Here is a 115,343-nt window from a genome sequence, read left to right as displayed (position 1 = left end):
CGTGTTCGCCGTACGCACCGTAGTGGCGGGTGAAGAACAGCTTGCCGAGCAGCTTGGCGATCATGATGTACTCCTCACTCCTGTCGGCAGACCCAATGCCACATGCCCCATATTGCCACATATGTGAGTTATGTGATATGCGACCTGGGGTCGCCTGGACGGTCCCGGGCCACCCATGTGGATCTGCGACACTGGTACCACCATGCCCAAGCCCGGAGAACTCACTTTCGTCGCCCCGCGCGGAGCCAAGAAGCCGCCGCGGCATCTCGCCGATCTCTCGCCCGCCGAGCGCAAGGACGCGGTGGCAGAGGCCGGGGAGAAGCCGTTCCGTGCCAAGCAGCTCTCGCAGCACTACTTCGCGCGGTACGCGCACGACCCCGAGCAGTGGACGGACATCCCGGCCGGCTCCCGGGACAAGCTGCGGGAGGCCCTGTTCCCGGAGCTGATGACCGTCGTACGGCATCTGTCCACGGACGAGGGCACCACCCGCAAGACGCTGTGGCGGCTGTTCGACGGCACGCTCGTCGAGTCGGTGCTGATGCGCTACCCGGACCGGGTGACCATGTGCATCAGCTCGCAGGCGGGGTGCGGGATGAACTGCCCGTTCTGCGCGACCGGGCAGGCGGGTCTGGACCGGAACCTGTCCACCGCGGAGATCGTCCACCAGATCGTCGACGGTATGCGGGCGCTCCGGGACGGGGACGTCCCCGGGGGACCGGCGCGGCTCTCCAACATCGTCTTCATGGGCATGGGCGAACCGCTCGCCAACTACAAGCGGGTGGTCGGCGCCATCCGGGCGCTGACCGACCCGGCGCCCGACGGGCTCGGCCTCTCGCAGCGCGGGATCACCGTGTCCACCGTCGGACTCGTCCCGGCCATCCACCGGTTCGCCGACGAGGGCTTCAAGTGCCGGCTCGCGATCTCCCTGCACGCCCCCGACGACGAACTGCGCGACACCCTCGTCCCGGTCAACACCCGCTGGAAGGTCCGCGAGGTCCTCGACGCCGGGTTCGAGTACGTCGAGAAGAGCGGCCGGCGGCTGTCCATCGAGTACGCGCTCATCCGGGACATCAACGACCAGGCGTGGCGCGGTGACCGGCTCGGCCGGCTGCTCAAGGGCAAGCCCGTGCACGTCAACCTCATCCCGCTGAACCCCACCCCGGGCTCCAAGTGGACCGCCTCGCGGCCCGAGGACGAGAAGGCGTTCGTCGAGGCGATCGCCGCGCACGGGGTGCCCGTCACCATCCGGGACACCCGTGGTCAGGAGATCGACGGGGCCTGTGGCCAGCTCGCGGCCACCGAGCGGTAATCTGAGGGCCGCAGGTACATCTTCATATTCCGACAGGGGAGCGCCACAGCGCTGAGAGTGCGGCAATCGGGCCGCAGACCCTCTGAACCTCGCCCAGGTCATTCTGGGTAGGAAGTTCGGTCATCACTCAAGCTGTTGCGCCCTGCCCGCGAGCCCCGTGCTCACGGGCAGGGCCGCGCCTCTTCCTGGTCCACCCCAGGAGGAAAACACCAGTGCACACCAGAACCCTCATGGCCGCGGCCGTCGCGCTCGGTCTCGTCACGCTGTCCGCGTGCTCGTCGTCGGGCAGCGGCGCCGACTCCAAGACCGTCACCCTGGTCAGCCACGACTCGTGGGCCGTCTCCAAGAACGTGCTCAAGGACTTCGAGAAGCAGTCCGGCTACCAGGTCAAGGTCCTCAAGGACGGCGACGCCGGACAGGCCGTCAACAAGGCGATCCTGACCAAGGACAACCCCCAGGGCGACGTCTTCTTCGGCGTCGACAACACCCTGCTGTCCAGGGCTCTCGACAACGGGTTGTTCCAGCCCTACGAGGCCAAGGGCCTGAGCCAGGTCGGCGCGGCGTACCGGCTCGACGCCGGCAAGCACCGGGTGACGCCCATCGACTACGGCGACATCTGCGTGAACTACGACAAGGCGTACTTCAGCGAGCACAAGCTGACCCCGCCCACGTCGTACGCCGATCTCGTCAAGCCGCAGTACAAGAACCTGCTCGTCACGGAGAACGCCGCCACCTCCTCGCCGGGCCTCGGGTTCCTGCTCGGCTCCGCCGCCCGGTACGGGGACGGCGGCTGGCCGGACTACTGGAAGAAGCTCAAGGCCAACGGCGTGAAGGTCGTCGACGGCTGGGAGCAGGCCTACAACGAGGAGTTCTCCGGTTCGGCCGGCGGCAAGAAGGCCAAGGGGGACCGGCCGCTCGTCGTGTCGTACGCCTCCTCGCCGCCCGCCGAGGTCATCTACGCCGACCCGAAGCCCAGCACCGCCCCCACCGGTGTCGCCACCGGAACCTGCTTCCGGCAGATCGAGTTCGCCGGACTGCTGAGCAACGCCGGGAACACCAAGGGCGGCAAGGCGCTCATCGACTTCCTGGTCTCCAAGGAGTTCCAGGAGGACATGCCGCTCAACATGTTCGTGTACCCGGTGGTCAAGGGGGCCGCGGTGCCCCACGAGTTCACCGAGTACGGTCCTGCCGCCCCGGACCCCGAGACCATGGCGCCCGACAAGATCGCCGCCAACCGTGACCAGTGGGTCAAGACGTGGACGTCACTCGTACTGAAGTGACCGCCGGCAGGCGGGCGGGCGCGGCGCGGCTCGGGCTGATGCTCGTGCCCGTCGCGTTCTTCGCGGTCTTCTTCGCCTGGCCGGTCGCGGCGATCGTCGAACGGGGCCTGAAGGTCGACGGGGTATGGCAGTTCGGGCGGATCGCCGAGGTCGTCGGGCAGTCCGACATCCGGCACGTGCTGTGGTTCACCACCTGGCAGGCGCTCGCCTCGACCGCGCTCACCCTGCTGGTGGCACTGCCCGCGGCCTATGTCTTCGCCCGCCTCGACTTCCCCGGCAAGCAGGTGCTGCGGGCCGTCGTGACGGTCCCCTTCGTCCTGCCGACGGTCGTGGTGGGGACCGCCTTCCTCGCGCTCGTCGGGCGGGGCGGTCTGCTGGAGGAGTGGTGGGGCGTACGGCTCGACACCACCGTCTGGGCCATCCTGCTGGCGCACGTCTTCTTCAACTACGCGGTGGTCGTACGGACCGTGGGCGGCCTGTGGTCCCAACTCGACCCACGCCAGGAGGAGGCCGCACGGATGCTCGGCGTCTCGCCGGCGGCCGCCTGGCGCAAGGTCACCCTGCCCGCGCTCGCGCCCGCCGTGGCCGCCGCCGCGCTGATGGTCTTCCTGTTCACCTTCACCTCCTTCGGCGTGGTGCAGATCCTCGGCGGGCCCACCTTCGCCACCCTAGAAGTGGAGATCTACCGGCAGACCTCCGAGATCTTCGACCTCGCCACGGCCGCCGTCCTCACGATCGTCCAGTTCGTCGCGGTCGGCGCGATCCTCGCCGTGCACGCGTGGACGGTACGGCGCCGGGAGAGCGCGCTGCGGCTGGTGGACCCGTCGGTGACGGCACGCCGGCCGCGCGGGGCCGGCCAGTGGGCGCTGCTCGCCGGGGTCCTCGCGACCATCGCCGTACTCCTCCTCCTGCCGCTGGCCGTCCTGGTACGGCGGTCGTTCGACGGCGGTGTCGGCTACTACCGGGCGCTGGGCGACGCCGACGGCGGCACCTTCCTGGTCGCGCCGATCGAGTCGGTCGTGAACTCGCTGGAGTACGCGGCCGCCGCCACCGCCATCGCGGTGCTGATCGGCGCACTGGCCGCCGCCGCGCTGGCCCGGCGGGACGCGGGACGGCTGGTACGGGGGTTCGACGCGCTGCTGATGCTGCCGCTCGGGGTGTCCGCGGTGACCGTCGGCTTCGGTTTCCTGATCGCGCTGGACAAGCCGCCGCTGGACCTGCGGCAGTCCTGGATCCTCGTCCCGCTCGCCCAGGCGCTGGTCGGCGTCCCCTTCGTGGTGCGGACCATGCTGCCCGTGCTGCGGGCCGTGGACGAGCGGCTCCGGGAGGCGGCGGCCGTGCTCGGCGCCTCGCCGTGGCGGGTGTGGCGTGAGGTCGACCTGCCGATGGTGCGCCGGGCGCTGCTGATCGCGGCCGGGTTCGCCTTCGCGGTGTCGCTGGGCGAGTTCGGGGCGACCGTGTTCATCGCCCGGCCCGACAACCCGACGCTGCCGGTCGCGGTGGCCCGGCTGCTGTCCCGGCCCGGTGATCTCAACTACGGGCAGGCGATGGCTCTTTCGACGATTCTCATGGTGGTGTGCGCGGTGGCCTTGCTGGTGCTCGAACGGCTGCGGACCGACCGGACGGGGGAGTTCTGATGCCGCTTCTCGAACTGGACGCGGCGACCGTGCGGTTCGGTGCCCGCGCCGTGCTCGACACCGTGGACCTGGCGGTCGCCGAGCACGAGGTGGTGTGTGTCCTCGGGCCCAGCGGGAGCGGCAAGTCGACGCTGCTGCGGGCGGTGGCGGGGCTGCAACCGCTGGGCGCGGGACGGGTGTTGCTCGACGGCCAGGACCAGGCGCGGGTACCGGCGCACCGGCGGGGGGTCGGGCTGATGTTCCAGGACCACCAGCTGTTCCCGCAGCGGGACGTGGGCGAGAACGTGGCCTTCGGGCTCCGGATGCGGGGGGTTGGGACGGAACAGCGGGCCGCGCGGGTGGCCGAGCTGCTGGAGCTGGTGGGGCTGCCGGGGGCGGCGCGGCGGGCGGTGGCCGGGCTGTCCGGCGGTGAGCAGCAGCGGGTGGCGCTCGCCCGGGCGCTGGCACCCCGGCCGCGGCTGCTGATGCTCGACGAACCGCTGGGGCAGCTCGACCGCTCGCTGCGGGACCGGCTGGTGGTGGAACTCCGCGAGTTGTTCGGGCGGCTGGGCACCACTGTGCTCGCCGTGACGCACGACCAGGGCGAGGCCTTCGCGCTGGCCGACCGGGTGGTGGTGATGCGGGACGGACGGATCGCCCAGTCCGGCACGCCACTGGAGGTGTGGCAGCGGCCGGCCGACGAGTTCGTGGCCCGTTTCCTCGGCTTCGGCAACGTGGTCCCGGCGACCGTCGAGGGCGCGGCCGCGGTGACTCCATGGGGCAAGCTGCCGGTGCCGGAGGGGTCGGGGCAGGGGGCACGGTCGCTGCTGGTGCGGCCGGCGGGCGTCCGGCTCGTCGCCGCCGCCGCGGGGCTGCCCTGCACGGTGACCGCCCGGACCTTCCAGGGCACCCACGTCACCGTCCACCTCCAGCCCGAGGACGGCGGCCCCCGCCTGGAGGCGGCCTGCGCGCTCAGGGCGGCACCGGCGACCGGAGAGACGGTGGGCGTCGCGTTCGACGCGACGGAGACCGTCGTACTGGACTGAGCCCCCGATGAGCCCCCGACGGCACGACCCCGTCAGCGACCGAGGCCCGTCCCCGGCGGAACGGGGACGGGCCTCGGTGCGGTACGGGTGTCGGGCGCGGTCAGTCCCCGCTGTGCGCGCCGCGACGGCGCATGCCGAACCAGACGGCTCCGCCGCCGACCACGACCAGCGCACCGGCGACACCGGCGATCAGGCCGGTGTTGGAGTTGGCGCCGGTCTCGGCGAGGTTCGACTCACCGACCGCCGGGGACGGGGCGTTGTCCGACGAACCGGCCGGAGCGGTGCTGCTGCTCTCGGTGGCCGACGGGGTGGGGGAGCCCGACTCGGCGGGAGTGGACTCGGACGCCGACGGGGACGGGGTGGCGGACTCCGCCTGCGACGCCGACGGCGACGGGCTGGCGCTCTCCTCGGAGGCGCACGCCGTCGACGGGGTCGTCAGGTTCGGCGTGATGTCCGTGTCGATCTGGGTCTTGCCGCTGTCGACCTTGACGCGGACGCGGTACGTCGCGTTGGGGGCCCAGTCCTCGGAGAAGGTGATCTTCTCGCCGGACCTGGAGCCCTTGACGGTCTGCGCCTTGCCGACCTGCTTGGCGTCGGCGCCGTTGTTCTCCAGGAAGACGGTGATGGTGGCGGCCGTGCCGGTGGCGTCAGTGTCCGTGACGACGATGGCGCCCTTGGCACCGTCGCAGGTGGCTTCGGCGGAGAAGTCCTTGATGTTGCAGGCGAAGGCGGTGCTGGAGACGCCCAGGGCCAGTGCGGCCGACGCGGAGGCGACACCCAGGATGCGCACGGAACGACGTGCACTGCGGCGGGATATGGACACGTTTGTCCTTACTGAGTGCATAACTGCGGGGGGTAAAAGGGAGTTGACGCTACGGCGAGATGAGGCATCAGAATCCCCAAGAGGCTCACAGGTCTATAAGCGCTCCATAAGCAGTGTCAATGCATATGCGGTCCACGGGTGTTGACTTTGCACAGTCGTTAACTGCCGAGACGTTTCAGCGCCTCTGCGGCCTGCTCGATCCGGTCAACGAGGCCGATACGGGACGCCATCGACCGCTCCCGCGCCAGCGAGGTCAGCAACTGCCAGGCAGGCAGCCGCTCGCTCCAGTGCGCCTCGTCCACGAGCACCATCGGGGTCGGCTCACCCCGCGACTCGTAGTAGTTGGGCGTCGCGTTGTCGAAGATCTCCTGCACGGTCCCGGCCGCGCCCGGCAGGAACACCACACCGGCGTTGGAGCGGGCCAGCAGGCCGTCCTCGCGGGTGGCGTTGGCGAAGTACTTGGCGATGTGCGCGGCGAAGGCGTTCGGCGGCTCGTGGCCGTAGAACCAGGTGGGGATGCCCACCGAGGAGCCGCCGTCCGGCCAGCGCTCGCGGACCTCGAAGGCGGCCCGCGCCCAGTCGGTGACCGAGGGCCGGAACGACGGGACCTTGGCGAGGAGTTCCAGGGCCTCGTCGAGCATCCCGTCCTCGAAGGGGGCCGCGTAGGCGCCCAGGTTCGCCGCCTCCATCGCGCCCGGCCCACCCCCGGTCGCCACGGTGAGGCCGGCGCGCGCGAGTTCCCGGCCGAGCCGCGCGGCACCGGCGTACTCCGTCGTGCCGCGCGCCATCGCGTGTCCGCCCATCACCCCCACCACCCGGGCGTCGGCGAGGAGTTCGTCGAGCGCGTCGGAGACCGCGTCGTCGTGGATCGAGCGGAGCATCGAGGCGAATATGTCGCCGTCCGCCTTCGTCTCCTGGAACCAGGCGTACGACCGTGCGTCCGGGGTCCCCCCGTAGCCCTCGGCGAGCGAGTCGAACAGCTCTCCTGGGGTGTAGACGAAGGCCCGGTACGGGTCGAAGGGGAGGTCGGGGACCGGCGGGAACACCAGGGCGCCGGACGCGCCGACCCGGGCCGCGGCCTCGGCCGACATCGGGCAGCCGAGGAAGACGGCGCCGGTGGTGTCGGTGGTGAGCAGGACGTCCGTACGGCCCGTCAGATCGACGGCCTGGACGCGGTACCGGGCGAGGGAGCCGCGCGCGGCCACGACCTCGTCGAACTCGGCGAGCGACTCGATCTCGAGGTCGTGGGCGGCACGGTTCGGCTGGGCGGGTGTCGGTTGCACCCGCCCATGCTGGCACAGCCGTTCGCCAGGACAGCCGTGCCGGTGGAGGTCAGCCCTGCACCGCCGCCGGGTCCATCCACACGACCTCCCAGCTGTGGCCGTCCAGGTCCTCGAAGGAACGGCCGTACATGAAGCCCTGGTCCTGGATGTCGTCGTTCGCCGTGCCGCCGGCCGCGACCGCCTTCTGGACCAGCTCGTCGACCTTCTCGCGGCTCTCGGCGCTCAGGCAGATCAGCACCTCGCTGGTCTTCGTCGAGTCGGCGATCTCCTTCTTGGTGAAGTCCGCGTAGCGCTGCTTGCTCAGGAGCATCGCGATGATCGTGTCGCTGATCACGACACAGGCGCAGTCGTCGCCGCTGAACTGCGGGTTGATCGTGTAGCCGAGCTCCGTGAAGAACTTCCGCGCCGCCGCCACGTCGTCGGTGGCCAGGTTCACGAAGATCATCTGCTGGTACATGGGGTCCCTCTTCCTCCGGTGTCGTGCTGTTCGAGGGGTGGACCGGGGGGCACGGCGAAAGTCATCGGTCCCGTCGGACTTTTGTGCGGTGAGTTTCGCGCGACCGCTCAGCGGACCAGCGGGCGGGCGGCGAGGTCCGCGATCAGCAGGGTGAAGGGACCGAAGAGGGCCAGCAGGGCGCCGGTGCGCAGGGCCGCCGCACCGCGCAGCAGCGTCGCCGGTGCGCCGAGGCGCAGCAGCGCCTCGGTGGTGCCGGCGCGGGCCTGGCGGGCCTCCACGGCGGTGGTGAGGAGCGTGGCCACCGCGCAGCCGGCGACCACGAGGCCGCCGAGGGTGGTGAGCGGGCCGCCGGGGTGCTTGCCGCCGCTGTGCAGGACGGTCGCCGCGAAGGTCGCCGACGTCACCGCGCAGACGACGCCGAGGGGGCGGCCGATACGGGTGGCCTCCGCCATCAGGACGCGGCCGGCCAGCAGCCGCAGGGCGCCGGGGCGGACGGCCTGCAGAAGGCGGCCGCAGAGGTGGGCGAGGGCCGGGGCGGCGAGGACCAGGCCGAGGGCGGTGAGCGACCAGCCGACCAGGACGCCTACCGGGCCGGTGGCGAGGCCGCCGGGGAGAGCGGTGCGGGGGGAGGTCTCGGTGACGCCGGCGTAGGACTCCATGGCGAGCCCGGCGGCCAGAACGGCGACGGCCCAGGGCAGGCCGGTGGGGGCGGGCTCGGCCACGGCCGGGACGGGCGGGACCTCGCTCACCGGGGTCGGCAGGGCGCCGTCCGCGCCCGTCCGAGCCGCCCCGGTGGCACGACCGCCCCCGGAGTGACGGGACGGCTGGTCACCGTCCGCGGGGTGCTGGGGCGGCGTGGGGTCGGGCGCGGGGTGCTGGGGCGGGGTGGGGTCGGGCGCCGTGTGCCGGGGCGGTGCGGTGTCGGGTGCGGGGTGGCCGGTGAGGCGGGTGTTCGTGGTGGGGCGGGAAACCGTGGTGGCGTTGGCACCCGTGGCGGCGAGGGCGCCCGTGGTGGTGCGGGCGCCCGTGGTGGTGCGGGCGCCCGTGGTGCGGCGGGCGGCGAGGAGTGCGTACACCGGGTTGCGGCCCGGTGTGCCGGGCAGGTCGCGGGGGCGCAGGACCAGCGCCACCGCCGTGGACGCGAGCACCGGGGGCACGGTCAGCAGGGTCAGGGCGGCCGGCAGGGGCAGGGGCTGGTCCGCTGCCAGGAAGTCCTTCGCCGCGCCGTCGAAGGGCATGCCCGTGAGGTCGCCGCGCAGGTGCAGGAAGACGGCCAGGGCCAGCAGCGAGCCCAGGGTGCAGGCGAGGACCGTGTTGAGGGCGGCGACGGCCATCAGGCGGGCCGGACCGAGGCCGAGGGCGGACAGGCCGGGGCGGGGTCTGGTGCCGGGGTCGGTGCGGGCCACCGCCACCGCGAGGTACACCGTGGCGGCGAGCGGGATCACACACCAGGCGAGCCGCAGGAGTGCCGCCGTCGAGTGGTCGGGGTGGGCCATCGCGTAGCCGAGGGCGGACAGCAGGAGGAAGCCCGTGCCCGCCGCCGCCGCGGCCACCAGGAGGCGGCGCAGCTGGACGGCCGGGTGGGCGACGCGGGTCAGGCGGAGAGCGAGCACTCGGCCCGGCCTTCCGCTTCGGGGGCGGGCAGGTGGACCGTGTTCACCCGGCGGCCGTCCAGGAGCGAGAGCCTGCGGTCGGCGAGGGCGGCGGTCTCCGCGTCGTGGGTGGCGAGGACGACCGTGATGCCGTGCGAGCGGGCCGCGGTGGTGAGGGTGCGCAGCACATGGGCGCGGTCGGCGCGGTGCAGCGGGGCCGTCGGCTCGTCCGCGAAGAGGATGGCGGGGGAGGGCGCGAGGGCGCGGGCGATGGCGACGCGCTGCCGTTCGGCCTGCTGGAGTTCGGCCGGGCGCCGGCGGGCCCGGTCGCCGACGTCGAGGCGGTCCAGCCACTCCAGCGCGGCCACCTTGGCCCGGCGGCGGCTGGTGCCCCGCAGCATCAGGGGCAGGGCGGTGTTCTCCCAGACGTTCAGCTCGGGGACCAGTGCCGGGACGGGGTCGATCCAGCCGAAGCGGTCGCGGCGCAGCCGTTCGCGGGTGACCGGGCCCATCCGGTGCACGGCCGTGCTGTTGAACCAGACCTCGCCGCCCTGTACCGGCGTCAGACCGGCGAGGCACCTCAGCAACGTCGTCTTGCCGCTGCCGCGCGGACCGCTGACGGCGAGGATCTCGCCCTCCCGCACCGCGAGCGAGACCCCGGTGACACCGGGCGAGCCGTCCTGGTGGCGGAAGTGCAGGGCGCGTGCCCACAGCACGTCGTTGTCCGGCGGGGCCTCCATGGGCGTACACCTCGGTTCTGATCCGTTTTGCCGTGCCTTCCCACGTCGGGGGGAACGAAGGCTGGGCCGATCGGTCACGTGCACGCTAGGCAGGCCCGCGGGCGGAGCCCGGGCAGCACACGGCCCCGGGCGTCCGTTCTCACTCGAACGGACGGCACCGGGGCCGGTGTCGGTCAGCCGGTCGGGGCGCTGGACTCAGAGCTTCGTCCAGGCCTCCGTCAGCGTGGCGCGCAGGATCTGCTCGATCTCGTCGAAGGTCTCCTGGTTGGAGATCAGCGGCGGGGCGAGCTGGACGACCGGGTCGCCGCGGTCGTCGGCACGGCAGTACAGGCCGTTCTCGAACAGGGCCTTGGAGAGGAAGCCGTACAGGACGCGCTCGGTCTCCTCCGCGTCGAAGGACTCCTTGGTCGCCTTGTCCTTGACCAGCTCGATGCCGTAGAAGAAGCCGTTGCCGCGGACGTCGCCGACGATCGGCAGGTCGTGCAGCTTCTGGAGGGTCGACAGGAACGCGCCCTCGTTGTCGAGGACGTGCTGGTTGAGGCCCTCGCGCTCGAACAGGTCGAGGTTGGCGAGGCCGACGGCCGCGGAGACCGGGTGACCGCCGAAGGTGTAGCCGTGCAGGAAGGTGTTGTCGCCCTTGTAGAACGGCTCGGCGAGCTTGTCGGAGATGATGCAGGCGCCGATCGGGGAGTAGCCCGAGGTCATGCCCTTGGCGCAGGTGATCATGTCCGGGACGTAGCCGAACTTGTCGCAGGCGAACATCGTGCCGAGGCGGCCGAAGGCGCAGATGACCTCGTCGGAGACGAGCAGGACGTCGTGCCGGTCGCAGATCTCGCGGACCCGCTGGAAGTAGCCGGGCGGGGGCGGGAAGCAGCCGCCCGCGTTCTGCACCGGCTCCAGGAAGACCGCGGCGACGGTGTCGGGGCCCTCGAAGAGGATCTGCTGCTCGATCTGGTCGGCGGCCCAGCGGCCGAAGGCCTCCGGGTCGTCGCCGAAGAGCGGGGCGCGGTAGATGTTGGTGTTCGGGACCTTGTGGGCACCGGGGACCAGCGGCTCGAACGGCGCCTTCAGGCCCGGCAGGCCGGTGATGGACAGGGCGCCCTGCGGGGTGCCGTGGTAGGCGACCGCGCGGGAGATGACCTTGTACTTGGTCGGCTTGCCCTTGAGCTTGAAGTACTGCTTGGCCAGCTTCCAGGCGGTCTCCACGGCCTCGCCGCCGCCGGTGGTGAAGAAGACCTTGTTCAGGTCGCCGGGCGCGTAGTCGGCCAGGCGCTCGGCCAGCTCGACGGCCTTCGGGTGGGCGTACGACCACACCGGGAAGAAGGCCAGCTCCTGGGCCTGCTTGAAGGCGGTCTCGGCGAGTTCCGTGCGGCCGTGACCGGCCTGGACCACGAACAGGCCCGCGAGACCGTCCAGGTAGCGCTTGCCCTGGTCGTCGTAGATGTAGGTGCCCTCGCCCCGGACGATGGTCGGGACGGGGGAGTTCTCGTACGAGGACATGCGGGTGAAGTGCATCCACAGGTGGTCGTACGCGGTGCGGCTGAGGTCCTTCTGGGTCACGGTTATCGGGTTCCCCACATGTAGGTCTGCTTCTTCAGCTTCAGGTAGACGAAGCTCTCGGTGGAGCGCACCCCTGGCAGCGCCCGGATGCGTTTGTTGATGACGTCCAGCAGGTGGTCGTCGTCCTCGCAGACGATCTCGGCGAGGATGTCGAACGAGCCCGCGGTCATCACCACGTACTCGACTTCCGACATGGCCGTCAGCGCGTCCGCGATCGACTCGACATCGCCCTCGACGTTGATGCCGACCATCGCCTGCCGGCGGAAGCCCACGGTGAGCGGGTCCGTGACGGCGACGATCTGCATGACGCCCTGGTCCAGCAGCTTCTGGACGCGCTGGCGCACGGCCGCCTCCGACAGGCCGACGGCCTTGCCGATCGCGGCGTACGGCCGGCGGCCGTCCTCCTGGAGCTGCTGGATGATGGCGAGGGAGACGGCGTCCAGCTGGGGACTGTTGCCGTTCCTGGACTCGCGGGACGAGTCCCTCTGGTCTGCGCTTCGACTGGCCACGACCTCACTGTGCACGACGTCTCGACGGTTCCGCAAGGCCGTATCGATGAAATTCGTTGTTTCAGGGAGCTTGCATTGCGGATTTCGCAGACTCGGCGCGGCCGGGGGTGTTGAAAACGTGGGATCTCGGATTACTGTGGGTGTCTCAGTGATTGGACACCCAACTTGGAGGGCCGGCAGTGAGCACCGAGCTGCGTCGCCTGCGCAACTACATCGACGGTGAGTTCCGGGACGCCGCCGACGGACGGACCACCGAGGTGGTCAACCCCGCGACCGGCGAGGCGTACGCGACCGCGCCGCTGTCCGGGGCGGCCGACGTCGACGCGGCGATGGCGGCCGCGGCCGCGGCCTTCCCGGCCTGGCGGGACACCACCCCGGCCGAGCGGCAGAAGGCCCTGCTGAAGATCGCCGACGCGTTCGAGGAGCGGGCCGAGGAACTCATCGCGGCCGAGGTGGAGAACACCGGCAAGCCGGTCGGACTGACCCGGGACGAGGAGATCCCGCCGATGGTCGACCAGATCCGCTTCTTCGCGGGCGCGGCCCGGATGCTGGAGGGCCGTTCGGCCGGCGAGTACATGGACGGCCACACCTCGATCGTCCGCCGTGAGCCGGTCGGCGTCTGCGCGCAGGTCGCGCCGTGGAACTACCCCATGATGATGGCCGTGTGGAAGTTCGCCCCGGCGATCGCGGCGGGCAACACGGTCGTGCTGAAGCCGTCGGACACCACCCCCGCGTCCACCGTCCTGATCGCCGAGATCCTCGGCGGGATCCTTCCCAAGGGCGTCTTCAACGTCATCACCGGCGACCGCGAGACCGGCCGTCTGATGGTCGAGCACCCGACCCCGGCGATGGCCTCCATCACCGGCTCCGTGCGCGCCGGCATGCAGGTCGCCGAGTCCGCGTCCAAGGACGTCAAGCGGGTCCACCTGGAGCTGGGCGGGAAGGCGCCGGTCGTCGTCTTCGAGGACACGGACATCGCGAAGGCCGTCGAGGGCATCTCCGTGGCCGGCTTCTTCAACGCGGGCCAGGACTGTACGGCCGCCACCCGCGTGCTCGTCCACGAGTCCATCCACGACGAGTTCGTGGCCGCGCTGGCGAAGGCCGCGGCCGAGACGAAGACCGGCCAGCCGGACGACGAGGACGTGCTGTACGGGCCGTTGAACAACCCGAACCAGCTGAAGCAGGTCTCCGGCTTCATCGAGCGGCTCCCCGCCCACGCCAAGGTCGAGGCCGGCGGACAGCGGGTGGGCGACAAGGGGTACTTCTACGCGCCGACCGTCGTGTCCGGGCTCAGGCAGGACGACGAGATCATCCAGAACGAGGTCTTCGGGCCGGTCATCACCGTCCAGTCCTTCACGGACGAGGACCAGGCCGTGCAGTGGGCCAACGACGTCGAGTACGCGCTGGCGTCGTCCGTGTGGACCAAGGACCACGGGCGGGCCATGCGGATGTCCAAGCGGCTGGACTTCGGCTGCGTGTGGATCAACACGCACATCCCGCTGGTCGCGGAGATGCCGCACGGCGGGTTCAAGAAGTCCGGCTACGGCAAGGACCTGTCGGGCTACGGCTTCGAGGACTACACGCGGATCAAGCACGTGATGACGTCGCTGGACGCGTGAGTCGCAGCCCCTTCGGGGCGCGCGACCCAGCGTCGATTGCCCCGCGACCGGTGGGCGCGACATCCTTCAGGTGTGCCTCACACCTCTCCCCGGACGCCCGCGCTCACCCGTCGCTCCCTGCTGCGCGCGCTCGGCGGTACCGCCGCGCTGGGCGCGCTGGCGAGCTGCGGGGTGCCCGCCGCCTACGTGAAGGCCGGCGACCGCGCCGTGACCGACCTGTCCGGCAAGGACCACAGGCTGGTCTTCGCGAACTGGCCGCTGTACATCGACGTGGCCGACGACAACCCGAACGAGCGGCCCACCCTGGACGCCTTCGAGAAGCGCACCGGGATCTCCGTCGACTACACCGAGGAGATCAACGACAACGACGAGTTCTTCGGCAAGATCAGCCCCGCGCTGATGAACCACCAGCCCACCGGCCGGGACCTCATCGTCATGAGCGACTGGATGTGCGCGCGGTTCGTGCGCCTGGGCTGGGTGCAGAAGATGGACCGCGCCCACCAGCCGGACGTCGCGCGGTACCTGGACCCGCTGCTCCGCTCGCCCGCCTTCGACCCGGGGCGCCGGTTCACGGTGCCGTGGCAGTCGGGCATCACCGGCATCGCCTACGACCGCAGGAGGCTGGGCCGCGAGATCCGGCACGTCAAGGACCTGTGGGCGAGCGACCTCAGGGGCCGGGTGACGTTGCTCTCCGGCCTCGACGAGGCGTTCGCGCTGCTGATGCAGGGCAACGGCGTGGACATCACCCGGTGGACGGCCGACGACTTCCACGCCGTCTGCGACGAGGTGCAGAAGCAGGTCGACCGCGGCCAGATCCGCCGCTTCACCGGGAACGACTACACCAAGGACCTGGTCAGCGGGGACGTCCTGGCCTGCCAGGCGTACTCGGGCGACGTCGTCCAGCTCCAGGCCGACAACCCCGGCATCCGCTTCGTCGTCCCCGAGGAGGGCGCGGAGCTGTGGTCCGACTCCCTGATGATCCCGGACCGCGCCGTCCACAAGGCCAACGCGGAACGCCTCGTCGACTACTATTACGAGCCGGCGGTCGCCGCCGAGCTGGCCGCCTGGGTCACCTACGTATGCCCCGTCCCGGCGGCCCAGCAGGTCCTCGCCGACTCCAAGGACAAGGACACGGCGGCACTCGCCGAGAACCCCCTGATCTTCCCGAACGCCGAGATGCGCAGACGCCTCGCCGTCGCCCGGGACATCACGTCGACGGAACGGGTGGAGTTCGCCAGGCGCTGGAACAGGATCGTGGGGCTGTAGGCCGCCGGACGTCCGGCGGGGACCCCTCCGTCAGCTGAAGACCACCGTGCGGTTGCCGTGGATCAGGACCCGGCCCTGGCAGTGCCAGTTGACGGCGCGGGCCAGGGCCAGGCGTTCGGCGTCGCGGCCCACGGTGACCAGACGGTCCGCGCCGCAGCGGTGGTCGACCCGGATGATCTCCTGCTCGATGATGGGCCCTTCGTCCAGGTCGGCCGTGACGTAGTGGGCGGTGGCGCCGACGAGCTTCACCCCGCGGCGGTGGGCCTGGTGGTACGGCTTGGCCCCGGCGAAGCTCGGCAGGAACGAGTGGTGGATGTTGATGGCCCGGCCCTCCAGCCGCTTGCACAGGTCGTCGGAGAGCACCTGCATGTAGCGGGCGAGCACGACCAGGTCGACGCGGTGCTCCTCGACCAGGGCGAGCAGCCGGGCCTCCGCCTGCGGCTTGGTGCCGGCCGTGACGGGGACGTGCTCGAACGGCACGCCGTCGGCTGCCGCCAGCGGCTCCAGATCGGGGTGGTTGGAGACCACCAGGACGATCTCGGCGTCCAGGGCCTTGCTGCGCCACCGGTAGAGCAGGTCGGCCAGGCAGTGGTCGAACCTGGAGACCATCACGAGCACGCGCGGCTTGACCGCGGAGTCCCTGAGGTGCCACTCCATCCCGAACTCGGCGGCCACCGGGGTGAAGGTGTCCCGCAGCCGCTCCAGGGTCGTCTCGGCGTCGGGGGCGGTGAAACCGGTGCGCAGGAACACGATGCCGTGGTCGGGGTCGTCGAACTGCTGGTGCTCGGTGATGTCGCAGCCGTGCCCGAGCAGGAACGACGTCACGGCGTGCAGGATGCCCGGCCGTTCGGGGCAGCTGAGGGTGAGGACGAACTCGGTCTTCATGAGGCGCTTCCCCGGTATTCCGTGCAGGCGTCGAGCAGCCATGCGGCCAGGTAGGTGGCGAACGAGGAGCGGACCAGCAGCCGGACGTCGCGGGCCGCGTCGTCGCGCACCACGAGGGTGACCGGGGCCTGGGCCAGCAGGGTGGTCGGGCAGGAGCCGGCCGGGGTGACCCGGGGGTCCAGGTCGATGGCGCAGCCCTGGGCCAGGACCGCGCGGACGAGGGGGCCGGACAGGTCCAGCGTGGTGCGCTGCGCCGAGACGTCGGTGACGGTGGCGAACCCCGCGCCGACGGCCGAGCGCAGCCGTGCGACCAGGTCTTCCGGGCGGCCGTCCGGAGCCACCAGCAGCCATTCGTCCGGCCCCATCCACACCACGTCGACCCCGCCCGACAGGTCGGCGCGCAGCGGGCCGGGCAGCGGGACGCCCAGGCAGGACTCGACGGCCCGCGCCGCCGCGCCGCCGGGCTCCGCCCGCAGGGTGAGCTGGGTCAGGAAGGGCACTTCCCGCACCCGGATACCGGCCGGCAGCCGCGCCAGGCGGTCCTGCCACTCGGACAGCGGGCTGCGGCGAGCGGGTGTCTCAACCGTCACGGCGAGCTCCCTCCTTGTCGAAGAGCACGGGGTCGGTCACGGTCACCGGGACGGTCCGGCCGTCCAGCGGCACGTAGAGGGTCTCGCCGATGCGCCGGGTGCCCGAGCGCACCAGGGCCAGGGCGAAGGTCCGCCGCAGGGCGTCGCTTCGGTAGCTGGACGTGACGTGGCCCAGCATGGGCACGGGGGGCGCCGGGACGTCGCTGGTGGCGATGATCTGGGCGCCCTCGGGGAGCAGCACGTGCTCGTCGGCCGGGAGCAGGCCCACCAGCTGCTTGCGGTCCTCGCGCCGGTTCTCCGCGCGGGCGAAGGACCGCTTGCCGACGAAGTCCGGCTTCTTCTTCGACACGACCCAGGACATCCCCAGGTCCTGCGGGGTGACGGTGCCGTCGGTGTCCTGCCCGATGATCGGATAGGCCTTCTCGGCGCGCAGCACGTGCATCGTCTCGGTGCCGTACGGGGTGATGCCGAACGCGTCCCCAGCCGCGAGGAGCGCCTCCCACACGGCGATGCCGTACCAGGCGGGCACGTTGACCTCGTAGGCGAGTTCACCGGAGAAGCTGATCCGGCACACCCGCGCCGCCACCCCGGCGACGGTGGTGTCCTGCCAGGACATGAAGGGGAAGGCGTCGTTGCTCACGTCCAGGTCCGGCGCCACCAGGGCCAGGACCTCGCGGGAGCGGGGGCCGACCAGCGGGATCGTCACCCAGTGCTCGGTGACGGAGGTGAGGTGGACGCGCAGGTCGGGCCATTCCGTCTGGAGCCACTCCTCCATCCACTCCAGGACCTTGGCCGCGTTGCCGGTGGTCGTGGTCAGCAGGAACTCCTGCTCGGCCACCCGGATCACGGTGCCGTCGTCGAGGGCCATGCCGTCCACGCCGCACATCACGCCGTAGCGGACCCGGCCCACCTTGAGGGTGCTCATCAGGTTCGTGTAGAGCCGGTCCAGCAGCACACCGGCGTCCGGCCCCTGGACGTTGATCTTGCCGAGCGTGGAGCCGTCCATCATCGCGACGCCGGTACGGGCTGCCCGGCACTCGCGCAGCACGGCGTCCTCCATGGTCTCCCCGGCCCGCGGGTAGTACCAGGGGCGCTTCCACTGGCCGACGTTCTCGAACCGCGCGCCGTGCTCGACGTGCCAGGGGTGGAGCGCGGTCACCCGCACCGGATCGAAGAGCTCACCGCGGTTGCGGCCCGCGAGGGCGGCGAAGGAGACCGGCACGGCGGGCGGCCGGAAGCGGGTGGTGCCGAGGTCGGCGACTTCCAGGCCCAGCGCCTCGGCGACGATGCCCGAGGTCAGCACGCCCGAGGTACGGCCCTGGTCGTGGGCGGTGCCGATGGTGGTGTACCGCTTGACGTGCTCCACCGAGCGCAGGCCCGCCCCGGTCGCCCGCAGCACGTCACCGACGGTCGCGTCCCGCTGGAGGTCGACGAACTGCGGGGCGCCTTCCTGGCCCTCCTGCGGGCTCGGCACCCGCCACAGCACCCGGGCCGGTGCTCCGTCCGGCAGCGGGTCGGTGGCCGGCAGGGCGATCTCCGGAGCGGTCCTGCCGATCGCCGACAGGGCCTGCCGGGCCGCGGCCACGCCGTCCGCGAGACAGCCGGCGAGGGTGAAGGTGCCGTCGGCCGCCCCTGCCGTACGGACGTCGGCGGGTGCGTCGGCGGGGACGAAGGCGCCGATCCCGGCGTCGTGGCGCAGGGTGCCGCGGGCCTGGCTGAACAGGGCCACCGCCGGGTTCCAGCCGCCGGAGACCAGCAGCAGGTCGCAGTCGACGCCGTGCCGCTCGCCGAGGCGTCCGTCCCGGTAGGAGGCGACGTGGGCGCGGGTGACGCGCTCGATGCCGCTGGTGCCGGTGACGACGTGCCCCGCGCGGACGTCGATGCCGCGTTCGGTGCAGGCGCCACGCCAGTGCTCGGGCACCTCCTCGCGCACGTCGACCACCGCGGCGATCCGCACGCCCGCGTCGGCCAGTTCGAGCGCGGCCGGGTAGGCGCTGTCGTTGGTGGTGAAGACGACCGCCCGCGAACCGGGCAGCACGCCGAAGCGGTTCAGGTAGGTGCGGGCCGAACCGGCCAGCATGATCCCCGGGCGGTCGTTGTTGTCGAAGGCGATCGGACGCTCGTGGGCACCGGTGGCGTACACGACCTGCCGGGAGCGGATCCGCCAGATCCGCTGCCGGGAGACGTGGGCGGGGGCGGCGGCGCCCAGGTGGTCGGTGCGCTTCTCCAGGGCGAGGACGAGCCCGTCGCCGTAGTGGCCGAAGGCGGTGGTGCGGGGCAGGACGCGGACGTCCGCGTGCTCGTCGAGCTCCGCCAGGACGGCGCCGGCCCATCGGGGGGCCGGGGCGCCGTCGATGAGTTCCCGGGTGCCGAGCAGCGAGCCGCCGGCCTCCGGGAGTTCGTCGACGAGGACGACCCGGGCCCCGGCCCGGGCGGCGGCCAGCGTGGCGGCCAGGCCCGCCGGGCCCGCGCCGACGACCAGGACGTCGCAGTGGGCGTGCACGGTGTCGTAGCGGGCGGTGTCCGGCTCGGTGCTCAGCCTGCCCTGGCCGGACAGGCCACGGGCGACCAGACCCTCGTACAGCTCCACCGTCGTGGCGGTGAGCATGGGCTCGGGGAAGGGGAACTCGATCTGGACGAGGGCGTTGGGTTCCTCGGCGCCGGCGGCCAGGAACCCGCGCGGGCGGCCGTACTTGATGCTGTCGGCCACGTGGTGCACGCCGTTGGCCAGCAGGGCGGAGGCGAGGGTGTCGCCGGGGTGACCGGTGTACGCGGTGCCGTCGAAGGTGAAGGCGAGGGTGGTGTCGCGGTCGACCCGGCCGAGGCCCGGAGCGCGGAAGGGGGTGTTCATCGGGTGGCCTCCTGACCCTTCGAGGTGCTCGTGGGGGAGGGGCGGTCGGCGCCGGCCTCGTAGACGGCGAGGAACTCGTGGGTGACGGTGTCGCGCAGGGCGTTGAACCAGCGCCGGCAGCCGGCCGCGTGCACCCAGCGCTCGGCGAACGGGCCCTTGGGGTTGTCACGGAAGAAGACGTACTGGGCCCACTGCTCGTCGTCGATCGCGTAGGGGTCCTCGGGGTAGGCGACGTGCGCCTGACCGCCGTAGTGGAACTCGATCTCCTCGCGGTCACCGCACCAGGGGCAGGTGATGAGCTGCATGTCGGTACTCCTCGGCTAGTGGGCGACGGCGGCCGCGCCGTGCTCGTCGACCAGGGCGCCGGTGGTGAAGCGGTCGAGGGTGAAGGGCGCGTTGTAGGGGTGCGGTTCGCCGGTGGCGACGGTGTGCGCGAAGCACCAGCCGACGCCCGGGGTGGCCTTGAAACCGCCGGTGCCCCAGCCGCAGTTCAGGTAGAGGTCCGTGACGGGCGTCAGGCCGACGATGGGGGAGGCGTCCGGGGTGGTGTCGACGATGCCGGCCCAGGTGCGCAGCATGTGGGCGCGGGCGAAGACGGGGAACAGCTCCAGGGCGGCGGCCATCTGACGCTCCAGGATGTGGAAGGCGCCGCGCTGCCCGTACCCGTTGTAGCTGTCGATGCCCGCGCCCATGACCAGCTCGCCCTTGTGCGCCTGGGAGACGTACACGTGCACGGCGTTGGACATCACCACGGTCGGGTGGACGGGTTCGAGGAGCTCCGAGACCAGTGCCTGGAGGGGGTGGCTCTGCAGCGGCAGCCGCAGCCCCGCCATGGCCGCCAGCACGGACGAGTGCCCGGCGGCCGCCAGCGCGACCTTCCCGGCCGCGATGGGACCGCGCGTGGTGCGCACCCCGCGCACCCGGCCGTCCACGATGTCGAGTCCGGTGACCTCGCAGTCCTGGATCAGGTCGATGCCGTACGCGTCGGCCCTGCGGGCGAAGCCCCAGGCCACGTAGTCGTGCTTGGCGATGCCCGCACGCGGCTGGTAGGTGGCGCCGAGCACCGGGTACCGCACATCCTGCGAGATGTTGACGATGGGACAGACCTTGGCGACCTCGTCCGGCTCCAGCCACTCGGCGTCGATGCCGTTGAGCTGGTTGGCGTACACGCGCCGCTTGCTGTCGCGGATGTCCTGGAGGGTGTGCGCCAGGTTGAGCACGCCGCGCTGGCTGAAGAGGATCGGGTAGTCGAGGTCCTCCTCCAGGGTCTCCCAGAGCTTCAGGGAGTGCTCGTAGATGCCGGAGCTCTCGTCCCAGAGGTAGTTCGAGCGGATGATCGTGGTGTTGCGGGCCATGTTGCCGCCCGCGAGCCAGCCCTTCTCCAGCACGGCGACGTTGGTGATGCCGTGGTTCCTGGCCAGGTAGTAGGCGGTCGCCAGCCCGTGCCCGCCGCCGCCGACGACGACGACGTCGTACGACCGCTTGGGGTCGGGGTTGCGCCACAGGAACTCGGGGTGGTCGGGGAGGACGTCGCCGGGGGTGGCGGGGGCGGTCCTGCCGGCGGCGTTGTCGCGCGGGTGCGTCACTGGACGGCCTCCTCGGCCTCGGGCCGCGGGGCGGCGGGGTAGAGCGGGAAGCGTTCGGTCAGGACCTGGACGCGGCCGCGCAGTGCGGCGGCGGTCCGGTCGTCGAAGCCGGGCAGGAGGGCCGTGGCGACGATGTCGGCGACCTCGGTGAACTCCTGCGCGCCGAAGCCGCGGGCGGCCAGTGCCGGGGTGCCGATGCGGACACCGGAGCTGACCATCGGGGGACGCGGGTCGAAGGGGACGGCGTTGCGGTTGACGGTGATGCCGACCCGGTGCAGCCGGTCCTCGGCCTGCCTGCCGTCGAGTTCGGAGTGGCGCAGGTCCACCAGGACCAGGTGCACGTCGGTGCCGCCGGTCAGCACGCTGACCCCGGCCGCCCTGGTGTCCTCGGCCAGCAGCCGCTCGGCCAGGATCGCCGCGCCCGCCAGGGTGCGGCGCTGCCGGTCCGCGAACTCCGGTCGGCCGGCCATCCTGAACGCCACGGCCTTCGCCGCGACGACGTGTTCGAGCGGGCCGCCCTGCTGGCCCGGGAAGACCGCGGAGTCGATCTTCTTGGCGACTTCCGAGGTGCACAGGATCACCCCGCCGCGGGGGCCGCCCAGCGTCTTGTGGGTGGTCGTGGTCACCACGTGCGCGTGCGGTACCGGGGACGGGTGCAGGCCGGCGGCGACCAGGCCGGCGAAGTGCGCCATGTCGACCATCAGGTAGGCGTCCACCTCGTCCGCGATGCGGCGGAACTCCGCGAAGTCCAGGTGGCGGGGGTAGGCCGACCAGCCGGCCACGATCAGCTTCGGCTGGTGCTCGTGGGCGAGCTCGCGGACCTGCGCCATGTCGACGCGGTGGTCCTTCTCGCCCACCTGGTAGGCCGCCACCTGGTAGAGGCGGCCGGAGAAGTTGAGCCGCATGCCGTGGGTGAGGTGGCCGCCGTGCGCCAGGTCGAGTCCGAGGATGGTGTCGCCGGGCCGCAGCAGGGCCGCCATGACGGCCGCGTTGGCCTGGGCGCCGGAGTGCGGCTGCACGTTGGCGTGCTCGGCGCCGAACAGCTCCTTCACCCGGTCGATGGCGATCCGCTCGATGGCGTCGACGTGCTCGCAGCCGCCGTAGTAGCGGCGGCCGGGGTAGCCCTCGGCGTACTTGTTGGTCAGCACCGAGCCCTGGGCCTGCATGACCGCGAGCGGTGCGAAGTTCTCGCTCGCGATCATCTCCAGGGTGCCGCGCTGCCGGGCCAGCTCGGCGTCGATCGCCGTGGCGATCTCGGGGTCGAAGTCGTCGAGCGGGGCGGTGAGCACCGCGGTACGGGCCGCTTGCTGGTCGGGGGCGTGGGCAGTCATGGCAGCTCCCTGAAGACCTGAAGGCCTGGAGACCGACTGGAAGGCGACTGATATATCAACCTGCTGTTGCGCTACGCTAAGAGGACGGATCGGCTCGCGTCAAGGGAGGGCTGCGCGTGACTGGGAGCGCCGGGCAGAGCGCGCGGGAGGATGCCGGGACGCTGGCCGACCAGGCCTATCGCGCCATCTCGGACCGGCTCGTGACCCTCCAGATCCGCCCGGGTGAGCCCATCAACGACGAGCGGATCGCCGCCGGACTCGGCTTCGGACGCACCCCGGTGCGCGAGGCCCTGAAGCGGCTCGAACACGAGCGGCTGATCGTTGCCTACCCCCGGCGCGGAACCTTCGCCACCGAGGTGCACATCGCCGACCTCGGGCACATCTCGGAGGTCCGCAGACGGCTGGAGCCCCTCGCCGCCGACCTGGCGGCCCGGCGCGCCGGCGAGGCCGACCGAGCCGCCCTGGAACGGCTGCTGGCCCGGCTGGCCGACGCGTCCGACGCCGGCACCGACCTGATCCGGCTCGACATGACCCTGCACCGCGCCATCTACGCCGCGACCCGCAACCCCTACCTGGAGGACACGCTGGTCCGGTACGACAACCTGGCCACCCGCATCTGGTGCCTGTTCCTCGACCGGCTGCCGGGCCTGGCGGGGCACGTCCAGGAACACGGCCCCCTGCTGCGCGCCGTCATCGACGGAGACGCGGAGAAGGCGGCGGCGCTGGCCGAGGGGCATGTGGAGGGCTTCGAGAAGGCGATCCGCAGCCTGATCTGAACCGCACCCCGGCGAAGCCCCAGCCGCACGACGCCCGAGGTGGGTCTCCCCGGCGCCGGACTCGCGGAGGACCGGCACCGGCCGATGCCGCTCGCGGGTCCGGCGGACCGTGACGGTGGCTGCCGTCGAGGCGGGTCCGCGCCGGCGGCACGGCGATGCGCCGCGCCCGGCTGTCCGCCGCGGACGGCGCCGCCGGTGACCGGCTCTCGCCGCGGCGCGCCGCCGCTACGGCGCCCGTGGCCGCTCCGCCCAGCCGGGGAACGGCGCCACCGTCACCTCGGACGGCAGGTCGAGCTGGGTGACCACTTGGATCGCCGAGGGGAGAGCCAGGCCGTCGTCCGGTGGCAGGGGGCCGACGCCCGGGTGGCGCGAACGCCGCCCTGTGCACCGCGCGTCCCACGGGGCCTGGCAGCGCACGGTGTGGATGCTGCCCCCTGGCGGCACGGGTCCCGAGGGTCGGGAAGACGCACGGCGCGGACGCGCGTCCCGTCGGTCGGTGACCCGCGCCGCCCGGTCCGGGCGCGGGGCGGGGGTGCTCAGGTGGCGGTGGCGCGCAGGACCGAGCGGAGGTGTTCGGCGCTCGCCCACACGTCGTCGACCGGGCCCTTCCCCTGGGGTTCCTCGGTGAGGATGGTGTCCTGCTCCAGCACGTACCAGCCGTCGTAGCCGCGGGCGGCGAGGTGGCCGACGATGGCCTCGACGTCGACGTCACCGGCGCCCAGCGGCCGGTACATGCCCGCGCGGACCGCGTCGGTGTAGGTGAGGCGGCCGGACTGGACCTTGGCGGCGAGGGCGGCGTCCACGTCCTTCATGTGCGTGTGGGCGATCCGCTCGGGCGCCTGCCGGGTCAGCTCGGCGGGGTCGGTGCCGCCGATGAGCAGGTGACCGGTGTCCAGGCAGAGCGAGATCGCCGAGTCCTCCAGGACCCGGCGGACCTCGTCGCCGTTCTCGATCATCGTGCCGACGTGCGGGTGCAGCACGGCCCGTACGCCGCGCTCCGCCGCCAGCGCGGTCAGCCGGTCGAGGTTGGAGAGCAGCAGCCGCCAGCCCTCGGCGTCGAGTGCGGGACGGGAGTCGTAGCCGTCCTGGCCGGTGATGGCCGACAGGACGAGGACCTCGGCGTCGGAGGCGGCGTAGCCCTCCAGGAGCTGCTCCGCCTCGGGCAGCGGGTCGTGTCCGGGCACGTGCAGCAGCAGCGGGGTGAAACCGCCCACCGCGTGCAGGTCGTGGTCGGCGAGGACCTTGGCCATCGCGTCGGGAGCGGCGGGCAGGAAGCCGTCCGGCCCGAACTCGGTGGCCGCGAGACCGACCTCGCGCATCTCCTTCAGTACCCGCTCGGGGGTCAACTGGTGGCCCCAGCCCGGTACTTCGCAGACACCCCAGGAGATGGGCGCGCCGGCGATCCGGTTCAGGGAAGGGGTGCTCATGCCGTGGCCTTTCGGTGGTTCCGGTCGGGGTGGTCCAACGGCGAGGCCGTTCACGTGCCCGTAACGCTAGGTCCGCGAGGACGGTCACCGGAACCCCCGAACCCATCAATTGGCCATCATCAAAACCATCATTTTTCCTTCACGGAGGCCGTCGTGCGCAGCGCGTGGTCCACGAAGCGGCGGGCGGCCGGCGGCAGGGTGCGGGAGGTCAGGCAGGCGATGCCGATGTCGCGGGCGGCGCGTACGTCGGTGAGGCTGAGGTAGCGGATGGGAAGGTCCGGGTTGGTCTCCGGGGCCGCCGCGGCGTCCGGCGCGGCCGGGATGAGGGAGACCCCGAGCCCGGCCGCGACCAGCCCGCGCAGCGTCTCCACCTCCTCGCCCTCGAAACCGACGAGCGGCGCGAACCCGGCCTGCCGGCACAGGGACTCGGTGACACTGCGCAGGCCGTAACCGGGCTTGAGCACGATGAACTGCTCCGCCGCCACCTCGGCCAGCCGGACGCGCCGGCGCTGCGCGAGCCGGTGCCGGGCCGGGACCGCCAGCCACAGCGGCTCGACCAGCAGCCGGCGCCAGGTGATGAGCGGATGCCCGGGATCCTTGCCGGTGATGATCAGATCGGCGGTGGCGTCCAGCAGGTGCTGGGCGAGCCCGTTCTCGTCGGCCTGGTGCAGTTCGAACCGGACGGCGGCGAACCGCTGCCGGAACCCGGTGACCAGCCTCGGTACCAGCCAGGTGCCCAGGGTGTGCAGAAAGGCCAGGGAGACCACGCCGGTGTCCGGGTCGACGACCTCGGCCACGGCCCGCCGGCCCCGGTCGTAGCCGTCCAGCACGGTGTCGACGTACTCCTTGAACACCCGTCCCGCCGGGGTGAGCCGCAGCACCCGGCCGACGCGCTGGAACAGCTCCGCGCCGACCTCGCTCTCCAGCCTGCGCAGCGCCCGGGAGAGGGCGGGCTGGGTGACGTGGGCGTCGGCCGCGGCCTCGGTGACCGTCACCCCCTCGGCCACGGCCCGGAAGGAGCGCAGTACCTCAAGATCCATCGTCCCACTCTCCCGCCGCACGGGAAGCGTCCCGTGCCGGTCCCCTCAGACGGCCTCGACCGGCGGGTACACCGGCTGCCACATGGCCGCCCTGACCCGGTCCTCGATCGTGGCGTCCACCGTCGCGCGGGCCACCCCGGCGGCGTCCGCCGCGCGGGCCACCGCCACCGCGACGGCCACCGACGTCTCGCGCAGCTGGTCGGTGAGGGGCAGGATCGGCGTCCCGGGACCGTCGGCCCGGGTCTGGTCCGCGACGGCGTGCGCGGCGGCGACCAGCATCCCGTCGGTGACCCGGGTGGCCCGTGCGACGATCGAGCCCAGCCCGAGACCGGGGAAGACCAGCGCGTTGTTGGCCTGCCCGATCCGGTACACGACCCCGTCCTGCTCGACCGGCCGGAACGGGCTGCCGGTGGCGATCAGCGCCCGCCCGTCCGTCCAGGCCAGCAGGTCGGCGGGGACCGCCTCGGCCAGGTCCGTCGGGTTGGACATCGGCAGGATGATCGGGCGCTCGGCGTGCGCGGCCATCGTGCGGACGATGTCCTCCGTGAAGGCGCCGCCCTGCCCCGAGGTGCCGATCAGCACCGTCGGCCGCACCCGTTCGACGACCTCGGCCAGCGCGATGCCGCCCACCTTCTCGTCCCGGTGCCAGTCGGCGACCTCGGCGGCCGGGCGGGCGTAGCGGGTCTGGAAGTCGCGCAGGTCGTCCTGGTCCTCGGTGAGCAGGCCGTACCGGTCGACGGCGAAGATGCGGGCGCCGGCCTCCTCGGCGGTCAGCCCGTCGGCGACCATGGCGTCCCGCAGCTGGTCCGCGATGCCGATCCCGGCGGTGCCCGCGCCGAAGACCACCGCCCGGTGGTCACGCAGCGCAGTGCCGCTGGCCTTCACGCCGGAGAGCACGGCGGCGAGGTTGACGGCGCCGGTGCCCTGGACGTCGTCGTTGAAGGTGAACTCCTGCGGGCGGTACCGCTCCAGGATGCGGCGGGCGTTGGCGGGACCGAAGTCCTCCCAGTGCAGGAGGGCGTCGGGGAAGAGGCGGCGGGCGGTGGTGACGTAGGCGTCGATGAAGGCGTCGTAGGTCTCCCGGTCCACGCGCGGGTGCTGGTTGCCGAGGTAGAGGGGGTCCTCCAGGAGTTCCTGGCGGTTGGTGCCGACGTCCAGCATGACCGCCAGGGTGCGGTTCGGGTCGATGCCGGCGGCGGCCGTGTACACGGCGAGCTTGCCCACCGAGATGTCGATGCCGCCCACTCCCCAGTCGCCGATGCCGAGGATCGCCTCGCCGTCCGTGGCGACGATCAGGTCGACGTCGTGCGGGCCGAGGCCGGAGGCGGTGAGCGCGCTCTCGATCTCCTCCGGCGCGTTCACCGACAGGTACACCCCGGCCGGGCGCCGGTACTCGTAGCTGTAGCGCTGGATCGCCCTGCCGACGGTCGGGGTGTAGACGATCGGCAGCATCTCTTCGAGGTGATCGCCCAGCAGCCGGTAGAAGAGCACCTGGTTGCGGTCGTGCAGGGCGGTGAGATTGACGTTCTTGGCCAGGTCCGTCGGCTGCGCGACGTACTGCTGGTAGGCCCGCTCGGCCTGCTGCTCCAGGGTCAGCACCGCCGGCGGCACCAGCCCCACCAGGCCCAGCTTCCGCCGCTCCTCGGGGGTGAAGGCGGTGCCCCGGTTGAGGCGGGGCTGGGAGAGGACGGCGCGTCCGCGGTCCGTGGTCTCGATGCGGCCTTCGTCGGCGTTCCACTGGGTGGTCATGCTCGGCTCCTTGTCGCTTCCGGCGTATCCCTGCCTTCCGCCAGAGTCGACCCGCGGGAACGCATACGTCCAATGCCTGAAACGGCGGTGATCCATGAGCCGACGGCATGCATGGCGGCCCACCTGGGTGTTCGCCTGCCCGGGCGCCGTGGCCCTCAGGCCGCCGGGCGGATCAGTCCCGACTCGTAGGCGAAGGTCACCGCCTGCACCCGGGCGCGCGCGCCGATCTTCCCGAGGACGTTGCTGACATGGGTCTTCACGGTGGTCGGGGCGATGGACAGCCACTGTGCGATCTCGGCGTTGGTCCAGCCGGAGGCCACGGCGATCAGGACGTCGCGTTCGCGCTGGGTGAGGGTGCCGATCCCCGAGGTGCGGGGGAGCGGGCGGACGGTGTGCTGCTGGCGGACGGCGTCGATGAGCGCGCGGGTCAGCCCGGGCGTGATCACGGCGTCCCCGGTGGCCACCACTCTGATGGCCGCGGTCAGTTCGGCCGGGTCGGCGTCGTCGAGCAGGAATCCGGCGGCCCCCGCCCGCAGCGCCGCCCAGGCGTCGGCCTCCCGGTCGGCCGCGGTCAGCACCAGCACCCGGGTGGCGAACGGCTCCTCGCCGGGGGGCCCCGGAGTGCGGGCCGGGTGGGTGGGCCCGGCCGGGTGGGCCGGGCGGGTGATGCGGCGGATGGTGTCGATGGCGTCCGCCCGGGACGGCGTGCTGTCCATGACGACGACGTCGGGACGGAGCGCGGCGCTCGCACGGATCGCCTCGTCCCCGTCCGCCGCCTCGCCGACGACCGTCAGTCCCGGCTCGGCGGTCAGCAGCATGCGCAGGGCGAGGCGCTGGAGTGACTGGTCGTTGACGACGAGTACGGAGACGGTCTTCTCCCTGCGGGGTTCCACGCGAGGTTCCATGCGAGGTCCGTTCCCTGAACGAAACAGTTTCGTTCACATGCTACGCCCGCGACCGCCGTGCCGGGAGAGTGGGCCTGCTCACTCGCCCCGGACGGGCGGGCTTCAGCGCAGGGCGTCGAGCAGGTCCACTCTGTTCGTCGTGATCGAGTCCACGTTCATGTCCAGCAGGCGGCGCAGGGAGCGGCGGGTGTCCGGGGTCCAGCAGGAGACCAGGTGGCCCGTGTGGTGGACGTGCTCGGTCAGGGCGTGGTCGAGCAGGGTGAAGCGGTAGTTGAGGTAGCGGGGGCGGATCGCGGCCAGCAGCACGGGGCGGGTCGGGGCCAGCGTCGTACGGGTCAGGGCGATCTCCGCCGCCGTGTCCGCCGCGCGCACCGCCAGCATCGCCGCCGCGTCCCCCGTGTAGTAGACGCGGTCCGTCGCACCGCACTCCCGTGCCACGGCCACGATCCTGGCCACCGCTCGCTCGCTCGGGCCTCCGGGCAGGTCGATCATCACCCGGCCGCCCTCCGTGGCCGCCAGCGCCTCGGCGAGGGTCGGCACGCCGCCCGCCGTGAGACCGCGAACCTCGTCCGCCGACAGGGCGTTCAGCGGGCGGTCGTGCCTCCACAGCCGCTTGAGCGTGGCGTCGTGCAGGAGGACGGGGACGCCGTCACGGGTGAGGCGTACGTCGATCTCCACCGCGTCCGCGCCCCGGCGGAGCGCGGAACGCAGCGAGTCGAGCGTGTTCTCACGGAAACGGTAGGGGTCGCCGCGATGGGCCACGGCGGTCACGGTCTGCATGAGCCCATGGTCTCAGGGGCCGGCAGGAGACCGTCGGCTCGTCAGGGGGCGAGCCACGCCTTCGTGTAGGCGTCGATCTCGGCCGAGATCCTCGTCTTGCCCGGCTGGTCCAGGAAGGACGCCTCGACCGCGTTCTTGGCGAGGTCGGCGATGCCGTTCTCGTCGAGGCCGAGGAGACGGGCGGCGACGACGTACTCGTTGTTCAGGTCGGTGCCGAACATCGGCGGGTCGTCGGAGTTGACCGTGACCAGGACGCCGGCGTCCACGAAGGCCCTGATCGGGTGCTCTTCGAGGGTGCGGACCGCGCGCGTGGCGATGTTGGAGGTCGGGCACACCTCCAGCGCGATCCGGTGCTCCGCGAGGTGCGCGAGGAGCTTCGGGTCCTGCGCGGAACTGGTGCCGTGGCCGATGCGCTCGGCGTGCAGCTCGACCAGGGCGTCCCAGACCGTTCCGGGACCGGTCGTCTCACCGGCGTGCGGGACGGAGTGCAGACCGGCCGCGACCGCCTGGTCGAAGTACGGCTTGAACTGCGGCCGGGGCACCCCGATCTCGGGACCGCCGAGACCGAACGAGACCAGGCCCTCCGGGCGGAGCCGGTCGTCGGTCGCGAGGCGTACCGTCTCCTCCGCGGCCTCCAGACCCGCCTCGCCGGGGATGTCGAAGCACCAGCGCAGCACGGTCCCGAACTTGGTCTCGGCCGCCTTCCGCGCGTCCTCGATCGCGTCCATGAAGGCCCGCGCGTCGATGCCGCGCCGGGTGGACGAGAACGGGGTGATCGTCAGCTCCGCGTAGCGCACGTGCTGGCGGGCCAGTTCGCGGCCCACCTCGTAGGTGAGCAGGCGGACGTCCTCGGGCGTGCGGATCAGGTCGACGACCGACAGGTAGACGTCGATGAAGTGCGCGAAGTCCGTGAACGTGAAGTAGTCGACCAGCGCCTCGGGATCCGTGGGCACCTTGGAGTCGGGGTGCCGGGCGGCCAGTTCCGACACGATGCGGGGGGAGGCGGAGCCGACGTGGTGGACGTGCAGTTCGGCCTTGGGCAGCCCGGCCACGAAGGCGTGCAGGTCGCGCGGGGCGGCGGGTTCGGCGTGGCGGTCGGTCAAGGGTTCCTCCCCGGAACGGCGCGGGGGCCGCCTGCGGCGGCGGTACGCCGTGAGACGGCCCTTTGCGCGGTGATCGGCTGATCGGTGGTCCGGGGTCATCGTAGGCCGGACCGGTGTCCGACATGACCGGGCCGTAGCATGACGGGCGGCACGCGCGTGGGAGAGGGGACACCGGCAGATGGCTGACGAGGCGCCTGAGGCTCCGCGGATACGGCTGGACAAGGGCGCGGAAGCGGGGGAGGGGGCCGGACGGGCGGCGGACGCCGCGGTGCCCGGCGACGGCTCGCGGCGCTGGGCCGGCGCCGCGCCCACGGGCGGCCCCGGTGAGACGGTGCTGTCCGTCGGCTCGTCCGTCGGCCCGGACACTCCGGGGACACCGGCACCGTCGGTCCACGACCAGCGGACGGCCGCGGGGGCCAACCCCTTCGCCGCCCCGACCGCCCCGCCCCCCAGCTCCTTCGCGCCGCCGTCCCCCACACCCGCGGTGTCGCCCCCCGCCCCCTTCGCGCCCCCGGCCTCCGCCCCTCCGCAGTCGCAGGCCAACCCCTTCGCGCCGCATCCCCATGCCTCGCCGGGGCCCCCGCTCAGCGCGGCCGTGCCTCCGCCGCCCATCGCCCCTGACGGGCCCGGGCAGGTGCCGTACGGCTACCCGGGCGCGCCCGCTCCCGGCGCGGTGCCCGGGGGCCCGGGTTACGGGTATCCCGGGCCGCCGCTGCCGTCGTACCCGGGTGGGCCCGGAGGGTACGGCGGCTGGCCCGGGATGCAGGCCGCGCCCAACAACGGGATGGGCACGGCCGCCATGGTCACCGGGATCATCAGTGCCCTCGGGTTCTGTCTGACGCCGGTCGCACTGGTCACCGGGATCCTGGCGATCGTCCTGGGCGTCCTCGGGCGGGCGCGGGTCAGGCGTGGGGAGGCCACGAACCCCGGGCAGGCGCTGGCGGGGATCATCTGCGGGTCGGCGGGGCTGGTGCTGGCCACCGCGTTCATCGCACTGATCGTCTTCGCCGAGACGCAGAACTAGGAGGCGGCACCGGTCCCGTTCGCCGACAGTCGCTCTCTCGCCTCCATCAGCGCGAACCCCAGCAGGTTCGCCCCCTGCCACCGCTCCGGGTCGTCCGCCCGCGCATCCGTCGCCGCCAGTCCGATCCCCCACACCCGGTCCACCGGGCTCGCCTCCACCAGGACGCGGTCGCCCGTGCCCAGCAGGAAGTCCCGCAGTGCGGCGTCGGCCGCGAACTTGTGGACGCTGCCCTCGGTCACGATCCCCAGCCGCTCCCGCTGCCAGATCGCCTCGTCGAAGCCCCGGACCAGACGGCCGGCCTTCTTCGCCTCGGCGGGATGCGATGCCGCCAGCACCCGGCGCTCCGCCTCGGCGTCCGCGAAAAGCCTCGCCTTGGCCGCCATCATCCAGTGCTCGGCGGTCGCGTAGCCGACACCGTCGACCACGAAGGGTGACGGCCACCACTGGCTCAGACAGCTCGCCGAGACCTGGCCGTCCGGCCGCGGCCGGTGCCCCCAGAAGTGCAGGTACTTGATCCTGGCCCCCGCCCGGACCGCCCTGATCAGGGCTTCCACAGAATCGATCTTCACCATGCACGCCAGTCTGGCAGGCACCACTGACACTCCGTCCTCCCTTTTCCGTTCCCACTCGACACCTGGTCGACAGATTCCGTCGCGTAACCAAAAGGCAACAACGGAATCACTTGTTGGACTCCCCTTGCTCTGTCAGGATCGGCAGTCAAATCCAGCTGGAGCTACGCCACCCGCCTCTCGGGACGGGCGCACGGCGGAGGAGAAGCGACATGGACAACCCGGGCACCGCCACCCCGGAGACCTTCCCCGCGCAGGAGCGGCTCGCCGGCGGCGCGCAGTACATCGCGGGACGGTTCGCCAAGGGCACGTCGGGCCGCACGCACGCCGTCGTCGACCCGGCCACCGGCGCGGACGTGTACACCTACGAACTGGCGGGCACGGCGGACGTGGACGCGGCCGTGGCCGCCGCACGGGACGCCTTTCCCGGCTGGGCCGGGGCGACCCCCGGTGAGCGGTCCGACGCGCTGCACCGGTTCGCCGCCGTGCTCGCCGACCGCGCCGAGGAGTTCGCCCGTGCCGAGTCGCTCCAGTGCGGCAAGCCGCTGAAGCTGACGCGCGAGTTCGACGTGCCGGGGACCATCGACAACACCGCCTTCTTCGCGGGCGCCGCCCGGCACCTCCAGGGGCAGGCGGCGGCCGAGTACTCGGGCGACCACACGTCGTACGTCCGCCGGGAGCCCATCGGGGTCGTCGGGTCGATCGCGCCCTGGAACTACCCGCTCCAGATGGCCGCCTGGAAGATCCTCCCGGCGATCGCCGCGGGCAACACCGTCGTGCTCAAGCCGGCCGAGCTCACCCCGCTCACCTCGCTCCTCTTCGCCGAGGCCGCCACCCTGGCCGGGATCCCCGACGGTGTGATCAACGTCGTCACCGGGACGGGGAAGGAGGCCGGTGAGCACCTCGTCGGCCATCCCGACGTCGCCATGACCTCCTTCACCGGCTCCACCGGCGTCGGGAAGCGCGTCGCCGAGATCGCCACGGCGACCGTCAAGCGCCTCCACCTGGAGCTGGGTGGCAAGGCGCCCTTCGTGGTCTTCGACGACGCCGACCTGGAGGCCGCGGTCCACGGGGCGGTCGCGGGTTCGCTGATCAACACCGGGCAGGACTGCACGGCGGCCACGCGCGCGTACGTGCAGCGGCCGCTCTACGACGCCTTCGTGGAGCGGACGGCCACGCTCATGGAGACCGTCCGGCTCGGTGACCCGTTCGCTCCCGGTACCGACCTCGGGCCGTTGATCTCGCACGCGCAGCGGGACCGGGTCGCCGCCTTCGTGGAGCGGGCGCGCGGCTACGCGCGCGTGGTGACGGGCGGCGAGCCGCCCCAGGACGAGCTCAAGAGCGGCGCGTACTACCGGCCCACCCTGATCGCCGACGCGCCGCAGGACAGCGAGATCGTCCAGGCCGAGATCTTCGGCCCTGTGCTGGTCGTCCTGCCGTTCGACACTGATGATGAGGGCATCCGGCTGGCCAACGACACCCCGTACGGACTGGCCGCCTCCGCGTGGAGCGGCAGCGTCTATCGCGCCAACCGTGCGACCCGTGAGATCAAGGCGGGGTGCGTATGGGTCAACGACCACATCCCGATCATCAGCGAGATGCCGCACGGCGGCTACAAGGCGTCCGGCTTCGGCAAGGACATGTCGGCGTACTCGTTCGAGGAGTACACCCAGGTCAAGCACGTAATGTTCGACAATACGGCGGTGGCTCGGAAGGACTGGCACCGCACGATCTTCGGGGACCGATAGTCATACCTCCGGCCGCTCGGTGAACGGCCGTCTTCCCGAAAGGGCATCTAGCGCATGAGGCAGTACGAGCCCGACCGCCCCACACCGGTCGAAATGGCCGCGATCCGGCGCAGCCTACGCACCGGCCGGGCCGCCCTGGCCCGCCGTTCGTTCCTGGGCGGCGCGCTCGCGGTGGGCGGCGTCGGGGCGCTGAGCGCCTGCGGCATCCCCGCGGCCGGCAAGACCCAGGGCGGAGTCTCCGCCGACGACCACTCGGCCAAGGAGAAGGTGGTCAACTTCTCCAACTGGCCCGAGTACATCGACGTGGACGACAGCGGGAAGACCCACCCCACGCTGGACGAGTTCCGCAAGCGGACCGGCATCACCGTCAAGTACACCGAGGACATCAACGACAACGACGAGTTCTTCGGCAAGGTCCAGCCGCAGCTCGCCGCCGGCCAGGACACCGGCCGGGACCTGATCGTCCTCACCGACTGGCTGGCCGCCCGGATGATCCGGCTCGGCTACGTCCAGCAGCTGGACGCGTCCAACCTGCCGCATGCCTTCGCCAACCTGTCCGACCAGTTCCGCAGCCCCGACTGGGACCCCGGCCGCGCCTACTCGTACCCCTGGCAGGGCATCTCCACCGTCGTCGCCTTCAACAAGAAGGCACTGAACGGCGTCGAGGTGAAGTCGGTCTCCGACCTGCTCGACAACCCCGCGCTCAAGGGCCGGGTCGGCCTGCTCACGGAGATGCGGGACACCGTCGGCATGACCATGCTCGACATGGGCATCGACCCGGGGAAGTTCGGCGACGACGACTACGACAAGGTGATCGCCCGCCTGCAGAAGGCCGTCGACAAGGGACAGATCCGCCGCTTCACCGGCAACGACTACACCTCGGACCTCAGCAAGGGCGACCTGGCCGCCTGCGTGGCCTGGGGCGGCGACATCGTGCAGCTCCAGGCCGACAACCCGGACGTCGCCTACGTCATCCCGGACAGCGGCTACATGACGTCGACCGACAACATGATGATCCCCAACAAGGCGCGTCACAAGACGAACGCCGAACGGCTCATCGACTTCTACTACGAGCCCCAGCCGGCCGCGGAACTCTCCGCCTACGTCAACTACGTCAGCCCGGTCGCGGGCGTGCAGCCGTACCTCGCCAAGATCGACAAGGGGGCGGCGAGCAACCCGCTGATCGTTCCCGACAAGGCCATGCAGGCCAAGTCCCACGCCTTCCGGGCCCTCAGCTCGAAGGAAGAGACGGCCTACCAGCAGAAGTTCGCGAAGCTCACAGGGGCGTGACGACACCATGACGAAAGACAGCAGCGGCGACGTCCGCCTCACCGGCATCGGCAAGACCTACGACAACGGCTTCACCGCCGTACAGCCGATGGACCTGACCGTGCCGCAGGGCTCCTTCTTCGCCCTCCTCGGCGCCTCGGGCTGCGGCAAGACCACCACCCTGCGGATGATCGCGGGCCTGGAGGAGCCGACCAGCGGCACCGTGCACCTCGGCGACCAGGACGTCACCCACCTGCCGCCCTACAAGCGGCCGGTGAACACGGTCTTCCAGTCCTACGCCCTCTTCCCGCACCTGGACATCTTCGAGAACGTCGCCTTCGGACTGCGCAGGCGCGGCATCAAGAGCGTGAAGAAGCAGGTCGAGGACATGCTGGAGCTGGTCCAGCTCGGCGAGCAGGCCCGCAAGAAACCGCACCAGCTCTCCGGCGGCCAGCAGCAGCGCGTCGCGGTGGCCCGCGCCCTCATCAACCACCCCAAGGTGCTCCTGCTCGACGAGCCGCTCGGCGCCCTCGACCTCAAGCTGCGCCGTCAGATGCAGCTGGAGCTCAAGCGCATCCAGACCGAGGTGGGCATCACCTTCATCCATGTCACGCACGACCAGGAGGAGGCCATGACCATGGCCGACACCGTCGCCGTGATGAACGCGGGACGCGTCGAGCAGCTCGGCTCGCCGGCCGACCTCTACGAGAACCCGAACACCACGTTCGTCGCGAACTTCCTCGGCACGTCGAACCTCATCGAGGCCGAGGTCGACACGAAGAACGGCGACGACATCGTGCTCAAGGCCGGCGACGGCAAGCTGGTGCTGCCCGAGGCGCGATGTTCGGCGCCCACCACGACCGGCGGCAAGGTGCTGGTCGGGATCCGGCCCGAGAAGATCTCCCTCACCCACGCCGACGACGCGGGCACCATTCCCGAGGGCCGCAACCGGATCACCGGCAAGGTCGCCGACGCCAGTTTCATCGGTGTCTCCACGCAGTACGTCATCGACAGCGCGGTCTGCCCCGAGTTCGCGGTGTACGTGCAGAACGTCGAGCGCGACGGGCGGCTCGTCCCCGGCGCCGACGTGGTCCTGCACTGGAGCCCCGCCCACACCTTCGGACTCGACGCCGCCCAGGACATCGACGCCGGCACCGAGGAGGAGGCCGCCTGATGGCCACGCTCTCCGAGGCGCCGCCGCCGCCGGCGCCCGCCGCACCCGAGGCGAAGCCACCGCGCAGGCGGGGCAAGTGGACCCCCTACTGGCTGCTGCTGCCGGGCATCCTCTGGCTGGTCGTCTTCTTCGCGCTGCCGATGATCTACCAGGCGTCCACGTCGGTCCAGACGGGCTCCCTGGAAGAGGGCTACAAGGTCACCTGGCACTTCGCGACCTACTGGGACGCGCTGAGCGAGTACTGGCCGCAGTTCCTGCGGTCCGTCTTCTACGCCGCCGCGGCCACCGTCCTGTGCCTGCTGCTCGGCTACCCGCTGGCGTACCTGATCGCCTTCCGCGCCGGGCGCTGGCGGAACCTGATCATGATCCTGGTGATCGCGCCGTTCTTCACCAGCTTCCTGATCCGCACCCTGGCCTGGAAGACGATCCTCGCCGACAACGGCCCGGTCGTGCACGTACTGAACTCGCTGCACGTCCTGAGCGTCACCGACTTCCTCGGCTGGACGGCCGGCGACCGGGTACTGGCCACCCCGCTCGCGGTGGTCTGCGGTCTGACGTACAACTTCCTGCCGTTCATGATCCTGCCGCTCTACACCTCGCTGGAGCGCATCGACGGACGGCTGCACGAGGCCGCCGGCGACCTGTACGCCAAGCCGTGGACGACGTTCCGGAAGGTCACCTTCCCGCTGTCGATGCCGGGCGTGGTCTCCGGCACCCTTCTCACGTTCATCCCGGCGGCCGGTGACTACGTCAACGCCGAACTCCTCGGCTCGACCGACACCCGCATGATCGGAAACGTGATCCAGACGCAGTTCCTGCGCATCCTGGACTACCCGACGGCGGCAGCCCTGTCGTTCATCCTCATGGCCGCGATCCTCGCCATGGTCACGATCTACATTCGCCGGTCCGGGACGGAGGATCTGGTCTAAATGCCCTTCGTCAACTGGCTCAAGAAAAACCTCGTCGTCATCGCGGGACTGCTGACCCTCGGATATCTGCTCCTTCCGAACATCATCGTCACGGTGTTCTCCTTCAACAAACCGAAGGGGCGCTTCAACTACGAATGGCAGCAGTTCTCGCTGGACGCCTGGAAGCAGCCGTGCGGGGTCGCCGACATGTGCGGCTCGCTCGCCATCAGCCTCCAGATCGCCGTCTGGGCGACCATCGGGGCCACCGTGCTCGGCACGATGATCGCCTTCGCGCTGGTCCGCTACCGCTTCCGCGCCCGCGGCGCCGTGAACTCGCTGATCTTCCTGCCGATGGCGATGCCCGAGGTCGTGATGGCGGCCTCGCTGCTCACGCTGTTCCTCAACATGGGCGCCCAGCTGGGCTTCTACACCATCCTGATCGCCCACATCATGTTCTGCCTCAGCTTCGTCGTCACCGCGGTCAAGGCGCGCGTGATGTCGATGGACCCGCGCCTGGAGGAGGCCGCCCGGGACCTCTACGCCGGACCGGCGCAGACGTTCCTCAGGGTCACCCTCCCCATCGCGGCCCCCGGAATCGCGGCGGGCGCGCTGCTGTCCTTCGCGCTCTCCTTCGACGATTTCATCATCACCAATTTCAATGCGGGCTCCACCGTCACCTTCCCCATGTTCGTCTGGGGTTCGGCACAGCGCGGCACGCCCGTCCAGATCAACGTCATCGGTACGGCCATGTTCCTGGTCGCCGTACTGTTCGTCCTGGCCTCGATGCTCATCAACAACCGCCGCAACCGGCAAAAGGCATAACGCCTTTATCGCTCTGTAGGGAGTTGGAATCATGGCCCCGAGCGCCATGAGCCGTCAGGCAGATTGGACCACGTCACTCCGCGAAGCACAGCCGGTCGCGTACTGGCTCGAAGACCCCGGCAAGCCCCACCCCGAGCCCGCGCTCACCGGCACCGACACCTGCGACCTGCTGGTCGTCGGCGGCGGGTACAGCGGACTGTGGACCGCGCTCAACGCCAAGGAGCGCGACCCCGGGCGCGATGTGGTCCTGCTGGAAGGCCACGAGGTGGGCTGGGCCGCCTCGGGCCGCAACGGCGGCTTCTGCGCCGCCTCCCTCACCCACGGGCTGCCCAACGGGCTCGCCCGCTGGCCCGGCGAGATCCACCGGCTGCAGGAGCTGGGCATGCGCAACCTCGACGAGATCGAGGCCGCCGTGGCCCGGCACGGCATCGACTGCGAGTTCGAGCGCACCGGCGAGATCGACGTCGCCACCGAGACCTACCAGGCCTGGGCACTGCGCGACTGGCACAGGGAACTGGAACAGCGCGGCCTCGCGGACGGCTTCGAGTTCCTCGACGCCGACGCCGTGCGCGCCCAGGTCGCCTCACCCACCTTCGAGGCCGGCCTGTGGGACCGGCGGGGCGTGGCCATGCTCAATCCGGCCAAGCTCGCCTGGGGCCTCAAGCGGGCCTGCCTGGACCTCGGCGTCCGGGTGTACGAGCACACGCCCGCCCTCGAACTGAAGCAGTACGGCGCCGGCATGGCCGTACGCACCCCGTACGGCGGGGTCCGTGCCCGGCAGGTCGCGCTCTGCACGAACATCTTCCCGAACCTGCTCAAGCGGGTCCGCGCCTACACCGTCCCGGTCTACGACTACGCCCTGATGACCGAGCCGCTCACCGCCGGGCAGCTCGCCGCGATCGGCTGGCAGAACCGGCAGGGCCTCGGCGACTCCGCCAACCAGTTCCACTACTTCCGGCTCTCCGCCGACAACCGCATCCTGTGGGGCGGCTACGACGCCATCCACCACTACGGCGGCCGGGTGCGCCGCGAGTACGACGACCGCCCGGAGACCTACGCCAAGCTCGCCGGTCACTTCTTCACCTGCTTCCCGCAGCTGGAGGGCGTCCGCTTCAGCCACGCCTGGGGCGGCGCGATCGACACCTGCTCCCGCTTCTCGGCGTTCTTCGGCACCGCGCACCAGGGGAAGGTGGCGTACGCGGCCGGGTACACCGGCCTCGGTGTGGGGGCGACCCGGTTCGGCGCCGACGTGATGCTGGACCTGCTGGCCGGGGAGGACACCGAGCGCACCCGCCTGGAGATGGTCCGCAGGAAACCGCTGCCGTTCCCGCCCGAGCCGTTCGCCTGGACCGGCATCGCCCTCACCAAGTGGTCGCTGGCCCGCGCGGACGCGCACGGGGGACGCCGGAACCTGTGGCTGAAGGCCATGGACCGGCTGGGGCTCGGATTCGACAGCTGACGGCCCGGCAGGCGACGGCCCGGCAGGTGGCCGAGGTCACCCGATCGGGTCGGTGAAACCCGCGTAATGCTCCCGGAGGACCTCCCTCTCCCCTCGTGGACGCGACCACCGCGTCCACGAGTCGGATCGGGAGGTCCTCTTGATGACTGGGGCGAAAACGGCGGTCGAATGGCTGGCATCCGTCGCACCGGACCCCGAGTCCTGCCGCTGGGAGTGGGAGCGCAACCCCCTGGGGGTCGCGCTGCTGCCCGCCGGCAGGGCCTGGGACGTGCTGATCCTGCCGGGCGAGCTCGGCTGCCGCACCCTCGACGTGCTCATCCGCGTCCTCGACCGGCCGGGGCCCGTCCTGGTCGACTTCGGGGACAACCGGGTGGGCTTCTTCGTACCGCCCGGCACGGCCGCGCGCTGGCTGGGCACGGGGATCCGCGCGGCGGGGGCCGGCACCTGGATCGTGGTGCCTCACCCCGGGCGGTCGGCCCACGGGGTGCGGTGGCTGGTGGCGCCGGACGGATCGGGGACGCTGACGGATCCGGCGCTGCTGGAGCTGGCGATGCACGAGGCCGCCGCCGGCCTGGCCGACGGTGACTAGGCGCCGTTCGTATCCGGATTGTCGGTTGGCGGCGGGTGGGTGGGGGTTGTTCGCGCCCCGGCCGTAGCTCTTGACAGGAGAATTGGTCTGGACCAAGTTGAGTCCGCACCGCACCTCCAAATCCCCCATCACCGGAGGCACTTGTGGTTCGCGCGAGACCTGTCCTCACCATGCTCACGGCCGCGTTGCTGGCCGTGCCCGGTATCACCGCTCTCTCGTCGGCCGCCCGTGCGGCCGACGCGGACCTCGCCGTCAATGGCGGCTTCGAGTCCGGCCTCGCCGGCTGGACCTGCACGGCGGGCAGCGGCATGACGGTCAACTCTCCCGTGCACAGCGGGAGTTCCGCGCTGCAGACGACCCCGGCCGGCAGTGACAACGCCCAGTGCGCGCAGACCGTGACCGTCAGGCCGAATGCGCAGTACACCCTCTCCGGCTACGCCCGCGGCTCCTACGTCTACCTCGGCGCGAGCGGTACCGGCACCACCGACGTCTCCACCTGGACCCAGTCCGCCCCCGACTGGCAGAAACTCACCACCGCCTTCACCACCGGCGCCTCGACCACCAAGGTCACGATCTACACCCACGGCTGGTACGGCACCGGCGCCTACTACGCCGACGACGTGTCACTCATGGGCCCCGGCGCTCCCGCGGACCGGCCACCCGCCGCGCCCACCGGGCTGCGGACCGGCACCGTCACGTCCACCGCCGTGGCCCTGGCGTGGACCGCGGTCACCGGCGCGACGAGCTACGCGGTCTACCAGGACGGGGCGAAGGTCCAGACGGCCGCCGGGACCTCGGCGACCGTGACCGGCCTGTCCCCGGCCACCGCGTACAGCTTCCGGGTCACCGCCCTGAACGGCGCCGGCGAGTCCGCGAAATCCGCCGCCGTGACCGCCACGACCGCCCCCGGGTCCTCCGGCGGCTCCAGCGGCCTGCCCACCCACGCCCTGGTCGGCTACCTCCACGCCTCCTTCGCCAACGGCTCCGGCTACACCCGCCTGGCCGACGTGCCCGACAGCTGGGACGTCATCGACCTGGCCTTCGGCGAGCCGACCTCCGCCACCTCCGGGGACATCCGCTTCAACCGCTGCCCGGTGACCCAGTGCCCGAACGTCGAGTCCGACGCCGACTTCAAGGCGGCCGTCAAGGCCAAGCAGGCGGCGGGCAAGAAGGTGCTGATATCCATCGGCGGAGCCAACGGCCAGGTGCAGCTGACCACCACGGCGGCCCGTGACACCTTCGTCTCCTCGGTCTCGGACATCATCGACACCTACGGTCTGGACGGCCTGGACATCGACTTCGAGGGCCACTCGCTGTCCCTGGACGCGAACGACACCGACTTCAGGAACCCGACGACCCCGGTGATCGTCAACCTCATCTCCGCGCTGCGGACGCTGAAAGCGAAGTACGGGGCGAGGTTCGTGCTGTCGATGGCGCCCGAGACCTTCTTCGTGCAGATGGGCCACCAGTACTACGGCACCGGCAAGTGGGGCGGCCAGGACCCCCGCTGCGGGGCCTACCTCCCGGTCATCCACGCCCTGCGCGACGACCTGACCCTGCTGCACGTCCAGGACTACAACTCGGGACCGATCATGGGCCTCGACAACCAGTACCACTCGATGGGCGGCGCCGACTTCCACATCGCGATGACGGACATGCTGCTCACCGGGTTCCCGGTGGCGGGTGACGCGGGCAACGTGTTCCCGCCGCTGCGCCCCGACCAGATCGCGATCGGCATGCCGGCGTCGACCGACGCGGGCAACGGCTACGTGGCGCCGTCCGAGGTCACCAAGGCCCTGGACTGCCTGACGAAGAAGACGAACTGCGGGTCGTACACCACGCACGGCACCTGGCCCGCGCTGCGCGGCCTGATGACGTGGTCGGTCAACTGGGACCGGTACGCGAACTGGGAGTTCCAGAAGAACTTCGACGCCTACTTCGGCTGAGCAGCAGGGCCAGCGCGGTCAGCATGATCGTGCCCAGGCACCAGCTGGCCAGCACGTCCAGCGGCCAGTGCCAGCCGCGGCGGACCAGGCCGTAGGAGACGCCGAGGACCAGGGCCGCGCAGATCCCGACGGCCAGTCGGCGGGCCCGCGCGGAGGCCAGCCAGGGGAGGAGGATCAGGGTCGCGGAGCCGTACGCGATCGCGGCCGTCGCCGTGTGGCCGGAGGGGAAGTAGCCGACCGCCGGGGGCACCACGGGGGTCCCCGGGCGGGCGGTCCAGTCCTTGAGCGGGACGACGATCGCGGGGACCAGGGCCATCAGGACGGCCGCCGCCGCGGGCGGCAGCCACCAGCGGTCCGTGCCGGCGGTACGGCCGCGCCGGCCGACGTAGGCGATGGCGACCACCAGGACCGGGACCGCGACCTGCACGTTCCCGAGGTCGGAGAGGCCCGAGGAGAACCGGTCCGGGTGGACCAGGGCGCTGCTCAGACGGCTGTCCAGGCGCAGCAGGGGGCCGTGCGCCACGACCTGCCAGGTGATCAGCGCGAAGAGGACGGCCGGAAGGCCGATGAGTCCCGCGAGGAGAAGGAGAAGAAAGGAGGTCGGCCGCCCCGGAACAGGGGGGGTGGTTCCGAGGCGGCCGTCCGGACCGGAACGCCGCACGCCCCGGGGGGTTTGGGGCGGGCGACCGTCCGATCGGTGAGGAGATCCGGCGCCGGAGGCTCCGGTTGTGTGCGCGAGGGCACGACCAGGTCGAAGCTGGGGAGGCCCCGTCCTGAAATCACCCACAGTCCCCTGTGGGCGGGGTGTATCTCTCATCTGCTCAGAACCTACGGCAGGGTGTGGCACGGCGACAGGCGGAATCACGTCCCGCCATCCACCTCGCACACGTTCTTCACACGGCCTGACGGGAGCCGCCCAAGCCTCCCACATCCCACCGGACGGGACGGCCGGGGCGGCGGCGACGCACGGGAACGGGCCCCCTCGCGCGGCCCGGCGCGGCCCGGTGGCTCAGATCCGCGCGAAGGCCTGCTCGATGATGTCGAGGCCCTCGTTGAGGAGGTCCTCGCCGATCACCAGCGGGGGCAGGAAACGCAGCACGTTGCCGTAGGTGCCACAGGTCAGGACCAGCAGGCCCTCCTGGTGGCAGGCCTTGGCGAGCGCGGCGGTCGCCTCCGGGTTCGGCTCCTTGGTGGCCCGGTCCTTGACCAGTTCGATGGCGATCATCGCGCCCCGGCCGCGCACGTCGCCGATGACGTCGAATTTCTCGGCCATGGCGGTCAGGCGAGGCTTCATGATCGCCTCGATGTTCTTCGCCCTGGCGTTGAGGTCGAGCTCCTTCATGGTCTCGATGGCGCCGAGCGCACCGGCGCAGGCGACCGGGTTGCCGCCGTACGTGCCGCCGAGGCCGCCGGCGTGGGCGGCGTCCATGATCTCGGCGCGGCCGGTGACGGCGGCCAGCGGCAGACCGCCCGCGATGCCCTTGGCGGTGGTGATCAGGTCGGGGACGATCCCCTCGTCCTCGCAGGCGAACCACTGGCCGGTCCGGCAGAAGCCGGACTGGATCTCGTCGGCGACGAAGACGATCCCGTTGTCCTTGGCGAACTGGCTGATCGCGGGCAGGAAGCCCTTCGCCGGCTCGATGAAGCCGCCCTCGCCGAGCACCGGCTCGATGATGATCGCGGCGACGTTGTCGGCGCCGATCTGCTTGCTGATCTGGTCGATGGCCTGCCCGGCGGCCTCCGGACCGGCGTTCTGCGGGCCGGTGGGCCAGCGGTAGGCGTACGCGACCGGCACCCGGTACACCTCCGGTGCGAACGGCCCGAAGCCGTTCTTGTACGGCATGTTCTTCGAGGTCAGCGCCATGGTGAGGTTCGTACGGCCGTGGTAGCCGTGGTCGAAGACGACCACGGCCTGCCGCTTGGTGTACGCCCGCGCGATCTTGACGGCGTTCTCGACGGCCTCGGCGCCGCTGTTGAACAGCGCGGACTTCTTGGCGTGGTCGCCGGGGGTCAGCTCGGCGAGCGCCTCGGCGACCTCGACGTAGCCCTCGTACGGGGTGACCATGAAACAGGTGTGCGTGAAGTCGGCCAGCTGGGCGCTCGCCCGGCGTACGACGGCCTCCGCGGAGGCACCCACGCTGGTCACCGCGATGCCGGAACCGAAGTCGATCAGGCGGTTGCCGTCGACGTCCTCGATGATGCCGCCGCCCGCGCGGGTGGTGAACACCGGCAGCACGGAGCCGACGCCCTGCGCGACCGCGGCGAGACGGCGGGTCTGCAGCTCCTGCGACTTGGGGCCGGGGATGGCGGTGACGACGCGGCGCTCCTGCGGAAGTGCGGTCATGGGGGGCTCCCTGGTGAATCGTGCGAACCGGCGAGTCCCGGGCTGCGGACCGAGTGGTCTTCCGGGTGACTCCGGCGGTGCGTCTTCGGACGCTTTCCTTCTTTCTTCGCAGGCTAGGGCCGGGTGTGGGAGGTGGGCATGCTCCATGTGGGCGTTGTCGGGGCGTGGCGTTGTCCGTCATGGACATAGTGCCGCGCAAGGGGCCGTGGCCGGACCGCGAGGCTCCTCGGCCGCGTAAGCGGTGAACTCCCTTGGGGTGAGCGTTAGATTGGCCGCTGACGGTGGACGGAACGGCTGGTCAGGGAGCGAGAGCGATGGACAGCGACGGGACGCGGGACGCCCGGGGCACGCATGCGAATCCTGTGCCGCGTCCGGCGGGGCCGCAGGACACGGGCGCCGCGCCGGTCGAGGCGTCCGCGGTGCCGACCGGGGCGTCCGCCGTGCCGGCCGGCACCTTCTCGGTGCCGCCGCGGCCGACGGCACCGCCGACGGTGCCCCCGCTGCCGGACGGCGCGGCCTTCCTCGGCTGGCTGCGCACCCCCCGGCCGGAGGCGGCCCCGGGGGTGTGGCGGTTCGGGTACCGGGCGCGGCCCACCGAGGAGCCCGAGGCGATCCCGGCCCGGCAGCTGCTGAGCGGCGCGCTGATCGCGTTCCTGGTCGGCTGGCTGCTCTGGTCGCTGCTGTGGAACGGTTACCTGGGCGGCTGGTGGGTGGTCCCGCTGGAGCTGTTCACCCCGGACTCCTGGCGGCACAGCGGCGACGCCGTCGGCAACGCGTTCCTCTGGTACGGCTACTACGCGCTGATCGCCCTCGCGATCGCGCTCGTCGTCGGCCGTCTCGGCCGCTGGGGCGAGGTCTGGCGCCGCTACGGCCCGCCCGCCTGGAACCCGGCCACGCCGGCCGCCGAGCGGCCGCCCGCCCCCGAGCAGGACCCCGCCGAATTCGTGTACCTCCGCCAGGCCGGCGCGCACGAGGCCGCCGACCGGCTGGCCGCGGAGGCGCGTGGCGGCCTGATGCGGGACGTGGACCACGCCCGCATCGCCCGTGCCTGGCAGGGGGTGCAGAGCGGCCGGCACGGCATGGCCGCCTTCTGCGCCGCCGTCGTCAAGGACGGCGCCGCCGCCTGCCTGCACCCCTCCGGCGAACGCGACCTGCCCGCCCGGCACGCCCGGCACGACCTGGTGACCGGCCAGGTCCGGCTCGGCACGACGGCCGACGACCCCCGCAACCCCTACCACTACCGGGGCACCGGCCTCGCCCTCGGCCCCGACCTGCTCGGCACCTCCCTGCTCGCCGTCGGCCCGGCCGGCTCCGGCAAGACCGGGTCCCTGGTCCGCCCGCTCGCCGAGTCGCTGTGCCTGCACGCGCTCGCCGGGCGCGCCTCCGTGGTCGTCGTCGGCGCGGCCGGCGCCGGGCTCGGACCCGCCGACGCCTACGACGTCGTCGTCCGCATCGCCCACCCCGAGTCCGTCTACGACCTCGACCTGTACGGCGGCACCACCGACCCCGACGAAGCCGCCGCCATACTCGCCGAGGCCCTCGTCGGCGACCTCGCCGACCCGCACCCCGGCAGCGACAGCCGTCGCTCCACCACCGTCCTCGCCCAGCTGCTCGGCCCCTTCAGGGCGGTGCACGGCCGCTTCCCCTCGGTGCCCGAGCTCCGCCAGCTCCTCGACGGGGCCGCCGGCCCGCTGGCCGCGCTCCGCAAGGGGCTCAGCGTCACGGGGCACGAGTCGCTGCTGCGCGAACTCGACGCCCGGGAACGCCAGATGGGCCACCCCGGCGACGTGGGAGGGGTCCTCGCCGACCGCATCGCCCTGCTCGACCGCCCGGCCTTCGCCGGCTTCTTCGACACCTCGGGACAGACCCGCCCCTTCTCCCTCAAGGCCCTCGACCACCCGGTCCGGGTCCGCATCGACCTGCCCGAGCGCGGCCACGCCGACGCCTCCCGCATCCTGGCCCGCCTGGTGCTCGCCCAGTTCACGGCGAGCGTGACCGTACGGGACGACCGCTCGCTCTTCGCCTGCCTGCTCCTGGACGACGCGACGGGCGTCGTCACCCCCGAGGCGGTGCGCGGCATCCAGCGGCTGCGCTCGGCCAACGCGGGCGTCGCGCTGACCCTGCGTACCCTCGACGACGTACCCCGCCCGCTGCGCGGTCCGCTGCTCGGCGCCGCCGGCTGCCGGATGGCCTTCGCCGGCCTCACCCCCTGGGACGGCCAGGACTTCGCCGAGGTGTGGGGCAAGGAGTGGACCGAGACCCGGGACGTCACCGACCGGCAGATCATCGCGGAGACCCCGGCCGGCAAGGCGCTGCACGTCGTCCGCCGGGTGATCACGGGCAAGGCGCCCACCGCGCGGGCGGTCACCGTACGGCAGGTGGAGCGGGAGCGCTGGTCCGCCTCCGAACTGGCGCACGGGGTGCCCGCCGGTCACGCCGTCCTCTCCCTGACGACGGTCAAGGGCGAACACGCGCCGCCCCTGCTGGTGGACCTGCGGAGCGGCGGCCGGGCCTGAACGGGGGCGCACAAGCGACCGTACAGTGAGGCAGAATCGACAGTGGCCCTTCGTACGGGACGGCCAAACTGCCCGCTGCCCTGTCGCGACTGTCACGACCGTCCCGACGGTCACGACCGAAGAGAAGACCTGACGGCCCGATGCCACCGACGCTCGCCTCGCTCGTCCACCACTCCGCGCTCAAACTGACCGTGCGCGCGGGCGAGGGCCGCCTCGACGTGCCCGTGCGCTGGGCCCATGTCAGCGAACTCGCCGACCCGGTGCCGTACATGGAGGGCGGCGAACTGCTCCTGATCACCGCGCTGAAACTGGACGCGGAGGATCCCCAGGCCATGCGGCGGTATGTGAAACGCCTGGTCGGAGCGGGTGTGGTGGGTCTCGGCTTCGCCGTCGGGGTCAACTATGAGGAGATCCCCGACGCGTTGGTCGACGCGGCGGAGAAGGAGGGCCTGCCCCTCCTGGAGGTGCCGCGCCGCACCCCCTTCCTCGCCATCAGCAAGGCGGTCTCGGCGGCGATCGCGGCCGACCAGTACCGCGCGGTGACCGCGGGCTTCGCCGCCCAGCGGGAACTGACCAGGCAGGCGCTGAACGCGGGACCCGAGGGGCTGCTGTCCGCGCTCGCCGCCCAGGTGGACGGCTGGGCGGCGCTGTACGACGCGTCCGGCGCGGTGGTGGCGACCGCACCGGAGTGGGCGGGGCGCCGGGCGGCACGGCTCACCGCGGAGGTGGAACGCCTCCGGGAGCGCCCGGCACCGGCGTCCTCGGTGGTGGGCGGCCCCGACCACGAGGACCGGGTCGAGCTGCACTCCCTCGGGACGGGCCGCCGCCCGCGCGCCGCCCTCGCGGTCGGTACGGCGGCGGCCCTCGGCACGGCCGAGCGCTACGCCGTCCACTCCGCCATCGCCCTGCTCACCCTCACGACGGAACGCTCCCGTTCGCTGCACGCGGCCGAGCAGCGGGTCGGGGAGGCGGTGCTGCGCATGCTGCTCGCCGGGCAGCCGGACCACGCGCGGGCCGTCGCCGGAGACCTGTACGGGAGGCTGCTCGACGCACCCTTCCGGGTGCTCGTCGCGGACGCGGGCGGCGAACTGCGGGCCGGCCTCACCGAGGTGGTGGAGTCGGCCGCGGCGCGTTCCGGGGAGGCGGTCCTGGTGGTGCCCGAGGGGGAGGAGCGGCTGGTGGTGCTGGCCGCCGACGGAGGCGCGGCGGTGACGGCGTGCACGGAGTACGCGGCGGCCTGGGAGGCCGCCCGGACGGCGGCCGACGAGCAGGGCGGCGGAGACGCCGAGGAACTGGTCGTGGGCCTGTCCGCGCCGGCCGGCCCGACCGGCGCCGCGGCCGCCTGCAGGCAGGCCGAACAGGCGCTGTCGGTGGCCCGGCGCAGGGGCCGGGTCCTGGTCGAGCACGAGCAGCTGGCGTCGGGCTCGGTGCTGCCGCTGCTGGCCGACGACGCGGTGCGGGCGTTCGCGGACGGCCTGCTGAGGGCGCTGCGCGAGCACGACGCGACCGGCCGGGGTGACCTGGTCGCCTCGCTGCGGGCCTGGCTCTCCCGGCACGGCCAGTGGGACGCGGCGGCCGCGGACCTGGGCGTCCACCGCCACACCCTGCGCTACCGGATGCGCAGGGTGGAGGAGATCCTCGGCCGCTCCCTGGACGACCCGGACGTACGGATGGAACTGTGGCTGGCCCTGAAGGCGACGTCAGCGGACTGACCCGGCGGCGGCGCCCCTGACAAAGCGTCGCACCCGCGCCCGCCACCACTACACCCCGGACAAACGCACCGCCGCCCCCGGCGACCTACCGTGGACCCGAACGCACACACCCCCAACGCGGAAGGGCCGGGGCCCGCACATGACTTCCACCACCGCCTTCTGGCTCGCCGGCCGCCAGGTCACCGGCGAGGACACCTTCGACGTCACCAGCCCGTGGGACGGTCGTCTCGTGGGCAGGGTCGGCGTCCCCACCGACGCCCAGGTCGAAGAGGCCGTCGCCGCCGCGTACGCCGTACGCGACGAGTTCGCCGCCACTCCGGCCCACGTACGCGCCGCCGCCCTCGACCACGTCAGCCGCCGCCTCGCCGAGCGCACCGAGGAGATAGCCCAGCTGATCTCCGCCGAGAACGGCAAGCCGATCAAGTGGGCCCGCGGCGAGGTCGGCCGTGCGGTCTCGGTGTTCCGGTTCGCCGCCGAAGAGGCCCGCCGCTTCAACGGCGGCGAGGCCCAGCGCCTCGACACCGACCTCGGCGGCCAGGGCCGGCTCGCGCTGACCCGCCGCTTCCCGAAGGGCGTCGTCCTCGGTATCGCGCCCTTCAACTTCCCGCTCAACCTGTGCGCCCACAAGATCGCCCCGGCCATCGCGGCCGGCGCGCCGATCATCCTCAAGCCGGCCCCGGCCACCCCCCTCTCCGGCCTGATCATCGGCGACCTGCTCGCCGAGACCACGGGTCTGCCGGCCGGCTCCTGGTCGATCCTCCCGGTCGCCAACGACAAGATGGCCGCCCTCGTCCAGGACGAGCGCCTCCCGGTCATCTCGTTCACCGGTTCCGAGAAGGTCGGCTACTCGATCATGGACTCGGTCCCGCGCAAGCACTGCACCCTGGAGCTGGGCGGCAACGGCGCGGCCGTCGTCCTCGGCGACTACGCGAGCGACGCCGACCTCGACTGGGCCGCCGGCCGCATCGCGACCTTCTCCAACTACCAGGGCGGCCAGTCCTGCATCTCGGTGCAGCGGGTCATCGCCGACGCGTCCGTGTACGACCGTCTGCTGCCGCGCATCGTCGCCGCCGTCGAGGCCCAGGTCACCGGTGACCCCGCCGACCCGAAGACCGACGTCGGCCCGCTGGTCAGCGAGGCCGCCGCGGAGCGCGTCGAGGCGTGGGTGAAGGAGGCCGTCGAGGACGGCGCCACCCTGCTCACCGGCGGCGACCGGGACGGCGCCACCTACGCGCCGACCGTCCTCACCGACGTCCCGGCCGACACCACCGTCTCCTGCGAGGAGGTCTTCGGGCCCGTCCTCACGGTGCAGAAGGTGAACGGCGAGGCCGAGGCCTTCGCCGCCGTCAACGACTCCAAGTACGGCCTCCAGGCGGGCGTCTTCACCCACGACGTAGGGACCGCCTTCCGGGCCCACCGCGCCCTGGAGGTCGGCGGTGTGATCATCGGCGACGTCCCCTCCTACCGCGCCGACCAGATGCCGTACGGCGGCGTCAAGCAGTCCGGCGTCGGCCGCGAGGGCGTCAGGTTCGCGATGGACGACTACACCTACGAGCGAGTCCTGGTCCTCACCGGCCTCGCCCTCTGACCTCCCCGAAACACCCACCACGGCCGGAGCCCGCTGTGCGGGGGCTCCGGCCGCGCCGGTGGTTCCGGCGTCCGCGCGGTGCCCCGCTGATCTGCTGGACGGACCGGCCCGACGGACGGGCAGCGGACCGCCACATCGTCCTCAACCGCCGGACCGACCGCCGGTCTTTGCGGCCGGCGCCGCATAGATGTACTCGCTGCCCCAGCGATCCCCGTCGAGGTCGTTCTCGACGCACCACGACTGACGCGCAGCCACCCCCTTTCAAGAGCAGCGCCCGACAGCCCCGCTTCACCACGAGCGTTCCTGTCCGTCGTCCTCGGGCCGGCCGTCTGCGAAGACGAACAGTGGCTTGGCGCCACGGACCCTCAGCCGGAGAAGTCCAGGTGCGCGAGCCGCAGCGGGCCGTGCAGTTCGATGCGCAGGTCGTGGACGCCCTCGGCGGCGAGGTCCGCGGTGAGCGTGGTGTAGGTGTACACGTCCGCGGTGGGCTCGCCGAGGGTGAGTACGGCCGTCCGCCCGCCGCCGTCCAGGGTCAGCTCCAGCGTGCCCGCGCCCGAGACCAGCGCCCGGACCGTCGTCACTCCGGTGCTGAAGTCGCAATCCCGGTAGAGGAGTTCACCGGGTCCGTCGCCCTCGGGGGTGACCGCGTCGCCCGCCGACTTCGACCGGTCCACGAGCGCGGTGCCCGACTGCTCGTCGAAGTCGGCCGCGTCCAGGCCGCGTTCGGCGACGGGACGCGGCACCGCCCGCTCGCCGTCCAGGACCAGGGTCGTACGCAGCCGGATGTCCTCGCTGGACGCGCCCACCAGCACGTCGTACGGACCCTGCTCCAGGCGGCGGGCACCGCTCCGCACGTCCCAGAAGGCGAGGGCGGTGAGCGGGACCTCGAAGAGCAGGCCGGCGCGCTCGCCCGGGGACAGGGTGATCCTGCGGTGGTCGAGGAGTTCGCGGCGCGGGCGGGGCACGGAGGGTTCGACGGCGCGGGCGTAGAGCTGGGGCACCTCGTCCGCCGTCATGTCGCCCGTGTTGGTGACGGTGCACGAGACGCGGAGCGCCCCGTCGCGCACCTCGGCCGTCAGGTCCGCGTAGGAGAAGGACGCGTAGGACAGGCCGTGGCCGAACGGGAAGAGCGGGGTGCCCTCGAAGTAGAGGTACGTCTGGCGCGAGCCCAGGATGTCGTAGTCGAGGAGGCCGGGCAGGTCGGCGTCGGAGGCGTACCAGGTCTGCGGGAGGCGGCCCGCGGGCGAGACGTCACCGGCCAGCACGCGGGCGAGGGCGGTGCCGGCTGCCTGGCCGCCGTGGGCCGTCCAGAGCACGGCCGGCAGGCCGGCCGGGTCCACGGCGTAGGGGTAGGCCGACGTCAGTGCCAGGACGGTGTTCGGGTTCGCGGCGCGGGCCGCGCGCAGCAGGCGTTCCTGCTGCGGGGGCAGCGCCAGGGTCGTACGGTCCTCGGTCTCCCGGCCGTTGATGTGCGGGTCGTTGCCCGCGACCACCAGGACCGCGTCGGCCGCGGCGGCCACCCTGGCGACGGTGTCCGCGCCGCGCTCCACGACGATCATGTCGAAGACCGCCGCGTTCTCGGCGGCAACCCGGACCCCGTCCGCGGCGACACAGACGTGGCGGCCCGTGCCGAGATGCCGGAGGAGGTGACCGTCGTCGTGGGGTTCCAGGCGGAACGTCTCCTGCACGACCCAGCCGCCGGGCTGGTCCGCGGCGGCGCGCACGAAGCCGTCGTCGGCGACCGAGAGGTAGCGGCCGTCCGGGGCGCGCAGCGTCAGCACCCCCTCGCCCCAGTCGAGGAGGGCGAACTCGGTTCCGGTGGCGTCGGTGCCGAGCGGCGGGAGGTCCGTCCGGCCCGCGAGCAGCGCCGGGTCCAGGGCGCCCGCCGCGCCGCGCACCTCGTCGGCGGCCTCGGGAGCGGGCGGGACGTGCAGGAAGGTGCCGTCGGCGAGCCTCAGCCGGACCCGGTCCACGCCCTCCGCGAACTCCACGCGCCCCGCGCCGAACCGTTCGTACAGGCCCTCCAGCGGGGTGGCCCGGTGCAGCAGGGTGCCGCTGTACCAGTCCAGCTTGCACTCGTCGGCGAGCAGGCCGACCACGGCGAGCCGGGTGTCGGGCGCGAGCGGCAGCAGGTCACCGTCGTTCTTGAGGAGGACGACCGCCTGCTCCGCCGCCTCCCGGGCGAGGTCCCGGTGCGCCGCGGTGTCGAACTCCGGGGACCCGGCGGTGGGCAGGTGCGGGTCGTGGTCCGGGTCGAACTCGCCGAGCCGGAAGCGGACCGAGAGCTGGCGGCGCACCGCCGTGTCGATGTCGGCCTCCGTCAACAGGCCTTCGGACAGCGCCCCGTTGACGCGTGCGATGATCCCCGAGGCGTCCGTGCCGTGGTCGGTGAAGCTGTCGACGCCCGCGAGCAGGGCGGCCGCCGTGGCCTCCTCGTGGGTGTCGAAGTAGTGCTCGTGGTCGACCAGGTTGGAGGGCGCGCCGGCGTCCGAGCAGACCAGCAGCTCCTCGTCGGTCCAGGTGCGCAGGTGCTCGCGCAGGTACGGGGAGACGTGGTTGGGACGGCCGTTGACCAGGTTGTACGCGGGCATCACCCCGGCCACCGCGCCCGCCCGGACGGTCTCCTCGAAGGCGCGCAGGTCGTACTCGTGCAGCACGCGCGGGCGCACCGAGGAGGACGAGGTGGCCCGGTCCGTCTCGTTGTTGTGGGCCAGCCAGTGCTTCAGGACGGGGGCGGTGCGCCAGTACACCGGGTGGTCGCCGCGCAGCCCGCGGGTGTAGGCGGTGGCGAGGGCGGAGGTCAGCTTCGGGTCCTCCGAGTAGCCCTCCTCGTTGCGGCCCCACAGCGGGTGGCGCAGCAGGTTCACCGTCGGCGCCCAGACGTTGAGGCCCACGCGGTCGTCGCGTGCCCGCATCGCCCGGACCTCCTTGGACACCGCCTCGCCGACCCGGCGGACGAGCTCGGTGTTCCAGGTCGCGCCGAGCCCCACCGCCTGCGGGAAGACCGTGGCCGGGCCCATCCAGGCCACGCCGTGCAGGGCCTCCTGGCCGGTGCGGAAGGCGGCGATGCCGAGGCGCTCGACGGCAGGCGTGAACTGGTGCAGGAAGGAGACCTTCTCGTCCAGGGTGAGGCGTGCCAGCAGGTCGTCGATGCGCTTCGCGAACGGCAGGTGCGGATCGCGGAAAGGCGGCGTAGGCGGCGTTGGTGCGGTCACGTGGCGTTCCCCTTGCGCTGGAGCGGCGAGACGCTTTCGAAGCGCTTCGATGCTCATTCGACGCTGGGGCGGGTGTCAAGGGATGCACACCGCGATTTCAAGCAGCGCATGCAAAGTGGTCACTCTCGGCGGTGCGGAGGAATCTTGGAAGCGACCCTTGTGCACCCCCCGGTGTTCACTTAACCTCGCAGCAACATCGAAGCGCTTCGACTAGCGATTTCCGCCCAGCGATCCCCTGACCGGAGCCGGGCGACAGCGGTCGGAGCACCGCTTCTGCTCAGCCAGTTCCACTCGAGACACCGCAGCCGACGGCCACCGCCGGGTGTCCTGGTGCGCCATGAAGGGTTGACGCAATGACGCCGAACGCCGCTTCCGCCCCCTCCGGGCCGAGCCGGAGAAGTTTCCTCGCCTCCACGGCCGTCGCCACCGCAGCGGTGGCGGGCGGGATGCCGTTGCTCGCGGCGTGCGGGGCGTCGGACAGCGGGTCGGGAGGGGGCTCCTCCTCGGGCAAGGACGCGAAGAAGCTGCTGCCGTCCTACGTCGCCAACAACGTGGTGACCCCGGACATCCCGGCGAAGAACGGCTCCGCGATCGGTTTCACCGCCAAACTCGACCTGGCGACCCTGAAGACCTCCGTCCCGAAGAAGCTCGGCAAGGGCGGCAAGGTCACCGTCATGTCCCCGTTCTGGGGCTCCCCGCCGAAGCAGGACAACGCCTACTACCAGGCGATGAACGACCTGATCGGCGTCGACGTCCAGTGGCAGAACCAGGACGGCAACACCTACGACCAGAAGCTGGGCGCGGTCCTCGCCTCCAGCGACGTACCGGACGTCGTGGTGGTCCCGGGCTGGAACATGGGCGGCAAGATCCCCTCCGCCATCATCAGCAAGTTCGCCGATCTCGGCCCGTACCTGTCGGGCGACAAAGTCAAGGACTACCCGAACCTGGCCGCCATCCCGACCGACGCCTGGCGGCGCTGCATCTTCGGCGGCAAACTGCGCGGCCTGCCGCAGCCCGCGCCGTACGTCACCCGGATCGTGCCCCTCTACCGCAAGGACATCTTCGACAAGACGGGGTACGCCGTCCCGCGGTCGGCGGACGAGTTCCTCTCCCTCGCCAAGGAGATCACCGACGCCAAGGCCAAGCGCTGGGCGTGCCTGGACATGAAGTGGACCGCCTTCCAGTCCTTCGGTGTGCTCTCCGGCAGCGAGAAACCGCTCGGCTGGAACCTCGTCGACGGCAAGCTGGTCAACCGCATCGAGACCCAGGAATACCTCGAAGCGCTGGAGTGGGCCCGCAAGCTCTTCGCCGCCGGGGTCGTGCACCCCGACGCGATGCTGGGCAAGAACGCCCCCGACCCGGGCCCGAAGTTCGCGGCCGGCGAGTTCCTGATCTACCCCAACGACATCAGCCAGTGGTGGGGCCGCACCGCGGAACAGGCCACCCAGAACCCCGGGTTCAAGATCTGGGGCATGGACATCTTCGGTCACGACGGCGGCGACCCGCAGCTGTGGGCCGAACAGCCCGCCGGCATCTTCGCCTTCATCAACAAGAACGCCTCGGAGTCCGTGATCCGCGACGTGCTGGCCGTCGCCAACGTCACCGCCGCGCCGTACGGCACCAAGGAGTACATGCTCACCAACTACGGCCCCGAGGGCACCGACTACACCGTGAAGAACGGCGTGCCCACCAAGACCACCCAGGGCAACAACGAGGTCCTCAACGCCTACGTCATGGTCGCCAGCCCCGCCGCCACCATCGCCCACCCCGACTTCCCCGAGGTCGCCAAGGCCCAGGTCGAGTGGCAGCAGCGGATGGGCGCCTTCACCAAGAAGTCCAGCTTCTACGGCCAGATGATCACCGAGCCGTCCCGCTACACGAACCTCGGCAACGACTTCGAGCAACTGGAAGACGACATCACCCGCGGCCGCAAGAAGATCAGCGACATGCAGCAGGCCGTCTCCGACTGGCGGAGCAAGGGCGGCGACAAGCTGCGCGACTGGTACCAGAAGCTGCTCGACGACAGCGGCTCCACGGCGAGCTGACCGGGCACCGAGGCAAGGAGAACGGCCGTGTCCCACAGCACGGTGCCTCGCAGCAGAGCCGAGGCAGACGACAGGGCGGGGAGGACCGCGGTGGCGTCCGACGGCACCACCGCAGGCGGCGGGAAGGAGAAGGCCGGGAAACTGAGCCTGCGCCTCAGATTCAGACGCGACCGGACGCTGATCCTGATGACGCTGCCGGCGGTCCTGCTCCTCCTGGTCTTCAACTACCTGCCGATCCTCGGCAACATCGTCGCCTTCCAGGACTACGACCCGTACGTCAGCGACAACGGCATCGTCTCCATGCTGCACAGCGCCTGGGTGGGCGTGGAGAACTTCCAGCAGATCTTCGCGGACTCGGCGTTCTGGAACGCGGTGAAGAACACCCTGGTGCTGTTCTTCCTGCAACTCGTGCTGTTCTTCCCGGTCCCGATCGCCCTCGCGCTGCTCATCAACAGCGTGGTCCGGCCCCGGCTCCGGGCGCTCTCCCAGGCGATCCTCTACCTCCCGCACTTCTTCTCCTGGGTGCTGGTCATCTCCGTCTTCCAGCAGATCTTCGGCGGCGCGGGCGTGCTCTCGCAGCTGCTGCGGCAACACGGGTACGACGGCCTCACGATCATGACCGACCCGTCGACCTTCAAGTTCCTGGTCACGGCGGAGAGCGTCTGGAAGGACGCCGGCTGGGGGATCATCGTCTTCCTCGCCGCGCTGGCCTCGGTCAGCCCCGACCTGTACGAGGCCGCCGCGATGGACGGCGCGGGCCGCTGGCGCCGCATCTGGCACGTCACGCTCCCCGCGCTGCGCCCGGTGATCGCGCTGCTGCTGGTGCTGCGCGTCGGTGACGCGCTGACCGTCGGCTTCGAACAGATCCTGCTGCAGCGGGACGCGGTCGGACCGGGAGCCGCGGAGGTCCTCGACACCTTCGTCTGGTGGAACGGCGTCCGCAACCAGGACTTCGGCTACGCGGCCGCCGCCGGCCTCATCAAGGGCGTGGTCAGCCTCGGCCTCGTCCTCGTCGCGAACAAGGTGGCCCATCTCATGGGCGAGCAGGGGGTGTACAAGAAGTGACCGCCGTCATCGACAAGCCGCCCGTGCGGGAACCCTCCCGGTGGGCCGCGCCGCCCCGGCCGGTCTGGGAGGAGGAGCCCAGCAAGGCCGGTGTGGCGGGCAAGGGCCTCGTCCTCACCCTCGCCTGCCTCGGTGTCCTCTTCCCGCTGTGGATCATCGTGGTCACCAGCCTCTCCTCGCGGAAGACGATCGACGAGGCCGGCGGACTGGTGATGGTGCCCAGGAGCATCACCTTCGTCGCCTACCGGGAGCTGCTGAGCGGCGGCCAGGTCACCCGGGCCGCGGTCATCAGCGTCCTGATCACCGTCGTCGGCACGCTGTTCTCGATGACCGTGTCGGTGCTGTGCGCCTACGGCCTCTCGCGCATCGGCTCCCTCGGGCACCGCTGGTTCCTGATGCTGCTGCTCGCGACCATGTTCTTCAGCGCGGGCCTGATCCCGACGTACCTCCTGGTCCAGTCCCTGGGCCTGACCGACACCTACCTCGCCCTGATCCTTCCGAGCGCGGTGAGCGTCTTCAACATCCTCGTCCTGCGCGGGTTCTTCATGGGGATCTCGCAGGAACTCATCGACAGCGCCCGCATCGACGGCGCCGGGGACTTCCGGATCCTGTGGCAGATCGTCATGCCGCTGTCCCGGGCGGTGCTGGCCGTGATCACCCTGTTCTACGCGGTGGGGTACTGGAGCGCCTGGTTCAACGCGTCCCTCTACCTCAACGACCAGGACATGATGCCGCTGCAGAACGTCATGATCCAGCTGGTCCAGAAGCAGCAGGCCCCGGTGGGGCTGGGGCAGGCGATCAAGACGGGCCAGCTGTCGTACCTGTCGGTGCAGATGGCGGTGATGGTGATGGCGCTGCTGCCGGTGGCGGTCCTGTCGCCGTTCGTCCAGAAGCACTTCAAGAAGGGGATGCTCACCGGGGCGGTCAAGGGGTAGCCGACGGCGCCTTCCGGGAGGGGCGGCGGGCAGCGTCGGCGACTGCGGGTGCTTCGTGGCTGATCGCGCAGTTCCTCCCCCAGCCTTCGGCCGGGGGTACCCCCAGCGCCCCCAAAGGCGCGCTTCCCAGCCGTGCCTCACAGAGCTGCGGGCATGCGTGCCGCCCGGGGCGGCACGGGTGGGCGCAGCGGCGCCCCGCCCGCGCCGGTGAGGTGAAACGCCGGTACCCCGACCGCACCCCGGACCACCAACCCACCCACGTCACCGAAGGTCCCCCATGCCCACCCTGAGCCGCAGAACCCTCCTCGCCGGTACGGCAGCAGCGACCGCCCTCACCGCTCTCCCCACCTTCACCGCCCCCGCCCACGCGGCCCAGCCCGAGCCGCAGGCGTACCGCTGGCGCAACGTCGTCATCGGCGGCACCGGCTTCATCACCGGTGTCCTCTTCCACCCCACCGTCCCCGGCCTCGCCTACGCCCGCACCGACATCGGCGGCGCCTACCGCTGGGACGCCCGCCACGCCCGCTGGACGCCGCTCACCGACCACCTCGGCTGGGACGACTGGAACCTCCTCGGGGTCGAGGCCCTCGCCGTGGACCCCGCCCATCCGGACCGGCTCTACCTCGCGTGCGGCACGTACTCCCAGTCCTGGGCGGGCAACGGCGCCGTCCTGCGCTCGGAGGACCGCGGCGCCACCTGGACCCGTACCGACCTCACCGTCAAGCTCGGCGCCAACGAGGACGGCCGGGGCACGGGCGAGCGCCTCCTGGTCGACCCGCGGGACAGCGACACGCTGTGGCTGGGCACCCGGCACGACGGGCTGCTCAGATCGACCGACCGGGGCGCCACCTGGTCGGCGGTCACCGGCTTCCCGCCCGCCCCCGCGGCCTCCGGCCAGGGCGTCACCCTGCTCGTCGCGGTCGGCCGTACGGTGTACGCCGGCTGGGGTGACGGTGACGGCGGCGCCACCGCCGTCACCCTGTACCGCACCGCCGACGGAACCGGCTGGGAAGCCGTACCCGGGCAGCCCACCGGCACCGCCGCCAGGATCCCGGTGCGCGCCGCCTACGACCGTCACGCCCGTGAGCTGTACGTGACGTACGCCGACGCCCCCGGCCCCAACGGGCAGGCGTCCGGCAGCGTGCACAAGCTCGCCACGAGCCGTGACGAGTGGACCGAGGTCACCCCGGTCCGGCCCGGCGGCAGCGACACCTTCGGCTACGGCGGCGTCGCCGTCGACGCCCGCAGGCCCGGCACCGTCGTCGTCTCCACCAACAACCGGTGGACGGCCGTCGACACCCTCTACCGGACCACCGACGGCGGCCGCACCTGGACGTCCCTGAAGGATTCCGCCGTCCTCGACGTGTCCGAGACCCCCTTCCTCACGTTCGGCGGCGACCGGCCCAAGTTCGGCTGGTGGATCCAGGCCGTCGCCGTCGACCCGTACGACTCGAAGCACGTCCTCTACGGCACCGGTGCCACCCTCTACGGCACCCGTGACCTCGTCCACTGGGCCCCGCGCGTCCGGGGCCTGGAGGAGACGTCGGTGCTCCGGCTGGTGTCGCCCCCGGCCGGAGAGGCGCACCTGCTGAGCGGCTCGGGGGACATCGGCGTCCTGTACCACGACCGGCTCACCGCGTCCCCGTCCCGCGGCACGGCCACGAACCCCGTGTTCGGGTCGGCGACGGGGCTCGCGCAGGCCGCGGGCAATCCGGCGTACGTGGTCCGCACCGGCTGGGGCGACCACGGCAACGGCGCGTACTCGCACGACGGGGGCCGGACGTGGGCGCCCTTCGCCGCCCAGCCCTCCGTCGCCCACGACGCACCGGGGCCGATCGCCACCAACGCCGACGGCAGCGTGCTGCTGTGGTCCTTCGTGCACTGGGACGGGACCACGTACCCCGCCCACCGGTCGGACGACAACGGCGCCACGTGGACCGAGATCGCCTCCTTCCCGAAGGGCGCCACGCCCGTCGCCGACCCGGCCGACCCGACGCTCTTCTACGCGTACGACACCGTCACCGGAACGCTGCGAGCCAGTACTGACAGCGGCCGGACGTTCACGACGCGGGCGACCGGGCTGCCCGCCGGGGACAGCCAGTTCCAGCTGGTCGCCGCGCCCGGCCGGACCGGCGACCTGTGGCTGAGCGGGAAGGTGAACGGCCTGTACCGGTCCACCGACGGTGGTGCCACCTTCGCCGCGGTCGCGAGCTGCCCGGCCGCGTACACCCTCGGCTTCGGCAAGGCGGCGCCCGGCGCCGGCTACCCGGCGGTCTACCTGGTCGGCTCCACCGGGTCCGGTATCGCCGTCCACCGCTCCGACGACGAGGCGGCCACCTGGACCCGGATCAACGACGACCGGCACCAGTGGGGCTGGACCGGGCAGGCCGTCACCGGCGACCCGCGCGTGTACGGCCGGGTCTACCTGGCCACCAACGGACGCGGCATCCAGTACGGGGAGCCGTGCTGATGCCGGGGCTCTCCGACGCCACCCGCGGCCGCATCCTCTTCGGCGGCGACTACAACCCCGAGCAGTGGCCCGAGGAGACCTGGCACGAGGACGTCCGGCTGATGAAGGCGGCCGGCGTCAACTCCGTCACCATGGGTGTCTTCTCCTGGGCCCGCCTCGAACCCAGTCCGGGGGAGCGCGACTTCGGCTGGCTGGACCGGCTGATGGACCTGATGCACGAGAACGGCATCGGTGTCGTCCTGGCCACTCCGACCTCCGCCCCGCCACCGTGGCTGGGGCGGCTGCACCCCGACACGCTGCCCCGGGACGCCGAAGGACGTATCGAGTGGTGGGGCGGCCGCCAGCACTTCTCGCACTCCAGCGCCACCTACCGCCGCCACGCCGCCGCCATCACCGAGGACCTCGCCGCCCGCTACGCCGGCCACCCCGCCCTCACCATGTGGCACATCAACAACGAGTACTGCACCGTCGACCACGGCGACGAGGCCGCCGCCGCCTTCCGGCGCTGGCTGCGCGACCGCTACGGCACCCTCGAAGCCCTCAACTCCGCCTGGGGGACCGCGTTCTGGAGCCAGAACTACGACACCTGGGACGGCATCCTGCCCGCGCGCCACACGCACTACATGAAGAACCCCGCCCAGGTGCTGGACTTCCGCCGCTTCACCTCCGACATGCTCCTGGAGTGCTTCACGGCCGAGCGGGACATCGTCGCCCGGCACACCCCGCACATCCCGGTGACCACCAACTTCATGCCGCTGTGGATCGGCCAGGACGCCTGGCGCTGGGCCGGCGAGGAGGACGTCGTCTCCGTCGACCTCTACCCCGATCCGCGGGACCCCCTCGGCCCGCAGCACGGCGCGCTCGTCCAGGACCTCGCCCGCTCCCAGGCGCGCGGCCCCTGGATGCTCATGGAGCAGGCCGCCGGGCCGGTCAACTGGCGCGGGGTGAACCACCCCAAGCCGCGCGGCCTCAACCGCCTGTGGTCCCTGCAGGCCGTGGCCCGCGGCGCGGACGCCGTCTGCTACTTCCAGTGGCGGCAGTCGAGGCAGGGCGCCGAGAAGTTCCACTCCGGGATGGTCAGCCACGCGGGGGAGGAGGGCCGCACCTACCAGGAGGTCAGCCAGCTCGGCTCCGAACTGGCCGTGATCGGCGACCGGGTGGCGGGCGGCCGCATCGACGCCGGCATCGCGATCCTCCACGACTGGCACTCCTGGTGGGCCGGCGCCCACGAAGGGCGGCTCTCCACCGAGGTCGACCTCCCCGACGTCCTGGGCGCCTGGCACCGGGCCCTGTGGGAGTCCAGCCTCACCACCGACTTCGCCCACCCGGAACACGACCTGTCCGCCTACCGGCTGGTGGTCGTCCCGCAGCTCTACCTGCTGACCGACGCCGCCGTCGACAACCTCCTGGCCTACGTCCGCGCCGGTGGCACCCTCGTCAGCGGCTTCCTGACCGGCGTCGCGGACGAGGACGACCGGATCCGCCCGGGCGGCATGGACGGCCGGCTGCGGGAGCTGTTCGGCATCCGCACCCTGCACGAGTGGTGGCCGCTGGACGCGGGGGAGACCGTCGCGTGCCGGGGGTTCCGGGGAACGCTGTGGTCGGAGGAGATCGAGGCCGCGCCCGGTGTCGCGCAGACGGTGCCCTACGTCGGCGGGGAACTCGACGGGCTGCCGGCCGTGCTGCGCAACGGGCGCGCCTGGTACCTCTCCACGCTGCCGGAGCCGGCGGCGTTGCGGGCGCTGCTCCGCGAGATCGCCGCCGGGGCCGGCGTCGCCCCGGTGCTGGAAGGGCTGCCGACCGGCGTCGAGGCGGTCCGCCGGGGCGATCTGCTGTTCCTTTTGAATCACGGGCGTGATCGGGTAAAGGTGCTGGTCATGGGAACACACCGAGATCTGCTGACCGGCACGAGCGTCACGGACGAGATCGTGCTCGACCGCTACGGAGTGGCGGTGCTCGCGCCGTGACCGCCACCGGCCCCGTCCACGGCACCTGGGAGCCCGCCCCGGCCGCCCGCTGGGAAGACGCCTTCCTGAGCGGCAACGGCCGGCACGGCGTCCTGGTGTTCGGCGACCCGTACGACGACCGTGTCATCGTCACCCAGCACACCCTGGTCCGCCCGAACGGCGGCGAACACGCCCGTCCGCCCCGCCTGGCGGCCGAACTCGCCGACGTCCAGGACAGGCTGCTCGCCGGCGAGTCGGACGCCGCCGAGCGTTTCACCGACGGCCGTCCGCTCCAGTGGGTGCAGCCCTTCCACCCCGCCTTCCAGGTCCGGCTGCGCAGGCCGAAGGGCCGGACCGACGGCTACCGCCGCTCCGTCGACTTCACCACCGGCGAGGTCACCGCCACCACCGCCGACTGGACCAGCAGGGTCTTCGTCTCCCGCGCGGACGACGTGATCGTGCAGCAGGTCACCGGTACCACCGGTCTCGCCCTCGACATCGCCCTCGACCACCGGCTCCCCGGTGCCCCGCACGACCTGGGCATCGGCCACGGCACCCTGCGCACCCCCGAGGGCGCCCTGCTCAGCCTCCGCGCCCGCTACCCGGGCAGCGACCGCGCCTACACCGGCGTCACCCTCGTCGCCGTCACCGGCGGCACCACCGAACTGGCCCCGCCCGCCCTCCGCGTGACCGAAGCCGACTCCGTCCTCCTCCTCACCCGGGTCCACCGCCACACCGGCGAACTCGACGTGACCGCCGAGGCACGGGCACTCGCCGACCTCCTCGCCGACGAACGGCCGTACGACTCCCTGCTCGCCCGCCACCTCGCCCTGCACCGCTCCGCCTACCGCCGGGTCGTGCTGGACCTGGCCGCCGAACTGGCCGAACGCGCGCTGCCCGGAACCGGGTTGCTCGACCGGCCGCACAGTGCCGCGCTCATGGAGCGGCTGTTCGCGGCCGGCCGCTACCACCTGCTCTCCGCCGCCGGCCTCAACCCGCCCCGCCTGACCGGCCTGTGGACCGGGGACTGGGACACCGCCTGGTCCGGCGCCTTCACCAACGACGCCAACGTCAACCTCCAGACGGCCTCGGCCGCGGCCGCCGCCCTGCCCGAGGTCACCGAGGCGTGCGCCGCGCTGGTCCAGCGGCAGCTCGGCGACTGGCGGGAGAACGCGCGCGCGGTGTTCGGCGCCCGGGGCGTGGTCGCGCCCGCCCACAGCGACGGCGAGTCCGGGCTGTCGTACCACTTCGACCGGGAGTACCCGCTGCACCTGTGGACGGCCGGCGCCGACTGGCTGCTGAAGCCGCTCGTCGACCACGACGAGATCCGCGGCGAGCGCGATCCGCGCACGGCGGACGCGCTCGCCGAGGTCGCCGCGTTCTACGAGGACTTCCTCAGCCGGACCGACGCCGACGGCCACCTGGTGATCGTCCCCTCCTACTCGCCCGAGAACCGGCCCGCGAACGGCAGCTGGGGAGCGATCAACGCGGCGATGGACCTGTCCGCCGCCCGGCACGCCCTGCGGACGGCGGCCGACTACCACCCGGGTCCGGACGCCGACCGCTGGCGCGCCCTCGCCGACCGGCTGCCCCCGCACCGGATCAACGCCGACGGGGCGCTCGCCGAGTGGGCGTGGCCCGGCCTCGACGACAGCTACGACCACCGCCACCTCAGCCACCTCTACGGCGTCTGGCCGCTGGACGAGATCACGCCGTACGACACCCCGGACCTCGCGGCCGCCGCCCACCGGGCCCTCGAACTGCGCGGCGCCGAGAACGACTCCGCGCACGGCCACCTCCACCACGCGCTCATCGCCGCCCGGCTCCGCGACGGCGCACGGGTCGCCGCCGCCCTCGGCCAGGTCCTGGACGGGGACTTCTTCCACGCCTCCCTGATGAGCGCCCACTACCCGCACCGCGACGTCTACAACGCCGACGCCGCGCACACCCTCCCCGCCGTGCTCGTCGAGGCACTCGTGCAGTCCACGCCCGACCGGCTGGTCCTGCTGCCCGCGCTCCCGGCGGCCCTCCCGGCCGGCCGGCTGACCGGCGTCCGCACCAGGTTCGGGGCCGTGATCGACCTCACCTGGAACCCGCGGGAGGCGACCGCGGTGATCCGCCCCACCCGGACCCACCGCGTCGAACTCCGGACTTCCTCCGGCGCGACCCCGCTCGACCTCGTCGCCGGAGAAGACCACGTCCTCACCCTGGGGGCGTGGTGACCACCCCCGCAACTCCCCCCACCCATGGAAGGGACACCATGGCAGCACACACCCTGCGCCGCCGGATCACGATGGCCGTGACCGCCCCCGCGCTGGCGCTCGGAGCCACCGTCGGCCTGGCCTCCGCCCCCGCCTCGGCCGCCGTCTGGAGCTCCTGCGACCAGTGGGCCAGCACGACCCTGAACAGCTACACGCTCTACAACGACATCTGGGGCTCCGGCGCCGGCACCCAGTGCATCTGGGCCAACTCCGGCACCAACTGGGGTGTCTGGGCCGACCACCCCAACACCGGCGGCATCAAGTCCTACCCGAACGCCACCAAGGCGATCAACAAGTCGGTCACCTCGCTCGGTTCACTCTCCAGCGGCTACAACGTCACGGTCCCGTCGTCCGGCGCGTACGAGACCGCCTACGACATCTGGGACACCAGCCACAAGTACGAGATCATGCTCTGGATGAACAAGACCGGAGCCGTCGGTCCGCTGGGCACCTCGCAGGGCACCGTCACCCTGGGCGGCCACACGTGGACCGTCTACAAGGGCAACAACGGCTCCAACGACGTCTTCTCGTTCGTCCGCACGTCCAACTCCAGCTCCGGCACCGTCGACGTCCTGCCGATCCTGAAGTGGATCAAGGACACCAAGGGCTGGTTCGGGAACGTCACCATCGGGGACTTCCAGTTCGGCTTCGAGATCACGTCCTCGTCCGGTGGCCTGAACTTCACCGTCAACAGCGAGAGCGTCAGCAGCAGTTGAGTGACCGGCCGGCCCCGCGCGCCGTGCGGGGCCGGCCTCCTCGCGGTCAGGCCCGGTCGACCTCGGCGCGCAGCGCGTCGTAGTCGGCGAAGGCCGCGTCGACGTCGGCCCGGGTCAGGCCGTAGCGGGCCAGGTCGTAGGCGTGCACCCGGGTGCCCTTCGGGCGGGCCGTGACGGCCGGCAGGCGGGCCGCGTCGGCCTCGGTCCAGCGGGCGCCGACGGCCGCGTAGAGCTTGGGGGCGCCCGCGGCCGGGTCGGCGCCCAGCCAGGAGTACGGCACGTCGACGAGCAACTCGCGGGGGACGGCCGCCCGGGCGGCCAGGCCGCGGGACGCCGAGCGGGCCAGCAGCCGCAGCCAGGTGGCGCCGACCCAGTGCGGGTCGACGGGGCGGGTGTTCACCGCCATTCCGTGCTCGACCAGGCTGCAGAACGAGGCCACGACGGTGACCGGATCGCGGTGCGTCCACACGATCGTGGCGTCCGGGAAGACCGCGCGCAGCGCGTCCAGGTTCTCCAGGTGCAGCGGCGACTTCAGCACCCAGCGGCGGCGCGGACGGCCGTACTGGAGCACCTGGTAGATCTGCTTGAGGTAGCGGTAGTCCGCCTCGAAGTCACGGGCCTCGTGCCAGGGCAGGTACGCGGGGATCACGGCCTGGGACAGCGGCATCACCGTGTGCGGCAGGGCGAAGGTGCACTCCTCCGGGCCCTCGGGGCGCAGGGCGTGGATGTGCCGGAAACGTGGCGCGAAGAGGTTGATCCCGTCCACCAGGCGGCGGGCCGCCGAGATCGCCTGCTCCCGCTCCGCGGGCGTGCGTTCCAGGTCGGGGGCGAGCAGCTCCCAGAGCAGCGGGCAGCGGTGGTCCGCGGCGAGGGACAGCACGCCGTGCGTGAGCGTGGTGGCGGTGCGGGGCAGTCCCACCACGAACACCGGTGCGGTGATGGGTTCCTGCTCGATCCCGGGATGCGCGGCGATCAGCCGGCGGACACGGGCCCGGTTGGCGAGGTGCCGGCCGACGTGTCCGCGTGCGGACAGCCAGCCGACCGGGGTGAGGTGCTCGGCGCCCGCCCAACATCGCAGCAGGTGACGGAAGTCCTCGGTGTACGGCTCGTCGCCCTCGGTGGGTCCGGCCGCGTCGAGCAGCCGGTCGAAGGCCCGGTCCGGAGCGTGGCGGCCGCGGAAGCCGGGCCTGAGGAACAGGTTGGCGAGCGTCAGGGGGAGCGGGTCCATGGGCACGGGGACGGAACCCTTCGTGGGGGGACAGTGGAGGGGATACTGCCTACCCCCTCCAACTGCCCTACCACACCGTGGAGTTGAGACATTTACCGGCCGGTAACAGACGGCGTCGTCTTCCGGCCGGACTACGCCTCCTCCGCCACCGGCAGCCGCGCGCCGTCCCGCAGGAACAGCGGGATGCGGTCCAGCGGAGCGTCCACCGTCACCGCCGTACCGCCCTCGTACGAGGCACCCGTCCACGCGTCCGTCCAGCGGGCGCCCGCCGGCAGGTACGCCGTCCGGGCCGTGGCGCCCGCGGTCAGCACCGGCGCCACCAGGAGGTCCCGGCCGAACAGGTACGCGTCGTCGACCGTCCAGGCGGCCTGGTCCCGCGGGAACTCCAGGAACAGCGGCCGCAGCACCGGCAGACCCTCCTCATGGGCCTCCCGCATGACCCGGAGCACGTACGGCTTCAGGCGCTCGCGCAGCCGCAGGTACTTCTCCAGGATCGCGCCGGCCTCCTCGCCGTACGACCACACCTCGTTCGGGCCGCCGGTCATGTCGGGGCCGAGCGGCATGCCCGGGTCACGGAAGCCGTGCAGCCGCATCAGCGGGGACAGCGCGCCGAACTGGAACCAGCGGACCATCACCTCGCGGTACGCCGGGTCGTCCGGGTCGCCCCCGTGGAAGCCGCCGATGTCCGTGTTCCACCAGGGGATGCCGGACAGCCCGGTGTTGAGGCCGGCCGCGATCTGGCGGCGCAGGGTCGCGAAGTCGGTGCCGATGTCACCCGACCAGACGGCGGCGCCGTAGCGCTGGCTGCCCGCCCAGGCCGACCGGTTGAGGGTGACCACCTCCTCGCCCTGCGCCCGCAGGCCCTCGTAGAAGGTGCGGGAGTTCTCGGCCGGGTAGCTGTTGCCGACCTCCAGGCCCGGACCGGTCCAGTAACGCAGGTTCTCCTGGAAGCCGGGCTTCAGCTCCGGCTCGCAGGCGTCCAGCCAGAAGGCCGTGATGCCGTACGGGTCGAGGTAGTTCTCCTTGACCTTCGACCACACGAACGCGCGGGCGTCCGGGTTGGTGGCGTCGTAGAAGGCCACCTGGACGGTCGACGCCACCTCCTTGTCCGGCCAGTCCGCGTGCGCCATCGGGCCGTACTGGGTGCCGATGAAGTAGCCGCGCTGCTCCATGACGGCGTGGTTCTCGCTCAGCGGCGACACCGACGGCCAGACGCTCACCACCAGCTTGATGCCCAGCTCGTCCAGTTCCCGGACCATCGCGGCCGGGTCCGGCCACTCCTTCGGGTCGAACTTCCACTCACCCAGATGCGTCCAGTGGAAGAAGTCGCAGACGATCGCCGAGACGGGCAGGCCCCGGCGCTTGTACTCGCGGGCCACGGCGAGGAGCTCGTCCTGGGTGCGGTAGCGCAGCTTGCACTGCCAGAAACCCGCCGCCCACTCCGGCAGCATCGGCGAACGGCCGGTCACCGCGCTGTAGTTGCGCTGCCCGTCGGCCGGTTCACCCACCGTGATCCAGTAGTCGAGCTGGCGGGCCGAGTCGGCCACCCAGCGGGTGCCGTTGCCCGCCAGCTCGACCCGGCCGATCGCCGGGTTGTTCCACAGCAGGGTGTAGCCGCGGCTGGAGACCAGGACCGGGACCGAGACCTCGGCGTTGCGCTGGACCAGGTCGAGCACCAGGCCCTTCTGGTCGAGGCGCCCGTGCTGGTGCTGGCCCAGGCCGAACAGCTTCTCGCCCTCGTAGGCGGCGAACCGCTGTTCCAGCCGGTGGTAGCCGTTGCCGACGGCCGTGTAGAGGCGGGAACCGGGCCACCAGAAGTGCGCGCGTTCCTCGGCCAGCACCTCCGAGAGGTCGTCGGTGCGCAGGAAGCGGACCAGGCCCTCGGCGGACACCTCGACGGTCAGGCTCCCGACCGTCAACCGCCCCTCGCCTTCGGTGATCTTGACGGTCGACGCGGCCGGCGGCCGCTCGTCGAGCAGGGCGCCCGGCAGGCCGTCGAGGACCGGGCCGCCGAGCCGGGCGCGCACCCGTACCGCGTCCGGCCCCCACGGCTCGATCCGCAGCGTCTCCTGGCGCCCGCTCCACTCCAGGCCGCCGTCCCGCTCACGGAACGTGCCGACGGTGGGGGAGGACTGCGCGAGACTCACCTTGGGCGGGTGGTCCGCGGACTGCATGTCGGCAGGCTGGTTCACGTCAAGTCCTCCTGGAGGAGTGCAGACAGAGGGGTGCCCCGGCGCGGCGGGGCACTGCAAACGAAACGCCGCGAACGGCTCAGGAACCGGCCGGCGCCGGTCCCGTGCTCGCCCTTACCGTCAACTCGGGTGCGATCAGCACGACGTCGTCACTGCCCCGGCCGTCCAGCTTGGCGACCAGGTGCTCCACGGCATGGCGGCCCATCTCCTGGGCGGGGATGGCGACCGAGGTGAGCCGCACCGAGGCCTGGACGGCGACCTGCTCCGGGCAGATCGCGACCACCGACACGTCCTCGGGCACCGCCCGGCCCTGCTGGCGCAACAGGGCGAGCAGGGGTTCCACCGCGGACTCGTTCTGCACGACGAACCCCGTGGTGCCCGGGCGCTCGTCGAAGACCCGGGCCAGCGTGGCGGCCATCGCGTCGTAGCCGCCCTCGCACGGCCGGTGCAGCACCCCGAGGCCCAGCTCCCGCGCCCGGGACCGCAGGCCGTCCAGGGTCCGCTCGGCGAAGCCGGTGTGCCGTTCGTAGACCGCCGGGGCCTCGCCGATGACAGCGATGTCGCGGTGGCCGAGCTTGGCGAGGTGCTCCACGCAGAGCGCCCCGGTGGCCCCGAAGTCGAGATCGACGCAGGTCAGACCGGAGGTGGAGGCGGGCAGGCCGATGAGCACGGAGGGCTGGTCGCTCCCCCTGAGCAGCGGCAGCCGCTCGTCCTCCAGTTCGACGTCCATCAGGATCATGCCGTCGGCCAGTCCGCTGCCGGTGACCCGGCGCACCGCGTCCGGACCCTCCTCACCGGTGAGCAGCAGGACGTCGTAGCCGTGCAGGCGGGCGGTGGTGGCCACCGCGATCGCGATCTCCATCATCACCGGCACGTACATGTCCGTCCGCAGCGGGATCATCAGCGCGATGATGTTCGACCGGCTGCTGGCCAGGGCGCGGGCACCGGCGTTCGGGTGGTAGCCCAGTTCCCGGATGCTCTGCTCGACCCGCTGCCGGGTGGTGGCGGAGATGGACCGCTTGCCGCTGAGGACATAGCTCACCGTGCTCGCCGAGACTCCGGCGTGCTGGGCGACCTCGGCGAGGGTGACCATCCAGCTCTCCAAGCATGTGTGAAGCGCTTCGACAGTGCGCATTGCTGACAAGGGCGAGTGAGGGTGGTTCGACAGTAGCCCCAGAGGGGGTGGGTGTCCATAGCCTGTCGAAGCGCTTCGATAGCGCGGGGGTGCCGTGTTCTCGCCGAACCGTCCCCCGTGAGGGCCCCTCGGTGCAACACCGGAGCCGACGGAGTGCCCCGATCGGACCGCGAGGACTGGTGGGTGCGGCCCGTTTGGGGTACCAACGATCCAGTAGCACTGGTCGGTAACGAACGGTCCTCAACGTCCCCTTTCGTGGCGAGGTGAGCCTCAATGTCCGCCCCCACCACCAAGAAACCCACCGTCTCCGAGCGGGAGGCCCGCCAGGTGGCGGAGGCCGCCCGGGAACAGCACTGGCGCAAGCCCAGCTTCGCCAAGGAACTGTTCCTCGGGCGCTTCCGGCTCGACCTCATCCACCCCCATCCGCTGCCGGCGGACGAGGACGTGCGCCGCGGCGAGGAGTTCCTCGCCCGGCTGCGCGAGTTCTGCGAGACGAGGATCGACTCGGCGCTCATCGAGCGCGAGGCGCGCATCCCCGACGAGGTGATCGCCGGCCTCAAGGAACTCGGCGCCCTCGGCATGAAGATCGACCCCAAGTACGGCGGTCTCGGCCTCACCCAGGTCTACTACAACAGGGCCCTCGCCCTGGCCGGCTCCGCGAACCCGGCGGTCGGCGCGCTGCTCTCCGCCCACCAGTCGATCGGCGTGCCGCAGCCGCTGAAGATCTTCGGTACCCAGGAGCAGAAGGACGCGTTCCTGCCGCGCTGCGCCCGCACCGACATCTCGGCGTTCCTGCTCACCGAGCCGGACGTCGGCTCCGACCCGGCCCGCCTCGCCACCACCGCCGTACGGGACGGCGACGACTACGTCCTCGACGGCGTGAAGCTCTGGACCACCAACGGCGTCGTCGCCGACCTGCTCGTCGTCATGGCCCGGGTGCCGAAGTCCGAGAACGGCAAGGGCGGCATCACGGCCTTCGTGGTCGAGGCCGACTCCAAGGGCATCACCGTCGAGAACCGCAACGCCTTCATGGGCCTGCGCGGCCTGGAGAACGGCGTCACCCGCTTCCACCAGGTCCGGGTTCCGGCCGCCAACCGCATCGGCCCCGAGGGCGCCGGCCTCAAGATCGCCCTCACCACCCTCAACACCGGACGGCTGTCCCTCCCCGCGATGTGCGTGGGCGCCGGCAAGTGGTGCCTGAAGATCGCCCGGGAGTGGTCGGGCGTCCGCGAGCAGTGGGGCAAGCCGGTGGCGCTGCACGAGGCGGTCGGCTCCAAGATCAGCTTCATCGCGGCGACCACCTTCGCCCTGGAGGCGGTCGTCGACCTGTCCTCGCAGATGGCCGACGAGGACCGCAACGACATCCGCATCGAGGCCGCCCTCGCCAAGCTCTACGGCTCCGAGATGGGCTGCCTGATGGCGGACGAGCTGGTGCAGATCCGCGGGGGCCGCGGCTTCGAGACGGCGGAGTCCCTCAGGGCGCGCGGCGAACGGGCCGTCCCCGCCGAGCAGATGCTGCGCGACCTGCGCATCAACCGCATCTTCGAGGGCTCCACCGAGATCATGCACCTGCTGATCGCGCGGGAGGCGGTGGACGCCCACCTGTCGGTCGCGGGCGACCTCATCGACCCCGACAAGTCCCTCCAGGACAAGGCGAAGGCAGGAGCGAACGCGGGCGTCTTCTACGCCAGGTGGCTGCCGAAACTGGTCGCGGGGCCGGGTCAGCTCCCCACGTCCTACGGCGACTTCAAGCACGGCATCGACCTCTCGCCGCACCTGCGCTACGTGGAGCGGCACGCCCGCAAGCTGGCCCGGTCCACCTTCTACGCCATGTCCCGCTGGCAGGGCCGGATGGAGACCAAGCAGGGCTTCCTGGGCCGGATCGTGGACATCGGCGCCGAACTGTTCGCGATGAGCGCCGCCTGCGTCCGCGCCGAGCGGCTGCGCCGCGAGGGCGAGCACGGACGCGAGGCCTACCAACTCGCCGACGCGTTCTGCCGGCAGGCCCGCATCCGCGTCGACGAACTGTTCACCCGCCTGTGGTCGAACACCGACGACCTGGACCGCAAGGTGGTCAAGGGCGTGCTCGGCGGTTCCTACGAGTGGCTGGAGCAGGGGATCGTCGACCCGTCGGGCGAGGGCCCGTGGATCGCCGACGCGACCCCCGGGCCGTCCGCGCGGGAGAACGTCCGCCGCCCGCTGAAGTAGCGGTTCAGCAGTACGTGTCGCTCGGATCCCGCGTCGTCCAGGAGCAGGAGTCGACCTTGGCGCCACTCGCCCTGGTCAGCGTCGCCGTGTCGCTCGTGTTGTTCCACACGTAGGCGCGGCGGTTCTGGAACTTGTCCGACGCGGTGTCCGTGCCCCGGCCGGTGTGCACCTTCATCGTCTTGTGGGCGCCGATCCTGACGTCCTTGAAGACGTAGCGGTGGTCGGAGGCGTCCTTCAGGATCCACCCCTTGAGCGAGACGGCCGAACCGCCGGTGTTCTTGATCTGCACCCATTCGGCGTTGAGGCTGGCGTTGGAGCGGTCGTCGCTGCCGGGGCTGTCGAACCAGACGTGGTAGATGGTCACCCCGCCCGCCGCCTGGGCCGGAGTGCTGAGCAGGGTGCCGGTGAGCAGCGCGGCGCCCGCGAGAGCCGGCAGGGCAGCACGTATGTGCGCAGTACGCATGGAGAGATCCCCCCTGGATCCGAATCCGAAGACACAGCAGTGCTATCACATGATCTTCACCTGAATCTCACAAAAGGAATTTCGCGTCATACGACGCCAGGAACCGTTGACGCACCCGCCTGAGGGATGCGCTGTCCGCCGGGCCGCCCGGTGCGGCCACAATGGGGGGATGACCGACAGTCCCGCCAGTCCGGCCCCCCTCGCCGACCCGCATCTCGTGTACGACCCGCTCGTGGGTGACGGCCCGAAGGGCGTGGTGATCCTCGGCTCCACCGGATCCATCGGCACCCAGGCCATCGACCTCGTCCTGCGCAACCCCGACCGCTTCCGGGTCACGGCCCTCTCCGCGAACGGCGGCCGCGTCGCCCTCCTCGCCGAACAGGCGCACCGACTGCGGGTGCGGACCGTGGCGGTCGCCCGCGAGGACGTCGTACCGGCCCTGCGCGAGGCGCTGACCGGGCGCTACGGCCCCGGCGAACCGCTTCCCGAGATCCTCGCCGGACCCGACGCGGCCACGCAGGTCGCCGCGACCGATTCCGCGGAGTGCCACACCGTCCTCAACGGCATCACCGGATCCATCGGCCTCGCGCCGACCCTCGCCGCCCTGGAGGCGGGCCACACCCTCGCGCTCGCCAACAAGGAGTCGCTGATCGTCGGCGGCCCGCTGGTCAAGGCGCTCGCCGAGCCCGGCCAGATCATCCCGGTGGACTCCGAGCACGCGGCGCTCTTCCAGTCGCTGGCGGCGGGCACCCGGGCCGACGTGCGCAAGCTGGTCGTCACGGCGTCCGGCGGCCCCTTCCGCGGCCGCACCAAGGCCGAACTCGCCGACGTCACCGTCGAGGACGCGCTCGCCCACCCCACCTGGGCGATGGGTCCGGTCATCACGATCAACTCCGCGACCCTGGTCAACAAGGGACTGGAGGTCATCGAGGCGCACCTCCTCTACGACATTCCCTTCGACCGTATTGAGGTGGTCGTGCACCCGCAGTCGTATGTCCACTCGATGGTCGAGTTCACGGACGGATCCACGATCGCGCAGGCGACGCCCCCCGACATGCGGGGGCCGATCGCCATCGGTCTCGGCTGGCCCGAACGGGTCCCCGACGCGGCGCCCGCCTTCGACTGGAGCAAGGCCTCCACCTGGGAGTTCTTCCCGCTGGACAACGAGGCCTTCCCGTCGGTGAACCTCGCCCGGCACGTCGGGGAGCTCGCGGGCACCGCGCCGGCGGTGTTCAATGCGGCCAACGAGGAATGTGTCGAGGCCTTCCGGAGCGGTCTGCTGCCCTTCAACGGGATCATGGAGACCGTCACCCGGGTGGTGGAGGAGCACGGCACCCCTCGTACGGGAACTTCGCTCACCGTGCCGGACGTCCTCGAAGCGGAGACCTGGGCACGGGCCCGGGCCCGGGAACTGACAGCACTGACGGCTACCGCGGAGGCGCGTGCATGACAGCCCTGATGATGATCCTCGGCATAGTCGTCTTCGTGGTCGGCCTGCTGGTCTCGATCGCCTGGCACGAGCTGGGGCACCTCTCCACCGCCAAGCTCTTCGGCATCCGGGTCCCGCAGTACATGGTGGGCTTCGGCCCGACCATCTGGTCGCGGCACAAGGGCGACACCGAGTACGGGATCAAGGCCATCCCGCTCGGCGGCTACATCCGCATGATCGGCATGTTCCCGCCCGGCGCCGACGGCCGCATCACCGCGCGCTCCACCTCGCCCTGGCGCAGCATGATCGAGGACGCCCGCTCGGCGGCCTTCGAGGAACTCCAGCCCGGCGACGAGACCCGCCTCTTCTACACGCGCGCCCCCTGGAAGCGCGTGATCGTGATGTTCGCGGGCCCCTTCATGAACCTCGTCCTCGCGGTGGCGCTGTTCCTCACCGTCCTGATGGGCTTCGGCATCAGCCAGCAGACCACCACGGTCAGCTCGGTCTCCCAGTGCGTGATCGCGCAGAGCGAGAACCGCGACAGCTGCAAGAAGACCGACGCGGCCTCCCCGGCCGCCGCGGCGGGCCTGAAGGCCGGCGACAAGATCCTCTCCTTCAACGGCGTCGAGACCACCAGCTGGAACCAGCTCTCCGACCTGATCCGGTCCACCCCCGGCAAGGACGTCGCGATCGTCGTCCAGCGCAAGGGGCAGGAGGTGACCCTGCACGCGAAGATCGCCACCAACCAGGTCGCCAAGAAGGACTCCAGCGGCCAGATCGTCCAGGGCCAGTACGTCACCGCGGGCTTCCTCGGCTTCAGCGCCGCCACCGGCATCGTCCGCCAGGACTTCGGCGACTCGGTGACCTGGATGGGCGACCGACTCGGCGAGGCCGTCGACTCCATCGCGAGCCTGCCCGGCAAGATCCCGGCCCTGTGGGACGCGGCCTTCGACGGCGCCCCCCGCCAGCCGGACTCCCCGATGGGCGTGGTCGGCGCCGCCCGCGTCGGCGGTGAGATCTTCACCCTCGACATCCCGCCCACCGAGCAGCTGGCGATGGCCCTGATGCTGGTGGCCGGCTTCAACCTCTCCCTGTTCCTCTTCAACATGCTCCCGCTGCTCCCGCTCGACGGCGGGCACATCGCGGGCGCCCTGTGGGAGTCCCTGCGCCGCAACCTGGCAAAGGTGCTGCGCCGCCCGGACCCCGGCCCGTTCGACGTGGCGAAGCTGATGCCGGTGGCTTATGTGGTGGCCGGGATCTTCGTCTGCTTCACCGTCCTCGTGCTGATCGCCGACGTGGTTAACCCGGTGAAAATCTCCTAGCCACGCACCGTTCGAAGCGGCCCGGGACATGGTGTCCCGGGCCGCTTCCATCGAGTGGGTTTACGGGTGGGGGATGTGCTCGCCCGGGTGCCGGTGCCGTAATCTCGGAGCCTGGAACCCGCTTACGACGGGACCTGGACCTAGATCCACGACTTGGGGTTGCACAGCAGATGACTGCGATTTCTCTCGGCATGCCGTCCGTTCCGACCAAGCTCGCCGAGCGCCGGAAGAGCCGGCAGATCCAGGTCGGCTCCGTGGCGGTCGGCGGGGACGCCCCGGTCTCGGTCCAGTCGATGACGACGACCCGGACGTCCGACATCGGCGCGACCCTCCAGCAGATCGCCGAGCTGACGGCGTCCGGCTGCCAGATCGTCCGGGTCGCCTGCCCCACCCAGGACGACGCCGACGCCCTCGCGACGATCGCGAAGAAGTCCCAGATCCCGGTCATCGCGGACATCCACTTCCAGCCGAAGTACGTCTTCGCCGCGATCGAGGCCGGCTGCGCCGCCGTCCGCGTCAACCCCGGCAACATCAAGCAGTTCGACGACAAGGTCAAGGAGATCGCGCGGGCCGCCAAGGACCACGGCACCCCGATCCGCATCGGCGTCAACGCCGGCTCCCTGGACCGCCGGCTGCTCCAGAAGTACGGCAAGGCGACCCCCGAGGCGCTGGTCGAGTCGGCGCTGTGGGAGGCGTCCCTCTTCGAGGAGCACGACTTCCGGGACATCAAGATCTCCGTCAAGCACAACGACCCGGTCGTGATGATCGAGGCGTACCGGCAGCTCGCCGCCCAGTGCGACTACCCGCTGCACCTCGGCGTGACCGAGGCGGGCCCGGCCTTCCAGGGCACGATCAAGTCCGCGGTCGCCTTCGGCGCCCTCCTCTCCCAGGGCATCGGCGACACCATCCGCGTCTCCCTCTCCGCGCCGCCGGTCGAGGAGGTCAAGGTCGGCAACCAGATCCTGGAGTCCCTCAACCTCAGGCAGCGCGGCCTGGAGATCGTCTCCTGCCCGTCCTGCGGCCGCGCCCAGGTCGACGTCTACAAGCTCGCCGAAGAGGTCACCGCGGGCCTGACCGGCATGGAGGTCCCGCTCCGCGTCGCCGTCATGGGCTGCGTCGTCAACGGCCCCGGCGAGGCCCGCGAGGCGGACCTCGGCGTCGCCTCCGGCAACGGCAAGGGCCAGATCTTCGTCAAGGGCGAGGTCATCAAGACGGTCCCGGAGTCCAAGATCGTGGAGACCCTCATCGAGGAGGCCATGAAGCTGGCCGAACAGATGGAGGCGTCGGGCACGGAATCCGGCGAACCGACGGTGTCGGTGGCAGGCTGACCTCAAAGCGCCGGGAGTGGACGCGCCCCGAAGGGGCGCTGGGGGTACCCCCGGCCGAAGGCTGGGGGAGGAACTGCGCGACCAGCCACACACCACCCGCACCCGCGCGGTCACCCCACTGCCGGGCTCGTAAACGCTCAAGCAGTCACCAGGGTTGACGGCACCAACCAGCCAACGGCAACCCGCACCGGGGCGGCACCGCTCAGCTTCCGCAGGTACAGTGCGGAGATCAAGCAGAACCCCTCAGCGTGAGGCCCCGCACGTGTTGACGCAGACCACCTCACGGGTGCTCGAACCGAGCGACCTGGACGCCGCGCTCGCGGTACTCGACCGCGAGCCGGTCGCGAACGCCTTCGTGACCTCGCGTGTCCAGGTGGCCGGCCTCGACCCCTGGCGCCTCGGCGGCGAGATGTGGGGCTGGTACGAGGACGGCATGCTCACGTCCCTCTGCTACGCCGGCGCCAACCTCGTCCCGATCTGCGCCACCCCCCGCGCGATCCGCTCCTTCGCCGACCGCGCCCGCAGGGCGGGCCGCCGCTGCTCCTCCATCGTCGGCCCCGCCGAGGCCACCGCCCAGCTGTGGCGCCTCCTGGAACCCCACTGGGGCCCGGCCCGCGAGGTCCGCGCCCGCCAGCCCCTGATGGTCACCGACCGCATGTCCGCAGACATCGCCCCGGATCCGTACGTCCGCCGCATCCGCAAGGACGAGATGGAGACGATCATGCCGGCGTGCGTGGCGATGTTCACCGAGGAGGTGGGCGTCTCCCCGCTGGCCGGTGACGGCGGCCTCCTCTACCAGGCGAGGGTCGCCGAACTGGTCGGTTCCGGCCGCTCGTTCGCCCGGCTCGACGAGCACGGCAAGGTCGTCTTCAAGGCGGAGATCGGCGCGGCGACGGCCGAGGCCTGCCAGATCCAGGGCGTCTGGGTGGCCCCCGAGTACCGCGGCCAGGGCCTGGCGGCCCCCGCGATGGCAGCGGTCCTGCGCTACGCCCTCGCCGACGTGGCCCCCCTCGTCAGCCTCTACGTGAACGACTTCAACACGGCGGCGAGAAGGACGTACCTGAGAGTGGGCTTCCAGGAGGTCGGCGCGTTCATGAGCGTGCTGTTCTAGCCCGAGGCCCACGGCGCCCGCCCCGCACCCGGACGGCGAACCGGAACCCCCTGTACCCTCCCCACATGACCCTCGTGATCGGCCCCCTGGACCTCCCCTCGCACGTGGACGAGGCCCTGGCGGTCCAGGCCGTCGCCTTCGGCCTGGGCCCCGACGAGGTGGCGGTCCGCCGGGGGATCGTCCTGCGCCACATGCAGTACCCCGGGGCGAGGGCACTCGGCGCGACGGACGCGGGCCGCCTCGTCGGCTTCGTCTACGGCATGCCCAACTCCCGCACCCACTGGTGGTCCACCGTCGTGGAGCCCTACCTCCGCGCCCAGGGCCACGCCGACTGGCTCGACGACTCCTTCGTCATCACCGAGCTGCACGTCCACCCGCACCACCAGAACCGCGGCATCGGCCGCCGCCTGATCACCATGATCACCGACGGCGCCGCCGAACCCCGCTCGATCCTCTCCGCGATCGACACCGACAGCCCGGCCCGCGGCCTCTACCACTCGCTCGGCTACGTCGACCTCGCCCGCCAGGTGCACTTCCCGAGCGCCGCCAAGCCGTACGCCGTGATGGGCGCCCCGCTGCCGCTGCGGCGCCGCTGAGCCGATCGACCCGATCGCCGATAACGGATTTCCACCGGCACAGCAGGCCCGGCTAACCTCCTAGCCATCAACCTTTCCCGGCAGGAGTACGAGAACCATGGCGAACGCACCGGTCCAACGCATGTCCCACTTGCTGGCGAAGACGCTGCGTGACGACCCGGCGGACGCCGAGGTCCTCAGCCACAAGCTCCTCGTCCGCGCCGGCTACGTCCGCCGCACGGCCGCCGGTATCTGGTCGTGGCTGCCGCTCGGCCTGAAGGTGCTGTCCAACATCGAGCGGATCGTCCGCGAGGAGATGGACGCGATCGGTGCCCAGGAGGTGCTGCTGCCGGCCCTCCTGCCCCGGGAGCCGTACGAGGCGACCGGCCGCTGGGACGAGTACGGCGCCGAGCTGTTCCGCCTCCAGGACCGCAAGGGCGGCGACTACCTGCTCGGCCCCACCCACGAGGAGATCTTCACCCTGCTGGTGAAGGACCAGGCGTCCTCCTACAAGGACCTGCCGGTCATCCTCTACCAGATCCAGAGCAAATACCGCGACGAGGCCCGTCCGCGGGCCGGCATCCTGCGCGGCCGCGAGTTCCTGATGAAGGACTCCTACTCCTTCGACCTGGACGACGAGGGCCTGGGCACGTCGTACGCCCTGCACCGCCAGGCCTACCAGCGGATCTTCGAGCGCCTCGGCCTCGACTACCGGATCGTCGCCGCCACCGCGGGCGCCATGGGCGGCTCGAAGTCGGAGGAGTTCCTGGCCCCGGCCGAGGCCGGCGAGGACACCTTCGCCGACTGCCCGAACTGCGACTTCGCGGCGAACACCGAGGCGATCTCGTACACGCTGAAGCCGGTCGACGCCACCGAGGTGCCCGCGCTGGAGGAGATCCCCACCCCGGACACCCCGACCATCGAGACCCTCGCCGCCCACCTCGGCGTCCAGGCCTCCGACACCCTGAAGAACCTCCTGGTGAAGGTGGACGGCGAGATCGTGGCCATCGGCGTGCCGGGGGACCGGGAGGTCGACATGGGCAAGGTCGAGGAGCACTTCGCCCCGGCCACCGTCGAGCTGGTCACCGAGGCCGACTTCGCGGGCCGCCCCGACCTGGTCCGCGGCTACGTCGGACCGCAGGGTCTCGGGGAGAAGGTGAAGTACATCGCCGACCCGCGGGTGGCGCCCGGCACCTCCTGGATCACCGGCGCCAACAAGGAGGGCACGCACGCGAAGAACGTCGTGGCGGACCGTGACTTCACCGTCGACGAGTACGTCGACGTCGTCGTGGTGCTGGAGGGCGACCCCTGCCCGAAGTGCGGCACCGGCCTCAAGCTGGACCGCGCCATCGAGATCGGGCACATCTTCCAGCTCGGCCGCAAGTACGCCGACGCGCTCAAGCTCGACGTCCTCGGGCAGAACGGCAAGCCGGTCCGCGTCACCATGGGCTCCTACGGCATCGGCGTCTCGCGCGCCGTCGCCGCCCTCGCCGAGCAGACCGCCGACGAGCACGGCCTGGTCTGGCCCCGCGAGGTCGCCCCGGCCGACGTCCACGTGGTCGCCGCGGGCAAGGCCCTGCAGACCGAACTCGCCCTCGACGTCTCCGAGCGGCTGCGGGAGGCCGGCCTGCGCGTCCTGGTCGACGACCGGGCCGGGGTCTCCCCGGGCGTGAAGTTCACGGACGCCGAGCTCATCGGCGTACCGCAGATCCTGGTCGCGGGCCGCCGCTCCGGCGAGGGTGTGCTGGAGCTGAAGGACCGCAGGACGGGCGAGCGCGAGGAGCTGACGGTGGACGAGGCCGTCGCCCGCCTGACCGCGAACTGACCCCGGCTCCACCCGAGCGGGCCGCCGGTGACCACCGGCGGCCCGCGCTCGTCCTTTCAGGAACCTCTCAGACAGTTCTTCCGATCCCTGTGGGATGCGCACAGCTCTCTCTCAGGCCGGTACCCGAACGTAGTGCGTGACAGAGAGTCACACGGGAGGGGATCGGCCATGACGGGGAGAGCGCAGCACAGTCAGCAGGGGGACCGGCCGGGGGACCGGGGAGCCGCCGCGGCGGTCCGCCGCGGTGCCCGGCGGACGGCGGCCCTGGCGGCGGCGGTCACACTCGCCGCGGCGGCCGGGGTGTTCGCCCTGGTCGGCGCGATGCAGTCGGACGCCGCCACGACGGCCAGCAGCACCACGGGCACGACGTCCAGCAGCTCCGACTCGGGCGCCGGGACGGGCAGTTCGTCTTCATCGTCTTCGTCTTCGCCGTCTTCGGCTTCGTCTTCGTCGACCTCGTCGTCTTCCTCTTCCTCTTCCTCCTCGGACCTCCAGTCCTCCGCCGGCGGCCTCAGCTCCGGCAGCGGCTCCACCGACGCTACCTCGGGGGCGTCATGACCACCCTCGCCGCGCGCACCACGGCCGCCGCCGACTGGCGGGCCCTCGGCACCACGGTCCGCCTGGTCGTCACCGACCCGGCCCTCCTGGACTCCTGCAACCTGCTCCTCGCCCGGCAGCTCGCCGAGGTGGACGCGACCTGCAGCCGGTTCCGCGCCGACTCCGAACTCGCCGCCCTGGACACGTCCGACGGCCGCCCGGTCCGGGTCAGCCCGCTGCTCGCCGAGGCCCTCGCCGTGGCGCTGCGCGCGGCCGAGGCCACGGACGGCGCTGTCGATCCCACGGTCGGCTCGGCGATGGCCGCGATCGGCTACGACCGCGACTTCACCCTCGTCCGCGACGACGACCGCCCGGTCTCCCTGCGGGTGCGCCGTGCCCCGGGCTGGCGCAGGGTGCTGCTCGACCGGGCGACCGGCACGGTCACCGTCCCCGCGGGCGTCCGCCTCGACCTGGGCGCGACGGCCAAGGCGTGGGCCGCCGACCGGGCCGTGCGGACGCTGGCCGAGGCGGCGGGCTGCGGGGTCCTGGTGAGCCTCGGCGGCGACACGGCCGTCGCGGGCGAACCTCCTGCGGGCGGCTGGCAGATCCGCGTCCAGGACGTCACCGGCGCGGTCGACGAACAGCCGGCCCAGGGGTCGTACGACACCGTCGGGCTGCGCTCCGGAGGCCTCGCCACCTCGGGCACCTCCGCCCGCCGCTGGCAGCGCGGGGGGTACGACCTCCACCACGTCGTCGACCCGCGCACCGGGCTGCCGGTCCGCTCCCCGTGGCGTACGGTCTCGGTGGCCGCCGCCGACTGCGCCGACGCCAACGCGGCGACCACGGCGGCCTTGGTCAAGGGCGCGGATGCGGAACGCTGGCTGACCCGGCTGGGCCTGCCGGCGCGCCTGGTCGCGCACGACGGCACGGTCGTCACCACCCCGGGCTGGCCCACCGCGGCCGTCGCGCCGGAGGCCGCGGCATGACCTCCGAGACCCTCTGGTACGCCAACCGGGCCACGGGCGCCGTCTGCCTGGTCCTGCTCACGGTGGTCGTCCTGCTCGGCATCGCCGTCCGCCTCAGGACCCGCCTGCCCGGCCTCCCGCGCTTCGGCACCGTCTCCCTGCACCGCACCCTGTCCCTGTCGGCCACCGCCTTCCTGGCCCTGCACGTCGCGGTGGCCGTCGGAGACGGCTACGTGCACATCACGGTCGCCGACGCCGTCGTCCCCTTCGTCTCCGCCTACCGGCCGCTCTGGCTCGGCCTCGGCACGGTCGCCCTCGACCTGATGCTCGCGGTCCTGGTCACCAGCCTCCTCCGGGGCCGACTCGGGCACCGCACCTGGCGGGCGGTGCACTGGCTCGCGTACGCCTCCTGGCCCGTCGCCCTGGTCCACGGCATCGGCATCGGCACGGACGCCGGCACCGACTGGATGACCTGGCTGACGGTGGCCTGCGTGGCGACGGTGCTCACCGCCTTCGCCGTGCGCACCGCCCAGGCGGCCCGCTCCGCCCGCCAGACCCCCGCGGCACTCCTGCACACCGAAGGCGCCCACCGATGACCACACTCCGCACCGACGTCTGCATGCCTCCGCGCCTGCTGGCCCCCGGCGGCGCCCCGGCCGACCTCGCCACCCACGAGCAGCGCTACGGCCCCCTCGCACACGGCGATCCGGCCGCCGTCCTGCGCACCCTCGCCGAATCCGGCCTCACCGGCCGCGGCGGGGCGGGTTTCCCGGCCCACCGGAAGTTCGCCGCGGTCGCCGACGCGGCCCGCCGCACCGGACGCGCACCGGTCGTCGTCGCCAACGGCGCGGAGAGCGAACCCGCCAGCCACAAGGACCGGACCCTCCTGAGGCTGTCACCGCACCTCGTCCTGGACGGGCTCCAGCTGGCGGCCGGGGTGATCGGCGCCCAGGAGGCGTACCTCGCCGTCGAGGACGGCGCCTCCTCCCTGGAGGCCGCCCTCGCCCAGCGCCGCGACCCGGTGCGAGTGCGGGTCGTACGCCTGCCCGCGCGCTTCCTCTCCGGCCAGGCCTCCGCCCTCGTCCAGTACATCTCCGGCGGCCCGGCCCGCCCCACACATCCGAGCCCGCCGGTCCGTGAACGCGGGGTGCGCCGGGCCCCCACCCTCGTCCAGAACGTCGAGACCCTGGCCCACCTCGCCCTGATCGCCCGCTACGGCGCCGCGTGGTTCCGCTCGGCCGGCACCCCCGCCGAACCGGGCAGCGCACTGTGCACCCTGCACGCGGCCGGCCGTGAAGTCCGGGTGGTGGAAGCGCCGTTCGGCATGCCGCTGGGCCGGCTCCTGCCGCTGGACGGCGCGTCCGCGGCGCTCGTCGGCGGCTACCACGGCACCTGGATCCCGGCCGCCGAGGCCGCCCGGGTCCCCGTCTCGTCGGCCCACCTGGGCGCGGGGGTGCTGGCCGCCCTGCCCGCCGACCGCTGCGGCGTGACCGAGACCGCCCGCGTCCTGCGCTACCTGGCCCTCCAGTCCGCGGGCCAGTGCGGTCCCTGCCGCAACGGCCTTCCCCGCATCGCCACCGCCTTCCGGACCCTGGCCGAACCCGGCCCCCAGGGCGGCATCCGCACCGACATCAGCCGCTGGGCGGGCCTGGTCGAGGGCCGAGGAGCCTGCCACCACCCCGACGGCACGATCCGCCTGGTACGCAGCGCACTCACGACCTTCGCCACGGAGATCGACGCCCACGCGAACGGCCACTGCACGGCGACCGACCGCACCCCCCTGCTCCCCGTACCCACCGAGAAGGCCTGACATGGACCAGCGCATGGAGATCGACTGGACGTCCTGCCGGGGCCACGGCCTGTGCGCGGAACTGCTGCCCGAGCACATCACCCTGGACGAATGGGGCTACCCCTTGGCCGACGGCCGCCCCCTGCCGCCCCGCACGAGGAGACGAGCCCGCAGGGCGGCCGCGGACTGTCCGGTCCTGGCTCTGAAACTGACGGAGGGTTGAGGCCCCTGAGGGGGCGCGGGGCCGTATCCGATGTGCGGCTCCGCCGCGTGGACGCGACCAGCCCCACCGACCCGCATCCGACCGCGTCACACCCACCCGGCGAATTCAAGCAACAGCTCCGCATCCCTCGGCCGCCCCACGCGCAGCGCCCGCACCCCCGACTCCACCGCCCGGAACAACGTCCACCCCCGCAACCGCTCCTGATCCACCTCGAGCGACTCCGCGAGCCGCTTGATCCGCCGCCGGGTGATGGACGCCCCCGAGGGGGACGCGATCAGGTCCTCCACCCGGTCCCGGACCAACCGCGCCAGATCGAACGCGCACTCCCCGACCACCGGGTCCGGCCCCACCGCCAGCCACGGCAACCGCTCCCCGGCCAGCACCTTGCTCTGCCGGAACGTGCCGTGCAGCAACCGCGGCTCCGGCTCGCCGGCCAGCAACTCCTCCCGGGCGGCCAGCGCCCCCGCCACCAGCGCCACCACGTCCGCGTCCCCGGCAGCCGCGGCCATCGCCGCCGCCTGCCGTCCCGTCCGCTCCGCCACGGTCTCGAACACATGCCCCGACGGCGGTTCCACCCAGAGCCGCCGCAACGTTCCCGCGGCCTCCAGCAGCGCCTTCGCCTCCGGCAGCGACCGCACCGACACCTCCGGGTGCAGCCGCTCCAGCAGCAGCACCCCGGCGGCCGCGTCGGCCTCCAGCAGCCGCACCGCCCCCAGCCCACCCCAGTGGGCCAGCGCGGCCGCCTCGCCCTCCGGCCGGGCCCGTCGCGGCGCCAGCTTCAGCACCGCCGGTGTCCCGTCCGGCCGCCGGACCAGCAGCACGACACTGCTGCGGCCGCCGGGCACCTGCACCCGCTCCACGGTCAACTCGCGTAGCGAGACGGCTCGTTCCACCGCACCCGGCAGCTTCTCCAGCCACTCGTCACCGTCCGGCGCCGTCTCACCGAGCGCCTTCACCAGGCGCCGCGGCGGTTCGAAAGCCATACGCGAGTCGTTCCTTCCTGTCCTAGGGATTCGCCGAGGCGGCGGGCGAGGCCGAGCCGCCGGCCTGCCCCTGCGGCGCGCCCCGCTCGGCGAGCCCAGGGAAGGCTACGCTCTCCCCGCGCCAGCGCACCGCCCGCACCGCGGCCTCCCGCAGTGCCCCGGCCGCCGCGCCGCGCCGCTCGCCCGAGGAGGCCCGGACCAGGTCGGAGTAGACGTCGGCGACCCGGTCCTCCAGTTCGGCGGCGAGCCGTACGGCCGTCGCCGGGTCGCTCACCGCGAACGGCAGCGCGTACGCCGCGCTCGCGGCGACGGGCTCACCGCCCAGGTCCCGCACCTCCCGGGCCAGCGCGTCCCGGCCGGACCGGTGCGCGTCGTAGGCGGAGCGCGCCTCGGCCAGCCGCTGTGCGCCGACCCGGCCCCCGACCACCCCGTAGCCGTACACCGCGGCGTGCTCGGCCGCCAGCGCCGCCTGGAGCGCCCTGAGCACGCCCGCCCTGGCCTCGTCGCTCACTTGTCCCCCTTCGTCAGCAGGTACGCGTGCCCGGCACCGGCGGCCGCCACGCCCGCGAGCAGCCGCGCCAGCTCGCCCGGGACGTCCAGGAGCGCCTTGGCCCGCTGGTCGGCGAGGCTCCGCTCGGCCGCGGCCAGCTCGGCGAGCGCGGTCTTCTGGTCGGCCGGAACGGCCGGGGAGGCCGAACCGGACGCCGGGGCGGTGGCGGAGGGCGGGGCCGACGGCGAGCCGGATGCCGGAACGGACGCCGAAGTGGATGCCGAAGCGGACGCCGAAGTGGATGCCGAAGCGGACGCCGAAATCGATGCCGGAACGGACGCCGACGCGGACGCCGAGCCCGTCGTCGAGGGGGAGGCCGTGCCCTCCTCGAACGCCGCCACATGGGCCGCCACCTCCGCCCGCAGCGGCCGCAGCCGCTCCGCGAGCGCGGGATGGGCGGCGAGCACGGCGTCGTACCGCCCGAGCAGCCCCCGGCTGTCCCGGGCCGCACGCGCGCGTGCCCGCGTGGACACCGACGGGGTGGTGCCGTCGGGGCCGGGACCGGCGGAGCAGCCGGCCAGTACGGCGGCCGAGGCCGCTGAAACGATCAGGCTCCTCCTGCGTACTCCCGGGCGGGTACGCGACGGCGGGGGCAACGGCACGGCAGACGTCCTCGGGGGGGCTCGTACGAACACACGGGCGGGCAGACGCCCCGCCGTGATCACGTTACCCGCGCATCCGGTCAACCCGCGTCACCGGCTCGTCACCCTCGCGGCGGCAGCACGCACCACACCTCACGACCCGATACGCTTTGACCAGACACGCGACCCATCCCACAACAGCACACGCGGCCGAGGAGTCACCCGGATGAGCACCACCCAGAGCGAGAGGCTGCGAGAGCTCCTGGAACCGCTCGTCACCTCCCAGGGACTGGATCTCGAAGAGATCGCCGTGGACTCCGTAGGACGCAAGCGGGTGCTGCGCGTCGTCGTCGACTCCGACACCGGGGCCGACCTGGACCAGATCGCCGATGTGAGCCGTGAGCTCTCGGCGAGGCTCGACGACACCGACGCGATGGGCGACGGCGAGTACACCCTCGAGGTCGGCACCCCCGGCGCCGAGCGCCCCCTCAAGGAGCACCGGCACTACGTGCGGGCCGTGGACCGGCTGGTGAGGTTCCAGCTCGCCGAGGGCGGGGAACTGGTCGCCAGGATCCTGGACGTCGACGACGAGGGCCTCGACCTGGAGGTGCCGGGCGTCAAGGGCCGCAAGGCCACCGCGCGCCGGCTCGCCTTCGCCGACATCGACAAGGCGCGGGTGCAGGTCGAGTTCAACCGCAAGGACAAGAGCGACAAGAACGAGAAGGAAGAGGAGGCGTAGCCGTGGACATCGACATGAGCGCCCTGCGGGGCTTGGTTCGGGAGAAGGAGATCTCCTTCGACCTGTTGGTCGAGGCGATCGAGTCGGCCCTCCTCATCGCCTACCACCGCACCGAGGGAAGCCGCCGACACGCGCGCGTGGAGCTCAACCGGGAGACCGGGCATGTGACCGTGTGGGCGAAGGAGGACCCCGAGGACCTGGAGGAGGGGCAGGAGCCGCGCGAGTTCGACGACACCCCGTCGGGCTTCGGACGGATCGCCGCCACCACCGCCAAGCAGGTGATCCTGCAGCGGCTGCGGGACGCGGAGGACGACGCCACGCTCGGCGAGTACGCCGGCCGGGAGGGCGACATCGTCACCGGTGTCGTGCAGCAGGGCCGCGACCCGAAGAACGTGCTGGTCGACATCGGCAAGCTGGAGGCCATCCTGCCGGTGCAGGAACAGGTCCCCGGTGAGAGCTACGCGCACGGCATGCGGCTGCGCTCGTACGTCGTACGGGTGGCGAAGGGCGTCCGCGGACCCTCGGTCACGCTCTCCCGTACCCACCCGAACCTGGTGAAGAAGCTCTTCGCCCTGGAGGTGCCGGAGATCGCCGACGGGTCCGTGGAGATCGCCGCCATCGCCCGTGAGGCCGGTCACCGTACGAAGATCGCGGTGCGTTCCACCCGTTCGGGCCTGAACGCCAAGGGTGCCTGTATCGGCCCCATGGGCGGCCGGGTCCGCAACGTGATGGGCGAGCTGAACGGCGAGAAGATCGACATCGTCGACTGGTCGGACGACCCGGCCGAGATGGTGGCGAACGCGCTGTCCCCGGCCCGCGTCTCCAAGGTGGAGGTCGTGGACCTGGCGTCCCGGTCCGCCCGGGTGACGGTGCCGGACTACCAGCTGTCACTGGCGATCGGCAAAGAGGGGCAGAACGCCCGTCTCGCCGCCCGCCTCACCGGCTGGCGGATCGACATCCGCCCGGATACCGAACAGGTGTCCGAGTAGATCACTCTCTTCTCCGTCGCGGTTCACCCGGACGGGGGGAATAGTTCCCAGCCGCAGGTGGCTTGGAATACGACAACGGCCGTTCGATCTTTGCCCCGAAGGGGTGAGGTCGGTACGGGGAGGTAGACTTAGCAGTGTCTGGCCGGACGCGAGCCCGCGCATGCCCTGAGCGCACCTGTGTGGGGTGCAGGCAGCGAGCGGCCAAGACCGAACTGCTGCGGATCGTGGCGGTCGGGGACGACTGCGTCCCTGATCCTCGCGGTACGCTGCCCGGCCGGGGTGCATATGTGCACCCCGCCCAGGTCTGTCTGGACCAGGCGGTACGCCGCCGGGCACTCCCGCGGGCGCTCCGCGTCCCGGGCCCGCTGGACGTAAAGGCGTTGCGCCGGTACGTCGAGCAGTAACACCGTAAGAAGCGTCGTACGGAACGTCCGTGCGGCTCTGGTACCCCGCGAGTTGGAAGTAGGTCGAGATTGCGATGAGCACTCGATGAGCACGCGATGAGTACGCCCATGAAGTAGCGACGGTCCGGACACACCCGGACCTCAAAGGAGCGAAGTGGCTAAGGTCCGGGTATACGAACTCGCCAAGGAGTTCGGGGTTGAGAGCAAGGTCGTCATGGCCAAGCTCCAGGAACTCGGTGAATTCGTCCGTTCGGCGTCCTCGACGATCGAGGCGCCCGTTGTACGCAAGCTGACCGACGCCCTGCAGGGCGGCGGCAGTGGCAAGTCCGCCCCGCGCAAGGCGGCCCCCAAGCCCGGCGCGCCCTCTCCGGCGCAGTCGGCCCGTCCGGGTGCCCCGAAGCCGGGTGCCCCCCGACCGGCTGCCCCGCAGCCCCCGGCCGCGCCCGCGGCTCCGGCGGCGCCCGCGGCTCCGGCTCCGGTCACCCCCGCGCCGGCCGCCTCCGGCCCGCGCCCCGTCCCGGGCCCCAAGCCCGCACCGCGCCCGGCCCCGGCCGCGCCCGAGTTCACCGCACCGCCGGCGCCTCCGGCCGCCGCGGCGCCGAGCCCGGCCGCCGCGCAGGGCCCGCGTCCCGGTGCCCCTCGTCCCAACCAGGGCGCTGCGCGCCCCGGCGCCCGTCCGGCTCCCGGCCAGCGCGACCAGCGTGACGGCCGTCCGGGCCAGGGCGGTCAGCGCCCCGGTGGCCAGGCCCCCCGTCCGGGCGGTGCCCGTCCGGCCGGTCCGCGCCCGGGCAACAACCCCTTCACGTCCGGTGGCTCCACCGGTATGGCCCGCCCGCAGGCCCCGCGCCCGCAGGGCGGTCCGCGCCCCGGTGGCCCCGGTGCCCCCGGCGCCGGTCCCCGTCCGCAGGCGCCCGGCGCCCAGGGCGGCGGTCCGCGTCCGCAGGCTCCCGGCGGTGCCCGTCCGAGCCCGTCCGGCATGCCCCGTCCGCAGGGCGGTCCGCGTCCCGGCGGCGGCTCCGCGGGTCCGCGTCCGAACCCCGGCATGATGCCGCAGCGTCCCGCTGCCGGCCCGCGTCCCGGCCCCGGTGGCGGCGGTCGCGGTCCCGGCGGTGCGGGTCGTCCCGGCGGCGCCGGTCGTCCCGGTGGCGGCGGCTTCGCCGGCCGTCCCGGCGGTGGCGGCGGTGCCCGTCCGGGCGGTGGCGGCGGCTTCGCCGGTCGTCCCGGTGGCGGCGGCCCCGGCGGTGGCGGCGGCTTCGGCGGCGGTCCCGGCGGTGGCGGCGGCGGTCGTCCCGGCTTCGGCGGTCGTCCGGGCGGTCCCGGCGGCCGTGGTGGCACGCAGGGCGCCTTCGGCCGTCCCGGCGGTCCGGCGCGTCGTGGTCGCAAGTCGAAGCGGCAGCGTCGCCAGGAGTACGAGGCCATGCAGGCCCCGAGCGTCGGCGGCGTGATGCTGCCGCGCGGCAACGGCGAGACCATCCGTCTCTCCCGCGGCGCGTCGCTCACCGACTTCGCGGAGAAGATCAACGCCAACCCGGCGTCCCTCGTCGCGGTCATGATGAACCTCGGCGAGATGGTCACGGCCACGCAGTCCGTCTCCGACGAGACCCTGCAGCTCCTCGCCGGCGAGATGAACTACACGGTTCAGATCGTCAGCCCCGAGGAGGAGGACCGCGAGCTGCTCGAGTCCTTCGACATCGAGTTCGGCGAGGACGAGGGCGGCGAGGACGACCTGGTGGTCCGTCCGCCGGTCGTCACCGTCATGGGTCACGTCGACCACGGAAAGACCCGACTGCTCGACGCCATCCGCAAGACGAACGTCATCGCGGGCGAGGCCGGCGGCATCACCCAGCACATCGGTGCCTACCAGGTCTCCACCGAGGTCAACGACGAAGAGCGCAAGATCACCTTCATCGACACCCCGGGTCACGAGGCGTTCACCGCCATGCGTGCCCGTGGTGCGAAGTCGACCGACATCGCGATCCTGGTCGTCGCGGCCAACGACGGCGTCATGCCGCAGACGGTCGAGGCGCTCAACCACGCGAAGGCGGCCGACGTGCCGATCGTCGTCGCGGTCAACAAGATCGACGTCGAGGGTGCCGACCCGACCAAGGTGCGCGGTCAGCTGACCGAGTACGGCCTGGTGGCCGAGGAGTACGGCGGCGACACCATGTTCGTCGACATCTCCGCCAAGCAGGGTCTGTACATCGACGAGCTGCTGGAAGCGGTCATCCTGACCGCCGACGCCTCGCTCGACCTGCGGGCCAACCCGAACCAGGACGCGCAGGGCATCTCGATCGAGTCCCGCCTCGACCGCGGCCGCGGTGCCGTGGCGACGGTCCTCGTCCAGCGAGGCACGCTGCGGGTCGGCGACACGATGGTCGTGGGCGACGCCTACGGTCGCGTCCGCGCCATGCTCGACGACAACGGCAACAACGTCGCCGAGGCCGGACCCGCCACTCCGGTGCAGGTCCTCGGTCTCACCAACGTCCCGGGTGCCGGCGACAACTTCCTCGTGGTCGAGGAGGACCGTACGGCCCGCCAGATCGCGGAGAAGCGTGCCGCCCGCGAGCGCAACGCGGCCTTCGCGAAGCGCACGCGCCGCGTGTCCCTGGAGGACCTGGACAAGGTGCTCAAGGCCGGCGAGGTCCAGCAGCTGAACCTGATCATCAAGGGTGACGCCTCTGGTTCCGTCGAGGCCCTGGAGTCCTCCCTGCTCCAGCTGGACGTCGGCGAAGAGGTCGACATCCGCGTCCTGCACCGCGGCGTCGGTGCGGTCACGGAGTCCGACATCGACCTGGCGATGGGCTCCGACGCCATCGTGATCGGCTTCAACGTCCGCGCGGCCGGCCGCGCGGCGCAGATGGCCGAGCGCGAGGGTGTGGACGTCCGGTACTACTCGGTCATCTACCAGGCGATCGAGGAGATCGAGGCGGCCCTGAAGGGCATGCTGAAGCCGGAGTACGAGGAGGTCGAGCTCGGTACGGCGGAGATCCGCGAGGTCTTCAAGTCGTCCAAGCTGGGCAACATCGCCGGTGTCCTCATCCGCTCGGGCGAGGTCAAGCGCAACACGAAGGCCCGCCTCGTCCGCGACGGCAAGGTCATCGCGGAGAACCTCAACATCGAGGGCCTGCGCCGCTTCAAGGACGACGTCACCGAGATCCGCGAAGGCTACGAGGGCGGTATCAACCTCGGAAACTTCAACGACATCAAGATCGACGACGTCATCGCGACGTACGAGATGCGCGAGAAGCCGCGCGTCTAGCGGCTGCGGCCGGCCGACGGGACTTCGGTGCCGTCGGCCGGCCTTTTTCCTGCCCTGTGACCGTGGGGAAAGTCGGTCGAGTCCCCGGCAGGGACGGGGTACCGTTCCTGACAGGGCCATCGATCCCGTACCGGCGGGTTAACCGGTTACACACATGTACGTGGGGACTCTGTCCTTCGACCTCCTCCTGGGCGACATCCACTCGCTCAAGGAGAAGCGTTCCGTCGTCCGCCCGATCGTCGCCGAACTCCAGCGGAAGTACGCCGTGAGCGCGGCCGAGGTGGACCACCTGGACCTTCACCGCAGGGCCGGCATCGGCCTCGCCATGGTCTCCGGCGACGCCGCGCACCTGACCGACGTGCTCGACCGGTGCGAACGGCTGGTCGCCGGCCGCCCCGAGGTGGAGCTGCTGTCCGTCCGACGGCGCTTCCACGGCGACGACGACTAGACCTGAGAACGACAAGAAGAAAGAACGGGAGCGGACCAGTGGCCGACAACGCGCGGGCGAAAAGGCTGGCGGACCTCATCCGAGAGGTGGTGGCCCAGAAGCTGCAGCGCGGGATCAAGGACCCGCGGCTCGGCTCGCACGTCACCATCACGGACACCCGGGTCACGGGTGACCTCAGGGAGGCGACCGTCTTCTACACGGTGTACGGCGACGAGGAGGAGCGGAAGGCAGCGGCCGCCGGACTGGAGAGCGCCAAGGGCATCCTCCGGTCCGAGGTGGGCCGCGCGGCCGGGGTGAAGTTCACGCCGACCCTCGCCTTCGTCGCGGACGCCCTGCCGGACACCGCCCGCAACATCGAGGACCTCCTCGACCGGGCGCGCCAGTCCGACGCGAAGGTCCGCGAGGCCTCCGCGGGCGCCGACTACGCGGGCGAGGCCGACCCTTACCGCAAGCCGGGCGAGGACGCTGCCGACGAGACGGACGACGCCACCGAATGACCAGCAAGCCCACCCCGCCCGACGGCCTCGTCATCGTCGACAAGCCGTCGGGTTTCACCTCGCACGACGTCGTCGCCAAGATGCGGGGCATCGCCCGCACCCGACGTGTCGGGCACGCCGGCACCCTCGACCCCATGGCCACGGGCGTCCTCGTCCTCGGCGTCGAGCGGGCGACCAAGCTCCTCGGGCACCTCGCCCTCACCGAGAAGGAGTACCTCGGGACGATCCGCCTCGGCCAGAACACCGTCACCGACGACGCCGAGGGCGAGATCACCTCGTCCACGGACGCGTCCAAGGTGACCCGGGAGGCCGTCGACGCCGGCATCGCCAAGCTGACCGGCGCCATCATGCAGGTGCCGTCCAAGGTCAGCGCCATCAAGATCGACGGCGTGCGGTCCTACAAGCGCGCCCGGGACGGCGAGGACTTCGACATCCCGGCCCGCCCGGTGACCGTCTCCTCCTTCGCGGTGTACGACATCCGGGACGCCGTCGCCGAGGACGGCACCCCCGTGCTTGACCTGGTCGTCTCCGTCGTCTGCTCCTCCGGCACCTACATCCGCGCCCTCGCCCGCGACCTGGGCGCCGGCCTGGGCGTCGGCGGCCACCTCACCGCGCTGCGCCGGACGCGGGTGGGGCCGTACAAGCTGGACTCGGCACGCACCCTCGACCAGCTCCAGCAGGAGCTGACCGTGATGCCGATCGCCGACGCGGCGGACGCCGCCTTCCCGCGCTGGAACGTCGACGCCAGGCGGGCCAGGCTGCTCACCAACGGCGTGCGCCTGGAGATGCCCGACGAGTACGCGGGCACCGGCCCCGTGGCGGTGTTCGACCCCGAGGGCCGCTTCCTCGCCCTCGTGGAGGAACACAAGGGCAAGTCCAAGAGCCTCGCGGTCTTCTCCTGACCCAGCCGACGGAACGAACGGCCCCACGGCGCAGCGGCCTGTGCTCAGGCGGTGGTACGCGGGCGGGGTCTTCCGGGGGCGGGGCGGTCGGCACCTTCGGTGGCCGGCACGGCGGCCCGTTCGCTGCGATCGGACTGGTCCACTCCTCGGAGACGGACGGCCGCAGCCCGTCCACCAGCGGGACGGGGCGGCCCCAGCGGCGGGCGGGGGGCCGACCGTGGGGCGCCGGAGGGTGTCGCCCGTGGAGCGGCGGTCACGGGGTCGGTGTTGCCGCCGCTCCACGGTCCCCCCTCGGTTCCCCCACCCCTAGGGTGTATCCACCCGCTCCCGCCCATTCACCCGACCGAGCAGGCGCTCGGAGTGAACCGGGGGAGCGGAGGGGGGCGCTTTCCCGGCCCGCTCTGTCCCACTGATCATTTCGCCCCTACCGTCGGACACCAGGGCACGGGTGTACGGGCGGGGAGGTTCGATCATGGCGGGACGGGGCCCGCGGACCGGGAGCGGTCGCCGGACGGCGGACGGTGCGCGGGAGGCGGACAGGGCGGCGGCGGAAACCGCACCGGTGCTCGACGAGCGGCTGGTCCGGATCCGCGACCTCGCCGGGCGCCCGCGCGGCACCGGCTTCCTGGCCGACCACCACGGGACGCTCGTGACCAGCCACGAGGTCGTCGACGGGCTCGCCCGGATCGTCCTGCACGCGGCCGGTGACCGCACCTGCGTGGTCGCCCCGGACGCCGTCACCCCGCTGCCCGCCCTCGACCTGGCCCTGATCCGCACCGAGGGCCTCGCCGTGGACCCGCTGCCGATCACGGTACGGCAGCGGATCCCGGCCGGTGCCTACGTACGGATCGCGGCCGACCGCTGGCGCGAGGCCCGGGTGCTGGCCGCGACCCAGGTGACCTACACGGCCACCGACCGGTGCCATCTCCTGGAGGACGCCCTGGAGCTGGCGATCGGCACGGCGGGCCGCGACGCCCTGCGCCTCGGCGGCGGAGCGGCCGGCGGCCCGGTCCTGGACGCCGAGACCGGCGCGGTCCTGGCGGTCCTCGGCACCGCACTCCAGTCCGGCCAGCGCGACGTCGGCTTCGCGGTCCCCCTGCACCACCCGGACAGCGGCCCCCTCGCCGACCTGCTCGCCCGGAACGCCGCGACCGTCCCGGCGTACGGCACCGACCTGAACCTCGCCGGAATCCTGGAACTGACGGCCACCTCCGTCGGCCAGGACGGCCCCCCGGGCACCCTCTCGGGCTACGTGGGCCGTGCCACGCCCCACAGGGGCGCGGGGAACTGCGCGATCAGCCCCCACCCACCCGCACCCGACCACACGGACCCCGTCCGCCCCGTCGAACGAACCACCGTCTCCCACCAGTTGTCGGCCTTCGCCGAAGGCACCGGCACCGCCACCGGCCCTGGCACCGCCACCGGCCCCGGCACCGGCCCCGTCCTGGCCCTGGTCGGCGCCCCCGGCACGGGCCGCACCACGGAGCTCGCCGCCCTGGCCGCCCGCCGCCACCGCGCCGCCCACCCCACGCTCTGGCTCCGCGGCGCCGACCTCAAGGACGCCGACGCCTCCGTGGCCGACGCCGCCCGCCGCACCCTGGAGCGCGCGGTCCGGATCGCCGCCGCCTCCCGTTCCCGACTCCCCGGCGACCTCGGCGACCTGACCGTGGAACGGCTGGCCGCACTGGCCGCCCGCCTCGGACGCCCGCTGCTCCTCCTGCTCGACGGCCCCGAGGAGATGCCCCCGGTCCTCGCCCACCGGCTGCCCGCCTGGACCGAGGGCACTGCCGACTGGCTGCGGGAGACCGGCGCCCGCCTGCTGGTGGCCTGCCGCGAGGAGTACTGGGAGTGCGCCGGCGCCGAGTTCCCACCCGGCCTGCTGCACGGCACCGGTGACGAAGCGGGGTGCGTCCGGCTGACCGACCTCACCCCCGACGAGGCCCGCCGCGCCCGCGCCCGCTACGGCGTGCCCGACGGCGCCCTCGTCGACCGCGACGCCCGCCACCCCCTCGCCCTGCGCCTGCTCTCCGAGGTCCGTGCCGCCCTCCCGGACGCCCCCGAGGCCGCCCCGGTCGACCGGCACGACGTCTTCGCCGTCCACCTCGACCTGATGTGCCTGCGCATCGCGGTCCGGCTGGCCGCCGAGAACGGCCTGCGCGGCAAGGCCGTCCGACGGCTCGCCGCCCGGGTCTCCGGCCAGGTCCACGAGGCCGCCCGGCGCAGCCTCGGCCCCGGACAGGGGGAGCTGGACCGGGAGTCGTTCGAGACCGTGTTCCCCTGGGGGCCCGTCCCCGCCCGTCTCGGCGGCGGTTCCGGCTGGGCCTCCGCCGTACTCACCGAGGGCCTGCTGGTCCCCGCCGGCGGCGGCTACCGCTTCGCCCACGAGGAACTCGCCGACTGGCTCCAGGGCACGCACCTGGACCTGGACGAGGCCCTGCACACCCTCGTGCACCGCCGGCGCACCCCCCACCAGGGCCCCCAGGCCCTGCCCGTCCCGCACCACCGGATCGGCCCGGTCGTCCAGGCGCTGCTGCTCCTCGACCGGCAGTACGGCCCGGACGCACTGGCGCCACGGCTCCATGAACTGGCGCACGCACTGGACCTCGACCCCGGCTCCTGGTGGGCCGCGCGGCTGCTCACCCAGACCCTGCTGAGACTCCCCGACGCGACCCCCTACACCGGGGTGCTGAAGCTGCTCGCGGACCGCGTGGTGCGCCGGCAGCGCGCCGGGTCCGACGCGTTCGGGCCCGCCTTCTGGACGGCGCTCGCCCTGTCCGACGCCGACCGTTTCGATCTGCTGCGCAGACTGGTCCTCGCGGACGAGTCGCTGCCGGAGGCGGCGGGCGTCGGGCGCTTCGGGCCCCGGCCGACGGCCGAGGACGCCGAAGGCGCGGCGCCGCGCTTCCTGGACGCCGTCGCCCGGCTGCTCGCCGCCGACCCCGCCGGCGTACAGCCGTACCTCACGAAGTGGTTCGACGACGAGCGGCCGTTGCCCGCGATGCCGCACGCCACCGTGGCCACCGCGGCGCAGGCGCTGCTGCACACCCATCGGCACGGTGCGCTGGACGCGTTGACCGAGGTGCTGGTGGACGCGGCGCACCGGCGCGGCGACGAACTGCTCGGCGTGCTCGCCGAGGACGAGCCCTCCGCCGTGTGCCGGGCCGTGGACCGCTGGGCGCACGACGAGCGCCCGGCCCGCCGGGTGGCCGCCGTCGCCCACGCCCTGCGCGCCGCGCCGCACGTGCGCGGCGACGCCGACCGTGAACTGCTCCGGTACGCCGCGCTCGGCCTGCTCGCCCGCCCCGCCGACTGCACCCTGCACGGCGGCGCCCTCGCCCTGCTGGTGCGGGACCCGGCGACCCGCGCCCGTCACCTCCCGGCGGCCCTACGGCACTTCGCCGCCGACGACCCCCAGCTCACCCCCGCCGCCCTCGTCCCCGCGCTGACCACCCACCCCGAGGAGGTGCTGGCGGCCTTCCGGGCCCGGCTGCGCGGCCCGGACGCCGGACAGGCACTGCGCGCCCTCGCCGACGTCACCGCGCCCACGCACCTGGAGCGCGTCACCGAGCTGGTCCGGGAGGCCGCCGAGCTGCGGCCGGAGCTGGCCGGACAGGTCGCCGGATTCGTCGAGCGCTGCCTCGACCGGGGCGCCGAGTCCCGCGCGGTCCTCCTGCCGCTGGTCACCGGACTGCTCGGCGACGGCCCCGAACCGGTGCGGGCGGCCCTCGCGACCGTGCTCGGCGCGGCCGGCGCCCCGGCCTCGCAACCGCTCCGCCACGAGCTCCTCGAGTTCCTGCTCGCCCATGAGCGCGACCCCGGCGTGCTGGACGCGCTGCTGCACGCGGCCGCCGCGCAGCGCGGGGAGGACGGTGACCGGATGCGCGACCTGGTCCGTCGCACCGGGCTGCTCCTGGTCCGCACCCCGGACGGCGCGACCCGCTTCGACCGGGGGCTGGTGGACCTGGGCCGGCACGTGCCCGGGTTCGCCGCCCTGATGGCGCGCTGGCTCACCGACACCCCGGACGAGTGGGCCGCGGTGGTGGGACCGAGCACCCGGCGGATGCTGGGAAACCTCGCCGGGGTGAGGGTCCCGGCGTGACCGCGGACACGTGCGCCCGGTCACAGCGACCGTGCCGGTGTGAGCCGCGTCCGGCAAACATGGCACCCTTAGAGCTGCGTAAGAGGGACAACGGACAAAGGTTCGAGGAGCGGTCACAGTGCAGCGCTGGCGTGGCTTGGAGGACATCCCCGAGGACTGGGGGCGCAGCGTCGTCACCATCGGTTCCTACGACGGGGTGCACCGCGGTCACCAGCTGATCATCCGGCATGCCGTGGACCGCGCCCGTGAGCTGGGCATCCCCGCGGTCGTCGTCACCTTCGACCCGCATCCCAGCGAGGTCGTCCGCCCCGGCAGCCACCCGCCGCTGCTGGCCCCGCACCACACCCGTGCCGAGCTGATGGCGGAGCTGGGCGTGGACGCGGTGCTGATCCTCCCCTTCACCACCGAGTTCTCGAAGCTGTCGGCCGCCGACTTCGTGGTGAAGGTCCTGGTCGACAGGTTGCACGCCAAGGCGGTCGTGGAGGGCCCCAACTTCCGCTTCGGCCACAAGGCCGCGGGCAACGTCGAGTTCCTGATCGAACAGGGCGCGGTGTACGACTTCGAGGTCGAGGTCGTCGACCTGTTCGTGCGCGGCGCGGCGGGCGGCGGTGAGCCGTTCTCCTCGACCCTGACCCGGCGGCTGGTCGCCGAGGGCGACATGGCGGGCGCCCGCGAGATCCTGGGCCGGCCGCACCGGGTGGAGGGCGTGGTCGTGCGCGGCGCCCAGCGCGGCCGCGAGCTGGGCTTCCCCACCGCCAACGTGGAGACCCTCCCGCACACGGCGATCCCGGCCGACGGCGTCTACGCGGGCTTCCTGCACGCCCAGGGCGAGGTGATGCCGGCCGCGATCTCCGTCGGCACGAACCCGCAGTTCGACGGCACCGAGCGCACGGTGGAGGCGTACGCCATCGACCGCGTCGGCCTCGACCTGTACGGCCTGCACGTCGCCGTCGACTTCCTGGCGTTCGTGCGCGGCCAGGCCAGGTTCGACTCCCTCGACGCCCTGCTCGAGCAGATGGCCGAGGACGTCAAGCGCTGCCGTGAACTGGTGGCGGCCGAGGACGCCTGAGCCGGGGGACGGCTCGACATACGCCGAAGGGCGGCCGGTGCGTGGAGGCACCGACCGCCCTTCGGCGTTCCGGCTACTGCTGCGGGGGCTGCCCCGGCTGCTGCGGGGGCTGCCCCGGCTGCTGTGGTGGCTGCTGAGGCTGCTGTGACGGTTGCTGCGGCTGTGGCTGCGGTGTCCGGTCCTGCGGCGCCGGCTGACCGGGCTGCGGGAATCCGTAACCGCCGGGCTGGGCCGGGGGCGCGGGCGGCTGGGCACCGGGCTGCGGGTAGCCGTAACCCGGCTGAGGCTGCGCCTGCGGGGGCAACGGCTGCGCGGGCTGCCCCGGCTGCTGCGGATAGGGCTGCACGGGCCGGTCACCGGGCTGCGGCCCGCCGTAAAGCTCCTGCTGCGGGGGCCGGCCCTGCTGGGGCGGGTACGGCTGCCCGGGCTGCTGCGGGTACGGCTGCCCGGGCTGCTGCGGGTACGACGGCTGGCCCGGGTACTGCGGAGAGGGCTGGGGTACGGGCGCGTACGGCTGCTGTTGCTGACCCGGCGCGTACTGCTGCTGACCCGGCAGCGGCTGCCCGGGCATCGGCGGGGCGGCCACCGGCGGCGGGTTGCCGTCGCTGGTCCACAGGCCGTGCATCTGCTGGTGCCGTACGAAGTCCTCGGCGACCATCGCCGCCAGGTTGAAGTACGCCTCCCGGACCTTCGGCCGCATCATGTCGAGGTCCACCTCGGCACCGGCGGACAGATGCTCGTCGAAGGGGACGACCACCACGCCCCGGCAGCGCGTCTCGAAGTGCTGCACGATGTCCTCGACCTTGATCATCTTGCCGGTCTCGCGGACCCCGGAGATCACGGTGAGGGACCGGGACACGAGGTCGGCGTACCCGTGCGCGGACAGCCAGTCCAGCGTCGTGCTCGCGCTGCTCGCGCCGTCCACCGACGGCGTCGAGATGATGATCAGCTGGTCGGCGAGGTCGAGCACCCCGCGCATGGCGCTGTAGAGCAGACCGGTGCCCGAGTCGGTGAGGATGATCGGGTACTGCCTGCCGAGCACGTCGATCGCGCGCCGGTAGTCCTCGTCGTTGAACGTGGTCGAGACGGCCGGGTCGACGTCGTTGGCGATGATCTCCAGGCCGGACGGCGCCTGCGAGGTGAACCGCCTGATGTCCATGTACGAGTTGAGGTACGGGATCGCCTGGACCAGGTCGCGGATGGTGGCCCCGGTCTCCCGGCGCACGCGGCGGCCGAGTGTGCCGGCGTCCGGGTTGGCGTCGATGGCGAGGATCTTGTCCTGTCGCTCGGTGGCGAGCGTCGAGCCGAGCGCGGTGGTCGTGGTGGTCTTGCCGACCCCGCCCTTGAGGCTGATCACCGCTATCCGGTAGCAGGACAGCACCGGCGTACGGATCAGCTCCAGCTTCCGCTGCCGCTCGGCCTCCTCCTTCTTGCCGCCGATCTTGAACCGGGAGGACGCGGCGGCGGGCCTGCCGCTCTTCGCCTTCTGCTTCTTGTTGTTGAGCAGCCGGTCGGAGGACAGCTCCACGGCGGCGGTGTAACCCAGCGGCGCGGCACCGGGGTTGGTCATCTGCCGCTGGTCGTGCTGGATGGGCTGCGGCCAGGCGGCACCGGCCCGCGGGTCGACGGGCGGCTGGGCAGCCTGCGGCGCGTGGGGACCGTGCGGGTCCTGAACGGGCGGGGCGGGCTGGGCGGCACGCGGGTCCTGGACCGGGGGCACCGGAGGCTGGGCGCCGGGCTGCGGGAAGCCGTAGCCGCCCGGGACGGCCCCCTGGGGAGCCGGGGGCGTGGGGGCGCCGGGGTAGCCGTAGCCGCCCGGTGCCTGCGGCGGGACGGGAGCGCCCGGCTGCGGGAAGCCGTAGCCACCCTGGGCGTCGGGCACGGGGGGATGCGGTTGGCCGGGCTGCGGGAGGTGGTAGCCGCCCTGGGCGTCGGGGGCGGCCGGTTGCTGTGCCGGGGGCTGCTGGGGAGCGTACGGCTGCCCGGGCTGCGGTGCCGTGGGCTGCTGCCAGGCAGCGGGCGCGGGCTGCGGTGCCTGCGGCTGGAACGGCGGCTGCGGTCCGGGTACGTTCGCGGGACCCTGGGCGGCGGCCGGCTGCGGCTGTTCCTGCGGGTGCGGCTGGGCGGGCGCGGGGTTCGGCGCCGTGGTCGGCTGCGCGGGCCACTGGGCGGCGGGCGCGGGCGCGGCGGGCTGGTACGAGGGCGGCAGCGGCGGCACCGCGGCCGGTGGCGTCGGCGGGGGAGCCCAGGCGGTGGGCACGGCGTCCTCGGGCGACGGGGGCGCGTCCTGCGGGGCAGCGGGGACAGGTGCGGAGTCCTGGGGCTGGGGCTGGGGCTCCGCCGGGGCCTCCGCTGCTACGGCGTCGGCGGACGCCTCGGCTGCGGGCACCACCTCGTCCTTGGCACCCTCGCCCTCGGCACCATCATCCTTGGTGTCGGCCTCGTCTTCGCCCTCGCTTTCGGTCTCGGCGACCGGGGTGGCTTCCTGGGCGGGCTGGTCGCCGGGGCCGTCGTTCTCCTCGTGCGCGTCGGCCGCCGGTTCGTCCGTGGAGCCGGTCGCGTCGTCGGCGACGAGGCGCAGCGCTTCGTCCTGGCCGGACGGATCAGACGCCTCGGCCTCCTCGGCGACCTCGGCCTCCTCCTCCGCTTCCACGTCCTCGACCTCGGCGTCCGCCGGAAGCGCGTCGACGTCGGCCGCGGATTCCGCGCCGTCGACGCTTTCCACGGCCTCTTCGGCCCCCACGGCCGCTTCGGCTTCCTCGTCGGCCGCACTCGCCTCCGCGGTCCCGGCCATCTCACGCCGCAGGGCGACCGCGGAGAACCGCATGGTCGCGCCGCTCTCCAGGTCGCCGTTGTCCGCATCGGCCTCCGGCGCCCGCTCCTCGGCGGGGGACCGCTGCGGCTCGAAACCGACCGGCAGTTTCGGCACGCCCGTCGCGCTCCCGACGGGCGGCGCGGCAGGCGTGGCGGTGGCCGGCGGGGTGAAGGGGGCTCCAGGCGCCGCGGCGGGCGGCGCGGTGAAGGGTGCCCCCGGAGTCGCCGCCGGCGCAGGTGTGAAGGGTGCCCCCGGAGTCGCCGCCGGCGCAGGTGTGAAGGGTGCGCCCGGAGTTGACGCGGGTGGCGGGGTGAACGGTGCTCCGGGTGTCGACGCGGGCGCGGGCGGGTGCGTAGCGCCGGGCGCTGAAGCCGCCGACGGGGTACCGGCGGCGCCGGGGTTCGAGGTGGACGGAGGCGTGAACGGCGCTCCGGGAGTTGACGCGGGCGGAGGCGTGAACGGCGCTCCGGGGTGCGCCGAGGGCGCAGGTGTGAACGGCGTCCCAGGGTTTGACGCGGGCGCAGGTGTGAAGGGGGCGCCCGGAGTTGACGTCGGTGGCGGAGTGAACGGTGCGCCCGGTGCCGGCGCGGTACCCGGCCCGGACGTCGGGGCCGACGGCGGCGGGGTGAACGCGACTCCCGGACCCGACGCCCTACCCCCCTGCTGGGCATGCGGGGGCGGCGTCAACCCGGGGATCGGCGCGCCCGGCGGGAACGGTGAACGCGGGTGGCCGGAAGGGGCCGTACCGCTTCCCGGCCCCGCCCCCGGCCCGCCTGGCCCCGTACCCGGCCCGCCTGCCGGCCCCGCGCCGGAGGCACCGCCGGACCCCGAGGCGCCCGACGCCGGTCCGCCGCCCCCGTCGGCGCCCCCCGAACCCCCCGCCGCGTTCTGCGTGTACCAGGCGGGCGGCGCGTAGTCGATCGTGAACTCGCCCGTCATCTCGTTGAGGGACTCCGCGTCGGGCTGGTCGTCGCCGGGTGTCGCCCAGCCCCCGCGGTTCCCGTCCCGGTCGCTGCTCACAGTTCCTCCTGATGTGGTCGAGCACCCCGTGCCGACGCGACGACCATGTCGTGTCGTTCTCGGCATCCGTATTCGTTTGAGGTAGTCCGATCCACCGGCTCTCCCCCTCGGGGCCCCACGCCGTGTTCACGGTCCCGACGTCGCACCCCCTCCCAGCCTAATCACCACCGGCCGCACCTCGGCAGGCCCGTCCGTCTCCGCGCGGACGTCCACCTGGTCACACCGGCCGCACCTTCGCTGAACAAAAAGGGCAAGTGGCGCCAGTTCGGGCACCCTTGACGACTTCCGGGCCTGGCCCGCGGTGACGGGGCCGTCGCTGAGCAGGGGGGATAGGGTGAGGCGTGTTCGCGTGAGCACAGATGAACTGGCCCCGGAATCCGGGGCTTTGCGCGCGGACGCCACGGGGGACGGGTGACTACGAGGTGCGCACGGCAACGGCCGCGACCTTCCCGGAAGTTCTGCCCTACGCGTAGCGCGCAGCAGAGAAGAAAGGGAACGTTCGGCGTGAGCTTCGGCCCACCTCCTTCCATCTACACCCAGTCCGCGCTGGCCGTCGACGGCGAGCGCAGGAAGCGGCGCAGACGCCTCTCCGGCGCGCTGGCGGCCGTCGTGGCCGTCGCCCTGGCCGCGGGCGGCGCGCTGTTCCTGGCCGCGGGCGGCGACCGGTCCTCGGGCGCCCGGCGGGCCGGCGCCCCGGCCCCCGACGCGATACGGCAGACCGTCGAGAAGGCCCCGGCCTCACCCGAGGGCCAGGTGGTGGTCGACCACTACGATGAGGACCTCCCCAAGGAGAGCGACCCCAGCCCCCGTTACGCGCCCGGCACCTGGGCCACCGGCAAGATCCTGGCCAAGGGCATCGGCACGAAGATCATCGGCGTGAAGATCGAACCCGGCGCCGACGAAACGGCCTGGTCCCTCCAGCTCGACGGCCACCTCTGCGCCACCACCGGCCACGTGACCGCCGACGGCCGTACGGCGGTCGTGGTGCAGCCCGGCAAGCGCAAGGGCACCAAGGACGCCGGCATCTGCGACGAGGTCGTCTTCGTCGACCTGAACACCGGCAGGAAGCTGTGGACGGCCACGATGCCCTCCGCGCGTGAGGCCTACGTCACCAACACGAACCTCACGCTGGCCGACGGCGTCGTCGCGGTGGCCTGGGGCCACGGTTCGGTGGCGTACGACATGGCGCACGGCGAGCGGCTGTGGAACAGCTCGACCGGCGCCAGGTGCGTCGACAAGGGCTTCGCCGGCGGTGGCGGCGCGCTGCTCGCCCTGGAGAGCTGCGGCGAGGGGACCGACACCACGTACCGGGTGCAGCGGCTCGCCCCGCGGACCGGTAAGCCCGCGTGGACCTACAAGGTGGCCGCCGGCGTCCAGGACGTCTACCTGCCCTCCGCCGACCCGCCGGTGCTCGCCGTCGCGGCCGGGGACACCCTGGTCACCGACCTCATCACCCTCGACGGCGATGACGGCGGCAAACTCGCCACCATCCCCATGGGCGGCGACGCCTACGACCCCAGGTGCGGCGACCGCTACTTCTCCGCGGGGTTCTTCGGTGACATCGAGAACTGCGACGGTGTGGTCGTCGGGGCCGACCGGGTCTTCGTCACCAGCAAGGACCAGGCGGAGATCGGACAGCCGGAGAACTGGATCGTCGCGTTCGACCGGAAGACCGGCCGGAGCGAGGGCAAGCTCGACGGCCGCTCGCTGGAACCCGTCGTCCCGCTGCGGATGAGCGGTGACCGGCTGCTGGTCCTGCGCAGCAGCCTCAGCGACATAGAACCGTCCGCGGTGCTGAGCTGGGACCCGCGGACCGGCAAGCAGACCCCTTACCTGCTCTTCGGTCTCCCGTCCGACGACGGGGGCGAGCTGAGCGACCCGACGCGGTCGGACATCGTGGTGGAGCAGGGGAGGGTCTTCTTCGCGAAGCGGGAACTCGCCGCCGACGACAAGCATCCCAAGGACGCCGTGCTGTCCGTGCTCGGCATCGGCAGCGCCGGGGACGGCTGACCCCTCCACCGGGAGGCGGGACCCTCGCCCAGGGGGCGGCACACGCGCGTGCCGCCCCGCGGGCGCCACCGGTCACGGGGCGGCGAGGCCCCCGTTGCGCTCGGTGGGTTCCAGGTCGAACTCCCCGTCACGCGCGCCCAGCACGAAGGCCCGCCACTCCGCCTCCGTGTACCGCAGCACGGTGTCCGGGTCGAGCGAGGACCGCATGGCCACCGCGCCCTCGGGCAGATAGGCGATCTCGACCCGTTCCTCGTCCTGCTCGGTGCCCGGCGCGCAGTGCCACTCGACGCCCGAGATGTCGAGCGCGTAGAGCTCGTCCCGTTCCCGCTCCTTGCGCGCCTTCATCTCCTCAGCCGTCTCGCTCATCGCGCAGCGACCCCTTCCCGACGTACGTACGCTGTGACGGCCACACTACTGGCGGTCGTACCCGCTCGTCGGGGCTTGTGGACAGCGGTCCGGCCCCGGTCGGACCGGTCCACCGGCACTGGTACTCTGGACGACGGCCGTGTGTGTACGCACCCCCGGAGTCCCGCGGACCCTGGAGGCAGCGCCCAGCGGACCCCCGCCTCCCGAGTAACGGAAGCTCTCCCGCGATGCAGACCGGGAGCACTCGGAGGCACTCAACAGACCACGAGGAGTACGCGTGTCGCTCGACGCCGCTACGAAGAAGCAGATCATCGGCGAGTTCGGTACCAAGGAGGGCGACACCGGCTCCCCCGAGGTCCAGGTCGCCCTGCTGTCCCGTCGGATCTCCGACCTGACCGAGCACCTCAGGACCCACAAGCACGACCACCACTCCCGCCGTGGTCTGCTGATCCTGGTCGGTCAGCGTCGTCGCCTGCTGCAGTACCTGGCGAAGAAGGACATCCAGCGCTTCCGTGCGCTGGTCGACCGCCTGGGCATCCGCCGCGGTGCGGCGGGCGCCAAGTAAGACGCCATGGAGGGAGCGGTTCCCGGAGAAACCCGGGGCCGCTCCCTTTGCCGTACGTACGGAAACGTGCGGAGTGTCACTCACGCTTTGTAGTGTGGTAGCACGACGCATCACGAAGGAGAAGTGCACCCAAGCCGCCGCCGGTCCTCGGTAGTGGCCCCCGGGGGGAAGCGAGCCCCGGGTGCTTCGATCGAAGACCGGCCCGCACCGCAAGGCGCGCTTCTCCGTGACCGTCCCCCTGCCACACGGGCAGACCGGGACAAAAGACGATAAGTAGACGAAAGTAACGGAGAACACGCTAGTGGAGAACGAGACCCACTACGCCGAGGCTGTCATCGACAACGGCGCCTTCGGTACCCGCACCATCCGCTTCGAGACGGGCCGCCTGGCCAAGCAGGCCGCCGGCTCCGCCGTGGCGTACCTGGACGACGACACCATGGTGCTGTCGGCCACCACCGCCTCCAAGAACCCCAAGGACCAGCTCGACTTCTTCCCCCTCACGGTGGACGTCGAGGAGCGGATGTACGCCGCCGGCAAGATCCCGGGTTCCTTCTTCCGCCGTGAGGGCCGGCCGAGCGAGGACGCGATCCTCACCTGCCGTCTGATCGACCGCCCGCTGCGCCCGTCCTTCAAGAAGGGCCTTCGCAACGAGATCCAGGTCGTCGCCACCATCATGGCGCTCAACCCCGACCACCTGTACGACGTCGTCGCGATCAACGCCGCGTCCGCGTCCACCCAGCTGGCCGGCCTGCCCTTCTCCGGCCCCATCGGCGGCGTCCGCGTCGCGCTGATCAACGGCCAGTGGGTCGCGTTCCCGACCCACAGCGAGCTGGAGGACGCCGTCTTCGACATGGTCGTCGCCGGCCGGGTCCTGGAGGACGGCGACGTCGCGATCATGATGGTCGAGGCCGAGGCCACCGAGAAGACCATCCAGCTGGTCAAGGGCGGCGCCGAGGCCCCCACCGAGGACGTCGTGGCCGCCGGTCTGGACGCCGCGAAGCCCTTCATCAAGGTCCTGTGCAAGGCGCAGGCCGACCTCGCTTCGAAGGCCGCCAAGCCGACCGGCGAGTTCCCGATCTTCCTCGACTACCAGGACGACGTCCTGGAGGCGCTGTCCGCCGCCGTCCGCCCGGAGCTCGCCTCCGCGCTGACCATCGCGGGCAAGCAGGAGCGCGAGGCCGAGCTGGACCGCGTCAAGGGTCTGGCCGCCGAGAAGCTGCTCCCCGAGTTCGAGGGCCGCGAGAAGGAGATCTCCGCCGCGTACCGCTCGCTCACCAAGCAGCTGGTCCGCGAGCGCGTGATCAAGGAGAAGAAGCGCATCGACGGCCGCGGTGTCACGGACATCCGTACGCTCGCCGCCGAGGTCGAGGCCATTCCGCGCGTGCACGGCTCGGCGCTGTTCGAGCGTGGCGAGACCCAGATCCTGGGCGTCACCACCCTCAACATGCTCCGCATGGAGCAGCAGCTGGACACCCTCTCCCCGGTGACCCGCAAGCGCTACATGCACAACTACAACTTCCCGCCGTACTCCACCGGCGAGACCGGCCGCGTCGGTTCCCCGAAGCGCCGCGAGATCGGCCACGGCGCCCTCGCCGAGCGCGCCCTGGTCCCGGTCCTGCCGACCCGCGAGGAGTTCCCCTACGCGATCCGCCAGGTGTCCGAGGCCCTCGGCTCCAACGGCTCGACGTCCATGGGTTCCGTCTGCGCCTCCACCATGTCGCTGCTCAACGCCGGTGTGCCGCTGAAGGCCCCGGTCGCCGGTATCGCCATGGGCCTGATCTCCCAGGAGATCGAGGGCGAGACGCACTACGTCACCCTCACCGACATCCTCGGTGCCGAGGACGCCTTCGGCGACATGGACTTCAAGGTCGCCGGTACCAAGGAGTTCGTCACCGCCCTCCAGCTCGACACCAAGCTGGACGGCATCCCGGCCTCCGTCCTGGCCGCCGCCCTCAAGCAGGCCCGGGACGCCCGCCTCCACATCCTCGACGTGATGATGGAAGCGATCGACAAGCCGGACGAGATGTCCCCGAACGCCCCGCGGATCATCACCGTCAAGATCCCCGTGGACAAGATCGGTGAGGTCATCGGCCCCAAGGGCAAGATGATCAACCAGATCCAGGAGGACACCGGCGCCGAGATCACCATCGAGGACGACGGCACCATCTACATCGGTGCCGCCGACGGCCCGTCCGCCGAGGCCGCCCGCGCCACCATCAACGGCATCGCCAACCCGACGATGCCCGAGGTCGGCGAGCGCTACCTGGGTACGGTCGTGAAGACGACGACGTTCGGCGCCTTCGTCTCCCTCCTCCCCGGCAAGGACGGTCTGCTGCACATCTCGCAGATCCGCAAGCTCGCCGGCGGCAAGCGCGTGGAGAACGTCGAGGACGTCCTCGGCGTGGGCCAGAAGGTCCAGGTCGAGATCGCCGAGATCGACTCCCGCGGCAAGCTCTCCCTGATCCCCGTGATCGAGGGCGAGGAAGACGCCTCCTCCGAGGACGCAGCGAAGGACGACACCGACAAGTGACGTCGAGCAGCTCTACGACGACGGCCCGCACCTCCTCGGAGGCGCGGGCCGTCGCCCGTACCCAAACCCTGATCAAGGGCGAGAACGGCATCGGCACGGTCCGCAAGACCACCCTCCCCGGCGGTCTGCGCATCGTCACCGAGACCCTGCCCTCGGTCCGCTCCGCGACCTTCGGCATCTGGGCCCACGTCGGCTCCCGCGACGAGACCCCCGCCCTGAACGGCGCCACCCACTACCTGGAGCACCTGCTCTTCAAAGGCACCACGCGCCGCTCCGCCCTGGACATCTCCTCCGCCATCGACGCGGTCGGCGGCGAGATGAACGCGTTCACGGCGAAGGAGTACACGTGCTACTACGCACGCGTGCTCGACACCGACCTGCCGCTCGCCATCGACGTCGTCTGCGACATGCTGACCGGCTCCCTGATCCTCGAAGAGGACGTGAACGTCGAACGCGGCGCGATCCTCGAAGAGATCGCCATGACCGAGGACGACCCCGGCGACTGCGTGCACGACCTGTTCGCGCACACCATGTTCGGCGACAACGCCCTCGGCCGCCCGGTCCTCGGCACCGTCGACACCGTCAACGCCCTCACCGCCGACCGCATCCGCCGCTTCTACAAGAAGCACTACGACCCCACCCACCTGGTGGTGGCCGCGGCCGGCAACATCGACCACAACAAGGTCGTACGACAGGTCCGCACCGCCTTCGAGAAGGCAGGCGCCTTCAAGAACACCGCGGCCGTGCCCATCGCCCCACGCGACGGCAGCCGTACGATCCGCACCGCGGGCCGCGTCGAACTCCTCGGCCGCAAGACCGAGCAGGCACACGTCGTCCTCGGCATGCCGGGCCTCGCCCGCACCGACGACCGCCGCTGGGCCCTCGGCGTGCTCAACACCGCCCTCGGCGGCGGCATGTCCTCCCGGCTCTTCCAGGAGGTCCGCGAGAAGCGCGGCCTGGCCTACAGCGTGTACTCCTACACCTCCGGCTTCGCCGACTGCGGCCTGTTCGGCGTCTACGCCGGCTGCCGCCCCTCGCAGGTCCACGACGTCCTCAAGATCTGCCGGGACGAACTCGACCAGGTCGCCCGGGACGGTCTGCCCGACGACGAGATAGGACGCGCCATCGGCCAGCTCCAGGGCTCCACGGTGCTCGGCCTGGAGGACACCGGCGCGCTGATGAACCGCATCGGCAAGAGCGAGCTGTGCTGGGGCGAGCAGATGTCCGTCGACGAGATGCTGGCCCGGATAGCGGCGGTGACCCCGGACGAGGTCCGCTCCGTCGCCCGCGACATCCTGGGACAGCGCCCGTCGCTGTCGGTCATCGGCCCGCTGAAGGACAAACAGGCCGCACGCCTGCACGACGCCGTCGCCTGACACACACCGATAAGGAACGAAGAAGATGAGCAAGCTGCGCGTGGCGGTCCTCGGCGCCAAGGGCCGGATCGGCTCCGAGGCGGTCAAGGCGGTCGAGGCCGCGGAGGACCTGGAACTGGTCGCCGCCCTCGGCCGGGGCGACAAGCTGGAGGCGCTGGAGGCGTCCGGCGCCCAGGTCGCGGTCGAACTCACCACCCCCGCCTCGGTGATGGGCAACCTCGACTTCTGCGTACGCCGCGGCATCCACGCCGTCGTCGGCACCACCGGCTGGACCGACGAACGCCTCGCGCAGCTCAGGGGCTGGCTCGCCCAGTCCCCGGAGACCGGCGTGCTCATCGCCCCCAACTTCTCCATCGGCGCGGTGCTGACGATGAAGTTCGCGCAGATCGCCGCCCCCTACTTCGAGTCGGTGGAGGTCGTCGAACTCCACCACCCGAACAAGGTCGACGCCCCCTCGGGCACCGCCACCCGCACGGCCCAGCTCATCGCCGAGGCCCGCGCGAAGGCCGGCACGGCGCCCGCCCCGGACGCCACGGTCACGGCCCTGGACGGCGCCCGGGGAGCCAGCGTCGACGGCGTCCCGGTCCACGCGGTCCGCCTCCGCGGCCTCCTCGCCCACCAGGAGGTCCTGCTGGGCGGCGAGGGCGAGACCCTCACCGTCCGCCACGACTCCCTCCACCACAGCAGCTTCATGCCGGGCATCCTGCTCGGCGCCCGCCGCGTGGTCACGACTCCCGGCCTGACCTTCGGCCTGGAGAACTTCCTGGACCTGGGCTGATCCGAGGCCTCTGACATGCGCGCGAAGCTCTCCTACGCCCTCACGGCCGCCGTCCTGCTCTTCTACTTCGTCCTGGTCGGCAGTCGCGGTGTGATGCTCATCCAGACCGGCACGGTCCTCACCGTCACCTTCGGCGTGGCGGTACTGATCCTGCCGGTCATCGGTCTGTGGTTCCTGTGGATGAACACCCGGTTCGTCCGCCGCGCCAACGCCCTCGCCGCCGAACTGGACGCCGAGGGCGGCCTGCCCGTCGACGAGCTGAAGCGCACGCCCGGCGGCCGCATCGACCGGGACTCGGCCGACGAGGTCTTCGCCAAGCGCAAGGCCGAGACCGAGGCCGCCCCCGACGACTGGCGCAGCTGGTTCCGGCTCGCCGTCGCCTACCACGACGCCCGCGACACCCCGCGGGCCCGCAAGGCGATGCAGCGCGCCATAGCCCTGCACGACGGCAAGCCGACCGAGGCCTGAGCCGCTCCTGCCGCTCCCTTGCGTGGCTGCTCCGCGCGCTCAGCTCCGCCGGTACTCCGCCGCCCACGCCTCCACGACGTCCGCCGCCCGGTCGAAGGCCGAGGACCGGCCCACGAAGTCCAGCGTGTGCGTGGTCAGCAACGGCGCCGTGTCATCCGCCGGCCGGTCCTCGCGCACCAGCGTCAGCGCCTGCCCCTGCACCGTGCGCGGCAGCCCCAGCCAGCGCACAGGCTGCTGCGCCGTGCGCACCGAGACGACCCGCCGCCAGGGCACCGTGCGCGTGTGCAGCAGACCCACCTGGCGCACCCCGCGCGCGCTCACCCAGACTCCCATGCGCAGTATCCGCAGTGCGGCCGCGATGATCAGCAGCGCGATGCCGAGGACCACGGCGGCGGAGGAGAGCGAACCGGTCAGGGCCAGCGCCACCGCCGCGAACAGTACGAAAGAGGCGAGCAGCAGCCACAGCGCGGCCCCGCCCACACGCCACGGTCCGGGCCGGTAGGGGCGGCGCCAGCGGTCGCGGTCGTCGTACGGCAGCGCGCCGTCAGGTGCGGCGTCGAAGGTGCGGTCGGCCGTCAGGAAGGGCAGGGGCACGGCTGGTCCTCACTCAATCCATGCGTGGGCTGTGCCCGGTGAGGCTATCCGGCCGTGTCCCCGCTCACCACTCACGGAGGTCCGGAAGGGTCAGTGCCCCTGGGAGGCCTGGGACTGCTGGGTTCCGGTGCCGGACGACGTGGACAGCGCGGGCATGCCCAGGATGAGGGAACCCACGAGACCGGCCACGAGGGTGAGCCCGAGCAGCCACCGCCCGGCTATCTGGCTCACGGACGACCGCGGCCGGGGTGGGGGAGTGACATTGCTGCGGAACCTGTCGGTCTCGGCGAGGAATGCGAACGGGACGGGTTCACGCCGACGGAACATCGGGGGTACGTCTCCTCTCGGGGACGGGGGCTCGGAAGGGATCGAACGAATCGCTCTCACCGGTACAGACGAGCGAACGAAGCGATAGGTGCCCGGTTGCCCCGAATTCACGGAACTTCACCGAAGTTCGGTGAAGATGTCGCACCCAGGCACTGAACGCCCCGATGTCAGTGCCGGGCCGTAGAGTGGGCGCCGCCCGAGAGACGTGATGGAAGGACCCTCCGAGTCGTGACCGACACCCCCGCCGACGACCTCAAGCCCAGCTTCCGCAGCGACGTCACCGTCGAGCTGGTCAAGCACAGCGCGGCCGACTCCGATGTGCTGTGGGCCGCCCGCGTCTCCACCGCCGGCGAGCAGTCCCTGGAGGAGCTGCAGAAGGACCCGGAGCGTTCCAAGGGCCTGATCAACTACCTGATGCGGGACCGGCACGGCAGCCCCTTCGAGCACAACTCGATGACCTTCTTCATCAGCGCCCCGATCTTCGTCTTCCGCGAGTTCATGCGGCACCGGGTGGGCTGGTGCATCGCCGGGGACACGGAGATCACTCTGGAGAGCGAGGCGGGTCACCTGCGTCGTCGCACCATCGCCGAGCTGTACAGGCTCTGGCACGTGGGTGTCGAGGACCGCCTGCCGCATTCGGCCGGCGGTGTCACCTGGCACAGCCGGGCGGGGAAGTGGATGGCGCAGGTGAAGCGCGGCGACAGCAACCACTACCTCGGCCTCTACGAGAACCGCGAGGCCGCCGAGTCCGCCGTCGCCGAGTTCAGGGAGCTGCACCCCAGCACCCGTATCCGCAAGCTCGAATCGGTACGCCGCAACCACGTGCGCTGCTTCGACGAGGAAACCCTTCTGGCGCAGCGGGCGCGGATCGTCGACGTGATCGAGTCGGGCGTCAAGGCGCTCGTCAAGATCACCACGGCGTCGGGCAAGACACTCCGCTGTACCGTCGACCACGCCCTGTTCACCCCCGACGGCTGGTGCAAGGCGGGAGAACTGTCCGTCGGGGACGCCGTGCTCGTTTCCGGCACCGCACCGCGCCCGTCACAGGGCTTGGTCCCGCCGAGCCTGCGCCGTGGCATCGGTGTATGGACCTCCATGCAGCGCGAGCGGCTCATCAAGGATTTCGACACCTGCCATCTGTGCGGGCAGGGCTTCCCCCGGGAACAGCTCGCCCTCGACCATGTCGTCCCGGTGGCGGGTGACCTGCTCCAGGCCCTCGACGAGAAGAACCTCGCTCCCGCCTGCGAGCCGTGCCACGCGGTCAAGAGTGCGGGGGAGCAGGCGCTGGCCCGACGTGGCGGAAAGGTCACCAAGGCGGTGCCGGACCAGGTCGTGTCGATCGAGACCGACGGCGAGGAGATGACGTACGACCTCTCCGTCGAGGGGCCCTGGCACAACTTCCTTGCGAACGGTTTCGTGGTCCACAACTCGTACAACGAGGAGTCGGGTCGCTACCGGGAACTGCAGCCGGTCTTCTACGTGCCGGGCGAGGACCGCAAGCTGGTCCAGCAGGGGCGTCCCGGAAAGTACGAGTTCGTGCCGGGCACTGAAGCCCAGCAGGAGATCGTGGAACGCTCGATGCAGGAGTCGTACATCCAGGCCTATGAGCGTTACCAGGAGATGCTCGCCGCCGGAGTCGCCCGCGAGGTGGCCCGCGCGGTGCTCCCCGTCGGCCTCTTCTCCTCGATGTACGCCACCTGCAACGCGCGCTCGCTGATGCACTTCCTCGGTCTGCGCACCCAGCACGAGCTGGCCAAGGTGCCGTCCTTCCCGCAGCGGGAGATCGAGATGGTGGGCGAGAAGATGGAGGCGGAGTGGGCCAGGCTCATGCCGCTCACGTACGCCGCCTTCAACGCGAACGGCCGTGTCGCACCGTAGTACGGCCTGCTTCTCGTGCTGCCTGTCGCGCTCGGCACAGATGTACGGATCAGCCTCGCGAAGTGTCCGTATTGCGGCATTTAGAGAAGTTCATCTAGCCTGATCAAACGGACCCGGCACTGCTTGAACCCCCGAGCAGGCAGTGCCGGGCTCCGCATTTGTCCGGACTTTCCCCGCACCCCGAGGGCAGACCGCGCCGTGAGCACCGAGTAGCGTGTAACCCATGGCTCCGACCTCCACTCCGCAGACCCCCTTCGGGCGGGTCCTCACCGCCATGGTCACGCCCTTCACGGCGGACGGCGCGCTCGACCTCGACGGCGCGCAGCGGCTCGCCACCCACCTGGTGGACGCAGGCAACGACGGCCTGATCATCAACGGGACCACCGGCGAGTCCCCCACCACCAGCGACGCGGAGAAAGCGGACCTCGTACGAGCCGTACGGGAAGCGGTCGGCGACCGCGCCCACGTCATCGCGGGCGTCGGCACCAACGACACCCACCACAGCACCGAGCTGGCCCGCCAGGCCGAGAGCGCCGGAGCCCACGGCCTGCTGGTCGTCACGCCGTACTACAACAAGCCCCCGCAGGAGGGCCTGTACCGGCACTTCACGACCATCGCGGACGCCACCGGCCTGCCCGTCATGCTCTACGACATCCCCGGTCGCAGCGGCGTCCCGATCAGCACCGAGACGTTCGTCCGCCTCGCCGAGCACCCGAGGATCGTCGCCAACAAGGACGCCAAGGGCGACCTCGGCCGCGCGAGTTGGGCCATCGCGCAGTCCGGTCTGGCCTGGTACTCCGGCGACGACATGCTCAACCTGCCGCTGCTCTCCGTGGGCGCCGTCGGCTTCGTCTCGGTCGTCGGCCACCTGGTCACCCCGGACCTGCGGGCCCTGGTCGAGGCCTTCATCTCCGGCGACGTCCAGAAGGCGACGGAGATCCACCAGAAGCTGCTCCCGGTCTACACCGGCATGTTCCGGACCCAGGGCGTCATGACCACCAAGGCCGCACTCGCCCTCCAGGGACTGCCCGCCGGGCCGCTGCGCGCCCCCATGGTCGAATGTTCGGCCGAAGAGATCGCCCAGCTCAAGATCGATCTTGCTGCCGGCGGGGTACAGCTCTGACAACAGACTTCGCGCGGTTGTCCGCGCAGCAAGGCTTCACAACTGAATAAGCGGGACCACCGGTGTGCCCGCACCCACACAACGACAACTGCTTATGCACGAACGTCACGCACGCCACGTGCCCGACCGGTACGTGGCGTGCGTGGTGAGGAGAGTCTTTTGAGTCATCCGCATCCTGAACTCGCCCCGCCGCCGCAGCTCCCCGAAGGCGCCCTGCGCGTCACCCCGCTCGGCGGGCTCGGTGAGATCGGCCGAAACATGACCGTCTTCGAGTACGGCGGCCGTCTGCTGATCGTCGACTGCGGAGTGCTCTTCCCCGAGGAGGAGCAGCCCGGAATCGACCTGATCCTGCCGGACTTCTCGTCCATCCGGGACCGCCTCGACGACATCGAGGGCATCGTCCTCACCCACGGTCACGAAGACCACATCGGCGGCGTCCCCTTCCTGCTCCGCGAGAAGCCGGACATCCCGCTGATCGGCTCCAAGCTGACCCTCGCGCTCATCGAGGCGAAGCTCCAGGAGCACCGCATCCGCCCCTACACGCTGGAAGTGGCCGAGGGCCGGCGCGAGCGCGTCGGACCCTTCGACTGCGAGTTCGTCGCCGTCAACCACTCCATTCCCGACGCCCTCGCGGTCGCCATCCGCACCCCCGCCGGCATGGTGGTCCACACCGGCGACTTCAAGATGGACCAGCTTCCGCTGGACAACCGTCTGACGGACCTGCACGCGTTCGCCCGGCTGAGCGAGGAGGGCATCGACCTGCTCCTGGCCGACTCGACGAACGCCGAGGTCCCGGGCTTCGTCCCGCCCGAGCGCGACATCTCGAACGTCCTGCGGCAGGTCTTCGCCGGCGCCCGCAAGCGGATCATCGTGGCCAGCTTCGCCAGCCACGTCCACCGCATCCAGCAGATCCTGGACGCGGCCCACGAGTACGGCCGCCGGGTCGCCTTCGTCGGCCGCTCCATGGTCCGCAACATGGGCATCGCCCGGGACCTCGGCTACCTCAGGGTCCCGCCGGGCCTGGTCGTGGACGTCAAGACGCTCGACGACCTGCCCGACCACGAGGTGGTCCTGGTCTGCACGGGCTCCCAGGGGGAGCCGATGGCGGCCCTGTCCCGGATGGCCAACCGCGACCACCAGATCCGCATCGTCGACGGCGACACGGTCATCCTGGCCTCGTCCCTGATCCCGGGGAACGAGAACGCGGTGTACCGCGTCATCAACGGACTGACCCGCTGGGGCGCCAACGTCGTCCACAAGGGCAATGCCAAGGTGCACGTCTCCGGCCACGCCTCGGCCGGCGAACTGCTGTACTTCTACAACATCTGCCGCCCGAAGAACCTGATGCCGGTCCACGGCGAATGGCGGCACCTGCGCGCCAACGCCGAGCTCGGCGCCCTCACCGGCGTCCCGCACGACCGCATCGTCATCGCCGAGGACGGCGTCGTCGTGGACCTCGTCGCGGGCAAGGCGAAGATCTCCGGCAAGGTCCAGGCCGGCTACGTGTACGTCGACGGCCTGTCCGTCGGCGACGTGGGCGAGCCGGCCCTCAAGGACCGCAAGATCCTCGGCGACGAAGGCATCATCTCGGTGTTCGTGGTCGTCGACGCGTCCACTGGCAAGATCACCGGTGGGCCCCATGTCCAGGCCCGCGGCTCCGGCATCGAGGACTCCGCGTTCGCGGACGTCCTTCCGAAGATCTCGGAGGTGCTGGAGCGCTCGGCCCAGGACGGCGTCGTGGAGCCCCACCAGCTGCAACAGCTCATCCGCCGGACCCTCGGCAAGTGGGTCTCGGACACCTATCGGCGCAGGCCGATGATCCTCCCGGTGGTCGTGGAGGTCTGACCCTCGCCCGCCTCAACCTGGAGCGGGGTGCCTCGATTTGCATCGAGGCACCCCGCTCCAGTACGTTTACGGCTCTGCCCGACCGGGAACCCCAGTGCTTCATCGGCTGGATCCGGTTGACCCGGACCGGGTGGAAATTCCGACTCAGAACTTCTGATAAAGTCGGGAGCGCCGGAAAGGGAAACGCGAGAGCGGGAACCTGGAAAGCACCGAGGAAATCGGATCGGAAAAAGATCTGATAGAGTCGGAAACGCAAGACCGAAGGGAAGCCCGGAGGAAAGCCCGAGAGGGTGAGTACAAAGGAAGCGACCGTTCCTTGAGAACTCAACAGCGTGCCAAAAGTCAACGCCAGAT

Annotated in this window: 87 protein-coding genes and 6 pseudogenes; 57 read left to right on the top strand and 36 right to left on the bottom strand. The window is 71.9% G+C overall.

The features are described from left to right. Positions 1–202 precede the first annotated feature (202 nt). The 4 genes from rlmN to ACZ3KP_RS06355 all read left to right on the top strand — a co-directional run bounded on the left by rlmN (position 203) and on the right by ACZ3KP_RS06355 (position 5,251). Complete coding sequence (gene rlmN / locus ACZ3KP_RS06370) at positions 203–1,309, top strand: dual-specificity RNA methyltransferase RlmN (RefSeq protein WP_358975098.1); 1,107 nt, start codon at positions 203–205, stop codon at positions 1,307–1,309. Positions 1,310–1,539: 230 nt separating this feature from the next. Next, entirely contained in the window at positions 1,540–2,589 is a 1,050-nt protein-coding gene (locus ACZ3KP_RS06365; RefSeq protein ID WP_467498043.1) for a thiamine ABC transporter substrate-binding protein, read from the top strand. 38 nt (positions 2,590–2,627) lie between these two features. After that, on the top strand, positions 2,628–4,226 hold the full coding sequence (locus ACZ3KP_RS06360; protein WP_467498041.1) for an ABC transporter permease: 1,599 nt from the start codon (positions 2,628–2,630) through the stop codon (positions 4,224–4,226). Beyond that, positions 4,226–5,251, top strand: coding sequence for an ABC transporter ATP-binding protein (locus ACZ3KP_RS06355; RefSeq protein ID WP_467496922.1), 1,026 nt, complete (start codon positions 4,226–4,228; stop codon positions 5,249–5,251). The genes ACZ3KP_RS06360 and ACZ3KP_RS06355 overlap by 1 nt, the downstream gene beginning before the upstream one ends. Before the next feature lie 100 nt (positions 5,252–5,351). On the opposite strand, the gene ACZ3KP_RS06350 is transcribed toward ACZ3KP_RS06355, so the two are convergent. From ACZ3KP_RS06350 to ACZ3KP_RS06320, 7 genes are all read right to left on the bottom strand, one after another. Continuing rightward, positions 5,352–6,041: an LAETG motif-containing sortase-dependent surface protein gene (locus ACZ3KP_RS06350; protein WP_467496920.1), complete on the bottom strand. Its 690-nt coding sequence runs from the start codon at positions 6,039–6,041 to the stop codon at positions 5,352–5,354. A 191-nt stretch (positions 6,042–6,232) separates the two neighbouring features. After that, positions 6,233–7,357: an LOG family protein gene (locus ACZ3KP_RS06345; RefSeq protein WP_467496919.1), complete on the bottom strand. Its 1,125-nt coding sequence runs from the start codon at positions 7,355–7,357 to the stop codon at positions 6,233–6,235. A 49-nt stretch (positions 7,358–7,406) separates the two neighbouring features. After that, positions 7,407–7,814 carry a VOC family protein gene (locus ACZ3KP_RS06340; RefSeq protein WP_358975111.1) on the bottom strand — a complete coding sequence of 136 codons (408 nt, stop codon included), beginning with the start codon at positions 7,812–7,814 and terminating at the stop codon, positions 7,407–7,409. A gap of 107 nt (positions 7,815–7,921) precedes the next feature. After that, positions 7,922–9,427: a hypothetical protein gene (locus tag ACZ3KP_RS06335; protein ID WP_467496916.1), complete on the bottom strand. Its 1,506-nt coding sequence runs from the start codon at positions 9,425–9,427 to the stop codon at positions 7,922–7,924. Beyond that, the gene (locus tag ACZ3KP_RS06330; protein ID WP_467496914.1) at positions 9,409–10,146 is read right to left on the bottom strand and encodes an ABC transporter ATP-binding protein; all 738 of its coding nucleotides are present in this window, start codon (positions 10,144–10,146) and stop codon (positions 9,409–9,411) included. Before ACZ3KP_RS06330 ends, ACZ3KP_RS06335 begins: the two co-directional genes overlap by 19 nt. 195 nt (positions 10,147–10,341) lie before the next feature. Next, a complete protein-coding gene (locus tag ACZ3KP_RS06325) occupies positions 10,342–11,724 on the bottom strand; it encodes an aspartate aminotransferase family protein (RefSeq protein ID WP_132889842.1) in 1,383 nt (460 codons plus the stop codon). Beyond that, complete coding sequence (locus ACZ3KP_RS06320) at positions 11,709–12,230, bottom strand: Lrp/AsnC family transcriptional regulator (RefSeq protein ID WP_030612872.1); 522 nt, start codon at positions 12,228–12,230, stop codon at positions 11,709–11,711. The genes ACZ3KP_RS06325 and ACZ3KP_RS06320 overlap by 16 nt, the downstream gene beginning before the upstream one ends. Before the next feature lie 164 nt (positions 12,231–12,394). Between ACZ3KP_RS06320 and ACZ3KP_RS06315 the strand changes: the two genes are divergently transcribed. Next, positions 12,395–13,834: a gamma-aminobutyraldehyde dehydrogenase gene (locus tag ACZ3KP_RS06315; protein ID WP_467496911.1), complete on the top strand. Its 1,440-nt coding sequence runs from the start codon at positions 12,395–12,397 to the stop codon at positions 13,832–13,834. Positions 13,835–13,906: 72 nt separating this feature from the next. Further along, positions 13,907–15,100 (top strand): polyamine ABC transporter substrate-binding protein, encoded by a 1,194-nt coding sequence (locus tag ACZ3KP_RS06310; RefSeq protein ID WP_467496909.1) that lies wholly within the window; start codon positions 13,907–13,909, stop codon positions 15,098–15,100. A 30-nt stretch (positions 15,101–15,130) separates the two neighbouring features. Here the strand turns inward: ACZ3KP_RS06310 and purU are convergent, their stop codons facing one another. The 5 genes and pseudogenes from purU to glyA all read right to left on the bottom strand — a co-directional run bounded on the left by purU (position 15,131) and on the right by glyA (position 22,343). Next, on the bottom strand, positions 15,131–15,985 hold the full coding sequence (gene purU / locus ACZ3KP_RS06305; protein WP_467496907.1) for a formyltetrahydrofolate deformylase: 855 nt from the start codon (positions 15,983–15,985) through the stop codon (positions 15,131–15,133). Next, positions 15,982–16,575: a sarcosine oxidase subunit gamma gene (locus ACZ3KP_RS06300; protein ID WP_467496905.1), complete on the bottom strand. Its 594-nt coding sequence runs from the start codon at positions 16,573–16,575 to the stop codon at positions 15,982–15,984. The genes purU and ACZ3KP_RS06300 overlap by 4 nt, the downstream gene beginning before the upstream one ends. Further along, positions 16,565–19,731 (bottom strand): annotated as a pseudogene (locus tag ACZ3KP_RS06295) (sarcosine oxidase subunit delta family protein). Before ACZ3KP_RS06295 ends, ACZ3KP_RS06300 begins: the two are co-directional and overlap by 11 nt. Positions 19,732–19,746: 15 nt before the next feature. Further along, positions 19,747–21,012 carry a sarcosine oxidase subunit beta family protein gene (locus tag ACZ3KP_RS06290; RefSeq protein ID WP_467496903.1) on the bottom strand — a complete coding sequence of 422 codons (1,266 nt, stop codon included), beginning with the start codon at positions 21,010–21,012 and terminating at the stop codon, positions 19,747–19,749. After that, a complete protein-coding gene (gene glyA, locus ACZ3KP_RS06285) occupies positions 21,009–22,343 on the bottom strand; it encodes a serine hydroxymethyltransferase (protein WP_467496901.1) in 1,335 nt (444 codons plus the stop codon). Before glyA ends, ACZ3KP_RS06290 begins: the two co-directional genes overlap by 4 nt. A 116-nt stretch (positions 22,344–22,459) precedes the next feature. On the opposite strand from glyA, the gene ACZ3KP_RS06280 reads away from it, so the two are divergent. Beyond that, positions 22,460–23,119 (top strand): GntR family transcriptional regulator, encoded by a 660-nt coding sequence (locus ACZ3KP_RS06280; protein ID WP_467496899.1) that lies wholly within the window; start codon positions 22,460–22,462, stop codon positions 23,117–23,119. A gap of 225 nt (positions 23,120–23,344) precedes the next feature. Here ACZ3KP_RS06280 and ACZ3KP_RS06275 read toward each other — a convergent pair whose 3' ends face one another. From ACZ3KP_RS06275 to ACZ3KP_RS06245, 7 genes and pseudogenes are all read right to left on the bottom strand, one after another. Then, on the bottom strand, positions 23,345–23,536 hold the full coding sequence (locus tag ACZ3KP_RS06275) for a hypothetical protein (protein WP_467496897.1): 192 nt from the start codon (positions 23,534–23,536) through the stop codon (positions 23,345–23,347). A 119-nt stretch (positions 23,537–23,655) separates the two neighbouring features. Then, positions 23,656–24,546 carry a sugar phosphate isomerase/epimerase family protein gene (locus ACZ3KP_RS06270; RefSeq protein ID WP_467496896.1) on the bottom strand — a complete coding sequence of 297 codons (891 nt, stop codon included), beginning with the start codon at positions 24,544–24,546 and terminating at the stop codon, positions 23,656–23,658. Positions 24,547–24,674: 128 nt separating this feature from the next. Further along, positions 24,675–25,586: a LysR family transcriptional regulator gene (locus ACZ3KP_RS06265; RefSeq protein WP_467496894.1), complete on the bottom strand. Its 912-nt coding sequence runs from the start codon at positions 25,584–25,586 to the stop codon at positions 24,675–24,677. 45 nt (positions 25,587–25,631) lie between these two features. Then, positions 25,632–27,335: an NAD-dependent malic enzyme gene (locus ACZ3KP_RS06260; RefSeq protein WP_467496892.1), complete on the bottom strand. Its 1,704-nt coding sequence runs from the start codon at positions 27,333–27,335 to the stop codon at positions 25,632–25,634. Positions 27,336–27,490: 155 nt separating this feature from the next. Then, a complete protein-coding gene (locus ACZ3KP_RS06255; protein ID WP_467496890.1) occupies positions 27,491–28,240 on the bottom strand; it encodes a LuxR C-terminal-related transcriptional regulator in 750 nt (249 codons plus the stop codon). Between the two features lie 102 nt (positions 28,241–28,342). Further along, positions 28,343–29,020 (bottom strand): glycerophosphodiester phosphodiesterase, encoded by a 678-nt coding sequence (locus tag ACZ3KP_RS06250; protein WP_467496888.1) that lies wholly within the window; start codon positions 29,018–29,020, stop codon positions 28,343–28,345. 41 nt (positions 29,021–29,061) lie between these two features. Then, positions 29,062–30,247 (bottom strand): annotated as a pseudogene (locus tag ACZ3KP_RS06245) (adenosine deaminase). 54 nt (positions 30,248–30,301) lie between these two features. On the opposite strand from ACZ3KP_RS06245, the gene ACZ3KP_RS06240 reads away from it, so the two are divergent. After that, positions 30,302–31,147 (top strand): DUF4190 domain-containing protein, encoded by an 846-nt coding sequence (locus ACZ3KP_RS06240; RefSeq protein ID WP_467496886.1) that lies wholly within the window; start codon positions 30,302–30,304, stop codon positions 31,145–31,147. On the opposite strand, the gene ACZ3KP_RS06235 is transcribed toward ACZ3KP_RS06240, so the two are convergent. Continuing rightward, on the bottom strand, positions 31,144–31,719 hold the full coding sequence (locus tag ACZ3KP_RS06235) for an NADAR family protein (protein ID WP_467496884.1): 576 nt from the start codon (positions 31,717–31,719) through the stop codon (positions 31,144–31,146). The genes ACZ3KP_RS06240 and ACZ3KP_RS06235 overlap by 4 nt on opposite strands. A gap of 209 nt (positions 31,720–31,928) precedes the next feature. Between ACZ3KP_RS06235 and ACZ3KP_RS06230 the strand changes: the two genes are divergently transcribed. The 8 genes from ACZ3KP_RS06230 to ACZ3KP_RS06195 all read left to right on the top strand — a co-directional run bounded on the left by ACZ3KP_RS06230 (position 31,929) and on the right by ACZ3KP_RS06195 (position 41,631). Continuing rightward, on the top strand, positions 31,929–33,464 hold the full coding sequence (locus ACZ3KP_RS06230; RefSeq protein ID WP_467496882.1) for a gamma-aminobutyraldehyde dehydrogenase: 1,536 nt from the start codon (positions 31,929–31,931) through the stop codon (positions 33,462–33,464). 54 nt (positions 33,465–33,518) lie between these two features. Then, a complete protein-coding gene (locus ACZ3KP_RS06225; RefSeq protein WP_467496880.1) occupies positions 33,519–34,754 on the top strand; it encodes an ABC transporter substrate-binding protein in 1,236 nt (411 codons plus the stop codon). A 7-nt stretch (positions 34,755–34,761) separates the two neighbouring features. After that, a complete protein-coding gene (locus ACZ3KP_RS06220; protein WP_132889861.1) occupies positions 34,762–35,907 on the top strand; it encodes an ABC transporter ATP-binding protein in 1,146 nt (381 codons plus the stop codon). Then, positions 35,907–36,836, top strand: coding sequence for an ABC transporter permease (locus ACZ3KP_RS06215; RefSeq protein ID WP_467496877.1), 930 nt, complete (start codon positions 35,907–35,909; stop codon positions 36,834–36,836). Before ACZ3KP_RS06220 ends, ACZ3KP_RS06215 begins: the two co-directional genes overlap by 1 nt. Beyond that, positions 36,837–37,637 carry an ABC transporter permease gene (locus tag ACZ3KP_RS06210; protein WP_132889863.1) on the top strand — a complete coding sequence of 267 codons (801 nt, stop codon included), beginning with the start codon at positions 36,837–36,839 and terminating at the stop codon, positions 37,635–37,637. It abuts the gene before it with no gap. 31 nt (positions 37,638–37,668) lie between these two features. Beyond that, positions 37,669–39,096 (top strand): NAD(P)/FAD-dependent oxidoreductase, encoded by a 1,428-nt coding sequence (locus ACZ3KP_RS06205; protein ID WP_358975178.1) that lies wholly within the window; start codon positions 37,669–37,671, stop codon positions 39,094–39,096. Between the two features lie 142 nt (positions 39,097–39,238). After that, the gene (locus ACZ3KP_RS06200) at positions 39,239–39,685 is read left to right on the top strand and encodes a hypothetical protein (RefSeq protein ID WP_467496874.1); all 447 of its coding nucleotides are present in this window, start codon (positions 39,239–39,241) and stop codon (positions 39,683–39,685) included. 170 nt (positions 39,686–39,855) lie between these two features. Continuing rightward, positions 39,856–41,631 (top strand): chitinase, encoded by a 1,776-nt coding sequence (locus tag ACZ3KP_RS06195; RefSeq protein WP_467498039.1) that lies wholly within the window; start codon positions 39,856–39,858, stop codon positions 41,629–41,631. Here the strand turns inward: ACZ3KP_RS06195 and ACZ3KP_RS06190 are convergent. Continuing rightward, entirely contained in the window at positions 41,570–42,418 is an 849-nt protein-coding gene (locus ACZ3KP_RS06190; protein ID WP_467496872.1) for a phosphatase PAP2 family protein, read from the bottom strand. The genes ACZ3KP_RS06195 and ACZ3KP_RS06190 overlap by 62 nt on opposite strands. Before the next feature lie 222 nt (positions 42,419–42,640). Next, positions 42,641–43,975 carry a 4-aminobutyrate--2-oxoglutarate transaminase gene (gene gabT / locus ACZ3KP_RS06185; RefSeq protein WP_467496871.1) on the bottom strand — a complete coding sequence of 445 codons (1,335 nt, stop codon included), beginning with the start codon at positions 43,973–43,975 and terminating at the stop codon, positions 42,641–42,643. Between the two features lie 314 nt (positions 43,976–44,289). Here gabT and ACZ3KP_RS06180 point away from each other — a divergent pair, with 314 nt between their 5' ends. The 3 genes from ACZ3KP_RS06180 (at position 44,290) to ACZ3KP_RS06170 (ending at position 49,791) form a co-directional block, all read left to right on the top strand. Further along, a complete protein-coding gene (locus ACZ3KP_RS06180; protein ID WP_467496869.1) occupies positions 44,290–46,491 on the top strand; it encodes an ATP-binding protein in 2,202 nt (733 codons plus the stop codon). A 140-nt stretch (positions 46,492–46,631) separates the two neighbouring features. Beyond that, a complete protein-coding gene (locus tag ACZ3KP_RS06175; protein ID WP_467496867.1) occupies positions 46,632–48,203 on the top strand; it encodes a PucR family transcriptional regulator in 1,572 nt (523 codons plus the stop codon). Between the two features lie 139 nt (positions 48,204–48,342). Next, a complete protein-coding gene (locus ACZ3KP_RS06170) occupies positions 48,343–49,791 on the top strand; it encodes an aldehyde dehydrogenase family protein (RefSeq protein ID WP_358975194.1) in 1,449 nt (482 codons plus the stop codon). Positions 49,792–50,156: 365 nt separating this feature from the next. Here the strand turns inward: ACZ3KP_RS06170 and ACZ3KP_RS06165 are convergent, their stop codons facing one another. After that, positions 50,157–53,006 (bottom strand): glycoside hydrolase family 3 C-terminal domain-containing protein, encoded by a 2,850-nt coding sequence (locus tag ACZ3KP_RS06165; protein WP_467496865.1) that lies wholly within the window; start codon positions 53,004–53,006, stop codon positions 50,157–50,159. 353 nt (positions 53,007–53,359) lie between these two features. Here ACZ3KP_RS06165 and ACZ3KP_RS06160 point away from each other — a divergent pair, with 353 nt between their 5' ends. The 7 genes from ACZ3KP_RS06160 (at position 53,360) to ACZ3KP_RS06130 (ending at position 64,444) form a co-directional block, all read left to right on the top strand. Continuing rightward, complete coding sequence (locus tag ACZ3KP_RS06160) at positions 53,360–55,051, top strand: extracellular solute-binding protein (RefSeq protein WP_467496863.1); 1,692 nt, start codon at positions 53,360–53,362, stop codon at positions 55,049–55,051. Positions 55,052–55,078: 27 nt separating this feature from the next. Beyond that, positions 55,079–56,116, top strand: coding sequence for an ABC transporter permease (locus ACZ3KP_RS06155; protein WP_467496861.1), 1,038 nt, complete (start codon positions 55,079–55,081; stop codon positions 56,114–56,116). Further along, the gene (locus ACZ3KP_RS06150) at positions 56,113–57,051 is read left to right on the top strand and encodes a carbohydrate ABC transporter permease (protein WP_132889874.1); all 939 of its coding nucleotides are present in this window, start codon (positions 56,113–56,115) and stop codon (positions 57,049–57,051) included. The genes ACZ3KP_RS06155 and ACZ3KP_RS06150 overlap by 4 nt, the downstream gene beginning before the upstream one ends. Before the next feature lie 277 nt (positions 57,052–57,328). Further along, a complete protein-coding gene (locus ACZ3KP_RS06145; RefSeq protein ID WP_467496859.1) occupies positions 57,329–59,521 on the top strand; it encodes a 1,4-beta-glucanase in 2,193 nt (730 codons plus the stop codon). After that, positions 59,521–61,488 (top strand): beta-galactosidase, encoded by a 1,968-nt coding sequence (locus ACZ3KP_RS06140; protein WP_467496857.1) that lies wholly within the window; start codon positions 59,521–59,523, stop codon positions 61,486–61,488. The genes ACZ3KP_RS06145 and ACZ3KP_RS06140 overlap by 1 nt, the downstream gene beginning before the upstream one ends. Continuing rightward, positions 61,485–63,689, top strand: coding sequence for a glycosyl hydrolase family 95 catalytic domain-containing protein (locus tag ACZ3KP_RS06135; RefSeq protein ID WP_467496855.1), 2,205 nt, complete (start codon positions 61,485–61,487; stop codon positions 63,687–63,689). Before ACZ3KP_RS06140 ends, ACZ3KP_RS06135 begins: the two co-directional genes overlap by 4 nt. A 38-nt stretch (positions 63,690–63,727) precedes the next feature. After that, positions 63,728–64,444, top strand: coding sequence for a glycoside hydrolase family 12 protein (locus ACZ3KP_RS06130; protein ID WP_467496853.1), 717 nt, complete (start codon positions 63,728–63,730; stop codon positions 64,442–64,444). Positions 64,445–64,490: 46 nt separating this feature from the next. Here the strand turns inward: ACZ3KP_RS06130 and ACZ3KP_RS06125 are convergent, their stop codons facing one another. From ACZ3KP_RS06125 to ACZ3KP_RS06115, 3 genes are all read right to left on the bottom strand, one after another. Further along, on the bottom strand, positions 64,491–65,672 hold the full coding sequence (locus tag ACZ3KP_RS06125) for a sulfotransferase family protein (protein ID WP_467496851.1): 1,182 nt from the start codon (positions 65,670–65,672) through the stop codon (positions 64,491–64,493). A gap of 131 nt (positions 65,673–65,803) precedes the next feature. After that, the gene (locus ACZ3KP_RS06120) at positions 65,804–67,864 is read right to left on the bottom strand and encodes a glycoside hydrolase family 31 protein (RefSeq protein WP_467496849.1); all 2,061 of its coding nucleotides are present in this window, start codon (positions 67,862–67,864) and stop codon (positions 65,804–65,806) included. Between the two features lie 79 nt (positions 67,865–67,943). Further along, entirely contained in the window at positions 67,944–68,957 is a 1,014-nt protein-coding gene (locus tag ACZ3KP_RS06115; protein ID WP_467496847.1) for a LacI family DNA-binding transcriptional regulator, read from the bottom strand. Between the two features lie 315 nt (positions 68,958–69,272). On the opposite strand from ACZ3KP_RS06115, the gene ACZ3KP_RS06110 reads away from it, so the two are divergent. Next, positions 69,273–71,207: an acyl-CoA dehydrogenase family protein gene (locus ACZ3KP_RS06110; protein WP_467496846.1), complete on the top strand. Its 1,935-nt coding sequence runs from the start codon at positions 69,273–69,275 to the stop codon at positions 71,205–71,207. Positions 71,208–71,211: 4 nt separating this feature from the next. Here the strand turns inward: ACZ3KP_RS06110 and ACZ3KP_RS06105 are convergent, their stop codons facing one another. Continuing rightward, on the bottom strand, positions 71,212–71,670 hold the full coding sequence (locus ACZ3KP_RS06105) for a lamin tail domain-containing protein (RefSeq protein ID WP_360561764.1): 459 nt from the start codon (positions 71,668–71,670) through the stop codon (positions 71,212–71,214). Positions 71,671–71,839: 169 nt separating this feature from the next. Between ACZ3KP_RS06105 and dxr the strand changes: the two genes are divergently transcribed. The 6 genes from dxr (at position 71,840) to ACZ3KP_RS06075 (ending at position 79,260) form a co-directional block, all read left to right on the top strand. Next, positions 71,840–73,120 (top strand): 1-deoxy-D-xylulose-5-phosphate reductoisomerase, encoded by a 1,281-nt coding sequence (gene dxr, locus ACZ3KP_RS06100; RefSeq protein WP_467496843.1) that lies wholly within the window; start codon positions 71,840–71,842, stop codon positions 73,118–73,120. A gap of 8 nt (positions 73,121–73,128) precedes the next feature. Next, positions 73,129–74,421, top strand: a complete 1,293-nt coding sequence (locus ACZ3KP_RS06095) for a M50 family metallopeptidase (RefSeq protein ID WP_358975333.1) — start codon at positions 73,129–73,131, stop codon at positions 74,419–74,421. A gap of 170 nt (positions 74,422–74,591) precedes the next feature. Further along, complete coding sequence (ispG, locus tag ACZ3KP_RS06090) at positions 74,592–75,749, top strand: flavodoxin-dependent (E)-4-hydroxy-3-methylbut-2-enyl-diphosphate synthase (RefSeq protein WP_358975235.1); 1,158 nt, start codon at positions 74,592–74,594, stop codon at positions 75,747–75,749. Between the two features lie 262 nt (positions 75,750–76,011). Next, on the top strand, positions 76,012–76,860 hold the full coding sequence (locus ACZ3KP_RS06085; protein ID WP_358975238.1) for a GNAT family N-acetyltransferase: 849 nt from the start codon (positions 76,012–76,014) through the stop codon (positions 76,858–76,860). A gap of 65 nt (positions 76,861–76,925) precedes the next feature. Continuing rightward, positions 76,926–77,456 (top strand): GNAT family N-acetyltransferase, encoded by a 531-nt coding sequence (locus ACZ3KP_RS06080; protein WP_358975241.1) that lies wholly within the window; start codon positions 76,926–76,928, stop codon positions 77,454–77,456. Between the two features lie 97 nt (positions 77,457–77,553). Next, a complete protein-coding gene (locus ACZ3KP_RS06075) occupies positions 77,554–79,260 on the top strand; it encodes a proline--tRNA ligase (RefSeq protein WP_467496840.1) in 1,707 nt (568 codons plus the stop codon). 191 nt (positions 79,261–79,451) lie between these two features. Here the strand turns inward: ACZ3KP_RS06075 and ACZ3KP_RS06070 are convergent, their stop codons facing one another. Continuing rightward, complete coding sequence (locus ACZ3KP_RS06070; RefSeq protein ID WP_467496839.1) at positions 79,452–79,793, bottom strand: hypothetical protein; 342 nt, start codon at positions 79,791–79,793, stop codon at positions 79,452–79,454. A 21-nt stretch (positions 79,794–79,814) separates the two neighbouring features. Here ACZ3KP_RS06070 and ACZ3KP_RS06065 point away from each other — a divergent pair, with 21 nt between their 5' ends. Genes ACZ3KP_RS06065 through ACZ3KP_RS06050 form a run of 4 tightly spaced genes read left to right on the top strand, consistent with a single transcriptional unit; the run spans position 79,815 to position 82,774 of the window. Beyond that, positions 79,815–80,783 (top strand): FAD:protein FMN transferase, encoded by a 969-nt coding sequence (locus tag ACZ3KP_RS06065; protein ID WP_467496837.1) that lies wholly within the window; start codon positions 79,815–79,817, stop codon positions 80,781–80,783. After that, entirely contained in the window at positions 80,780–81,358 is a 579-nt protein-coding gene (locus ACZ3KP_RS06060; RefSeq protein ID WP_467496835.1) for a ferric reductase-like transmembrane domain-containing protein, read from the top strand. Before ACZ3KP_RS06065 ends, ACZ3KP_RS06060 begins: the two co-directional genes overlap by 4 nt. Beyond that, positions 81,355–82,572 (top strand): NADH-ubiquinone oxidoreductase-F iron-sulfur binding region domain-containing protein, encoded by a 1,218-nt coding sequence (locus tag ACZ3KP_RS06055; RefSeq protein WP_467496834.1) that lies wholly within the window; start codon positions 81,355–81,357, stop codon positions 82,570–82,572. The genes ACZ3KP_RS06060 and ACZ3KP_RS06055 overlap by 4 nt, the downstream gene beginning before the upstream one ends. Before the next feature lies 1 nt (position 82,573). After that, the gene (locus tag ACZ3KP_RS06050; protein WP_467496833.1) at positions 82,574–82,774 is read left to right on the top strand and encodes a ferredoxin; all 201 of its coding nucleotides are present in this window, start codon (positions 82,574–82,576) and stop codon (positions 82,772–82,774) included. A gap of 86 nt (positions 82,775–82,860) precedes the next feature. Here the strand turns inward: ACZ3KP_RS06050 and ACZ3KP_RS06045 are convergent, their stop codons facing one another. Genes ACZ3KP_RS06045 through ACZ3KP_RS06035 form a run of 3 tightly spaced genes read right to left on the bottom strand, consistent with a single transcriptional unit; the run spans position 82,861 to position 84,909 of the window. Next, on the bottom strand, positions 82,861–83,757 hold the full coding sequence (locus tag ACZ3KP_RS06045; protein ID WP_467496831.1) for an aminoglycoside phosphotransferase family protein: 897 nt from the start codon (positions 83,755–83,757) through the stop codon (positions 82,861–82,863). Between the two features lie 22 nt (positions 83,758–83,779). Further along, entirely contained in the window at positions 83,780–84,268 is a 489-nt protein-coding gene (locus ACZ3KP_RS06040; protein WP_358975251.1) for a DUF4439 domain-containing protein, read from the bottom strand. Next, positions 84,265–84,909: a hypothetical protein gene (locus ACZ3KP_RS06035; protein WP_467496829.1), complete on the bottom strand. Its 645-nt coding sequence runs from the start codon at positions 84,907–84,909 to the stop codon at positions 84,265–84,267. Before ACZ3KP_RS06035 ends, ACZ3KP_RS06040 begins: the two co-directional genes overlap by 4 nt. A gap of 205 nt (positions 84,910–85,114) precedes the next feature. Here ACZ3KP_RS06035 and rimP point away from each other — a divergent pair, with 205 nt between their 5' ends. From rimP to ACZ3KP_RS05990, 9 genes are all read left to right on the top strand, one after another. Continuing rightward, positions 85,115–85,627 carry a ribosome maturation factor RimP gene (gene rimP, locus ACZ3KP_RS06030; protein ID WP_467496827.1) on the top strand — a complete coding sequence of 171 codons (513 nt, stop codon included), beginning with the start codon at positions 85,115–85,117 and terminating at the stop codon, positions 85,625–85,627. 2 nt (positions 85,628–85,629) lie between these two features. Next, the gene (gene nusA, locus ACZ3KP_RS06025) at positions 85,630–86,616 is read left to right on the top strand and encodes a transcription termination factor NusA (protein ID WP_132889897.1); all 987 of its coding nucleotides are present in this window, start codon (positions 85,630–85,632) and stop codon (positions 86,614–86,616) included. Positions 86,617–86,750: 134 nt separating this feature from the next. Next, positions 86,751–87,020, top strand: a complete 270-nt coding sequence (locus tag ACZ3KP_RS06020) for a YlxR family protein (RefSeq protein ID WP_358975262.1) — start codon at positions 86,751–86,753, stop codon at positions 87,018–87,020. A gap of 154 nt (positions 87,021–87,174) precedes the next feature. Further along, complete coding sequence (gene infB / locus ACZ3KP_RS06015; RefSeq protein ID WP_467496824.1) at positions 87,175–90,279, top strand: translation initiation factor IF-2; 3,105 nt, start codon at positions 87,175–87,177, stop codon at positions 90,277–90,279. Between the two features lie 154 nt (positions 90,280–90,433). Continuing rightward, a complete protein-coding gene (locus ACZ3KP_RS06010) occupies positions 90,434–90,727 on the top strand; it encodes a DUF503 domain-containing protein (protein WP_046732584.1) in 294 nt (97 codons plus the stop codon). 38 nt (positions 90,728–90,765) lie between these two features. Continuing rightward, positions 90,766–91,224 (top strand): 30S ribosome-binding factor RbfA, encoded by a 459-nt coding sequence (gene rbfA, locus ACZ3KP_RS06005; protein WP_132889900.1) that lies wholly within the window; start codon positions 90,766–90,768, stop codon positions 91,222–91,224. After that, the gene (gene truB / locus ACZ3KP_RS06000; RefSeq protein ID WP_467496821.1) at positions 91,221–92,126 is read left to right on the top strand and encodes a tRNA pseudouridine(55) synthase TruB; all 906 of its coding nucleotides are present in this window, start codon (positions 91,221–91,223) and stop codon (positions 92,124–92,126) included. The genes rbfA and truB overlap by 4 nt, the downstream gene beginning before the upstream one ends. A 472-nt stretch (positions 92,127–92,598) precedes the next feature. Next, a complete protein-coding gene (locus ACZ3KP_RS05995; protein ID WP_467496819.1) occupies positions 92,599–96,225 on the top strand; it encodes a trypsin-like peptidase domain-containing protein in 3,627 nt (1,208 codons plus the stop codon). Between the two features lie 118 nt (positions 96,226–96,343). Then, a complete protein-coding gene (locus tag ACZ3KP_RS05990; protein WP_467496817.1) occupies positions 96,344–97,294 on the top strand; it encodes a bifunctional riboflavin kinase/FAD synthetase in 951 nt (316 codons plus the stop codon). Between the two features lie 73 nt (positions 97,295–97,367). Here ACZ3KP_RS05990 and ACZ3KP_RS05985 read toward each other — a convergent pair whose 3' ends face one another. Together ACZ3KP_RS05985 and ACZ3KP_RS05980 are read right to left on the bottom strand one after the other, a co-directional pair. Further along, on the bottom strand, positions 97,368–100,121 hold the full coding sequence (locus ACZ3KP_RS05985; protein ID WP_467498036.1) for a MinD/ParA family ATP-binding protein: 2,754 nt from the start codon (positions 100,119–100,121) through the stop codon (positions 97,368–97,370). Positions 100,122–101,000: 879 nt separating this feature from the next. Next, positions 101,001–101,195 (bottom strand): annotated as a pseudogene (locus ACZ3KP_RS05980) (SCO5717 family growth-regulating ATPase); the annotation flags it as partial. Positions 101,196–101,633: 438 nt separating this feature from the next. Between ACZ3KP_RS05980 and ACZ3KP_RS05975 the strand changes: the two are divergent. Next, on the top strand, positions 101,634–103,139 hold the full coding sequence (locus ACZ3KP_RS05975; protein ID WP_467496815.1) for an outer membrane protein assembly factor BamB family protein: 1,506 nt from the start codon (positions 101,634–101,636) through the stop codon (positions 103,137–103,139). 72 nt (positions 103,140–103,211) lie between these two features. Here the strand turns inward: ACZ3KP_RS05975 and ACZ3KP_RS05970 are convergent, their stop codons facing one another. Further along, positions 103,212–103,505 carry a DUF397 domain-containing protein gene (locus ACZ3KP_RS05970; protein ID WP_467496813.1) on the bottom strand — a complete coding sequence of 98 codons (294 nt, stop codon included), beginning with the start codon at positions 103,503–103,505 and terminating at the stop codon, positions 103,212–103,214. A 277-nt stretch (positions 103,506–103,782) separates the two neighbouring features. Between ACZ3KP_RS05970 and rpsO the strand changes: the two genes are divergently transcribed. From rpsO to ACZ3KP_RS05945, 5 genes are all read left to right on the top strand, one after another. Beyond that, positions 103,783–104,070 (top strand): 30S ribosomal protein S15, encoded by a 288-nt coding sequence (rpsO, locus tag ACZ3KP_RS05965; protein ID WP_132889906.1) that lies wholly within the window; start codon positions 103,783–103,785, stop codon positions 104,068–104,070. 301 nt (positions 104,071–104,371) lie between these two features. Beyond that, positions 104,372–106,600, top strand: coding sequence for a polyribonucleotide nucleotidyltransferase (locus tag ACZ3KP_RS05960; protein WP_358975286.1), 2,229 nt, complete (start codon positions 104,372–104,374; stop codon positions 106,598–106,600). Next, positions 106,597–107,976 carry a M16 family metallopeptidase gene (locus ACZ3KP_RS05955; protein ID WP_467496810.1) on the top strand — a complete coding sequence of 460 codons (1,380 nt, stop codon included), beginning with the start codon at positions 106,597–106,599 and terminating at the stop codon, positions 107,974–107,976. The genes ACZ3KP_RS05960 and ACZ3KP_RS05955 overlap by 4 nt, the downstream gene beginning before the upstream one ends. Before the next feature lie 25 nt (positions 107,977–108,001). After that, the gene (gene dapB / locus ACZ3KP_RS05950) at positions 108,002–108,754 is read left to right on the top strand and encodes a 4-hydroxy-tetrahydrodipicolinate reductase (RefSeq protein WP_132889909.1); all 753 of its coding nucleotides are present in this window, start codon (positions 108,002–108,004) and stop codon (positions 108,752–108,754) included. A gap of 15 nt (positions 108,755–108,769) precedes the next feature. After that, on the top strand, positions 108,770–109,222 hold the full coding sequence (locus tag ACZ3KP_RS05945) for a hypothetical protein (protein ID WP_358975294.1): 453 nt from the start codon (positions 108,770–108,772) through the stop codon (positions 109,220–109,222). A gap of 39 nt (positions 109,223–109,261) precedes the next feature. Here ACZ3KP_RS05945 and ACZ3KP_RS05940 read toward each other — a convergent pair whose 3' ends face one another. Next, the gene (locus ACZ3KP_RS05940) at positions 109,262–109,816 is read right to left on the bottom strand and encodes a hypothetical protein (RefSeq protein WP_358975297.1); all 555 of its coding nucleotides are present in this window, start codon (positions 109,814–109,816) and stop codon (positions 109,262–109,264) included. A gap of 90 nt (positions 109,817–109,906) precedes the next feature. Further along, a complete protein-coding gene (locus tag ACZ3KP_RS05935) occupies positions 109,907–110,143 on the bottom strand; it encodes a hypothetical protein (protein WP_366895837.1) in 237 nt (78 codons plus the stop codon). Between the two features lie 228 nt (positions 110,144–110,371). On the opposite strand from ACZ3KP_RS05935, the pseudogene ACZ3KP_RS05930 reads away from it, so the two are divergent. The 5 genes and pseudogenes from ACZ3KP_RS05930 to ACZ3KP_RS05910 all read left to right on the top strand — a co-directional run. Continuing rightward, a pseudogene (locus ACZ3KP_RS05930) lies at positions 110,372–110,662 on the top strand (FAD-dependent thymidylate synthase); the annotation flags it as partial. Continuing rightward, positions 110,642–111,568, top strand: a pseudogene (locus ACZ3KP_RS05925) (HNH endonuclease); the annotation flags it as partial. The pseudogenes ACZ3KP_RS05930 and ACZ3KP_RS05925, both read left to right, overlap by 21 nt. A gap of 3 nt (positions 111,569–111,571) precedes the next feature. Further along, a pseudogene (gene thyX, locus ACZ3KP_RS05920) lies at positions 111,572–112,021 on the top strand (FAD-dependent thymidylate synthase); the annotation flags it as partial. A gap of 223 nt (positions 112,022–112,244) precedes the next feature. Continuing rightward, positions 112,245–113,144 carry a 4-hydroxy-tetrahydrodipicolinate synthase gene (dapA, locus tag ACZ3KP_RS05915; protein ID WP_467496807.1) on the top strand — a complete coding sequence of 300 codons (900 nt, stop codon included), beginning with the start codon at positions 112,245–112,247 and terminating at the stop codon, positions 113,142–113,144. A 159-nt stretch (positions 113,145–113,303) separates the two neighbouring features. Beyond that, positions 113,304–114,989, top strand: a complete 1,686-nt coding sequence (locus ACZ3KP_RS05910) for a ribonuclease J (RefSeq protein ID WP_132889915.1) — start codon at positions 113,304–113,306, stop codon at positions 114,987–114,989. Positions 114,990–115,343: the final 354 nt, after the last annotated feature.

It is taken from the genome of Streptomyces sp. NPDC020958, assembly GCF_055562175.1.
The sequence above is the reverse complement of the archived record's forward strand: the minus strand, read 5'-3'. Positions and strand labels throughout refer to the sequence as shown.

Coding starts and splice junctions, on each gene's coding strand:
- rlmN (WP_358975098.1), top strand. CDS start 203: ATGCCCAAGCCCGGAGAACTCACTTTCGTCGCCCCGCGCGGAGCCAAG.
- ACZ3KP_RS06365 (WP_467498043.1), top strand. CDS start 1,540: ATGGCCGCGGCCGTCGCGCTCGGTCTCGTCACGCTGTCCGCGTGCTCG.
- ACZ3KP_RS06360 (WP_467498041.1), top strand. CDS start 2,628: ATGCTCGTGCCCGTCGCGTTCTTCGCGGTCTTCTTCGCCTGGCCGGTC.
- ACZ3KP_RS06355 (WP_467496922.1), top strand. CDS start 4,226: ATGCCGCTTCTCGAACTGGACGCGGCGACCGTGCGGTTCGGTGCCCGC.
- ACZ3KP_RS06340 (WP_358975111.1), bottom strand. CDS start 7,814: ATGTACCAGCAGATGATCTTCGTGAACCTGGCCACCGACGACGTGGCG.
- ACZ3KP_RS06330 (WP_467496914.1), bottom strand. CDS start 10,146: ATGGAGGCCCCGCCGGACAACGACGTGCTGTGGGCACGCGCCCTGCAC.
- purU (WP_467496907.1), bottom strand. CDS start 15,985: ATGAAGACCGAGTTCGTCCTCACCCTCAGCTGCCCCGAACGGCCGGGC.
- glyA (WP_467496901.1), bottom strand. CDS start 22,343: ATGACTGCCCACGCCCCCGACCAGCAAGCGGCCCGTACCGCGGTGCTC.
- ACZ3KP_RS06270 (WP_467496896.1), bottom strand. CDS start 24,546: ATGAGCACCCCTTCCCTGAACCGGATCGCCGGCGCGCCCATCTCCTGG.
- ACZ3KP_RS06265 (WP_467496894.1), bottom strand. CDS start 25,586: ATGGATCTTGAGGTACTGCGCTCCTTCCGGGCCGTGGCCGAGGGGGTG.
- ACZ3KP_RS06260 (WP_467496892.1), bottom strand. CDS start 27,335: ATGACCACCCAGTGGAACGCCGACGAAGGCCGCATCGAGACCACGGAC.
- ACZ3KP_RS06255 (WP_467496890.1), bottom strand. CDS start 28,240: ATGGAACCTCGCGTGGAACCCCGCAGGGAGAAGACCGTCTCCGTACTC.
- ACZ3KP_RS06250 (WP_467496888.1), bottom strand. CDS start 29,020: ATGCAGACCGTGACCGCCGTGGCCCATCGCGGCGACCCCTACCGTTTC.
- ACZ3KP_RS06240 (WP_467496886.1), top strand. CDS start 30,302: ATGGCTGACGAGGCGCCTGAGGCTCCGCGGATACGGCTGGACAAGGGC.
- ACZ3KP_RS06235 (WP_467496884.1), bottom strand. CDS start 31,719: ATGGTGAAGATCGATTCTGTGGAAGCCCTGATCAGGGCGGTCCGGGCG.
- ACZ3KP_RS06230 (WP_467496882.1), top strand. CDS start 31,929: ATGGACAACCCGGGCACCGCCACCCCGGAGACCTTCCCCGCGCAGGAG.
- ACZ3KP_RS06225 (WP_467496880.1), top strand. CDS start 33,519: ATGAGGCAGTACGAGCCCGACCGCCCCACACCGGTCGAAATGGCCGCG.
- ACZ3KP_RS06220 (WP_132889861.1), top strand. CDS start 34,762: ATGACGAAAGACAGCAGCGGCGACGTCCGCCTCACCGGCATCGGCAAG.
- ACZ3KP_RS06215 (WP_467496877.1), top strand. CDS start 35,907: ATGGCCACGCTCTCCGAGGCGCCGCCGCCGCCGGCGCCCGCCGCACCC.
- ACZ3KP_RS06210 (WP_132889863.1), top strand. CDS start 36,837: ATGCCCTTCGTCAACTGGCTCAAGAAAAACCTCGTCGTCATCGCGGGA.
- ACZ3KP_RS06205 (WP_358975178.1), top strand. CDS start 37,669: ATGGCCCCGAGCGCCATGAGCCGTCAGGCAGATTGGACCACGTCACTC.
- ACZ3KP_RS06200 (WP_467496874.1), top strand. CDS start 39,239: ATGACTGGGGCGAAAACGGCGGTCGAATGGCTGGCATCCGTCGCACCG.
- ACZ3KP_RS06195 (WP_467498039.1), top strand. CDS start 39,856: ATGCTCACGGCCGCGTTGCTGGCCGTGCCCGGTATCACCGCTCTCTCG.
- gabT (WP_467496871.1), bottom strand. CDS start 43,975: ATGACCGCACTTCCGCAGGAGCGCCGCGTCGTCACCGCCATCCCCGGC.
- ACZ3KP_RS06180 (WP_467496869.1), top strand. CDS start 44,290: ATGGACAGCGACGGGACGCGGGACGCCCGGGGCACGCATGCGAATCCT.
- ACZ3KP_RS06175 (WP_467496867.1), top strand. CDS start 46,632: ATGCCACCGACGCTCGCCTCGCTCGTCCACCACTCCGCGCTCAAACTG.
- ACZ3KP_RS06170 (WP_358975194.1), top strand. CDS start 48,343: ATGACTTCCACCACCGCCTTCTGGCTCGCCGGCCGCCAGGTCACCGGC.
- ACZ3KP_RS06160 (WP_467496863.1), top strand. CDS start 53,360: ATGACGCCGAACGCCGCTTCCGCCCCCTCCGGGCCGAGCCGGAGAAGT.
- ACZ3KP_RS06145 (WP_467496859.1), top strand. CDS start 57,329: ATGCCCACCCTGAGCCGCAGAACCCTCCTCGCCGGTACGGCAGCAGCG.
- ACZ3KP_RS06140 (WP_467496857.1), top strand. CDS start 59,521: ATGCCGGGGCTCTCCGACGCCACCCGCGGCCGCATCCTCTTCGGCGGC.
- ACZ3KP_RS06130 (WP_467496853.1), top strand. CDS start 63,728: ATGGCAGCACACACCCTGCGCCGCCGGATCACGATGGCCGTGACCGCC.
- ACZ3KP_RS06125 (WP_467496851.1), bottom strand. CDS start 65,672: ATGGACCCGCTCCCCCTGACGCTCGCCAACCTGTTCCTCAGGCCCGGC.
- ACZ3KP_RS06115 (WP_467496847.1), bottom strand. CDS start 68,957: ATGGTCACCCTCGCCGAGGTCGCCCAGCACGCCGGAGTCTCGGCGAGC.
- ACZ3KP_RS06110 (WP_467496846.1), top strand. CDS start 69,273: ATGTCCGCCCCCACCACCAAGAAACCCACCGTCTCCGAGCGGGAGGCC.
- ACZ3KP_RS06105 (WP_360561764.1), bottom strand. CDS start 71,670: ATGCGTACTGCGCACATACGTGCTGCCCTGCCGGCTCTCGCGGGCGCC.
- dxr (WP_467496843.1), top strand. CDS start 71,840: ATGACCGACAGTCCCGCCAGTCCGGCCCCCCTCGCCGACCCGCATCTC.
- ACZ3KP_RS06095 (WP_358975333.1), top strand. CDS start 73,129: ATGATGATCCTCGGCATAGTCGTCTTCGTGGTCGGCCTGCTGGTCTCG.
- ispG (WP_358975235.1), top strand. CDS start 74,592: ATGACTGCGATTTCTCTCGGCATGCCGTCCGTTCCGACCAAGCTCGCC.
- ACZ3KP_RS06080 (WP_358975241.1), top strand. CDS start 76,926: ATGACCCTCGTGATCGGCCCCCTGGACCTCCCCTCGCACGTGGACGAG.
- ACZ3KP_RS06075 (WP_467496840.1), top strand. CDS start 77,554: ATGGCGAACGCACCGGTCCAACGCATGTCCCACTTGCTGGCGAAGACG.
- ACZ3KP_RS06065 (WP_467496837.1), top strand. CDS start 79,815: ATGACCACCCTCGCCGCGCGCACCACGGCCGCCGCCGACTGGCGGGCC.
- ACZ3KP_RS06060 (WP_467496835.1), top strand. CDS start 80,780: ATGACCTCCGAGACCCTCTGGTACGCCAACCGGGCCACGGGCGCCGTC.
- ACZ3KP_RS06055 (WP_467496834.1), top strand. CDS start 81,355: ATGACCACACTCCGCACCGACGTCTGCATGCCTCCGCGCCTGCTGGCC.
- ACZ3KP_RS06050 (WP_467496833.1), top strand. CDS start 82,574: ATGGACCAGCGCATGGAGATCGACTGGACGTCCTGCCGGGGCCACGGC.
- ACZ3KP_RS06045 (WP_467496831.1), bottom strand. CDS start 83,757: ATGGCTTTCGAACCGCCGCGGCGCCTGGTGAAGGCGCTCGGTGAGACG.
- rimP (WP_467496827.1), top strand. CDS start 85,115: ATGAGCACCACCCAGAGCGAGAGGCTGCGAGAGCTCCTGGAACCGCTC.
- ACZ3KP_RS06010 (WP_046732584.1), top strand. CDS start 90,434: ATGTACGTGGGGACTCTGTCCTTCGACCTCCTCCTGGGCGACATCCAC.
- truB (WP_467496821.1), top strand. CDS start 91,221: ATGACCAGCAAGCCCACCCCGCCCGACGGCCTCGTCATCGTCGACAAG.
- ACZ3KP_RS05995 (WP_467496819.1), top strand. CDS start 92,599: ATGGCGGGACGGGGCCCGCGGACCGGGAGCGGTCGCCGGACGGCGGAC.
- ACZ3KP_RS05985 (WP_467498036.1), bottom strand. CDS start 100,121: ATGCGGTTCTCCGCGGTCGCCCTGCGGCGTGAGATGGCCGGGACCGCG.
- ACZ3KP_RS05970 (WP_467496813.1), bottom strand. CDS start 103,505: ATGAGCGAGACGGCTGAGGAGATGAAGGCGCGCAAGGAGCGGGAACGG.
- dapB (WP_132889909.1), top strand. CDS start 108,002: ATGAGCAAGCTGCGCGTGGCGGTCCTCGGCGCCAAGGGCCGGATCGGC.
- ACZ3KP_RS05945 (WP_358975294.1), top strand. CDS start 108,770: ATGCGCGCGAAGCTCTCCTACGCCCTCACGGCCGCCGTCCTGCTCTTC.
- ACZ3KP_RS05935 (WP_366895837.1), bottom strand. CDS start 110,143: ATGTTCCGTCGGCGTGAACCCGTCCCGTTCGCATTCCTCGCCGAGACC.
- dapA (WP_467496807.1), top strand. CDS start 112,245: ATGGCTCCGACCTCCACTCCGCAGACCCCCTTCGGGCGGGTCCTCACC.